The organism is Anabaena sp. FACHB-83, assembly GCF_014697485.1.
Classification (GTDB): Bacteria; Cyanobacteriota; Cyanobacteriia; order Cyanobacteriales; family Nostocaceae; genus Nostoc_B.
The window spans coordinates 1-115,343 of sequence record NZ_JACJRY010000009.1; the positions used below are offsets into that span (position 1 = coordinate 1).

General features: G+C 40.8%; 87 protein-coding genes, 1 pseudogene and 2 riboswitches. Of the genes and pseudogenes, 44 read left to right on the plus strand and 44 right to left on the minus strand.

From position 1 onward, the window contains the following. Positions 1–97: 97 nt before the first annotated feature. Both H6G79_RS13120 and H6G79_RS13125 read right to left on the minus strand, forming a co-directional pair. Positions 98–466 carry a hypothetical protein gene (locus tag H6G79_RS13120; RefSeq protein WP_190589345.1) on the minus strand — a complete coding sequence of 123 codons (369 nt, stop codon included), beginning with the start codon at positions 464–466 and terminating at the stop codon, positions 98–100. Between the two features lie 315 nt (positions 467–781). After that, a complete protein-coding gene (locus tag H6G79_RS13125; protein WP_190589346.1) occupies positions 782–1,714 on the minus strand; it encodes an alpha-amylase family glycosyl hydrolase in 933 nt (310 codons plus the stop codon). Positions 1,715–1,823: 109 nt separating this feature from the next. Between H6G79_RS13125 and H6G79_RS13130 the strand changes: the two genes are divergently transcribed. Continuing rightward, positions 1,824–2,177 (plus strand): hypothetical protein, encoded by a 354-nt coding sequence (locus H6G79_RS13130; RefSeq protein ID WP_190589347.1) that lies wholly within the window; start codon positions 1,824–1,826, stop codon positions 2,175–2,177. Beyond that, a complete protein-coding gene (locus H6G79_RS13135; RefSeq protein WP_190589348.1) occupies positions 2,174–2,503 on the plus strand; it encodes a hypothetical protein in 330 nt (109 codons plus the stop codon). Before H6G79_RS13130 ends, H6G79_RS13135 begins: the two co-directional genes overlap by 4 nt. 20 nt (positions 2,504–2,523) lie before the next feature. On the opposite strand, the gene H6G79_RS13140 is transcribed toward H6G79_RS13135, so the two are convergent. Both H6G79_RS13140 and H6G79_RS13145 read right to left on the minus strand, forming a co-directional pair. Then, the gene (locus tag H6G79_RS13140) at positions 2,524–2,679 is read right to left on the minus strand and encodes a hypothetical protein (protein ID WP_190589349.1); all 156 of its coding nucleotides are present in this window, start codon (positions 2,677–2,679) and stop codon (positions 2,524–2,526) included. A gap of 41 nt (positions 2,680–2,720) precedes the next feature. Continuing rightward, the gene (locus tag H6G79_RS13145) at positions 2,721–3,860 is read right to left on the minus strand and encodes an acyltransferase family protein (protein WP_190589350.1); all 1,140 of its coding nucleotides are present in this window, start codon (positions 3,858–3,860) and stop codon (positions 2,721–2,723) included. A 156-nt stretch (positions 3,861–4,016) separates the two neighbouring features. On the opposite strand from H6G79_RS13145, the gene H6G79_RS13150 reads away from it, so the two are divergent. From H6G79_RS13150 to H6G79_RS13165, 4 genes are all read left to right on the plus strand, one after another. Continuing rightward, positions 4,017–5,537 (plus strand): glycoside hydrolase family 10 protein, encoded by a 1,521-nt coding sequence (locus H6G79_RS13150; protein WP_190589351.1) that lies wholly within the window; start codon positions 4,017–4,019, stop codon positions 5,535–5,537. 631 nt (positions 5,538–6,168) lie between these two features. Beyond that, the gene (locus tag H6G79_RS13155; RefSeq protein ID WP_190589352.1) at positions 6,169–8,205 is read left to right on the plus strand and encodes a pentapeptide repeat-containing protein; all 2,037 of its coding nucleotides are present in this window, start codon (positions 6,169–6,171) and stop codon (positions 8,203–8,205) included. Between the two features lie 443 nt (positions 8,206–8,648). Next, positions 8,649–9,893: a bifunctional sterol desaturase/short chain dehydrogenase gene (locus H6G79_RS13160; protein WP_190589353.1), complete on the plus strand. Its 1,245-nt coding sequence runs from the start codon at positions 8,649–8,651 to the stop codon at positions 9,891–9,893. Positions 9,894–10,157: 264 nt separating this feature from the next. Beyond that, entirely contained in the window at positions 10,158–10,727 is a 570-nt protein-coding gene (locus H6G79_RS13165) for a Uma2 family endonuclease (RefSeq protein ID WP_190589354.1), read from the plus strand. Positions 10,728–10,907: 180 nt separating this feature from the next. On the opposite strand, the gene H6G79_RS13170 is transcribed toward H6G79_RS13165, so the two are convergent. Then, positions 10,908–13,058: a PAS domain-containing sensor histidine kinase gene (locus tag H6G79_RS13170; RefSeq protein WP_242048328.1), complete on the minus strand. Its 2,151-nt coding sequence runs from the start codon at positions 13,056–13,058 to the stop codon at positions 10,908–10,910. 93 nt (positions 13,059–13,151) lie between these two features. After that, positions 13,152–15,728, minus strand: a complete 2,577-nt coding sequence (locus H6G79_RS13175; RefSeq protein ID WP_190589356.1) for a PAS domain S-box protein — start codon at positions 15,726–15,728, stop codon at positions 13,152–13,154. Between the two features lie 258 nt (positions 15,729–15,986). Between H6G79_RS13175 and H6G79_RS13180 the strand changes: the two genes are divergently transcribed. Then, positions 15,987–16,400, plus strand: coding sequence for a heavy metal-responsive transcriptional regulator (locus tag H6G79_RS13180; RefSeq protein ID WP_190589357.1), 414 nt, complete (start codon positions 15,987–15,989; stop codon positions 16,398–16,400). A gap of 71 nt (positions 16,401–16,471) precedes the next feature. Here H6G79_RS13180 and xseB read toward each other — a convergent pair whose 3' ends face one another. Both xseB and xseA read right to left on the minus strand, forming a co-directional pair. Beyond that, entirely contained in the window at positions 16,472–16,705 is a 234-nt protein-coding gene (xseB, locus tag H6G79_RS13185) for an exodeoxyribonuclease VII small subunit (RefSeq protein WP_190589358.1), read from the minus strand. Continuing rightward, positions 16,705–17,952 (minus strand): exodeoxyribonuclease VII large subunit, encoded by a 1,248-nt coding sequence (gene xseA / locus H6G79_RS13190; RefSeq protein WP_190589359.1) that lies wholly within the window; start codon positions 17,950–17,952, stop codon positions 16,705–16,707. Before xseA ends, xseB begins: the two co-directional genes overlap by 1 nt. A 509-nt stretch (positions 17,953–18,461) precedes the next feature. Between xseA and recA the strand changes: the two genes are divergently transcribed. Continuing rightward, positions 18,462–19,532 (plus strand): recombinase RecA, encoded by a 1,071-nt coding sequence (gene recA / locus H6G79_RS13195; RefSeq protein WP_190589360.1) that lies wholly within the window; start codon positions 18,462–18,464, stop codon positions 19,530–19,532. Positions 19,533–19,727: 195 nt separating this feature from the next. Here the strand turns inward: recA and H6G79_RS13200 are convergent, their stop codons facing one another. The 3 genes from H6G79_RS13200 to hemL all read right to left on the minus strand — a co-directional run bounded on the left by H6G79_RS13200 (position 19,728) and on the right by hemL (position 24,145). Further along, positions 19,728–20,492 carry an FHA domain-containing protein gene (locus H6G79_RS13200; protein ID WP_190589361.1) on the minus strand — a complete coding sequence of 255 codons (765 nt, stop codon included), beginning with the start codon at positions 20,490–20,492 and terminating at the stop codon, positions 19,728–19,730. A gap of 379 nt (positions 20,493–20,871) precedes the next feature. Next, complete coding sequence (locus H6G79_RS13205; protein ID WP_190589362.1) at positions 20,872–22,491, minus strand: serine/threonine-protein kinase; 1,620 nt, start codon at positions 22,489–22,491, stop codon at positions 20,872–20,874. Positions 22,492–22,846: 355 nt separating this feature from the next. Continuing rightward, complete coding sequence (hemL, locus tag H6G79_RS13210; RefSeq protein WP_190589363.1) at positions 22,847–24,145, minus strand: glutamate-1-semialdehyde 2,1-aminomutase; 1,299 nt, start codon at positions 24,143–24,145, stop codon at positions 22,847–22,849. 108 nt (positions 24,146–24,253) lie between these two features. Here hemL and H6G79_RS13215 point away from each other — a divergent pair, with 108 nt between their 5' ends. From H6G79_RS13215 to H6G79_RS13225, 3 genes are all read left to right on the plus strand, one after another. Beyond that, the gene (locus H6G79_RS13215) at positions 24,254–24,448 is read left to right on the plus strand and encodes a ChaB family protein (protein ID WP_062297230.1); all 195 of its coding nucleotides are present in this window, start codon (positions 24,254–24,256) and stop codon (positions 24,446–24,448) included. Positions 24,449–24,545: 97 nt separating this feature from the next. Continuing rightward, complete coding sequence (gene hisIE / locus H6G79_RS13220) at positions 24,546–25,196, plus strand: bifunctional phosphoribosyl-AMP cyclohydrolase/phosphoribosyl-ATP diphosphatase HisIE (RefSeq protein ID WP_190589364.1); 651 nt, start codon at positions 24,546–24,548, stop codon at positions 25,194–25,196. A gap of 672 nt (positions 25,197–25,868) precedes the next feature. Then, positions 25,869–26,066, plus strand: a complete 198-nt coding sequence (locus H6G79_RS13225; protein ID WP_062297234.1) for a DUF2811 domain-containing protein — start codon at positions 25,869–25,871, stop codon at positions 26,064–26,066. Between the two features lie 169 nt (positions 26,067–26,235). Here the strand turns inward: H6G79_RS13225 and H6G79_RS13230 are convergent, their stop codons facing one another. Then, positions 26,236–26,955: a response regulator transcription factor gene (locus H6G79_RS13230; protein WP_190589365.1), complete on the minus strand. Its 720-nt coding sequence runs from the start codon at positions 26,953–26,955 to the stop codon at positions 26,236–26,238. A 594-nt stretch (positions 26,956–27,549) separates the two neighbouring features. Between H6G79_RS13230 and H6G79_RS13235 the strand changes: the two genes are divergently transcribed. Continuing rightward, complete coding sequence (locus H6G79_RS13235) at positions 27,550–28,173, plus strand: CPP1-like family protein (protein WP_190589366.1); 624 nt, start codon at positions 27,550–27,552, stop codon at positions 28,171–28,173. Positions 28,174–28,352: 179 nt separating this feature from the next. Here the strand turns inward: H6G79_RS13235 and H6G79_RS13240 are convergent, their stop codons facing one another. From H6G79_RS13240 to H6G79_RS13250, 3 genes are all read right to left on the minus strand, one after another. Continuing rightward, on the minus strand, positions 28,353–29,051 hold the full coding sequence (locus H6G79_RS13240) for an HAD family hydrolase (RefSeq protein WP_190589367.1): 699 nt from the start codon (positions 29,049–29,051) through the stop codon (positions 28,353–28,355). Between the two features lie 163 nt (positions 29,052–29,214). Next, positions 29,215–30,069 (minus strand): indole-3-glycerol phosphate synthase TrpC, encoded by an 855-nt coding sequence (gene trpC / locus H6G79_RS13245; protein WP_190589368.1) that lies wholly within the window; start codon positions 30,067–30,069, stop codon positions 29,215–29,217. 223 nt (positions 30,070–30,292) lie between these two features. Next, on the minus strand, positions 30,293–30,568 hold the full coding sequence (locus H6G79_RS13250) for a HetP family heterocyst commitment protein (RefSeq protein ID WP_190589369.1): 276 nt from the start codon (positions 30,566–30,568) through the stop codon (positions 30,293–30,295). 571 nt (positions 30,569–31,139) lie between these two features. Here H6G79_RS13250 and H6G79_RS13255 point away from each other — a divergent pair. Next, on the plus strand, positions 31,140–31,289 hold the full coding sequence (locus tag H6G79_RS13255; protein ID WP_190589370.1) for a hypothetical protein: 150 nt from the start codon (positions 31,140–31,142) through the stop codon (positions 31,287–31,289). A gap of 333 nt (positions 31,290–31,622) precedes the next feature. Then, entirely contained in the window at positions 31,623–32,030 is a 408-nt protein-coding gene (locus H6G79_RS13260) for a KTSC domain-containing protein (RefSeq protein ID WP_190589371.1), read from the plus strand. 284 nt (positions 32,031–32,314) lie between these two features. On the opposite strand, the gene H6G79_RS13265 is transcribed toward H6G79_RS13260, so the two are convergent. From H6G79_RS13265 to H6G79_RS13275, 3 genes are all read right to left on the minus strand, one after another. Then, positions 32,315–33,322 carry a DnaJ C-terminal domain-containing protein gene (locus H6G79_RS13265; protein ID WP_190589372.1) on the minus strand — a complete coding sequence of 336 codons (1,008 nt, stop codon included), beginning with the start codon at positions 33,320–33,322 and terminating at the stop codon, positions 32,315–32,317. A gap of 327 nt (positions 33,323–33,649) precedes the next feature. Then, positions 33,650–34,195, minus strand: a complete 546-nt coding sequence (locus tag H6G79_RS13270) for an AAA family ATPase (RefSeq protein ID WP_190589373.1) — start codon at positions 34,193–34,195, stop codon at positions 33,650–33,652. Between the two features lie 734 nt (positions 34,196–34,929). Further along, positions 34,930–36,219, minus strand: coding sequence for a glucose-1-phosphate adenylyltransferase (locus tag H6G79_RS13275; protein WP_190589374.1), 1,290 nt, complete (start codon positions 36,217–36,219; stop codon positions 34,930–34,932). A gap of 493 nt (positions 36,220–36,712) precedes the next feature. Between H6G79_RS13275 and H6G79_RS13280 the strand changes: the two genes are divergently transcribed. Next, on the plus strand, positions 36,713–40,900 hold the full coding sequence (locus H6G79_RS13280) for a chemotaxis protein CheB (RefSeq protein WP_190589375.1): 4,188 nt from the start codon (positions 36,713–36,715) through the stop codon (positions 40,898–40,900). A gap of 179 nt (positions 40,901–41,079) precedes the next feature. Here the strand turns inward: H6G79_RS13280 and H6G79_RS13285 are convergent, their stop codons facing one another. Then, positions 41,080–42,996: a transketolase gene (locus H6G79_RS13285; RefSeq protein WP_190589376.1), complete on the minus strand. Its 1,917-nt coding sequence runs from the start codon at positions 42,994–42,996 to the stop codon at positions 41,080–41,082. Between the two features lie 591 nt (positions 42,997–43,587). Between H6G79_RS13285 and polA the strand changes: the two genes are divergently transcribed. Beyond that, the gene (gene polA / locus H6G79_RS13290) at positions 43,588–46,506 is read left to right on the plus strand and encodes a DNA polymerase I (RefSeq protein ID WP_190589377.1); all 2,919 of its coding nucleotides are present in this window, start codon (positions 43,588–43,590) and stop codon (positions 46,504–46,506) included. A 106-nt stretch (positions 46,507–46,612) separates the two neighbouring features. Then, complete coding sequence (locus H6G79_RS13295; protein ID WP_190589378.1) at positions 46,613–47,569, plus strand: alpha/beta hydrolase; 957 nt, start codon at positions 46,613–46,615, stop codon at positions 47,567–47,569. 189 nt (positions 47,570–47,758) lie between these two features. Here H6G79_RS13295 and H6G79_RS13300 read toward each other — a convergent pair whose 3' ends face one another. The 3 genes from H6G79_RS13300 to cofH form a co-directional block, all read right to left on the minus strand. Beyond that, a complete protein-coding gene (locus H6G79_RS13300) occupies positions 47,759–49,243 on the minus strand; it encodes a family 10 glycosylhydrolase (protein ID WP_396019798.1) in 1,485 nt (494 codons plus the stop codon). A gap of 367 nt (positions 49,244–49,610) precedes the next feature. Further along, on the minus strand, positions 49,611–50,006 hold the full coding sequence (gene psb27 / locus H6G79_RS13305) for a photosystem II protein Psb27 (protein WP_190589380.1): 396 nt from the start codon (positions 50,004–50,006) through the stop codon (positions 49,611–49,613). A gap of 167 nt (positions 50,007–50,173) precedes the next feature. After that, entirely contained in the window at positions 50,174–51,307 is a 1,134-nt protein-coding gene (gene cofH / locus H6G79_RS13310) for a 7,8-didemethyl-8-hydroxy-5-deazariboflavin synthase subunit CofH (protein WP_190589381.1), read from the minus strand. A 488-nt stretch (positions 51,308–51,795) separates the two neighbouring features. Between cofH and H6G79_RS13315 the strand changes: the two genes are divergently transcribed. Together H6G79_RS13315 and H6G79_RS13320 are read left to right on the plus strand one after the other, a co-directional pair. Next, positions 51,796–53,031 (plus strand): glycosyltransferase, encoded by a 1,236-nt coding sequence (locus tag H6G79_RS13315; protein ID WP_190589382.1) that lies wholly within the window; start codon positions 51,796–51,798, stop codon positions 53,029–53,031. 194 nt (positions 53,032–53,225) lie between these two features. Beyond that, positions 53,226–54,899 (plus strand): glycosyltransferase, encoded by a 1,674-nt coding sequence (locus tag H6G79_RS13320; protein ID WP_190589507.1) that lies wholly within the window; start codon positions 53,226–53,228, stop codon positions 54,897–54,899. A 221-nt stretch (positions 54,900–55,120) separates the two neighbouring features. Here H6G79_RS13320 and H6G79_RS13325 read toward each other — a convergent pair whose 3' ends face one another. The 4 genes from H6G79_RS13325 to ntrB all read right to left on the minus strand — a co-directional run bounded on the left by H6G79_RS13325 (position 55,121) and on the right by ntrB (position 59,418). Beyond that, complete coding sequence (locus H6G79_RS13325) at positions 55,121–55,765, minus strand: universal stress protein (RefSeq protein WP_190589508.1); 645 nt, start codon at positions 55,763–55,765, stop codon at positions 55,121–55,123. A gap of 203 nt (positions 55,766–55,968) precedes the next feature. Then, positions 55,969–56,106, minus strand: a riboswitch (cyclic di-AMP (ydaO/yuaA leader). Between the two features lie 17 nt (positions 56,107–56,123). Beyond that, the gene (locus H6G79_RS13330) at positions 56,124–56,960 is read right to left on the minus strand and encodes an ABC transporter ATP-binding protein (RefSeq protein WP_190589509.1); all 837 of its coding nucleotides are present in this window, start codon (positions 56,958–56,960) and stop codon (positions 56,124–56,126) included. 57 nt (positions 56,961–57,017) lie between these two features. Further along, positions 57,018–58,460, minus strand: coding sequence for an ABC transporter substrate-binding protein (locus H6G79_RS13335; RefSeq protein ID WP_190589383.1), 1,443 nt, complete (start codon positions 58,458–58,460; stop codon positions 57,018–57,020). A gap of 106 nt (positions 58,461–58,566) precedes the next feature. Continuing rightward, complete coding sequence (ntrB, locus tag H6G79_RS13340) at positions 58,567–59,418, minus strand: nitrate ABC transporter permease (RefSeq protein ID WP_190589384.1); 852 nt, start codon at positions 59,416–59,418, stop codon at positions 58,567–58,569. A 96-nt stretch (positions 59,419–59,514) separates the two neighbouring features. Next, positions 59,515–59,732, minus strand: a riboswitch (cyclic di-AMP (ydaO/yuaA leader). A gap of 327 nt (positions 59,733–60,059) precedes the next feature. On the opposite strand from ntrB, the gene H6G79_RS13345 reads away from it, so the two are divergent. Both H6G79_RS13345 and H6G79_RS13350 read left to right on the plus strand, forming a co-directional pair. Then, a complete protein-coding gene (locus tag H6G79_RS13345) occupies positions 60,060–61,250 on the plus strand; it encodes a sensor histidine kinase (RefSeq protein WP_190589385.1) in 1,191 nt (396 codons plus the stop codon). 82 nt (positions 61,251–61,332) lie between these two features. Further along, positions 61,333–61,785, plus strand: coding sequence for a hypothetical protein (locus H6G79_RS13350; RefSeq protein ID WP_190589510.1), 453 nt, complete (start codon positions 61,333–61,335; stop codon positions 61,783–61,785). Positions 61,786–61,798: 13 nt separating this feature from the next. On the opposite strand, the gene rnc is transcribed toward H6G79_RS13350, so the two are convergent. After that, a complete protein-coding gene (rnc, locus tag H6G79_RS13355) occupies positions 61,799–62,506 on the minus strand; it encodes a ribonuclease III (protein ID WP_190589386.1) in 708 nt (235 codons plus the stop codon). Positions 62,507–62,511: 5 nt separating this feature from the next. After that, the gene (locus H6G79_RS13360) at positions 62,512–62,949 is read right to left on the minus strand and encodes a secondary thiamine-phosphate synthase enzyme YjbQ (RefSeq protein ID WP_190589387.1); all 438 of its coding nucleotides are present in this window, start codon (positions 62,947–62,949) and stop codon (positions 62,512–62,514) included. Positions 62,950–63,116: 167 nt separating this feature from the next. On the opposite strand from H6G79_RS13360, the gene H6G79_RS13365 reads away from it, so the two are divergent. Beyond that, positions 63,117–63,794, plus strand: a complete 678-nt coding sequence (locus H6G79_RS13365; RefSeq protein WP_190589388.1) for an ATP-dependent Zn protease — start codon at positions 63,117–63,119, stop codon at positions 63,792–63,794. 283 nt (positions 63,795–64,077) lie between these two features. On the opposite strand, the gene H6G79_RS13370 is transcribed toward H6G79_RS13365, so the two are convergent. Both H6G79_RS13370 and H6G79_RS13375 read right to left on the minus strand, forming a co-directional pair. Continuing rightward, positions 64,078–64,782: an actin-binding WH2 domain-containing protein gene (locus tag H6G79_RS13370; RefSeq protein ID WP_190589511.1), complete on the minus strand. Its 705-nt coding sequence runs from the start codon at positions 64,780–64,782 to the stop codon at positions 64,078–64,080. Positions 64,783–64,804: 22 nt separating this feature from the next. Beyond that, positions 64,805–66,358: an NAD(P)/FAD-dependent oxidoreductase gene (locus tag H6G79_RS13375; protein ID WP_190589389.1), complete on the minus strand. Its 1,554-nt coding sequence runs from the start codon at positions 66,356–66,358 to the stop codon at positions 64,805–64,807. 121 nt (positions 66,359–66,479) lie between these two features. Between H6G79_RS13375 and H6G79_RS13380 the strand changes: the two genes are divergently transcribed. The 6 genes from H6G79_RS13380 (at position 66,480) to H6G79_RS13405 (ending at position 74,275) form a co-directional block, all read left to right on the plus strand. Further along, entirely contained in the window at positions 66,480–66,968 is a 489-nt protein-coding gene (locus tag H6G79_RS13380) for a hypothetical protein (protein ID WP_242048331.1), read from the plus strand. A 169-nt stretch (positions 66,969–67,137) separates the two neighbouring features. Further along, positions 67,138–67,467, plus strand: coding sequence for a DUF6464 family protein (locus H6G79_RS13385; RefSeq protein WP_190589391.1), 330 nt, complete (start codon positions 67,138–67,140; stop codon positions 67,465–67,467). 192 nt (positions 67,468–67,659) lie between these two features. Continuing rightward, on the plus strand, positions 67,660–70,857 hold the full coding sequence (locus H6G79_RS13390) for a GAF domain-containing protein (protein WP_190589392.1): 3,198 nt from the start codon (positions 67,660–67,662) through the stop codon (positions 70,855–70,857). A gap of 156 nt (positions 70,858–71,013) precedes the next feature. Beyond that, positions 71,014–72,228: an ATP/GTP-binding protein gene (locus tag H6G79_RS13395; protein ID WP_242048332.1), complete on the plus strand. Its 1,215-nt coding sequence runs from the start codon at positions 71,014–71,016 to the stop codon at positions 72,226–72,228. Between the two features lie 2 nt (positions 72,229–72,230). Continuing rightward, complete coding sequence (locus tag H6G79_RS13400) at positions 72,231–72,878, plus strand: DUF3226 domain-containing protein (protein ID WP_190589393.1); 648 nt, start codon at positions 72,231–72,233, stop codon at positions 72,876–72,878. A 200-nt stretch (positions 72,879–73,078) separates the two neighbouring features. After that, on the plus strand, positions 73,079–74,275 hold the full coding sequence (locus H6G79_RS13405) for a site-2 protease family protein (protein WP_190589394.1): 1,197 nt from the start codon (positions 73,079–73,081) through the stop codon (positions 74,273–74,275). 91 nt (positions 74,276–74,366) lie between these two features. On the opposite strand, the gene H6G79_RS13410 is transcribed toward H6G79_RS13405, so the two are convergent. The 3 genes from H6G79_RS13410 to H6G79_RS13420 form a co-directional block, all read right to left on the minus strand. Beyond that, the gene (locus H6G79_RS13410) at positions 74,367–74,636 is read right to left on the minus strand and encodes a hypothetical protein (RefSeq protein ID WP_190589395.1); all 270 of its coding nucleotides are present in this window, start codon (positions 74,634–74,636) and stop codon (positions 74,367–74,369) included. A 150-nt stretch (positions 74,637–74,786) separates the two neighbouring features. Continuing rightward, positions 74,787–75,050 carry a hypothetical protein gene (locus tag H6G79_RS13415; protein ID WP_190589396.1) on the minus strand — a complete coding sequence of 88 codons (264 nt, stop codon included), beginning with the start codon at positions 75,048–75,050 and terminating at the stop codon, positions 74,787–74,789. Positions 75,051–75,092: 42 nt separating this feature from the next. Continuing rightward, positions 75,093–75,644, minus strand: a complete 552-nt coding sequence (locus tag H6G79_RS13420) for a DUF4870 domain-containing protein (RefSeq protein WP_190589397.1) — start codon at positions 75,642–75,644, stop codon at positions 75,093–75,095. A gap of 304 nt (positions 75,645–75,948) precedes the next feature. Here H6G79_RS13420 and H6G79_RS13425 point away from each other — a divergent pair, with 304 nt between their 5' ends. Both H6G79_RS13425 and H6G79_RS36725 read left to right on the plus strand, forming a co-directional pair. Beyond that, positions 75,949–76,950: an SDR family oxidoreductase gene (locus H6G79_RS13425; protein ID WP_190589398.1), complete on the plus strand. Its 1,002-nt coding sequence runs from the start codon at positions 75,949–75,951 to the stop codon at positions 76,948–76,950. Between the two features lie 24 nt (positions 76,951–76,974). Then, positions 76,975–77,220: pseudogene (locus H6G79_RS36725) on the plus strand (DUF4383 domain-containing protein); the annotation flags it as partial. Here the strand turns inward: H6G79_RS36725 and H6G79_RS36730 are convergent. Further along, the gene (locus H6G79_RS36730; protein WP_242048334.1) at positions 77,153–77,329 is read right to left on the minus strand and encodes a hypothetical protein; all 177 of its coding nucleotides are present in this window, start codon (positions 77,327–77,329) and stop codon (positions 77,153–77,155) included. The pseudogene H6G79_RS36725 and the gene H6G79_RS36730 overlap by 68 nt on opposite strands. A 174-nt stretch (positions 77,330–77,503) precedes the next feature. Here H6G79_RS36730 and H6G79_RS13435 point away from each other — a divergent pair, with 174 nt between their 5' ends. Then, positions 77,504–78,451: a YihY/virulence factor BrkB family protein gene (locus H6G79_RS13435; protein WP_190589399.1), complete on the plus strand. Its 948-nt coding sequence runs from the start codon at positions 77,504–77,506 to the stop codon at positions 78,449–78,451. Positions 78,452–78,501: 50 nt separating this feature from the next. Here the strand turns inward: H6G79_RS13435 and H6G79_RS36735 are convergent, their stop codons facing one another. Then, positions 78,502–78,687, minus strand: a complete 186-nt coding sequence (locus tag H6G79_RS36735; RefSeq protein ID WP_242048335.1) for a hypothetical protein — start codon at positions 78,685–78,687, stop codon at positions 78,502–78,504. Here H6G79_RS36735 and H6G79_RS13440 point away from each other — a divergent pair. The 3 genes from H6G79_RS13440 to H6G79_RS13450 all read left to right on the plus strand — a co-directional run bounded on the left by H6G79_RS13440 (position 78,674) and on the right by H6G79_RS13450 (position 86,490). Then, on the plus strand, positions 78,674–79,093 hold the full coding sequence (locus tag H6G79_RS13440) for a DUF4112 domain-containing protein (RefSeq protein ID WP_242048336.1): 420 nt from the start codon (positions 78,674–78,676) through the stop codon (positions 79,091–79,093). The genes H6G79_RS36735 and H6G79_RS13440 overlap by 14 nt on opposite strands. Positions 79,094–79,102: 9 nt before the next feature. Beyond that, positions 79,103–80,038, plus strand: coding sequence for an alpha/beta fold hydrolase (locus H6G79_RS13445; protein ID WP_190589401.1), 936 nt, complete (start codon positions 79,103–79,105; stop codon positions 80,036–80,038). A gap of 461 nt (positions 80,039–80,499) precedes the next feature. Continuing rightward, positions 80,500–86,490: an AAA family ATPase gene (locus H6G79_RS13450; RefSeq protein WP_190589402.1), complete on the plus strand. Its 5,991-nt coding sequence runs from the start codon at positions 80,500–80,502 to the stop codon at positions 86,488–86,490. 468 nt (positions 86,491–86,958) lie between these two features. Here the strand turns inward: H6G79_RS13450 and H6G79_RS13455 are convergent, their stop codons facing one another. The 5 genes from H6G79_RS13455 to sbcD all read right to left on the minus strand — a co-directional run bounded on the left by H6G79_RS13455 (position 86,959) and on the right by sbcD (position 93,720). Beyond that, complete coding sequence (locus tag H6G79_RS13455) at positions 86,959–87,957, minus strand: formylglycine-generating enzyme family protein (RefSeq protein WP_190589403.1); 999 nt, start codon at positions 87,955–87,957, stop codon at positions 86,959–86,961. 84 nt (positions 87,958–88,041) lie between these two features. Further along, a complete protein-coding gene (locus tag H6G79_RS13460) occupies positions 88,042–89,145 on the minus strand; it encodes an HAD family phosphatase (RefSeq protein ID WP_190589404.1) in 1,104 nt (367 codons plus the stop codon). 144 nt (positions 89,146–89,289) lie between these two features. Further along, on the minus strand, positions 89,290–91,098 hold the full coding sequence (locus H6G79_RS13465; RefSeq protein WP_190589405.1) for an arylsulfatase: 1,809 nt from the start codon (positions 91,096–91,098) through the stop codon (positions 89,290–89,292). 1,011 nt (positions 91,099–92,109) lie between these two features. Beyond that, entirely contained in the window at positions 92,110–92,232 is a 123-nt protein-coding gene (locus H6G79_RS37325) for a hypothetical protein (protein ID WP_277877244.1), read from the minus strand. Positions 92,233–92,493: 261 nt separating this feature from the next. After that, positions 92,494–93,720: an exonuclease subunit SbcD gene (gene sbcD / locus H6G79_RS13470; RefSeq protein ID WP_190589406.1), complete on the minus strand. Its 1,227-nt coding sequence runs from the start codon at positions 93,718–93,720 to the stop codon at positions 92,494–92,496. A 305-nt stretch (positions 93,721–94,025) separates the two neighbouring features. On the opposite strand from sbcD, the gene H6G79_RS13475 reads away from it, so the two are divergent. The 4 genes from H6G79_RS13475 (at position 94,026) to H6G79_RS13490 (ending at position 97,318) form a co-directional block, all read left to right on the plus strand. After that, positions 94,026–95,036, plus strand: coding sequence for a hypothetical protein (locus tag H6G79_RS13475; protein WP_190589407.1), 1,011 nt, complete (start codon positions 94,026–94,028; stop codon positions 95,034–95,036). Positions 95,037–95,079: 43 nt separating this feature from the next. Then, the gene (locus tag H6G79_RS13480; RefSeq protein ID WP_190589408.1) at positions 95,080–95,544 is read left to right on the plus strand and encodes a hypothetical protein; all 465 of its coding nucleotides are present in this window, start codon (positions 95,080–95,082) and stop codon (positions 95,542–95,544) included. Between the two features lie 140 nt (positions 95,545–95,684). Next, positions 95,685–96,782, plus strand: coding sequence for a tetratricopeptide repeat protein (locus tag H6G79_RS13485; protein WP_190589409.1), 1,098 nt, complete (start codon positions 95,685–95,687; stop codon positions 96,780–96,782). A 140-nt stretch (positions 96,783–96,922) separates the two neighbouring features. Then, positions 96,923–97,318 carry a DUF2809 domain-containing protein gene (locus H6G79_RS13490; RefSeq protein WP_313933911.1) on the plus strand — a complete coding sequence of 132 codons (396 nt, stop codon included), beginning with the start codon at positions 96,923–96,925 and terminating at the stop codon, positions 97,316–97,318. Between the two features lie 19 nt (positions 97,319–97,337). Here the strand turns inward: H6G79_RS13490 and H6G79_RS13495 are convergent, their stop codons facing one another. Then, positions 97,338–98,546 carry a lysozyme inhibitor LprI family protein gene (locus H6G79_RS13495; protein WP_242048337.1) on the minus strand — a complete coding sequence of 403 codons (1,209 nt, stop codon included), beginning with the start codon at positions 98,544–98,546 and terminating at the stop codon, positions 97,338–97,340. Between the two features lie 899 nt (positions 98,547–99,445). Here H6G79_RS13495 and H6G79_RS13500 point away from each other — a divergent pair. The 4 genes from H6G79_RS13500 (at position 99,446) to H6G79_RS13515 (ending at position 107,351) form a co-directional block, all read left to right on the plus strand. Then, positions 99,446–100,627: a hypothetical protein gene (locus H6G79_RS13500; protein WP_190589412.1), complete on the plus strand. Its 1,182-nt coding sequence runs from the start codon at positions 99,446–99,448 to the stop codon at positions 100,625–100,627. A gap of 375 nt (positions 100,628–101,002) precedes the next feature. Continuing rightward, entirely contained in the window at positions 101,003–102,730 is a 1,728-nt protein-coding gene (locus H6G79_RS13505) for a pentapeptide repeat-containing protein (RefSeq protein ID WP_190589413.1), read from the plus strand. 347 nt (positions 102,731–103,077) lie between these two features. Beyond that, the gene (locus H6G79_RS13510) at positions 103,078–106,074 is read left to right on the plus strand and encodes a UPF0182 family protein (RefSeq protein WP_190589514.1); all 2,997 of its coding nucleotides are present in this window, start codon (positions 103,078–103,080) and stop codon (positions 106,072–106,074) included. A 296-nt stretch (positions 106,075–106,370) separates the two neighbouring features. Further along, positions 106,371–107,351: a magnesium transporter CorA family protein gene (locus H6G79_RS13515; protein WP_190589414.1), complete on the plus strand. Its 981-nt coding sequence runs from the start codon at positions 106,371–106,373 to the stop codon at positions 107,349–107,351. A gap of 592 nt (positions 107,352–107,943) precedes the next feature. Here the strand turns inward: H6G79_RS13515 and H6G79_RS13520 are convergent. From H6G79_RS13520 to H6G79_RS13530, 3 genes are all read right to left on the minus strand, one after another. After that, positions 107,944–108,225, minus strand: coding sequence for a Precorrin-3B methylase (locus H6G79_RS13520; protein WP_190589415.1), 282 nt, complete (start codon positions 108,223–108,225; stop codon positions 107,944–107,946). Positions 108,226–108,647: 422 nt separating this feature from the next. Continuing rightward, entirely contained in the window at positions 108,648–110,015 is a 1,368-nt protein-coding gene (locus H6G79_RS13525; RefSeq protein WP_190589416.1) for an NAD(P)/FAD-dependent oxidoreductase, read from the minus strand. Between the two features lie 408 nt (positions 110,016–110,423). Further along, complete coding sequence (locus tag H6G79_RS13530) at positions 110,424–111,584, minus strand: glycosyltransferase (protein WP_190589515.1); 1,161 nt, start codon at positions 111,582–111,584, stop codon at positions 110,424–110,426. Positions 111,585–111,713: 129 nt separating this feature from the next. On the opposite strand from H6G79_RS13530, the gene shc reads away from it, so the two are divergent. Together shc and H6G79_RS13540 are read left to right on the plus strand one after the other, a co-directional pair. Further along, positions 111,714–113,621 carry a squalene--hopene cyclase gene (gene shc / locus H6G79_RS13535; protein WP_190589417.1) on the plus strand — a complete coding sequence of 636 codons (1,908 nt, stop codon included), beginning with the start codon at positions 111,714–111,716 and terminating at the stop codon, positions 113,619–113,621. Positions 113,622–114,041: 420 nt separating this feature from the next. Continuing rightward, positions 114,042–115,232 carry a DUF4336 domain-containing protein gene (locus H6G79_RS13540; protein ID WP_190589418.1) on the plus strand — a complete coding sequence of 397 codons (1,191 nt, stop codon included), beginning with the start codon at positions 114,042–114,044 and terminating at the stop codon, positions 115,230–115,232. The last annotated feature ends 111 nt before the right edge of the window (positions 115,233–115,343 follow it).

The following is a 115,343-nucleotide window of genomic DNA, read 5'->3' on the forward strand; positions in this document are numbered from 1 at the left end:
AAGCTCATTAAACGCAGAGCTTATGGCTTAACTAACTTTAATAGTTTTAGAAGAAGGGTTTTACTAAATTGGTATTTCTGTTGTTAACTTAACATATCTACTCTCGGAGAGCCAAAATATTTTGCGATCGCTGGATGGTTGCAAGAAAAAAATTGGGCGCATTTTCTCCAAGAAATTGCGATAGTTCAGATTTTAATTCCAACAAATGCACAAATGGTAAAACTTCTTGTTGCAGAGCATCAATAATCGATTGTACTTGTTTTGAAGCGAAAAGTAATGTTAAATTATTTCCAATTAAATCGGCTGCGGAAATCCCAAAAAATTCACTTGTATTTTCACTAGCTTGTAGAATCTTGAGATGTGGTAATTCCAAAGCTAACAGGACACCAAATGGTTGAATATAACCAGGAATGTTGATTGGTTCCTGATCGCAGTCAATGACAGTCATCGTATCAAAATCGGTCATTTTGAAATTGTAATATTTTATTTTTTCGAGAGAATTTGATGAGCAAAAAAGACATTTTATACCAAGTGTTTTCAGTTTACACTGTATTTAGCCAGAGATGGAATGAGGAAATGTTGGGAACGAGATGAATTTTGTGTTTCCGTGAAAAATTGTATGATCAAGTTAGTTATTTTTGCATATAACATTTATCCCAAAAATATCTTAGTGGCAAAAGTTTGGTAATTGCGATCGCTCCCCCAATGCCAATAATAAAAGAGCGTATATACATATATATATACGCTCTACGAGGAGAGAAAATTGGCAGTAAAGAGAAACTTATTCGTAAATAACAAACCCAGCCGCAGGGACAGTAATTTTCACCGCTTTCCCATTCCTGGCTGCAACTTTCACTGTTTGACCGACTTGTTGTTTATCGGTAGAGTAAATGCAAGTTAGGAAATCACCTTCATTGTGTAATTCGTTATCAATCGTCACCCAAGCTTCACGAGGTTGATCATAGTCGGTATTGATAGCTGCGACTATTTCTTGGTCGCTGAGAATGCGAGACCAAGGGACAACAGAACGAATTTCATTACCGATGATTTGGGGTAAACCAAAGTTTACGCCATCACCAGAAATCGGACGGAGATATTGACGACCACGACTTAAAGCTTTCTTCGTGCTTCTAATTTTGAGAATTTGGGAAATTTCTTGATAAATGTAATTGTCTTCGTTAAAGAAGTGAACGCCTTTAGTAGCAAATGCGCCAAATTCACCGCCAAACATAGACTCGCGCAAATAGCGATCGCTATCTCCATGTCCATCAAAACCTTGTTCTGTACCATAATAAATACAAGGGATACCCAGCGTTAAAGCGTTGAGTGCTAAAGCGTTCAGTACTACTTTTGTCGCATCTTTATCTGCACAAAATCTGGCTTTGTTTTGTCCCTTACGTACTTGGTCATGGTCGTCGAACATCGTCACGACCTTATCTCTAAACCAAATGTGAGATTCTTTCTGTACCAGTAAAGAATTACGGAACAAACTAAAGTAATCTCTAGGGTTACGATATCCTTTCACCAAATATTCCAGTTTGTCAGGAATCTCATCAACACCTAAAGCAGCATCTAAACCTGTCTCCTCTAAAGTTTCAAATGCTCTCCTTCTTCCGCCAGTAATTTCACCAACCAAAAAGAATCTTTCTTTACCAATACTTTGGGCAAACTCATGAATCATCGAAGCAAAAATGCGCGTTGCGCCTTTATCCATGTGTTTGACAGGGGGGTGGGGTTGAAATGTACCTCATCCAACCGAGAACCGCTATATGTCATTACGAGGAACGAAGCAATCGCAAAATCTTACCATTCTGAGCGAGTTCATGAGATTGCTACTCTTCTCCCAAAGGGAGACGCTACGCGAACGGGAAGCCACTTCGTGTCTACGTCATTCCTCTGGAGCGAGACGCTACGCGATCGCTTGTCAGAAATTATTCAGCCGGATCTACAGTTTGGATCTTAGTGGAATTCCAATGCAAAACCTCCCACCTCCATCCAATATGCCTGACGGAAGAATGTATCCGCCACTTGATGACTATATAACTCGACATCCCGACGGTAGTATTACGGCAAAGTCACGAGGTCATCGCATTAAGATAGATGCGGATGGTAGTATGACAATCACAAACAGGAAATCAGGACAAGTAGAATTCAGTAAACCTGGATCTGGACAATGATTTACAAGAAAGAAGATTTTAACGATTCAGGAGACCAAGCATCTGAGTCAACAATACTCGATAAGATTTCTGTCCTTGCTAAACAAATAAAATTGTCTTTTCCAGGAGCAATAACGACCCTAGAAATCTTTTCTTCATGTTCTGCCATGCTTGACATTCGCCTAAATAACAAGCTGTTTGTCTTGGATTATTCTCCTACAAATGGTTTTGGGATTGATGAAGTGAGAGAAGAAGATGCTTTTAACACAGGCTACAGATTTAACACGAAAGATTTCTATATCGCCACAGAGGAACTGAATAAGTTGATCAAATCTACAGAAAAATAAAGTGTCTGCCATGAAAAGCATTAGTCATGATTCTCATAAATACTTTCACGGGTAAAAGCCTCTGGCTGTAATGCTCTATCACCGCCAAAGTTTCTCACTCGTTCATCAATCAACCTGAGTAGAGGTTCACTAATTCCAGTGACTTCAATTTTGTGATTGTCCATATTGTTTTTCATGATATGTTTCCAATGTAGGGGCAATGGTTGGAAAGCCCCTACTAAATTTTGAAAAACCAACGCCGACGATACATTCCATACAGAATTGTCCACCACAATAAAACCATGACTATGGCAAATGCAAGTGAACCATTGAATGTCCCCGCCCAAGAGCGAAATAGGTTGTCATAAATCCAGTTGTAGGTTGTGCTGCTGCCAATGTTAGTTTTGAGTAAAATTCGGGTGAGTATGCCAGAACCAACAAACAAAAAGATGGCATTTAATCCCATCACTTCTAATGGTAGTCCCCAGTTTCTCAAATTGCGGACTTCGATGAGTTCATAACACAAAGCTAAAGTGAGTAATGCCCAACCTGCGGTAAACACAACATAAGAACTTGTCCACAGTTGTTTATTAATGGGAAATAAAAATCCCCACAATAATCCAATTACTAAGGCAATTAAACCAAAAATTACTAAATTTATACTTGTGCGGCTTTTAATTGGCTGAATGCGTAACCAGTCGCCTGTAAAATATCCCAAAAAGACGGTAACAACAGATGGCAAAGTACTAAATAAGCCTTCTGGGTCAAAGGAACCAGCGCGATAAATATGTTTACCTAGAATTATGCGGTCAATGTAACCACTGAAATTTCCTTCTGGGGTGAGATTTCCAGCGCCAAAGCCAGGGACGGGGATAAATTGCATCGCCAGCCAGTAACCGATGAGGATAACAGCTGTTAGTATCCATAACCAACGGCGGGAAAGATTGAGAACTGCTAAGGCTGCAAGTACATAAGCAAGGCTGATGCGCTGCAAGACTCCCATAATTCGCAGTGTGCCGAAATTGGGTGGTATGCCTTTAATTAACCAATCAAGGGTTAAAGACACCAGCGCCAGGAACAAGCCCAGGGCAAATAATATCAGACCACGGCGGAAAATACGCTGATAGACAGTAGCCGTCGGGCGATTTTCTGGGGTGTACTTGGCGAAAGAAAACGGCATTGCGACACCGACAATAAATAAAAAGAATGGAAAAACCAAGTCTGTCGGTGTGCAACCATGCCATTTTGCATGGTCGAGAGGGGGATAGACATAATCCCAATTACCGGGATTATTCACTAAAATCATAGAGGCGATCGCAATTCCCCGAAATACATCCAGGGAAACGAGGCGCGTAGAGGGTGTAGAGGAATTTTTCATAACGTTATAGTTTAATCTGTTCAACGCTCCTCCAAAACTTTTGTGAACATCAAAGACATTTTTCTTAGTGGATTTTTACGTCTAGGAAAGCAGCACAGGAATTTAATTCTTACCGCCTGTCTCCTGTCTCCTGTCTCCTGTCTCATCCCAGTCCAAATGGCTGACTCCTCACCCCAGCCAGCCGCTATCATTCCCCCATCACCCAGCCGAGAATTTCGGGGGGTGTGGGTTGCAAGTGTGGCTAATATTGACTGGCCTTCTAAACCGGGTTTAACCACCAGTCAACAACAAGCCGAGTTAATTACAATACTCGATCGCGCGGCCAAATTAAAACTCAATGCCGTGATTTTACAAGTCCGTCCTGATTGTGATGCCTTATACCAATCTACATTAGAACCTTGGTCAGAATTTTTAACAGGACAAATGGGTAAACCACCCGCACCTTATTATGACCCCTTAGCTTTTGCAGTGGCAGAAGCCCATAAACGCGGACTGGAATTACACGCTTGGTTTAATCCTTATCGCGCCAGTCATCCCCAGGGCAAATCAACAGTTGCACCGAATCATATCAGCAAAACTCATCCACAATTAGTCAAACGTTACGGCAAATATCTCTGGTTAGACCCCGGTGAAAAAGCCGTGCAGGATTACACCGTGCAAGTCATTATGGATGTTGTGAATCGATATGATATCGATGGTGTGCATATTGATGATTACTTTTATCCCTATCCCGAAAAAGATAGAAGAAATAAAAAAATTGATTTTCCTGACCAAATTAGTTGGCAAAAATATCAACAATCAGGAGGGACAGCAACCCGTGATGATTGGCGGCGAGAAAACGTCAACACCTTAATTCAACGACTTTATCAAAGCATTAAAACAGCTAAACCTTGGGTGAAATTTGGTATTAGTCCTTTTGGCATTTGGCAACCAGGATTTCCCAAACAAATAGGCAATGAAAAAGCGTTTAATGCTTATCAAGAACTATATGCAGATTCTCGCAAATGGTTAATGAATGGTTGGTTAGATTATCTCTCACCCCAACTTTATTGGAAAATTGCACAGCCCCAAGAAAGCTATCCTGTATTGTTGAATTGGTGGACATCACAAAACACTCAATCTCGACATATTTGGCCAGGAATTTATACTAGCCGCATCGGACAAAACAGCCGCACAGCTTGGCCTGCTAAAGAAATTGTCTATCAAATTAAAACAACTCAAGGTCATGTTGGTTCTGATGGCAATATTCACTTTAGTATGAAACCTCTGCTACAAAATCGCGGCGGCATTGCAGATTTATTACCACAAGATGTTTATCACCATCCCGCATTAGTCCCGGCATCACCTTGGTTAGATAATACACCACCCGAAAAACCACAAGTCAGTTTAGCAAAAGATGTCACTGGAACTAAAACAGTTCTGAGATGGCAAGCTACAGGTAAACAAGCAGTTTGGTTATGGGTTGTGCAGACCAAAACAGGTAATGAATGGAATACCAATATTTTACCGGCTGGGCAGAATTCAACTTTGTTAAATAATCATCAAGTTGAAGATGTCGCTGTGTCGGCGGTGACTCGTTATGGTGTGCAAGGAACAAGCGCCGTTGTGGAAATTCCTCGATATCAAGTGAGACAGTCTAATGTTCGCAGTTCTGTGCCAAGATTAAATTCTCGTTAATGAAGTTCTGATACTCATTAATGAGTCTTTGATACTCACGCGAGAGTCTTTTATACTCGTGCGCGAGTCTTGAATACTCGTGAATGAGTCTTTGATACTCACGCGAGAGTCTTGAATACTCGTGAGCGAGTCTTTGATACTCACGCGAGAGTTTTGAATACTCGTGAATGAGTCTTTGATACTCATGCGAGAGTCTTGGATACTCATGCGAGAGCCTTTTATACTCGCTCACGAGTCTTTAATACTCATGCGAGAGCCTTTGATACTCGTGAATCAGTTTTACCTCTCCCTAACCTTTCCAAGGGAAAGGCTACTGTGTACACACAAGTCAAAAATTTTTATGTTCAACCACATCCCGCCTAGAACTAAAGTTCCAGGCTAATAGCTAAAGTCCACTCAAGTGGACTGGAAGACATTTTTAGTTGAGTCATCTTTAGATGACTTGCGCTATTAGACTCGGAATTCATTCCGAGGCGGGACAGATGCACTAAACGAATATTTGTGTGTATACCTTACCCTTTTTAATGGAGGTTGTAGGGATCTGTGAAGACTAATAAAGCTAAACCGAGAAATATTGGAATTAACAGGCTGAAGCGTGTAGTAAAATTTGCCTAAGTGCGTAAAACTACAGATGGCTTTAGACTTCTCCGGTCAAAATCTCCGAGGACGCAACTTCAAAGGACAAAACCTTGCAGGTGCAAACTTTAGCTATGCCGATATTCGAGGCGCAAACTTTAGCGGTGCTAACTTGACAGAGGCAAATTTCAGTCACGCCAAAGCTGGACTACAAAAACGTTGGGTAATTGGTTTAGTTCTTGTCTCGTTCTTATTGTCAGCATTGTCAGGATATCTCTGGGCTGTTAATGGTTACTTGGTGTCACTGATATTTGAATCATCTATAGAAAACCAAATTTCGGGATGGGTGACTCTAATCATATTGATTGCTTTCTACTTCATCACAATCCGTCAAGGATTCACAGATGCTTTAGGAGCAGTCGCCGTCGCCGTCGCCGTCGCCTTTACCGGAGCCTTTACCTTCGCCTTTGCTGGAGCCTTCGCCAGAGCCTTTGCTGGATCTGTTGCGAGCGCCTTTGCCGGAGTCTTCGCCGTCGCTTTTACTGGAGCCTTCACTGGAGCGATTGCCGGATCTAGAACCGTCGCCTTTACCGGAGCCTTCACCGGATTCATTGCCGGAGGTATATCTGTTGTTGAAGCTAGAGCCGTGGTTGTTGCATTGACCGGAGCCGTCGCCTTCACCTTCGCAGGAATGTTACTAAGTATTTACATCGCTTCCTCAGCGATGAAAGGAAATGAAAAATATTCTCTAGTTCGTAATATGGCGATCGCCTTTGCAGCTACAGGCGGTACAAGCTTTCGTAACGCCAATTTAACCAATGCCAAATTCGCCGAAGCCACACTCAAAAGCAGCGATTTCCGCAACGCTACTCTTACTCGTACTCATTGGCATCAAGCCAAAATGCTTGACCGTGTGCGCCCTGGTAAAACCTATCTGCAAAACTCACAAGTACGCCAACTGCTAGTTACTGGACAAGGACAAGACAAAAACTTCGATCGCCAAAACCTGCGGGGTATAAACTTACAATCAGCTAACCTAGCAGATGCCAGCTTTATCAGCACTGACCTCAGTGAAGCTAACTTGCAAGATGCTGATTTATCCAGAGCCAAACTTAAACAAACCCAACTCGACGCAACCGATTTAACAGGCGCAATTCTCACAGGTGCATTCATTGAAGATTGGGGCATTACCAGAGAAACTAAACTGTATGGAGTGAGGTGTGAATATATCTTCATGCGCTTACCCACGAAAGAAAATCCCGACCCCCTCCGCAAACCAGATAATCACCAAGAAGTATTTCAAGACGGTGACTTTGCCGAATTTATCCAACCAATTTTTGACACCCTCGACCTTTATCACAATCAAGGCGTTGACCCCCGCGCCATTGCTATTGCGTTCAAAAAATTAGCAGAAAATCACCCCGAAGACGAGTTAGAAATTGTCGCAATAGAGAAACGCGGCGATGATAAATTATTAATCCGCGCCAAAACTGCGGTAGACGTTAATAAATCGCAACTGAGTGCCGAATATTTTGCAGATTATAATCAACTCAAAGCTTTATCTCAAAGTCAACAATCATTACTTATAGAAAAAGACGATCGCATTCGTAGTTTAGAAACTATGCTGACAACTGCTCTCCAGCAGCCCAAATATTATATAGAAGGAGATAATAAAGTGTCTGATATTAGCGGCATTAGTATTCAAGGCAGCAGTAATGTTAGTGGTATTGCGGGTGGTGGTTCTGTTGCCAACTTAGGAATAATTAGCGGCAATGTAAATATTGCCATTAATGAGTTACCCGATTCCCCCAATAGTGAGCAACCAGGAATTAAAGAATTACTCACACAATTACAACAGGCAATTTCCCAATCTTCAGAATTATCTGATGAAGATAAAGCCGAGGCTTTAGAACAAGTGAAAACTTTAGCCGAAGCAGGTCAAAATCCCCAAGAACCTGCCAAGCAAAAAACTGCCAAGACAGCCATCACCATGTTAAAAGGTTTATTTTCTGGCTTACCCGCCGTCGCTACATTGGTAGAAGCAGCAAATAATTTATTACCTGTCATTTCTAAACTATTTGGGTTGGGATAATTCTGGAGGTTTAGATCCCCGACTTCTTCAAGAAGTCGGGGATATTGGGGAACACATATCTTGCACATAGCCCCAACGAATGGAATTCGCGGCTATAAAAACGTAGACGCGCAAGCGGCTTCCCGCAGGGTAGTCCGCCTACGCAGACTAATGCAAAATCAAGGGTTTTGAACCCACACAGGAGGTCACTAATACCAAATTGAAGAATGATTGCGACAAATGAATTGCCCAAAAGCTTACCAGTAAAGCCTGTCTCAATCCAAAATTTAAAATCTAAAATCCAAAATGGTATAAGCTTGTCCTGAGCATAGCCGAAGGGCTTGTCGAAGTGCGGGTTTTGTCTGTGTCCAAGACGCAACTCTTGTCTGCTCTCGCCGTGACACCAGTAAAAATTTTTAGATTGAATATAAAGATTGATTAAGATTAATGGCGTACTGAAAAATATGATTAAGATGTTAGCTGAAAACTGGACTGTGATTGAAGCAAATTTACAGATTAACTGGCTGCTGGTAAATAACTGTTTGCAGTTTGCGGCTTGGGGAGTTTTTTCCCTGTTGCTGGCGGAGGTACTCAGGGATACTTACCATGCTTTATGTCACAAAGTAAGTTGGTTAGCTAAATGGCACAACAAGCATCATGCAGCCTATCGCCGCGACTTATCGGTAGTTTCTCTGAAAATGTACCAAGAGTCTCAGCTTTACCATGACATTGTAGAGTCGGTGCTTTTAGTCTTTGTTTTAACAATAGTTGCCTTATTGGTGAACCAATGGGGGTTGTGGTTCGGGGTATTATATGCTTGCACCTTTTTGTATGGGGCATCGGTGCGATATTTTCAAGGGAAAATAGAGACGGACTATAATCACTTACCCGGCCCTTTAGAAATTATTCCTTCGAGTTTTTGGGTAAATCGTGCTTACCATTGGCGACACCATTTTGATGATGTGAACGCTTATTACAGTGGTGTGTTTCCGTTGGTGGATAAAATTTTAGGTACAGCACTTTCTCTTAAAGGTAAAACCATCGCCATAACCGGTGCATCGGGAACTCTGGGACAAGCGTTAACAGCAGAACTGATTCAACACAATGCCAAGGTTGTAGCGATTACTACAAATCCAGATAAGTTAGTCACTCAAACCGGGGTAATGGTACTTCCTTGGGAGTTGGGGAATGAGGTACAACTGCGAGATAGGTTAGAAAAAGTCGATATTTTGATTATCAATCATGGTGTGAATGTTTATGGCGATCGCACACCCCAAGCCATCAATTCATCTTATGAGGTGAATACTTTTTCAGCATTGCGGTTGATGGATATCTTCATGACAACGGTGACGGGGCCACAAGACAAAGCCACCAAAGAAATTTGGGTTAATACTTCGGAAGCAGAGGTATCACCAGCCCTCAGTCCACTTTATGAACTGAGTAAACGCACCCTGGGAAATATTATTACCCTCAAACGTTTAGAAGGTAATTGCATCATTCGCAAATTAATCCTCGGCCCGTTTAAAAGTCAACTTAATCCCTATGGGGTGATGTCAGCTACCCAAGTGGCAAAATTCATTGTATTTTTAGCAGTCCGAGACTTTCGCAATATTATCGTGACAATTAATCCCCTGACTTATTTGCTATTTCCTTTCAAGGAGACTAGTACATGGCTGTATTATCGCGTGTTTAGTAAAGCTAAGAACTAGTAGTCTGCCAAGGAAACTTTGCGTTGTGGTCAGCAGAGGAGCAGAGGGGCAGAGGGGCAGGGGGGAAAGACTTACTGCAAGTTTCTCCCCTGCTCCCCTGCTCCCTTGCTTACCTCCACGTAGCAATTTTGGGTTGGTACACTACTAGAATTAATGCGATCGCTCATCAGTAAGATGTAGGATGGCGATCGTATGTATAATTCTGACTCGGTTCTAGCAGATAAAATGAAACAAAGACAGGCAACCAGCTAAACGGAAACTATTATGAGTCAAGCTATTGAAGGAGTACGCTGGACAATCCACGATATAGAGGTTCTACCTGAAAATGAGTGGACACGCTACGAAATTATTAATGGAGAACTGTTTGTGACTCGCACGCCTCACTATCGTCATCAACAAATATGTGGTAAAACTTTTCGCCAGCTTGATATTTGGTCAGAGTCTAGTGGTTTGGGCGTGACAATTATATCTCCTGGGTTGATTTTTTCGGAGGCAGATAGTGTTATCCCCGATGTAGTTTGGGTTAGCCAAGAAAGATTAGCCCAAATTGAAGATGAAGCAGGACATTTAACAGCCGCGCCAGAATTGGTAATCGAAGTATTATCTCCCGGTACACAAAACGAACGTCGAGATAAGGAAGCAAAACTGAAACTTTATTCAATTCATGGTGTGCGTGAGTATTGGATTTTGAATCGCTTTACTAAACAAGTGGAAGTTTATCGCCGAGAAAAAGCCCAGTTAATTTTAGTTGCAACTTTGATAGGTGATGATGAAATAACTTCGCCACTTTTACCAGGATTTTGTTGTTCTATTAGTTGCTGTTTTCCTGAATAATCATAGCAGAAGGCAGGAGAGAAGAGGGTTATAGCTTTGTTTACCTTTCTTAACTTAGTTTTGTTTTTTCCCACCGAATTACTTATTCATACTAAGTTGCTTTCAGAAATAGTATTCCTACTCCCCACTCTCTACTCCCTACTCCCAGCCCAAATTACTATCTTTGATTGCAACTTGGTATCAGCTAATTGGTAGGGTGAACCAAAATGTTACGCCTGTTTCTAATCCACTTTGGACACCAATTTCACCACCATGTGCTTGAACAATTTGTTTACACAAATATAAGCCCAAACCTAAACCTAAAGAATAAGGATTATTCTTGCCCCGAAAATATAAATCAAATAATCTTTGGCTTTGTTCTGGGCTAATACCAACACCGTTATCGCTGACGGTACAATAAATTTTTTCACCTTCAACTATGGCATTAATTATAATTTGCAATCCTGGTAAATTATGTTTGATGGCATTGCCAATTAAGTTAGAAAATACTCGCCATAGTTGTGTTGCATCGGCGTTGATTGAGGGTAAATCTGCGGTGACAAGATTGATGAGATGAGTTTGATTTTTTCGCAGCATTGGTTCTAAATCTGCGATCGCATCGGCGATAATCATATCTAACTGCACAGGTTGACGCTGTAAAACTAACCCTTGCATATCATTGACATGGGCTTCCATCAAGGAATTAATTAAGTTTAATTGGCGATCGCTACTCTGCACCATCCGTTCTAAAGTGGTACGGGGTAAAGAAATTACATTACTCTCCTCTCCTGCATTTTCTAGCAAATTCTTCAGCACCATCAAACTACCCAAAACTGGGTTACGTAAGTCATGAGATACTGCATGGAAAAAGACTCGCAGTGCTTCTTCGGTACGCTGGCGATCGCGCAATGCTGCCTGAAGTTCGCTAATATCTAAAATTATCCCCACTAAGCCGCCCAAGGAACCATCGACTTTAGAAAAGCTGGCTTTGTAAAATATGACATCATGTTTGGTTTGATCAGCAAACACCAAAAAACTTTCGTAAGTTTGCACTTGTTGTTGTTCCAACAAGGTCATATCTGCGTGATAATATTGGTCAGCCAATTCTCTGGGTGCTAAGTCATAATCAGATTTACCAAGAATTTGTTCTTTGCGTAAACCCAGAACCGCTTCAAACGCTGTGTTGCAACCAAGGTATAAACCTTGAGTATTCTTATAAAAAACAGGAGTGGGAATTGTATCGATTAAAACTTGTAAGAAATCGATTTGTTCTTGTAAGGCTTCTTCGGCTTGTTTGCGTTGGGTAATATCCTCAATTAACCCTTCATAATAAAGTAATTTTCCGGCTGCATCACGCACAGCATAGGCTTTTTCCGAAATCCAAACTATACTGCCATCTTGGCGATAAATTTGTGATTCAAATTCGGAGATAATGCCATACTTTTCAATTAAGCGCACAAACTCAGCCCGACGCTTGGGGTCAACATACAACTGATTTTCAATATCTGTAAAATTAGCTGTAACTTCTTCTGGTGAAGAATAGCCATAAATTTTAGCTAATGCCGGATTAGCTGTAATATATCGACCATCAGGACTACTTTGAAAAATCCCTTCAATGGCGTTTTCAAAAATACTGCGATATTTGGCTTCGGCGACGACTAATTTGCGATTAGCTGATTCTAATTCTTTGCGGGCGTAAAATTCCGAACGTTGTAGGCGATCGTATAAATAAACTCCCAAATCACAGATAACACAAAACCAGAATATATATAAAACAAATGTCACATTATATATTTCTGGATGTTCTGGTTTAAGTGTTTTTAATCCCAAGGCAGTATTCACAATAAAATAGTAACCTAAAATACTTACCTGAGATATAAAATGGAGCGGCCAGCGCACTGGCATAAATATAGCTTGACTAAGAAATAGCAACGACCAACCAACAATATCTGGTAAGGCAAAACCTTTAATTGTGGCGAACAATTGCGACGCAAAACCAACTGACCAAGATGTACCTAAAAATAATCTACCTGGGTGACGATGACCAAAGCGAGTTTTATGTAAACTAAAACAAATCAATAAACTCAGTAACATGGAAACGTTAATCGCCAGTCCTTGAATCCTGACTATTCTTGGTATCTGTACCAATTCTTGTAGAGAAAAGAATAAGTCATAAATATCGCGGACAGTAAAAGTCAATAAACAAATAAATGCCAACCATAACCACAGACGTAATCTCTGCCAAAAAAAATGATTACGCCAAGAGTGATATTCACCAGTAATTACATCAATTTTTGGTGCTGAAAAAACTTGTTGCCACCAAATTCCAAATTTTTGCAATAATTTAGCCATTAGTGTCTTACCAACTTTGACCATACCATCGCAGGTGTTGTTCCATTTTCTCCCTCGTATTTATTATGATCAGTTATGGCTACATTTTGACGACTAATCGGCTACAGACAATGTGAACCAAAATGTTAATCCTCGTTTGCGGTTACTAATTACACCAATTTCGCCGCCATGTGCTTGAATAATTTGGCGACATAAATACATTTTCAACCCTAGAATTGTGGAACAAGGTGCTTGGGGTTCTCGCACATATAAATCAAACAGGCGATCGCCTTCTGTTTTACTCATGGTGACACCGTTATGTTCAATTTGAATTTTGACCATACTTTCCACAACGGTGGCTGTCAGCGCCAATTTCAACCCTGGGGGATTTTGTTGCAAACTATAAATTAACAAGGTCAGCAACACTGTTTGTAACTGTGTGGGATCTGTCTTGATTAATGGCAAATCTTCGTTAATTAAGTTTTCGAGTGTTGCCTGATTTTGCCACAACAGTGGTTGTAAGTCGGGCAGAATTTTTTCGAGGAGTGTGTTTAAATTTACCTGCTGGAGATTTATAATAACACCTTGCTCCATACAACAATGAATTTCTAACAAAGAGTTAATCATTGTGAGTTGGCGATCGTTCCCTTGAATCATCCGTTCAATTACTGAACTAGGTACAGGAATTGACTGAGAAACAGCAGGGTAAGAAGTTTCTGCTGGTGGTGTATGGGAACAGAGGAGGACAGGTGGTGATTGTTCCCCAACTCCCAAATCCCGACTCCCGACTCCCCCATTTTCTAGCAAATTCTTCAGTACCATCAAATTGCCCATAACTGTGGTGCGTAAATCATGGGCGACTGTATGCAGCACCACATCTTTGACTTGTTGCAGTTTTTCTAATTCCTGCATTTTTTGTTGCAGTTGGGCGGTGCGTTCTTCTACTTGGCGTTCGAGGTTGGTGTTGAGTTCGGCGAGTTCTTGGTAAAGTTGCGCTTGCTGAATAGCGATCGCTAATTGTTCTGATAATTGTTGGAGTAAGTCGATTTCTATCGGTTGCCATTGACGGGGGGCAGAACATTGATTAGCAACTAAAGCACCAATTAATTCTTCCCCTAACATAATTGGTACAGCTAAACTTGCCCTTGTCTGAAATTGTTGATAATTGGCTTGTAATTTTGGCGATACTGTGATTTTGCTGACATCTTCCACTACACGCACGCGATGAGTTGCAAAAATAGTTTTCAATTCTTGCAAATAACTTTTATCTTCTGGTGTCCAACCCAATATAGAAGGATATTTGGGGTCTACTGATTCTGCGATTTTTTTGACTTTTACCTCATAATTATTCAGCCCAATAAAAACCCGATCAGCTTGTAGAAATTGCCTGACTTCTGACACGGTGGTTTGGAGAATTTGCTCTAAATTCAGGGAAGAGCGAATCCTAACCAGCGTTTCCGTCAACAAGCGATCGCGCTGTGCTGTCAACCGCATTTGGGCTTCTGCTTGCTTACGGGCGGTAATATCATGATTAATCGCTAAAATACAGGGTACACCATCTAAATCAATCACATCGGCAGACAGTAAGGTGGTGCGAATTTCGCCGGACTTGCGCCGAAAGGTAAATTCTAAGTTGCTGATGGCTCCCTTGGTTTGTAAATCTGCTACTAATTGAGTGCGATCGCTTTCATTTACCCAGATTTTTAAATCAAAAGCTGTATGACCAATTACTTCATTCTGCTCATAGCCTGATAGCTGCATAAAACTATCATTAACTTCGATGAAGCGTCCTTCTTTCAATGTACTAATACTAATTGGATCGGGACTACAATTAAAAGCTTTAGAAAACTTTTGTGCCAAATTTTGTAGTGAAGTTTCTACTTGTTTCCGCTCTGTAATATCCCGAACAATCGCTAATACTTCATCAGCGCCGCTAACTACTAACCGCGCCTCATAATCACGAATACCCTTTGGTGTTGGTAATTGATATTCGCAAGTTTGCAAACTGCCAGCATCCAAAGTTTTCGCAATGGTTTCTTGTCCAATTAAGGCTAGATCATTTGGTAATAAATCTCGCATATTTTTACCAACTATCTCTTCTTTCGTTAAAGTGAGACTGATACCATCACCTTTCAAATCAAGATATTCACCATCACGACTCATCCGAAACATCAAATCTGGAATTGCTGCCAAAATTGCTTGGTACCTCGCCTCACTGGTGCGTAACTCTTCTTCGGTTTGTTTTCTAGGAGTAATATCTATCACTAAACCATTACAGAGAATATCACCGTTTGCTTCTGCTTCTAGTTGGCAAGCTCCTTGAATATACTTGAGTTTACCACTAGGAGTCATAATTCTGCCTTCCCAATGCCAAGGTTTAAGTGTACTAAAAGCTACAGCCAGAGATTTCTTAAACTTGGTTCTATCTTCGGGATGAATTAGCTGGTATAAAATTTGCCAGTCTGCTTGAATTAGTTCTGGTTCTAATTCTGACAAGTCTCGACAACCAGAACTTACGTATAAAACCACCTGGGAACCATCCGCCTGTTGTCGGAATTGAAAAATCATCCCTGGTAAAATAGCAGCAATTTTGTCCAACAAAGTGATAGTCTCTGGCAGAAATTCAAGTTTACGTAGTAATTTTAAGGATTCATCCACTATTTCACCCTTTGATACCCAAGCAACTGACATGATTTGTCAAGAGATGGTAACTATGGCGACAATTTCGCTGTTGTCAACATCAGTGCTAACAGCAGCAAAACATAGCCTTATTTCAGGTTAATTCTTGATGGGGCGATCGCATTCACCCAATCGGGTGAACCATTGGCTTACACCACTTTGGATTGTAAATTAGTTGATGCCCGGAACAATATTTTCTTGAGACTCTCCAGTAGAATGGAGAGTTTAAGATAAGATCAGTAATCATGTCTGACTAAAAGTTTACGAATTATGTTCACCCCAACAGCAACAAAACAAATTGGTGTAGTTGCCAAAGAAAGCGGCGTACCAATTAAAACCATTCGCTACTACGAAGAACTCGGACTACTTCAATCATCAGGTAGAACCGAAGGCGGATTTAGATTATTTAACTCTGATGTTTTAGCGCGACTGCACTTTATCAAACGCGCTCAAAGTTTAGGCTTAAGTTTGTCAGAAATTAAAGAGTTTTTAAATGTTCATGATAGTGGTAAATTACCTTGTGAACATATCAAAGCGAAATTAGAAGACAAGGTAAAAGCTATTGATGAACAAATTCAACAATTAATGATTTTGCGACAAGAATTATCAGGCTTACTTTCTGGTTGGGAAATCAAACCTGATCATTCTCATTCTACTATTTGCCCCATCATTGAAAATGAATAAATCGTACCAATGAGAGTCGATATTTCGATTTAGCGGTCTATAATCCGTGGTGAGTCTGACTTCGGAATTCTTCAATCATCATTTAAAGTTTCAATCAATAAATCTACTTGCTTTTGTCTTTGTTGCAAAAAGCTTTCACACTGACGTAAATACTCAACAGCAGTGGCAAACTGCTCAAACACGGCTTCCAACTCCAATTCACCCGCTTCAATGCGGGCAATAATTTTTTCAATTTCTGATACCTTCGCCTCGTAATTCACATTTGCGATCGCTTCCGCATCCGAGGAACTTTTACGTTTAACCATTAATCTTTTAGGGTTTTTGTCGTCACTTCCGTAACTTTTACTTTAACTTCTCCCTGCCCCAACTGAACCAACAATTCTTGACCAACAGTTAACTCACTTGCATGACGCGCGATCGCTCCATTTTCTTGGCGTACCACGGCGTAACCTCGCTGTAACACCGCCTTTGGGTCAAGGGTAGCTAACTTCTGGCGCAACAATTCTAAATGCTGTGTGGCTTGTCGCGATCGCTGGCTAGTAACTTGTAAAAGTTGCTGACGTTTCCAGCCTAACTTTTGCATTTCTTGTTTGACTTGTCTATCTAAGCCTACACGTTGCAAGCGATTACGTAAGATTTGCAGTTGATTGACGGCTGATGTCCTCACCTCATACACAGCATCATACAAAGCATCAATTCGCTGCTGATGTTGAGCAGACAATTCTGATAGTGATGGTACAACTAATTCGGCGGCGGCGGTCGGTGTATGTACGCAGACATCAGCCGCTAAATCGACTAAAGATTCATCTCGTTGATGACCAATCCCCGTAATTACCGGGATAGAACATTCTGCCACAGCCCTGACGACTCGCTCATCATTAAAGCAAGCTAATTCCTCAACTGCCCCACCACCCCGTGATAAAATTAGCACCTCAGCCCGACCATCTTTTTCAACTCTGGCGATCGCTTTCACTATTGATTCTGGTGCTTGTTCGCCTTGTACCGTGGCTGGCGAAAATAATACTTGTAAGCCAGGATATCGATGTTTAAGGGTTTTTTGAATATCACCCCAAGCCGCCGCCGTGGGTGAAGTCACAACTGCGATCATTTGGGGATGGGGTGGTAGCGGCCGCTTTTTTTCGGGGTCGAATAACCCTTCCGCTAACAAGCGATTACGTAATTGTTGATAGCGTAATGCTTGTAAACCCACACCCGCAGGTAAAGCTTGCCAAACCGTTAACTGATACTCTCCTCTTTGGGGATACAAGCGTATACTCCCCAAAATAATTATCTGTTCACCAACCGCAGGAATCTGCACAAGTTTTGCTACTTGACTATTCCACGCCACGCACTTAATCGCTGCTGTCCCATCCGGGTCTTGCAGTGTAAAAAATAAACCACTGCGATGATGATTGGCGCTGGAAACCTCCCCTGTGATCCAAACTTGTCGCAGTTGCTCATCTTGCTCTAACAGCAACCGGATATAATCAGTTAACCCAGCTACCGAAAGTGCTGTATTGAAAGTTACAGAGTCAGTAAAATCAGAAGTCATCAATTAAGGGGGCCGAATAAAAAGGACTCAGAAGACAGAATTCAGAATTGGTGAATACTCCTACCATAAAGGGATGGAGTTTAAATTAAGAAGAAATTTTTATTTTGATTTCGCCCAGTTGGGACGAGGTTTTCCACCAATATTCATCACCCAGCGATGCACTGAGCTTGCTGAAGTGTCATACAGAATTCATACTGAATTCTGACTCCTGATTTCTGAATTCTTCTTCATAAACTAGCAAAACTTCTATCCAAATCCTAACAAAACCGTGTATTTTTCAGATTGGTAGTCTTGAACACTCAGATAAAATTTTGCTGAGGTGGGAATAACTTACCACTAGACCTGGCGAAAGCCATAATAGTTGAGGGGGGTAAAGACTCATCAAAGTTGTGACGTTTGTTTCTTAGAGAAATCCGATTTCCGCATTTTCTGGCTAAAATAGTATATCTGTTCTACTTCAACTCCAAACCTAACACTCCATAAATCCATATATATAGATAGAGGCAGTAATGGCTATCAACACTGACAATTCCGGTAAGCAAAAAGCCCTGAATATGGTACTCAACCAGATTGAGCGCAGCTTCGGTAAAGGTGCTATTATGCGCCTGGGCGATGCAACCCGGATGCGGGTGGAGACAATTTCCACAGGCGCACTCACCTTAGATTTAGCCCTGGGTGGTGGTTTACCCAAAGGGCGGGTAATTGAGATTTATGGCCCAGAAAGTTCTGGTAAAACCACAGTCGCCCTACATGCCCTCGCCGAAGTGCAGAAACAAGGTGGAATTGCGGCCTTTGTGGATGCGGAACACGCCTTAGACCCTACTTATGCGGCGGCTTTAGGTGTAGATATCGAGAATTTACTGGTTTCTCAACCTGATACTGGAGAAGCAGCTTTAGAAATTGTTGATCAACTGGTGCGCTCATCTGCCGTTGACATTGTAGTTATTGACTCAGTAGCAGCACTAGTTCCCCGCGCTGAAATCGAAGGCGATATGGGAGACGCACACGTTGGTTTACAAGCACGTTTGATGAGCCAAGCCCTCCGTAAAATCACGGGTAATATTGGTAAATCTGGTTGTACAGTAATTTTCATCAACCAATTACGGCAAAAGATTGGTGTCACCTACGGTAGCCCAGAAACTACAACTGGTGGTAATGCGTTGAAGTTTTATGCTTCTGTGCGTTTAGATATTCGTCGCATTCAAACCTTGAAAAAAGGAACTGATGAATTTGGGAACCGCGTTAAGGTAAAAGTTGCTAAAAACAAAGTTGCACCACCTTTTAGAGTGGCAGAATTTGACATTATTTTTGGTAAGGGAGTGTCAATTTTAGGTTGTTTGGTCGATATAGCCGAAGAAACAGGTGTTTTAACTCGTAAAGGTGCTTGGTATAGTTACAACGGCGACAACATTTCGCAAGGTAGAGATAACGCGATTAAATATTTAGAAGAAAAACCAGAATTCGCCGAACAAATTAAACAACAGGTGCGCCAAAAACTTGATATGGGCGCGGTTGTTTCTGCTAATTCTGTAGCTAAAGCCAGTGAAGATGAGGAAGAAGAATACGAAGAGGAAGAATAGTATTTACTATTGAACAGTGAATCAATTAGTGGCGAACAGAAATACGCCACTAATTTAGCAATCCTAAATGAGTTGTGAAAATCGAGAGGATCAGATCCCCGACTTCTTCAAGAAGTCGGGGATCTTTTGGTTCACGAATGATTTAGGAATGCTATTGCAAAAATCAAATTGGAAAATCTTAAACTCCGTTCATAGCTAAGAAGGCGTAACTCGGCTGAAAAATCTATCTAAGATGTCTGATTTCTGTTCTGTACTAAAACCATCATGGCTATGTTGATAGTCTAAACCAAGGTTTTTGGTAAATGGAACAGCTTTATCAGTAATTTCAGGTAGGTATTTTCCGGGCGCAACATGACTTAAGGTATCATCTAAGTTGCAGTTTTTGCGAGATGAAAGCTGCATCAGTAACTCAACAGCTACCGTCGGTAAAATGCGAGAAGTCTGATTATAGAAAAAATAAAAACTCAGACTACCGATACGGATGCGATCGCCTTCTTTGAGTTTCATTGTTTCATAAACACGTTCGCCATTCACAAAGGAACCATTCGTACTTTTAAAATCGACTAGGTAAAACCCGTCTTCGTCATATTGGATGGCAGCATGACGACGAGATAGGTATTTATCATTAATACAGATACCACAGTGGCGATCGCGTCCAATTGTCCAAATTCGCTGCGGTTGTAGTAAAGTCTGGGTTTGATTTTCAGCCAAATTAGTTACCAAGTAAACCTTCTCATCATCTACCACACCCTGCACATAGCTTGTATTTAACCCTGTCACACCAGGCAATGAACGGCCTTCCATCTGAAGAATGTCATCTAGAAGTCCACTATGGTGTTCGTACAACTTGACAAATACTTGATATAAACTTAGTCTTCTTTCTATCTCTTTACTTTGAAAGTCAGCGATTTTAGCTGAAGCTTTTAGTATGAATAGATTTGATTTGCTGATGTCGGTCATGGACTTTTTTCTCAGCCTAAAATCAGGAACAGTGGCTTTTTGAGTTTTTGCTTTCAGACAATGGAGTTGGATGATTTTGACTAAGAATTCCTACTTGTATTTTGGTACTTAGTATAAGTATCATGCAACTTTAGTTTTTTAAAAAAATTGTTTTATTTCGTTTTATATTGTAAATTACTGTAGTCTTATTTTAACAGATACTAATTATTAAGAATAATTTAAGTATTTCTTAAGTAATATTAGAAAGATTAAAGCTAAAGGATTAATTTCGTAATTCACCCAAAAACAAAAATTAAGTATTGAGTATCAATACTTAATTCTTAATTTGAATTATTCAAATTTATTTATGAAGATTTTCCTATTTCCTGTTTATCTGGACTTACAATAAACCACGTTTACCATTCGGGCGTACTGTCATCCAATTAGTTTTGGCTAGAGCCAGTTGTTCATCTAAAATTTTGGCACCAGTCAGATTAGCACCACATAAATTAGCGCCTCGGAGATTAGCATTACTCAGATGGGCGTAGCTGAGATCAGCACCCCGTAAATCTGCTCCTTCTAAATCAGCATGGTTAAAATAAGCTTTGCTTAAATTTGCATCTCTGAGATTGGCGCGGGTGAGACTAGCCCTACCAAAATCACTGTTGTGAAGATTTGCGCCTTGAAGATTAGTGCTTTGCAGTTGAGCCGAATGAAAATTGGTTTCTGACAATTCACTACCTTGGAGATTGAGAAAGTTTAAATTGTGTAAGGCAAAATCTCGTCTTCCCTTGAGATAGGCTGTTAATAAAGTTTGGCTATCTAATCTGCGTCCAGCTTTAGATTGTTGATTACTTGCACTATTACTATGACTGTTAGGTAACATTCCGGGTTTACCTACAGAGGCTGCACGCATTCCACCTTGATCAGAAGCAGCAGCCTCGGCAATTTTTGCTCTGCGGGCGCGAATTGCGGCGGCTACCTGTGCTACTCCTGTCGCATTACCCCCAACTGCGGAAGGATTGCTGCATAAAATTGCCGAGTTCTCTCCACGCTGCGGTGTTTTTTCTTTAGAATTATTTTCAGATTTTACTAGCAAGCTCTTAGCCAAACTATCCAAGTAAGGCTCCATTTCTAATGCTCGGAGAACTTCTGCTGCTGACTGGTAGCGATTGCGGACAGAAACATCTAACATTTTTCGCAACACACCTGTCAAGTGATCACTCACATGCACCAAATGTTCCCACATCATTTCCCCTGTGGTGGGATTGTAATCTAAATCTTTAGGAGTTTTGCTGGTGAGCAAATAAATACAAGTTACTCCGAGGGCATAGATATCACTTGCGTAAACCGGACGCATCGCCATTTGTTCTGGAGGTGCAAAGCCAGGGGTACCAATTGCGTAGGCGGTTAAGGCAGTATGCCCTGATTGACTCGGCGCAGCTTGAGTGACGTGGTTTTTCACCGCACCAAAGTCAATTAGCACCATTCTGGCATCTTGGGTGCGACGAATTAAGTTGGCTGGTTTGATATCACGGTGAATTACCTTCTGCTCGTGGATGTATTGCAGTACAGGTAACATCTCACTCAAAAACTGTTTCACACCAACTTCAGTCAATACACCATTAGCTTTGACTTCCTGTTGCAAGGTAGCACCGCTAATGTATTCCTGAACTAAATAGAATTGTTCCTGTTCTTCAAAATAGTCCAGTAATCTGGGGACTTGAGGATGGTTACCAATTTTACCTAATGTTCTGGCTTCACGCTCAAAGAGTTCTCGCGCCATTTGCAAAACATGGGGTGCGTTTCCTGATGGTCGTAGTTGCTTGATGACGCAACTAGGTTCTCCTGGTAAAGCTTCATCTTGAGCCAGAAAGGTTGCGCCAAAGCCTCCTTGACCTAACGGTTTGCTCACCCGATAGCGATCGCGCAGCAGTAGGCGCGAGCCGCAAGACTGACACCTTTGGCTATATACCACATTTTCTGGATTGGGACAGGTTGGATTTAAGCAGTAGCTCATGCACTGTCAACTCGCTGCGCGAAAATGGCTGGGAGCATTACACTCTAATTCAATTATTGAGACCAAAACTGACTCTGAGCAGGTAATTTATGCTGGAAATCCTTTGAAGAGTTCCTAAAGTTTGACTGCTTGATCTAAGCGATCATCACAACAAGATAGCTGATTGACCGCGCGATCGTCAGTAGTTATCAAGCTATTTGTGTAATAACTAGTTTTCAAATCAAAATTCTACGTATTTTTACAGTCACTTAAGTAGTGCTGAGTGGAAAGTGCAGAGTGCTGAGTTGAGAAAGCGCCGTAGGCGCTTATGTTTTTTGCTTTGCAAACTATTTACTCAGCACTCAGCACTCAGCACTTACAAACTAGACAATACTTCCCGTGCCACAGCAAGAGTCTGCTCAATATCTTCCTCAGTATGTGCCAAAGAGGTAAAGCCAGCCTCAAACTGAGAAGGTGCTAAATAAACACCACGTTCTAACATTCCGCGATGAAAACGCCCAAATTTGGCAGTATCTGACTTTTTGGCATCTTCATAGTTATGAACAGGCCCAGAAGTAAAGAATAAGCCAAACATGGCGCTAATCTGACCACCACAAGCAGCGTGACCAGTTTCTTGAGCAATTTGCAGTAAACCGGCGGCTAATTTTTGCGTAATTTGGTCAAGATACTCATAAGTACCAGGTTTTTGTAGCAATTCCAGGGTTTTAATCCCAGCTGTCATCGCCAATGGGTTCCCGGAAAGAGTACCAGCCTGATACACAGGGCCAGCAGGAGCGATCATGGACATAATATCCCGCCGTCCTCCATAAGCTCCGACTGGTAAACCACCACCGATAACTTTACCTAGTGTTGTCAAATCGGGAGTAATGCCAAATTTCTCTTGAGCGCCACCATAAGCGATCCGGAAACCCGTCATGACTTCATCAAATACTAATAAAGCTCCATGCTCATGGGTGAGTTCCCGTAGACCTTCTAAAAACCCAGCATCAGGAGGAATAAACCCAGCATTCCCAACCACTGGCTCTAGAATGACACCAGCAATCTGGTCGCGGTTTTCTTCAAACAAGGCTTTGACGGCTTCCAGGTCATTGAAAGGAGCTGTTAGGGTGCTGCTAGTTGCTGATTTTGGTACTCCTGGGGAGTCGGGTAAACCAAGGGTGGCTACACCAGAACCAGCTTTAACCAAGAACATATCAGCATGTCCGTGGTAACAGCCTTCAAATTTGATGATTTTCTCACGATTGGTAAAAGCCCGCATCAGCCGCAAAACTGCCATACAAGCTTCTGTGCCAGAGTTGACAAATCTGACCATTTCGATGCTTGGAACAGCATCAATCACCATTTCTGCGAGTACGTTTTCCAGAACTGATGGCGCACCAAAACTTGTACCTTTTTCTAAAGCTTCATGAAGTGCTGCGATCACTTCTGGATGAGTGTGTCCGCAAATAGCAGGCCCCCAAGTGCCTACATAGTCGATGTATTGGTTGCCATCAACATCCCAGATGTATGCGCCTTTAACATGGTCAAAAACTATGGGTTGACCACCGACAGATTTAAATGCTCTGACAGGAGAACTCACTCCTCCCGGCATGAGGTTTTGGGCGGCGGCGAAAATTTCTTGTGATTTTGTGGTTTTAATTGTGGTGTTTACCAAGGTTCTCTCCTAAAAGTGAGAAAGAAAAAAGCTCTATCTTAGGATAGGGTTAAATACTGTGCGTAATTTCTATCCTATAGAAATAGCTGAACCAGGAAAATAACAACTATGTTGTATAAGTCCAATGAAGACTTGCCTTTAGAAATCCGAACTCGGTTATCTGAGGCATACCAGGAACTTTACCGTGCAGCGTTTAACTCGGCTCTCCATTGGTATGGTGAAGCATCGAAAGCTCACCAAGTGGCGCTAAGTGCTGTGAGGATGCAGTCTGCAATGGACAGAAATGTTGTTGTTTCAGGCTAGATAATTAAATTTTCATTTTGAGAAAACATTCCAGCTGTCATATTGAGAATGGTATCGTGAATCCATGAATCATTGTTGTTAGAGCAAGTAAGCTGGTATGTTTTCTACCGAACCAAATTCATTCCGTCACGCTATTCCCGTTGAAGAGATTCGCTACGACGAACGGGGTTTGGTAGCGGCCATTGTGCAGGACTATTTGGATGGCACAGTCTTGATGATGGCTTGGATGAATCGGGAATCGTTACAAAAGACTTTGGACACTGGAGAAACTTGGTTTTGGAGTCGTTCGCGTCAAGAGTTATGGCATAAGGGCGGGACTTCGGGACATATTCAAAAAGTACAGAGCATTCGCTATGACTGTGATAGTGATGCTTTGTTAATTGGGGTGGAGCAAATCGGAGATATTGCTTGTCATACAGGTGAGCGCAGTTGTTTTCATCAAGTAGATGGCAAAATTCAACTACCACCAGCCGATACATTATCTCAGGTGTTTCAGGTGATTTGCGATCGCCGCGACCACCCCACAGAAAGTTCTTATACCTGCAAGTTATTCGCAGGCGGTGATAACAAGATTTTGAAAAAGATTGGTGAAGAATCGGCTGAGGTGGTGATGGCTTTTAAGGATGATGAGCCCGAAGCCATTGCAGGTGAGGTTGCGGATTTGCTCTATCACACCTTGGTTGCTTTGGCTCATCATCAAGTTGATTTAAAGGCTGTATATCGGAAACTGCAAGAACGGAGACGTTAAGGGAATAGGGACTAGTAGTGTACCAACCCAAAATTGCTACGTGGAGGTAAGCAAGGGAGCAAGGGAGCAGGGGAGCAGGGGAGAAACTTGCAGTAAGTCTTTCCCCCCTGCCCCTCTGCCTCTCTGCCCCTCTGCTGACCACAACGCAAAGTTTCCTTGGCAGACTACTAGGGGCTAGGGAGTGGAAAATAGAGGATGTAAGTAATTTTCCTGACTCCTGACTCCTGCCTTCAAACTTTTTGTAATTCTTATCATTTGCTGAACTTTTCCTCACTGATTCCACAGGGTTTCCACAGGGTTTTTAGTAGTTTTCCACAGACACACTACGAGATGATCAGCACTTGCTGGGTTACTGGGGATTTTGGGGTGATAGCTGTAGCTGGTTTCAGTGACTGAGTTTTTGTGAATTTATGTAACAAAAACTCTGGTTTAACCCTGATTATTCCGTGAGTTTTTCTTTTCTTAAGCACTTTTGTTAACATTTCGCAGCATTGACAAAACCACCCCCTCTTGAAGCACAATGATGCGACTGGCACTTTATTTCTACCCGAATTTATCTGGGAAAATAAAAAATTCCTGAGATGTTTGGAGGCAACAGAAGCGACAATTTTGATTTTTTGCTTCAAGAGTGGCAGTAAATTCGCTTGATCGACCTCAGAGAAGGAAAATCTCATGAACACAAAGGTGAGCATTTTTACGGAAATTCCCGAAACACTCCATGAATCGCTCAAAACTTATTTAGAAACTCACCCTGATTGGGATCAAACCCGTGTGTTAACAGCAGCTTTGTCACTGTTTTTACTCCAAAATGGGGATAGCGATCGCCGTGCGGCTCGTGTTTATTTAGAAACTTTATTCCACAACTGCTAGTTATGTAGTAGGGGACAGGTGACAGGTAACGGGTGATAGGTGACATTCCTGAGATGTTAACTGTCTTGGCGATCGCTAGATCAATCAGGATTGAGGCAAAAAAGAATACATAATAGTCAGGGCGAACAAATGTTCGCCCTGACTTAGTGTTAAGTATGAAATAATTAATTCAAGGGTTAGTTTCCAATTGCGGTGAATGAGTAGGACATTCAAACTTATAACCTACGCCGCGTACAGTTTGAATTAATGCTGGTTGACTGGCATCAGCTTCAATTTTCTTCCGAATTTGACCGATGTGTACATCGACAACCCGTTGGTCGCCAACATATTCATAGTCCCAAACCTCTTGAATGAGTTCGGCGCGTCGCCAAACTCGTCCAGGATGACTGGCTAAAAAATGCAGTAAGTCAAATTCTAATGCTGTTAGAGGTACTGGTAGGCTGTTTAATGTCACTTCCCGCCGAACGGGATCAATCATCAGTTTTTCAAAAACTAGGCGTTTTTGTTCTGCTGTTGTCACAACCCGTTGTCGCCGTAAAATCGCGGCGACTCTGACTTCTAACTCTCCTAGACCAAATGGCTTGGTGAGATAGTCATCAGCACCTTTAGCAAAGCCGCGAATCTTGTCAGCTTCATCCGCACGGCTAGTGAGCATGAGAACAAACACACCATTACGACTTTGCATCTCTTGGCAGAGGTTGAACCCGATTACGTCTGGTAAGTTTACGTCTAAAATTACCAAGTCAGGGTTAAATTGCTCGAATAGCGCCAAGGCTGTTTTACCATCCTCAGCCGCCTCCACCTGATAGTTCTGCTTAATCAAAAAGCGTTGGATTAAGTTGCGAACCGCAGGGTCGTCATCAACTACAAGAATCTTGGCAGGAGCCATGACCATCACTTTGCACAAAAATTCGTAAGATTAACAGGAGAATTGCGTACTTTGGGACTGTTACACAAACTTTGCTGGTGTTCCCGTACTTGAGATGCAGCCATTGTAATGGCAATTTGATGTCAAATCATTAAATAGTCTCAACATGAGCCACAGCAGTTGTGTAACTTTGGAAAATTTCCTACTCCCAATTACGTGGTAATTTAAAGCTTTTCAATTTTAATATCGATATGCTTGTGGATACCACTAGTGATTGTGAAGCTGGTTCATCTAAATTGCCTCAAGGCACGGTAAATTGCCAAATTTGAAACATAAAAGTTAATTTTTTCATAAAAAAATAAGTTTTAAGAAGTCTTAGTTCAAATTCTAGAGTAAAGCCACCACTGGTCAACGACATGAGGGGATACACGGAGTTCTAGCAATATGTTAAAGTTGCTATAGTTAAATTTCCTGGGTCAGTTTAACTTACCCGTGCTACTATCCTGGTAGAGCATATAAGTTGCTTGCAACATTTGTTTAAATCTAGGCAAAACCTAAAGTTGTTTTCCAAACAGCAAAATACCTCTGCTGACTAAGGCTGAAGTGTAAACTCCCATGAGCGATCAAAATCCCTACGACAAACTTGGGGTGTCCGAAGAAGCTAGCTTTGATGAGATTCAGGATGCTCGCAATCGCCTATTGGAGCAACACAGTGGCGATGCTAAGGCTCTGGAACTCATTGAAGCGTCTTATGATGCGATTTTAATGGATCGGTTACGGATGCGTCAGGAAGGCAAAATCAAAGTACCTGAGCGAATCCGTTTCCCAGAACTACGAGTCCAATTTCCTCCTAAAGAAGTTTCAACTCCTCGTGAACAGTCGCCTGCATGGCTACAGAGGCTATTAGATCAGCCAACAACGGCAGATGTACTGTTACCAGGTGCTTGGTATTTAGGTTTGAGTGCTATTGGTATTTTCTATCCCGCCTCTGGTGATCAAGTTTTACAGTTGGCGTTGGTGGTTGGGGTAGGTGTTAGTGTTTACTTTCTTAATCGTAAAGAAGGTAAGTTTGGTAGAGCCGTTTTGTTAACGCTGATTGGTCTGATATTAGGCTTGATTATTGGCGGATTGATTGCAAGCGGTTTACCACAAATCGGTTTGGTGGGGTTAAATCCTGAGCAATTTTCTACGGTGTTCACATTTATATTATTGTGGTTAATTAGTAGCTTTCTGCGGTAATATAAAAAATTTACTATTGATTATGGGTAGCAGAATCAATCATCTGCTACCCATATTTATAGGACTTAACAATCAAGGGTTTTGGGAAGGGTGTGGGGGTTCAGGGGTGTATGTATCTAAAACTCTTACACCCCACACCCAGTCTCCACAGACAATCTTTGTGCGTGAGTCCTAATTGATTATCTGAGGGTTAAAGTACTCTTTTCTAAAATCAGAGCTACTGCTGAACTTAAATTAGGAACAATCAAATCTGGGCGGTATAGTTCTAGTTGAGCGCGATCGCGGATACCAGATTCTACAGCCATAACTTTAATGTTATGGGTTTTAGCGGCAGTGATATCGGCTTCTGTGTCTCCCACCATCCAGGTATCGCTAACGAAAGACAGTTCTTTTAAGGCTTTGGCCATTAACAATGGCTTATCTTCAATATCACGGGTTTTAACATAGTCGTTGCTCAGACAATAACGGCGATTTTCGGGGAAAAATTTACCTAAATCAAATTTTTGAAAGGCAAAGTCTAATTCCCAAACTCGCCGCATAGTCATAACTGCTAAGTCAACTCCGGCTGCTTGAATTTTGGCTAATGCTTCTACAGCACCCGGTACTAAGGTGTCATAGTCAAAATAAGGTTCTGTATGTACTGTTTTCCGCCGCAGTTGGGAAAATTCTTGTGCTTGTGCTTCATCCAGTCCAGAAGTTAAGGCAATTTGTTTTTCAGGAATTCTCGCTCGCTTTTGTTGCCAAAATTCAGCTTTACTTAATTGTCTTACTGCTTGTCCTGGACGTTGGGTTTTTTCTAAACAATATTGATAAACACGATAGTACCGTTCAGAAACATCAACAATGGGGCCGTCGAAGTCGGTAAATAGTCTTAGCATCGGCGGAAATTATATGTTAATTTTTCTTAAGAGTAACTTAATTGTGTATCAATAGTCATTATTTAATTAATTGATGTAAATATTTATTTCAAATCGTTGGGTTAAGCAATACAAAACCCAACGATTTGAAAGTTAATGAGTGGGGAATAGGAAAGAAGACTAACTATTGAAATGTTGAAGCATCGCTGTTAAGTAAACGGCGGACAGCTTGTTCTATATCTGTTTCTTTGATTAAAGATTCACCGATTAAAACGGCGTTGGTACCAGCCGCCGCCATCAGGGATAAGTCAGCGTGGGTGTAAAGTCCTGATTCACTGACGACGATCGCACCCAAGTTTTGAATTTGCGATCGCCTAGCAGCTAGTAATCTCTGAGTTGTGCCGATATCAACGGTAAAGTCTGCTAAACTTTGGTTGTTAATGCCAATTAAGCGGACATCATCTAGCTGCAAGACTCGATCCAGTTCAGCTAAGGTATGCACTTCTATTAAGGCACTCATCCCCAAATAATGAATAATGCGTTGAAAATCTTGCAGTTGTCTATCTGTGAGAATTGCGGCTATGAGTAGAACTGCATCTGCACCTGCGGCGCGTGCTAAATAAATTTGGCAGGGATCAATAATAAACTCTTTACAAAGCAGTGGTACTGATACTTTGTGGCGAATCATCCGCAAACTTTCAAAACTACCTTGAAAAAATGTCCGTTCGGTAAAGACAGAAATACAAGCTGCACCAGCACGTTCGTAAGCTTTGGCGATCGCAATAGCATCAAAGTCTGCGCGAATCATCCCATAACCAGGAGATGCTTTTTGAATTTCTGCAATTAAACTAGGTTTATAAGGGTTTTGTTGTAAGGCTGTGAAAAAATCTCGGATGGTGGGTGCAGCTGTTAACTGACGTTGCAAAGAAGCTAAAGACATGTGTTGTTGAATCTGTGCTACTTCTTGCTTTTTCTGCCACACAATTTCTCTTAACATAGGCTGGAGATGAGGATTCACAGTAGTCATCGGATAAATCATAAGTTGTCAAAAATTGGGAAGTGAAATGAATTAAAAACATGAAGTATTCACATCAGCACAATAAATGAGGCTGATGAGAAATTTTTCCAACGAGTTATTTGGCATTTATAGCAATCAAATCTGCTATAAATTGCAATGCAAAACATAAACATCAGCCAGAAATATCCGACTAATGTAGGAGTTTTTTCGGGAATATAAGGCTATATAGATAATTGCTGCGGTTTTAAGAGCGTACCCAATTTGATTTGATGTCAAAAACGCCTATTTTCTGTTCAGAAGCGTTAGTTTCTTTTGGCTTTGCGCCGTGGAGTAGGTAGTTATTTTTGAGGAGACGAATATAGGTACGGTAGGGAATGTAATCTATGGGGTTATAACCAGAAAACCTCAGCATTAAAACACATGCCCAAGAGTATTTACCTGCAATAATCGCTTTAATAATTTGTTCAACTTGTTCTGTATTAATTGGCTTGGCATTTCGTAGGTTATCTAGTTGATACATAAAACCCTCTTTTTAGCTTTCATCCTAGATTTGCTAGGTTGGATTATATTTAGTACCAAAAACTCTGTTCAGGGTATCCGTCTATTGTTTCACGGATATAAATAGGACGGATAATTATAGGCTAGGCTATCAATATGCACCTACATATTTGCCCCCAAAAATGCGGCGTATATCGATGAAAACTTTTTTAATTACACTAGGGACTGTAATTTTGATCATCTCCAGACCAATAGCTTCTGCCGAAAAAGTTCTGCTCGGAACTTGGCAAAATTAGTCGAATGCCACTTCAACTAATTTGGCATACTCATTTCATGGTTTGGTAGAAGACGTTGACCCTTGTAGTTAATAGATTGGTCTGTACGTGGTAGATGAAGAGTGTAATTTACACTGAAGACAAGCTGACGATGATGTGTCGTGTTCTTGTTCTGCAAATGATTCTGTGCTGTATTGCTGATTGCGTGTCATTGCCAATAGTTGGGGGTGGTGTGATAAACACTCCCTGAACAGTGGGAATAATGGATATCGCCTTGGATATGCGTAGTTGCTGGTAAATAAGCCTCTACGAATCCAGGTGAAACATTTTGATTTCAGTGACAGTGCAGAATACATGAACATCGCCCAAGGTGTGGTAGGTGAAGGAATCACAAATCATCGGCATTTCTGGGAAACTTTTGCTGGGGTGTGGCGCGATCGCTTTGCTACCTCAACAAAACAAGTTTGACACTACAGCACTAAATCAATAAGCACCAACAAAATTTGAAAATAGGGGTGGATGGGCATCAACTAGCATTGTGATTTGCGAGAGTGATTAATCCATAGTCCCGCCCCTATCTAATAAACCGTGTTGCAGAAACTGCTTCTTTGTTAAGACTACTGAATATTACGTCACAGATATATGATGATTGTTTTGCTAGACCTATCTATTATTTCGTTCTTGCTATGGAAACTTGACGACGAAGTTATTTTATAGTACAAAAATACTAATATAAGTTGCCGATCGCACAGGCACAAGTAAATTACACTCCACAACCATACCAGCAGGAGCGCCAAGTTAATGAAGCTATCGAAAATAGACTTAAGCAGTTTAGTAGGGATTGCTCATTCTGACGGATACTTGCAATTATTACTAGATAGAGGTGATGAACTAGAATTTTTAGAAATTCCTGCACCAGTGCAAGCTTATGAAGGGTTGCAACACCTAAATGAGATTGTGGCAGAAACACTCACCTTACCTGTGCTAGAAGAACCGATTGCGATGCTACCAGTCAATTCATCAATGGCGATCGCAGTGGGATATAGTGACAGCGATCGCATCTTACAAGTAGAATTTCAAAACGGTGCAGTTTATCAATATGCGGAAGTAGAGCCAGAAACGTGGGAAGATTTACACGATGCTGACTCTGTTGGTGAGTTTTTCAATCAAGAAATTAAAGGGCGATATTTTTCAGAACGGGTAGACTAGGGGGCAGGTAAAAGATAACAGGTGATGAGGAATTCTCTGTTCCCCAACTTTTTATACTAATAGGACTTACGCATAAAAACGAAAAACCAAGGATTTTGGCGAGGGTGTAGGCGTACAGGGTATAGGGGTGTATGTATCTAAAACCCTCACGCCACACACCCTTACACCCTTGCACCCAATCTTCATAGACAATCTTTGTGCGTAAGTCCTGATTAAGTTGCTGTCAGAAATAGTATCCCGACTCCCCATTTCCCGACTCCCCACTCCCTACTCCCGACTCATAATTACAACTTAACTTGGTTTAAATGACTGCGGGGATTATATGTACGTATAGCCCGAATTTTTTCATAATATTCGCGTTCTTGGGGGCTGAGGTCTTTTGGTGGTGCGATCGCAACTTTCACCAATTGATCACCACGTCCACCTTTGGGTAAAGGCCAGCCTTTGCCCCGTAAACGCAGAGATTGACCAGAACGCACCCCCGCAGGCAATTTCACATTCACATTTCCATCAGGGGTAGGTACATCAATCGAAGCGCCTAAAGTTGCTTCATCTGGTGTAATTGGCACTTCACAGACCAAATTATCACCTTCAATTTGGAAGAATGAATGAGGTTGCAGTTCCACCTTTAAATATAAATCGCCCCGTTGTTGAGTCATGGGGTTAAATTGACCTTTACCCCGCACCCGCAAACGACTACCGGGTTTAGCACCAGCCGGAATGCGAACATCAAGTGTTTCACTACCCAAATTAAACCGCTTCTGCACACCAGCAAAGGCTTCCAAAAAAGTCAGGTTAATTATGGCTTCCGTATCTTGGGCTGTACCTGCACCAGCATCTTGAAAGCCAAAATCGTTAAAGTTGCCAAAACCGGCACCAGGTCTACCTGTGTTAGTACGGTAAGAGTAACTTTGTCTACCACCAGGCGCACGAGAACCCGCCGCACCACCAAAGCGGCCTAATAACTCATTAATAAACTCATCAAAACTGCCGTATTGGCTGAAGTCGAAACCACCCATATCAACGCCAGCACCGCCACCGGGGAAGCCTTGACCGACTTGTTTCCAATATTGACCAAATTGGTCATATTTTTGACGCTTATCTGGGTCAGATAAGACTTCATAGGCTTCATTGACTTCTTTAAAATTGGCTTCTGCTTGCTTATTGCCAGGATTTACATCAGGGTGATACTTTCGGGCTAATTTCCGAAAAGCTTGTTTAACTTCCTCTGGACTGGCAGTCTTACTAACTCCCAAAACTGAATAATAATCTTTGAAGTCGGTTGCAGCCATCTACCAGCCTCCTGTAAAAATTTACTTTAAGTTTTTTTGTAAGATGTCAGATTTATATTTTGCTAGGTATAATGCCGAGCAATTAGATTCTGATTTTAAATTAACAAACAAAACACAATTGCAAGTGGGGTTCTTGCTCACTGCGTCAGCGCAATTCCCGTACTTTGGGAAGTGTGGGAGGTGTGGGAAGTGTGGGAGGTGTGGGAGGTGTGGGAGGTGTGGGAGGTGTGGGAGGGGTGGGAGGATGGTGAAGAAATCTTTCCCCCCTCTCTCCCCACACTCCCCACACTCCCCTCTCTTCCCACACTCCCCACACTCCCCACACCCTTATACCCCACACCCTATTTTAATCAAGTCGTCTAATCCTTCTTCGATGCTGGGTGGAGCGTCTCGGAGTTGGCGGTGCATTCGGAAGATGACTTCTTCGGGAACTTGGCGATCGCGTCTTTTATTGCGAGCCAAACACAGCCATACTGGTGTAGTGAGCCAAATTCCCACCACTTGCGTAAAACCTATGTCACGGCTAAAGGTAATCAAGTCGCGGCGATGGCTTCTTTGAACATTGGTAGCATCAAAAATTGCTGATTGATTAGCCATAACTGTTTTTTGAAGTTGCTGTTCTAATTCTTGCCAAATCAAAAACCACGGCCCTTGAATAATTTCATCGCCAAACAATTGCCCCCGGATGGCATCTGTAGAAATCAGTTGCATCTGGGGGCATTTAGCTATTAATTGTTTTGCTAAAGTTGACTTGCCGCTACCCGGCAGACCGATGAGTAAGAGGAGTGCTGAGTGTGGAGTGCTGAGTGCTGAGTGTGGAGTGCTGAGTGCTGAGTGAGAAAACAGTGAAAAGTAATAGTTTGTCGTACTCATAATTCAAAGTTTCAAACTCAGCACTTTCAACTCAGATAGCAAGAGGCGGGTTTGAATCCCTCTTTGTATTACCACTACGGTGTACACACAAGTCGAATTACCCCCCTTAATCCCCCCTTATAAAGGGGGGAAATAAGCAAATCTAGTTCCCTTATCCCCTTGGAAAGGAGGGAAATAAGCAAATCTAGTCCCCTTATTCCCTTGGAAAGGAGGGAAATAAGCAAATCTAGTCCCCTCCCCTTTCCAAGGTTACGGTGTACACACAAGTCTTGAAATCCTACCTATCGTTTGGTTTCGTCATTCTAGCTTTCGGTTTGGCGATCGCTTTGAAACCCTGTCATTGCGAGGAGGAACGACGAAGCAATCGCCAAAACTACTGGATTATGCGATTACTTCGCTCCGTTATCACTGCGCTCGTAATGACAATTTAAAGAGTCTATAACGTCTAAAACCCTTGCAGCTACCACTTGTGTGTACACGGTAGCTTTCCAAGGGGAGGGTTAGGGCTTTCAAGGGCAGGCTTTTTTTATTAGACAAATTTTTGGGCTTTTAAAACCAAAATTATTGTCTGAACAGTTAAAACTACGTTTCATAATTGAGAATATTCTCAACTATTTATCGAAGGTTTAAAAACCTGCCCTTGAAAGGAGGGTTAGGGTGGGGTAATTCCATAACTTGTGTGTACACGGTAGCTTATTACCCTCCTGCCCCCTGCCTTTCAACTCCTGCGTTCCTTAAATAATCGTCCCATCGGTGATGACTGCACCTTTGAGGACAACTACAATCCCACTACGGATGTAGAAGCCTTGACTTTCTCGGTCAGCTTCTTGGACGTTATCTTTGTTGATGATTTTAACATCGTGACCAATGCGGGCATTTTTATCAATAATTGCCCGGCGAATGATGGTATCTGTACCAATGCCTACGGGGAGATCACCTTTGTCGATGCTGCATTGACGCTCAACAGAAGCTTGATAAAAGTCTGCGCCCATGAGCAAAGATTCTTCGATGATACAGCCCGATTCAATCCGCGATCGCACTCCTAAAACTGAATGTTGAATACGGCAGTTTTTCAAAATACAGCCTTCACCAATAATTGATTCGGTGACATGGCAATCTAATAATTTGGTGGGCGGTAGATAACGCGGACGAGTGTAAATTGGTGCTTCTTCATCGTAGAAGCTAAAAGGTGGTTGAGGCTGCTGGGTTAAGGCTAAATTGGCATTATAAAATGCTTCAATTGTCCCGATATCTTCCCAGTAATCATCAAATAAATAAGCTTGAATGTTATAGTCTTGGGCTGCATCAGGGATAATTTCTTTGCCAAAATCAGTCCGTTCGAGTTTTTCCCGCAGCAACTTGATCAAAACATCTTTCTTAAAGACATAAATCCCCATTGAGGCGATATATGGCTGGTCTTCGGCCTGTTCTTTGGTTAATCCCAAAATGGTGGTATCAACCTGCATTTTTGCTAAAGCCTCACCTTTGGGCTTTTCGCTAAAGTCAACCACTCTCCCAGCATCATTGATTTTCATCAAGCCAAAGTCAGAAGCCCGACGGTTATCAATGGGAATTACCGAGAGGGTAATATCAGCATTGGTTTCTCGATGACGCTGGATGAATTGACGATAATCCATCCGGTAAAGGTGATCACCTGAGAGAATCAAAAATTCATCTACATCCCATTCCTCCAACATCCACAAGTACTGTCGCACTGCATCGGCTGTACCTTGGAACCAGTTGGGGTTTTCTGGAGTTTGTTGTGCAGCCAACACTTCCACAAACCCTTCACTGAATCCGCTAAAGTTGTAAGTACGAGCAATGTGACGGTTCAGAGAAGCTGAGTTGAATTGTGTCAGGACGTAGATTTTAAAAATTTCCGAATTAATACAGTTACTCACAGGGATATCAATTAAGCGATATTTCCCCGCTACGGGAACTGCTGGTTTTGCCCGGAGTTTGGTTAAAGGGTAAAGGCGGGTGCCTGCGCCACCACCGAGAATGATTGCTAAAACTTTTTTCACAAAATTTCTCCCGACTGCCTTTCAACTCTCACTTTCAGTTTATGACTGTATGTAGCCTCTGATAAGGGGGGGATCAAAGATTCTCCGGGATGATTTTTAGAAAATAATAACTGAGGACTTACGCAGTCAGACGAAAAATCAAGGGTTTGAGGAGGGTGAAGGGGTATAGGAGAGATTATCTATGAAGATTGGGTGTAGGGGTGTGAGGGTATAGGGGTGTGGGAGGGGTGTGGGGAGTATGGGGAGAGAGGGGAGTGTGGGGAGAGCGGGGAGTATGGGGAGTGTGGGGAGTATGGGGGAAAGATTTCTTCACCATCCTCCCACACCTCCCACACCTCCCACACCTCCCACACCCTCTTACCTTTACACCCATTTTTAACAGACAACTTTTGTGTGTAAGTCTTGAATATCTATCTCTGGCTGGCTACAGTCTAAGCAACAACATCGTATTTTATGTACAGCTCATGTAATGCCCTGTAATTTTTTGTAGATCATGAACTCTAGGCGGACAAAGAAATCTCAGTCTTCTAATTCCAACGAACAGCAACAAACATACCAAAATGAATTATTTCCCATTGTCGGGATTGGTGCATCTGCCGGAGGTTTGGAAGCATTTACCCAATTACTCAGCCATTTGCCCAAAAATACAGGGATGGGATTTGTGTTTATTCAACACTTGAGTCCCGACAAAAAAAGTATCTTGGCTGAGATTTTGTCCCAAACCACTGAGATGCCAGTCACACAAGTTGAAAATGGTATGGAGGTGGAACCGAATCATGTTTATGTGATTCCCCCCAATGCGATGATGACCATCTCTGAGGGCAAGTTAAATTTGAGTCCGCGCCAGAAAATTCGCGGACAAGTAATGTCAGTTGATACATTCTTTTTTTCGTTGGCTCAGGAACGGGGTAGTAAAGCTATTGGCGTGGTGTTGTCTGGGGGTGATTCTGATGGCGCACGCGGGTTAGAAGCAATTAAAGAAGCGGGAGGTATTACCTTTGCCCAAAGTGAAACATCGGCTCAGGTGAGTAGTATGCCAAATACGGCTGTGGCTTCTGGTCAGGTAGACTTTGTATTAACACCACAAGCGATCGCTCAAGAGTTAGCTCATCTCAGTCTTCATCCCTACATTCGTCCCTCAAATCCCGCACAATCAATTGAAGTTCGAGCAACTGAAGAAAATGCTTTATCGCAAATCTTTAGTCTGTTAAAGGCTACCACAGGCGTTGATTTTAACTTTTACAAGCAAACCACCCTCAAGCGGCGCATTCTGCGGCGCATGATTTTATACAAACTAGAGAGATTAGAAGATTACACCAATTATCTTCAGGAGCATCCCGCAGAAGTTAAAGCATTGTATTACGATGTCTTGATTACTGTTACTAGTTTTTTCCGTGATCCAGAAGCTTTTGAAGCTTTAAAAACCAAAATATTTCCCCAGATTACCAAAGGGCAAAACCTTAATACCCCAATTCGGATTTGGGTAGTGGGATGTTCCACAGGAGAAGAAGCCTATTCAATTGCAATTTGTTTATTGGAATATTTACAGAATCAAGGCATTGATAAACCGATTCAATTGTTTGCTACGGATATTAATGAAATCGCCATTGAAAAAGCCAGGATCGGGATTTACCAACATAACCAATTAATTGATGTTTCTCCTGAGCGTCTGCAACGTTTTTTCACGCCAGTAGAAGGTGGCTACCAAATCAGCAAACCAGTCAGAGAGGTTTGTGTTTTTGCCAGACAAAACTTGATTAGTGATCCGCCCTTTTCCCATCTAGATTTAATTACCTGTCGCAATGTCTTGATTTATTTGAGTGCGACTATCCAAAAGAAACTGCTGCCCCTTTTTCACTATGGTTTGCAACAAACTGGCTTTTTGATGTTAGGTACATCAGAGACAGTGGGCGAATTTAGTAATTTGTTTACTTTGATTGACCGCAAGTACAAAATTTACTCGCGTAAAATGGCTGTGACACGCCTGGGAATTAATTTAATTAGCAGTAACTATCCCAGCGAAACTTTGAATCAGCCACTACCAGTCAGTGAGAGAATCTGGAATGATGTGGAAATCCAGAAAGTGGCTGACCGAATTGTGTTAGAGCGGTATGCTCCGGTTGGTGTAATTATTGATAGTGATTTAGAAATTTTGCAGTTTCGTGGGCAAACAAGTCCTTATTTACAACTACCATTAGGTAGACCAAGTTTTAATTTGCTGAGAATTGCTAAAGAAGAATTAAAACTAGAATTACGCACGGCAATTCATCAAGCTAAAAAGCGTGGTGGGACGGTACAAAAAGAAGGTATTCAAGTTAGAGATAACGACCAAATTAAACTGATAAAAATTGAAGTTGCACCTTTTAATGTCCCAGCTACTACAGAGCGTTACTTTTTAGTGATGTTTTCTGAAACTCTCACAAACACCACTTCTTTGTTAGATTCATCTAGCGATAACCGTAAAAGCAAACAAACTCATAAACAAGAAGAAATTAACCAACTGCAACAAGAACTAGCCACTACAAAAGAATATTTGCAGTCAATTATTGAAGAACAACAAGCTACCAATCAAGATTTAAGGGCGGCTAATGAAGAAATTCTCTCTAGTAATGAAGAGTTGCAAAGCACTAACGAAGAACTAGAAACTGCAAAAGAAGAAATTCAAGCTACGAATGAAGAATTAAACACAATTAATGATGAACTACAACGCCGTAATCTAGAATCTACCCAAGTCAGCAACGATTTACAAAATCTCCTCAGCAGTATTAATATTCCCATCTTGATGTTAGGTGGTGATTTACGCATTCGGCGGTTTACTCCGGTTGCAGAAACTATATTTAACTTAATTCCTCCCGATGTGGGGCGGCCATTCAGTGATATTAATCACAATTTAAATATTCCTGATTTAGAGCAGCAAATTATCGAGGTGATCAACACACTCAATTTTAAAACTCAGGAAGTCCAAGACCAAGAAGGTCATTGGTATGATTTACGTATTCGCCCCTATCGCACTATCGATAACAAAATAGATGGTGCTGTTGTGGTATTGGTTGATATTGATGCTCTCAAACGCAGCGCCAGACAGGTTACAGCTGCTAGAGATTATGCAGAAGCAATTGTCGCCACTGTGCGAGAATCTTTGGTGGTATTAGATACAGATTTGCGGGTAATTACCGCTAATCAGTTTTTCTATGAAAAATTTAATGTATTACCAGCCGAAACCGAACAGCGTTTGATTTATGAAATCGGCGATGGCCAATGGAATATTCCCCAATTGCGATCGCTCCTAGAAAATATTCTGCCACAACAAAGTCAATTTCAAGATTTAGAAGTTGAGCATGACTTTCATCCAATTGGGAAGAAAGTTATGCGGTTAAATGCGCGGAAATTGTCGCACATTCATGATATACCGATGATTTTGTTGGTGATTGAAGATATTACCCAACAAACACAGCTAGAAGCAGAACGAACTCAACTATTAGCACAAGAACAATCAGCCCGTGAAGCCGCCGAGACCGCCAACCGCGCCAAGGATGAATTTTTGTCAATTCTGTCTCACGAACTGCGAAACCCGTTAAATGCAATGCTGGGGTGGGCAACTTTACTCCGCACTCAGCAACTGAACGAAACCACAGTCAACCAAGGTTTAGCAGCCATTGAACATAGCGCCCAAACCCAAGCCCATTTGATTAGTGATTTGTTGGATATCTCCCGCATTAGTTCTGGTAGGCTGCAAATGAATGCCCAAGAAATTGAACTAGTGCCAATTATTGAAGCAGCGATCGCGGTGGTACGTCTAGCCGCAGACACCAAAAATATTCAAATTAATCCGAATTTTGCCTCCACCAGCCGACCAATGATAGGAGATCCAGTCCGCTTACAGCAGGTACTCTGGAATTTACTCTCAAATGCCATCAAATTTACCCCAGCTAACGGCAGAATTGATATCACCTTAGAGTACACAAATTTACAAGCGCAAATACAAGTCAGTGATACAGGTCAAGGCATCAGTGCAGAATTTTTACCTTATATTTTTGAACGCTTCCGCCAAGCAGATGGCAGCAAAACACGTTCTAATCCAGGTTTAGGGTTAGGGCTGTCGATTGTGCGTCACTTGGTAGAACTCCACGGCGGGACAATAGAAGTCCACAGCCCCGGAGAAGGTCAAGGCGCAACATTCATTGTCAAACTGCCTTTACAAGCCAATCAGCCAGAAATTCCTGTACCGATTCCTCCCTTACCATCCGTCACCAGAAACAACCTACCGGAAATCCCACCCGATGACCTTCCCGCCTTAGCAGGTGTGCGGGTACTAATAGTAGACGACGAACCAGACATCCGCCAATTATTTCAAATAATTCTGGAAGAATATGGAATTGAAGTTACAGCCGTCGCCTCTGCTAGTGCTGCTTTATCAACTTTAGTGGCAAATCCTGGCGGTTATGATGTCCTTTTGTCTGACATTGGTTTACCAGAACAAGATGGTTATATGCTGATACGCCAAATCAGAGAACTCAGCCCCGAACTTGGTGGGCAAATTCCCGCCGTCGCCCTCACCGCCTATGCTACTGATGCAGATTATACCGAAGCTTTAGCCGCAGGCTACCAGATGCACCTTGCTAAACCTGTTGAACCTATGCAGTTAGTAGGTGTTGTTGCAGCTTTGAGTGGGAGGGGGTAGGGTAGGGGGCAGGGTGCAGGGGGGCAGGGGGACAAGGGTGACAAGGGGGACAAGGGAAGGGAGTAATCTTTCTACCTTGTCTACCCCCTCTACCTTGTCTACCCCCTCTACCTTGTCTCCCCCCTCTACCTTGTCTACCCCCTCTCCCTTGTCTCCCCCCTCTCCCTTATCTACCCCCTCTACCTTGTCTCCCCCCTCTCAGCACTCAGCACTCCGTTCACTGGATGTTTGACTAGCGATCGCACTGCGGCAATAATGGCATCAGCATCGATTTTGGCGGCGTGGAGTAGTTCTTCTGGGGTTCCTGATGTGGGCATTTCACTCACGGCTAATTTGATCAGTTGTAGTTGTGGCCCTTCGTAAGTTGGCATTTCCCCAACACCCGCAAAAGCATCCAGCACCACCGCACCTAATCCGCCTTCTAGCCAATGATCCTCGACTACGATTAAGTTACCTTCGGTGTCTTGTGCGGCTTGATGTAGGGTTGGCACATCAACGGGTTTGACTGAGTAAGCATCGATGATGCGGACTGTGATCCCGTCGTTTTTCAGTTGTTCATAAGCTTTGAGGGCTTCATGTAAGGTAATCCCCGCACCGATGATGGTGGCTTGGTCTTGGTCAGAACTGCGGATAACTTTGCTACCACCAATGGGAAATTCTGCTTCCGCATCGTAAATGACGGGTGTAGCTTCGCGGGTTGTACGTAAGTAAACAATACCTTGGCGATCGCTCATTTGCGCTACTAATTTGGCGGTTTGATTTGCATCGCTGGGATACAATACAGTGCTACTCCACACAGCCCGAAACGCCGCTAAATCTTCTAATCCCATTTGGGAAGCGCCATCTTGACCGATAGAGACACCAGCGTGGGAACCCATTAATTTAATGTTGGCACGAGACACAGCCGCCATCCTAATAAAATCGTAGGCGCGGGTTAAAAAGGCGGCAAAGGTAGAAGCAAAGGGTTTATATTTTCTGACTTGCAAACCCACCGCCGCCGCAATCATTTGTTGTTCGGCGATGTACATTTCAAAGTAACGTTCGGGAAAAGCTTCGGCAAAGTCTTCGACATACGTGGAATTACTGACCTCAGCATCAAGGGCAACTACATCTGGTTGAGCATTGCCTAACGCTTTTAAAGCATCGCCATAAGCCCGACGTGTGGCTACTTTTGCGCCTTTTGCATAACGAGGAAGTTGCAGGGGTTGGGGTTTACCCGTAGGAACTGGCTGTTGGGTTTCTGGTCGATGAACTTGGATAATCATCTGACGTTCACCGCCTAATTCGGCAATTGCTTGCTGTTCTTGTTCAGGTTTTAAAACTTTGCCATGCCAACCGCCTAAATCTGCCAAACTAGCCACGCCTTGACCTTTCTTGGTGCGGGCGATAATTACGGTCGGGCGATCATTAACGGCGATCGCGGTATTCATGGCATGATCTATTTGGGTAAAATCATGACCATCAATTTCTATGGCTTGCCAACCAAAGGCTTTCGCACGATGAGAGTATGCTTGTGTATTCCAGCCTAATTCCGTTTGCCCCCGTTGACCCAAGCGGTTGACATCAATAATGGCAATTAAATTATCTAAGGTATAGTGTGCAGCATGGTCAAAGGCTTCCCAAACCGAACCTTCGGCGGTTTCACTATCTCCCAGTAACACCCAGACATGATAGGGAAGTTGGTCAAGATATTTCCCAGCTAACGCTAACCCCACAGAAATCGGTAAGCCTTGCCCCAGAGAACCCGTTGCCACATCCACCCAAGGTAAAATAGGTGTGGGATGACCTTCTAAACGACTACCCAATTTTCGCAGCGATCGCAATTCTTCATCGTTAATCACACCTGCGGCTTTGTACATAGAATATAACAATGGTGCAGCGTGACCTTTAGAAAAAATCAGGCGATCGTTATTCGGATTTTCGGGATGTTCAAAATCGTAGTGCAAATATTTATTCAGTAAAACCGCCATCAAATCCGCGGCCGACATAGATGATGTCGGATGACCAGAACCCGCAATTGTGGTGGCGCGAATGCTATCAACACGCAACTGTTGGGCTAATTCATACCATTGATGCAATTCTTCTTGTGTAGTCATAATTGTTTTCCTAACTTAAAATAATTGCAATTATTTGGATGTTGATAGAAAATTTGGGGTCAGTGATGAGACGAAAATAATTAACCGCCGATGTTTTTTATCAGCAGATACAACCACTATCAATCAATTCACGAATAAGATATGATTGCTATTGTCAAAAATCTCTCTATCTGGGTTTACTTTAGAGAGGAGAATCAAAAAACTCTTCTGACTAAGGGAATAAATAATATTTATATCTAGAAGAAGACTGCAAAAATCACTAGAGTAGTTAGGAGTTATAGCAATCATAAATAAGTCGTGAAAAATATAGATAAGGAAACGAACCGCAAAGGACGCAAAGCTAAGAAAGAAGAAAGAGATATAGCAATTTCACAAATGATTTATGACTGCTAGATTATTCAAATCTATATTAAATTATCCTGTTGGATGAATATTGAAATACTAAAAAAATATGGTGTTACAATCACACAGTAAACGTCAAAAAATAATCAGAAATATCTGCGTCCATCCGCGTTCATCTGCGGTTAAATTTATCCCATAATCCTGACTAACAAACTTCTTAAATTACCCATTATTCGCTACAATATAAATATGTCTGAAAATTCTACTGCCATAACTACAACACGCCCCACATTCATCTTAGTTGATGGACATTCTTTAGCATTTCGTTCTTATTTTGCTTTCGCCAAAGGACGAGATGGTGGACTGCGAACTAAAACCGGGATACCGACGAGTGTGTGCTTTGGCTTTCTCAAATCTTTGCTGGAAGTGATGACAACACAACAGCCACAAGCAATGGCTGTCGCATTTGATTTGGGTTTACCGACTTTCCGCCACGAAGCTGACGACACATACAAAGCCGACCGTCCGGGGACACCAGAAGACTTTGTTCCTGATTTAAAAAATCTGCACGAATTACTCGCAGGCTTGAACCTGAAGATTTTTACTGCACCTGGTTACGAAGCTGATGATGTGTTGGGAACCTTAGCGCAAAAAGCCACGGCGGCTGGTTATAAGGTGAAAATTCTAACAGGCGATCGCGATTTATTTCAACTCATTGACCCAGACAAAGAAATTACCGTTTTAAACTTTAGTCCTGATGCACTCAAACGCGCCACAAATAGCATCACAGAATTTAGTGTAGAACAAGTTAAAGAAAAATTAGGCGTATTACCTACACAAATTGTCGATTATAAAGCTTTGTGTGGTGATAAATCAGATAATATTCCTGGGGTGAAAGGCATAGGTGAAAAAACGGCAGTTCAGCTATTAAATACCTATGGTTCTTTGGAGAATATTTATGCAGCCATAGCGGAAATTAAAGGCGCAACCCAAAAAAAACTTACTGAAGGTCAAGAGGATGCTAAAAAGTCGCAATATTTAGCACAAATAGTCACCGAAGTACCTTTAGAAGTTAACTTAGACAACTGCCAATTAACCGGATTTGACACAAGTAATCTCACTCCTATTTTAGAAAAACTAGAGTTCAATACTTTTTTAAAGAAAATCAACGAAATTCAACAGAAATTTGGTGGTGAAGTTACAGAAACTCCCGCCAATGTAGAAGCATCCAGCATAGATGATGATGGTGATGATTTATCATTTTTCACTGCTGCTGAAACAGCCGCATATCAACAGCAACCAGTTTCAGAAATTCAGCCACGGATAATTAATAGTGAAGCTAAACTGACTGAGTTAGTAAATATATTGCAACAATTTACTGACACTACAAACCCAGTAGCTTGGGACACAGAAACCAGCGATTTAGAACCACGAGATGCAGCTTTAGTCGGAATTGGTTGTTGTTGGGGAACGCAACCAGATGAATCAGCATATATTCCCCTGGCGCATAAAAACGGGGAAAATTTACATCCAGAAACAGCACTTGCAGCACTACGTCCAATTTTAGAAAGTGCTAATTATCCGAAGACATTCCAAAATGGTAAATTTGACCGCTTAGTATTTCGCTGTCAAGGAATTAACTTAGCTGGCATTGTCTTTGACACTATGCTGGCTAGTTATGTTTTAAATCCCGATACTAGCCATAATTTAACTGATTTGGCTTTACGATATTTAGGTTTATCTATTCAAAATTATGCCGAATTAGTTCCTAAAGGTAAAACCATTGCTGACTTAGGTATTTCGGCTGTCGCCAATTATTGTTGTTTCCAAGTTTATGCTACATGGCAATTAGTAGAAAAATTGCGCGAAGAACTAGATAAATTTCCAGCCTTATCAAAATTATTACTAGAAGTAGAACAGCCATTAGAAGCCGTTCTCGCAGAGATGGAATACACAGGTGTCAGCATTGATTCTGCTTATCTGCAAGAACTTTCACAACAGTTAGAAATCGATTTAGCTAAGTTAGAAGCACAAGCAACAGAAATAGCTGGCGAAAAATTTAATTTAGGTTCTCCAAAACAGTTGAGCCAAATATTATTTGAAAAGTTAGGATTAAGTACTAAATATTCTCGTAAAATTCAAACTGGCTATTCTACCGATGCTGCAACTTTAGAAAAGCTATTAGAAGTTGATAACACTGGTTTTGTAGAATCGATAATTGAGTATCGCACATTATCTAAATTAAAATCTACTTATGTAGACGCTTTACCTGCGTTGGTACGTCAAGATACTCAACGTGTGCATACGGATTTTAACCAAGCCGCCACATCAACTGGTAGGTTATCTTCTTCCAACCCAAATTTACAAAATATCCCCATTAGAACTGCTTTTAGTCGGCAAATTCGCAAAGCATTTTTACCAGAAAAAAATTACTTGATGGTTGCTGCTGACTACTCACAAATTGAGTTGAGAATCTTAGCACATTTGAGTCAAGAACCATTGTTAGTGAAAGCATATCAACAAAATGAAGATATTCACACAGTTACAGCACGATTGGTATTTGAAAAAGAAGATGTTTCCGCAGATGAAAGACGAATAGCCAAGACAATTAACTTTGGTGTAATTTATGGTATGGGTTCGCTGAAATTCTCACGTTCTACGGGAATAGATAAGAATGTTGCCAATGAATTTATTAAGCGATTTAACGAACGTTATGCTAAAGTATTTGCATATTTAGAGAGCGTGAAAAAACAAGCGATCGCACAAGGTTATGTTGAAACTATCCTCGGTAGGCGGCGTTATTTTGATTTCCAAACCAACAGCTTACGCAAGTTAAAAAATACTAATCCCGCAGATATTGATTTGAGTAAATTAAAAAATATAGGTGCTTTTGATGCTGGCTTGCTGCGTTCTGCTGCCAACGCACCCATTCAAGGCTCTAGTGCTGATATTATCAAAATTGCAATGGTGAGATTGCATGAAATTTTAAAACAATATCAAGCACGTTTATTATTGCAAGTTCACGACGAATTAGTGTTTGAAGTTCCGCCTCACGAATGGGAAGAATTACAACCACAAATTAAATCAGTGATGGAAGATGCTGTAACTTTAACTGTGCCATTACTGGTAGAAGTTCGCGCCGGGGATAATTGGATGGAGACGAAGTAAACTTCCCATAAGACTACACAAATAAAGCCAGCCTAGCCTATCCGATGTTTTGAGACTTTGTATGCAAGAGCAAGTATGATAGATTATTTCATACTTCATACTTCTAATGGATACCATTAATTTTGATGGTGTAAATGGGCATCGCCACTGGTTTTATGAACCTTATGTTTACACTGGTGTGGCTGACATTGATGAACGATTAAGTGGTTTTCCTGTCGCTGTTTTTTTACCACAGCACCAGCCTACACAAGACACACCCTTAGTAATTGGTTTGCAGGGGATGTGTGCGCCTTATGGTTGGAATGCTTTTATTGTGCCGACATTAACACAAATGGGTATAGCTGTGGCTTTATTTGATACACCTTTTGCGGGTGAACGTAGCTTAGTACGTACATTTACAGCTGTAGTGCAGAACGAAATTAAGCCATTAATTGACCGAGGTATTGCCTTTGATACAGCATTACTTTTATCTATATTTCGCAGTACTGCCCAGGATATTACTAGAATACGAGATTTTTGCTGCGATCGCTATAATCTGAGTCAGACAAAATTGGCATTATTTGGAGTTAGCATGGGAGTCTTGCTATCTGCATATACCTTTACAGCACATAGCTTGGGAGATAGACTACTAGGCACTATTGGTCATGCTGATCTGCCATCATTTGCTAAAAGTTGGGGATATGGTTTTTTACCTGATTTAGCAGCTTCACCCCTTGGTAATTTAGCAGAAATATTCTTAAAAAAATTCCAGCCGGATTTACAACCTGTAGTGCAGCTTTTACAATTAGCTAAACATCTCAAATATCAAGATAAATATACTTGGGAATGTAACCCGATGAACTATGTTCAACACGTCGAACTTCCCCGAAGAGTGCGTTTTTTAATTGGCGCGAATGATCCAATTGTTAATATTAAAGATACTCGTGCTTGCGCTCAAAAATTTCCCGATGGTGCTTATTATGTGGTTCCAGGAATGGGACATGGAACCAGACAACAAGGGCTAACATTTGTGGATCATGTACGTTATTTTCTCGCTACCCAGTTGAGCGACTGGCAAAGATAGAAAAGAATTGACTGAAGAAGCAGGGGGAAGGTGATACAGATATGCAATCAGCGCCTCGACTTCTCCTGACGGAGACGCTGCGCGAACGCTCGGCGAACAGTAACAGATATGTAGAGGAAGTGATTTGTAACAGTATTTCGTGAATTGGTATAAGACTTTTCCTCCTGCCTCCTGCCTTCTGCTATATGATTAACGCAGGCGGCAGAATTTGCGATCGCTATCATTTTCTGGGTATTGCCAAGAATAGGCAAAATGGCTCACACCTGCGAGTTGCGGTGCATATTTGCGTAATGCTTGCATTTGGGCTTCTAGGGATGGGCGCGTGCTGGTTGATTGTCCCCATGCACCGGCTAAGGCGGGAATAATTTTTGTCCCCGGTTTAGCAGCACTAATCACCCGTTGCACTTGGTCGGCAATACAGCTAACATCACTACAAGTTGCATAAGCCATCGCGTGCCATTGCAAGTTACTGGGAAATCTATCCCAAGGTTGCAAGCGGGAATCATAGCCTTGTCCCACCATTTGGTTGCCATCTGGGAAAAACACTACTCCGGCGGGAATGCCTAGCTGCTGTACTGGGTAACTGGCTAAAGCAACAAAATCTAAGATACCTTGCATAGCATGGGCAACCATTAACTGCCAGAGTTCAACTTGCAAAGTCGGCTGTCTGTTGGTTGCTGGTAACAGGGCTTTGTCTTGTGGTGGCGGAACGCGCCCTTGCCACATCGGTTCCCCTTCTTGGGGATACAGTTTATCCACTTCATCAATATCGCCGGCGGTGACATATCCCTTACTCAAGAACCGCCGCATCAAATCCAATCCTTTAGTATTCAACGCCCGCTTAAATAAAGCTTCTTGCGTAGCTGGGGTAAATAGCCATAAATCAGTGACTTTTGTAGCGATGGAATCAGTACCGGCTTGTCTGGGATAACGCACATAATCAAACAGCAAACCATCCGGGCGACGGCGTAGTACTTGCTGTACCATCTGGAAGTAATCGCGCTTGGCTTGCATATTGTAGGGGTCGATAAATACCTGGGAACCGTTATCTACAACATATAAACTCGTTTGCCCTTTGCCATTCCGAGCGATCGCAGGTTCTCGATCTGGTATTTTGGCGTAGTTATAGCCGAAATTCGCGGTATACATCCACGAATAAACCTTCAAACCCCGTTCTCGCCCTTTTTGAATTGCTAAAGCCAGTAAATCAATCTTTTCCGTCCCTGGAGTCCGTATTACAGAAGGCCAAACTGTGGGATTATCGGCGGCTGGTAATAATACCTGCCCATCATAAAAGGTTTCTACATAAATTTGGTTATAGCCACGGTTGACCATCCGATCCATAATTTGGTCAATTATCCCTGGTTGAATGTCGCAGGGATATAAACGCACCCAAACAGCTTGAATTTTAGGCCAAGTACGACTGCGGCATTTTTGTACATCTTGGGCGTGTTGGCGTACTAGCTTTTGATACTGGCTTTGGGCATCGCGATCGCCTTTGAGTGCCGACAAACGCAATTTTTCCTTTGTTTGGGCGGCTGTGTTTGATAACTTGCAATCTTGGTTAACTTGTGCTTGTGCTGGTTGGCTGATCAAGTTAGGTAGCAAAAGACTACTACTAAAAACCACAACCCACAAACGTTGCCATAATAATTTTGCAGAACGGTGAGATATACCGACAAGGTAGATGTACAAATTCACGGGCATTGACGATTAAGGTGTATCAATTGTTATAGCAAGAGGTATAGGGTGAAAGTATTAGTATTTCTAGCGTTGACGCTCGGAAAATCCTCTTTCATTTAAATACAGCTATTGCATCTAGGAATTACGCAATTACACGAAAAATTAAAAGTTTGGAGGTATAGGGATTCAAGGGTGTAAGTGTTCAAAACCCTTACACCCCATACCCTACACCCATTCTTCACAAACAATCTTTGTGCGTCAGCCCTAACAGATATACCTGTGTCAAAATAAATAAATCAAGAGTCCAAAGTCATAACTCTGGACTCTTGAATCTGAAAAAATATCACTAGAGGAATAGTTAAGCACCACGCTTGAGTGCAGATTCTACTTGCTGAAACTCCTGTTCTAGACGATTTTTCAGTTTTTGCGGAACTGGACGGTTTGGGTAAGAACTGTAGTGTCCCGCAAGAGAGTTAAGGGCGGTACGCATGGTTGTAAAAGAACTTAAACCAGAAATTGAACCAGCGCGTTGATAGCGGGCTGAGAAATCGTTAATTTTTTGCCGCGCATCTGCTTGAAGTGCGGCTTTATCTGGTGAATCGTCAGTTACTTCTAGGGCTTTTCTCAGGGTACTGACTACAGCCAATGTGTCTTGGCGATAATCCCCAGTTAAGGTATCAGGGCTAGAACAACCGATTAAGCCAATAGCTAAAACTAACACCAAAGCAAGCAGACGCGACCAATAGCGTTTCATAAGCATTATTTGAAACTACACATAAATCATCGTCCATCCTATCTTGGAATGGTATCTAGGGGATCAGGAGAAGCATGAAGGATAAAATCAGCAACAAATTTTATCAAAACAGTATTCAGGAATCAGTATTCCGCATTCCTCCTGACTCCTGACTTCTGAGTTCTTTTTCACACTTTTTGATACAAAGTATCTCTTTGTTGATAAGGTCTTCCTAAAGATGCGATCGCAGTTTGTAAGGTGTCCACTTCCATACAAGTACCGCCCACAGCACCAGCCATTGTGGTGATATGTTCTTCCATCAATGTGCCACCAATATCGTTACAACCCCAAACTAAGGCTGCTTTTGCCCCAGCTAACCCCAACTTTACCCAACTGGGCTGATGGTTAGGAATCCAATTACCCAAGTAAATTCGGGCGACTGCGCCTAATAATAAAGCATCCGCTAAAACTGGTTGATCACGTCCTACCCGACGGCGTAAAGATTTTGGTGCTTCTTGACCAACAAAGGGTAATAAGATAAATTCTGTGATGCGGGCTGGATAGCCGTGATTGATGGCTGTTTGTTGGAGCGATCGCAATTTTTCTAAATGCCCAATTTGTTGTTCTGGGGTTTCGATATGCCCCGATAACATGGTACTCGTGGTAGATAAACCCAATTTATGGGCTGTGGAGATAATTTCTAACCAAGTCTCTGTGTTAATTTTTTCAGGACACAACACTTTTCGCACTTCATCATCCAACACCTCAGCCGCCGTTCCTGGTATCGAACCAACGCCAGCATCCCGCAAAGCTGCAATCACCGTTGCATAATCCAGCCCATCAATTCTGGCAATAAACTGTACCTCTTGGGGCGAAAAGGCGTGTAAATGAATTTGGGGAAATTCCTGTTTAATCGTTGCAACTAACTTCAGGTAATAAGGCAAAGATTTACCGTTAATCTGCGCTTCGGGGTTTAATCCACCCTGCATACAAATTTCCGTTGCCCCCCGCTTAACCGCATCTTGGGACTTTTCTAAAATTTGCCCCCAATCTAACCAATAAGCACCAACATCATCGGCATCGCGGCGGAAAGCACAAAAACTACAATGCTGTTCACAAATGTTAGTAAAATTAATATTACGGTTAATTACATAAGTAATAGTATCGCCTACCTGATTGTAGCGGAGTTGATCGGCTGTGTGGCGAATTGCCGCGATCGCTTCCGAATCAGTTTGCTTTAACAACAATACTCCCTCTTCAGGAGATAAATCGTACCCCATTAAGGCACGCTCAAGAATGTTTGCAACAGAAGTGTTGATCACAATTAATAACTAAAACTGTATTGTTTTTATTGACATTATCTAGCGAAAATCTAGGGCTTTGTATGGAGATTTTTATTTATACATCAGAAATCTAAGATTTATTACTTAAGAAAATTTGCTATTCGTAAAAATACTTATCAAAAAATATTTGATGTTTTTTAATATAAAATTCCGTATTTTTACGGAAACATTTTTTTAATGCTTCAGATAAACTCTATTAGCTCCTGAGTTATTACTTACTTATTTTTACATAGTAGTACTAATTCTGTAATTACCTAATTATTGCACCTACTCGTTAGGTGCATTTGTTTTATAAGTAATCTGACTTATGTAATGTTCGGAAGGAGAGAGCAGGATCAACTATGTGCTAATCTAGCGACTTGAGCCAATTTCTGATTATCAGTACATTTGAGGAAAAATAAACTATGTAAAGAAATATAAAATAGGTTAGCAATCTGATTTTCTCTTTCCCTCCGTAATTTAGCTCTATGAGAAACAGCCCAAGCAATACATTATTAACAGTGCCATCTGGTGGTTTGCATATTCCAGAATTTCCACCTCCCCATCTCACAACAGATAAAACAAACCTTTATTTTTCGCTGATCATTCCTACTTATAAAGAACGTGACAACATCGTTAGGCTCATCAAGATTCTGAGTGAACTGCTAGAGGAAGTTATTCCAGAAGATTATGAGTTAATTGTGGTAGATGATGATAGTCCTGATCGCACTTGGGAAGTTGCACAATCGATGATGGCAGAATATCCCAATTTGCGGGTGATGCGTCGCCAACAAGAACGGGGATTATCTTCAGCAGTTATTCGGGGTTGGCAAGTTGCGAAGGGAAGTGTGTTAGGAGTGATTGATGGGGATTTGCAACATCCGCCAGAAGTTTTGGCACAGTTGTTACATAGTATTGAACAAGGTGCAGACTTGGCGGTTGCTAGTCGTCATGTAGACGGTGGTGGGGTAAGCCGTTGGAGTGCGGTGAGACGTTTTTTATCTCGTGGCGCTCAAGTTTTGGGTTTGATTTTCTTACCAGGGGTATTAGGAAGAGTTTCTGACCCCATGAGTGGTTATTTTATGGTGCGTCGCCGTTGTATTGCAGGGGTACAACTGAATCCTGTCGGCTACAAAATTCTCTTAGAGGTCATTGCGAGGGGAAACGTAGCAGAAATAGCTGAGGTGGGTTATGTATTCTGTGAGCGCAAACAAGGTGAGAGCAAAGTAACTTGGAAACAGTATGTAGAATACTTACACCATCTATTGCGCTTAAGGTTGACTACAAAACAGGTAGGACAAAAATCTGCTTTTCCCATTGGTCGATTTCTCCGCTTTGGCTTGGTGGGGCTAAGTGGTGTATTTGTGGATATGGCAATTCTTTATTTATTGAGTGACCCATCAACTTTAGCTTTACCGTTGACACGGAGTAAAATCATTGCTAGTGAGATTGCGATTTTCAACAATTTTTTGTGGAATGACGCTTGGACATTTGCCGATGTATCGATGCAGCAGCAAGAATGGCATCATCGTGCAAAGAGATTTTTAAAATTTAATTTGGTATGCTTGGCGGGATTGCTCATCAACGTTGTGGTGTTAAATTTGGTGTTTAATTTTGTGATACCCAATCGTTATATTGCAAACTTGATTGCGATCGCAGTTGCGACTGTTTGGAATTTTTGGGTGAACTTGAAACTGAGTTGGCGCGTAACTGATGTGAAATGAGGGAGTTTGTTGGGAAGGAAGACAAGGGAGAAATCTAAAATGAACTTAAATTTACAAATCAAGTCAGAATAGCAAAGAGTTGACTTGTAAATGGCGCGGCTATGAAAGTTTTGTTTTGGAGTGCATCGAAGTTTTACAAAAATGCGATCCTGTTGTTATCTACCTTTGCTAACCGCCGCGTTACCCCACAAACCATGTCGGGACATTGGCATTTTGTAACTAATACTCGCTGGTTTCATCCGTTGCTGTTACTGCTGTGGTTTTTGATTGGTCTGGGTTTGCGGTTAACTAATTTAACAGCTAAACCACCTTGGACTGATGAATTTTCGACTTTAGTGTTTAGCTTGGGGAATAGTTTTTTACCAGTACCCTTAGACCAAGCGATCGCACCTGATATTTTATTACAACCATTACAACCCCAAGCAAGTGACACTGTACAAGATGTTTGGGCGCACTTGAGCCACGAAACTAATCATCCGCCACTATATTTTTTCTTGGCTCATTGGTGGATGCAGTTATTTCCGACACAACAAGGTCTAGTTTCATTATGGGGGGCGCGATCGCTGGCGGCAATCTTTGGTGCTGCCTCAATTCCCGCTATATATGGTTTAGGATGGCTAACTTTTCGCTCTCGCTTGATTGCACATATCGCTGCTGCCATTATGGCGGTATCACCCTACGCAATTTTTTTAGCCCAAGAAGCACGTCATTACACTTTAGCAATTTTGTGGGTAATTGCATCTTTGGCTTGTTTAATTGTTGCGACACGCCACATTCAAAATCGTACACCGTTACCCATCACCACAGCACTAGCTTGGGTAGTAATTAATGCTTTCGGAATTGCGACACATTACTTTTTTGTTCTTACCCTTGGTAGTGAAGCTTTAGTCTTACTTTTTCTCGGTTGGCGACAACGTAATTTTATCTCTCCACCTTGGCGGCGAATTTATGCGGTTGCTGCTGGTACTGCTGTTTCCGGGATAGTTTGGGTACCTATATTTTTGCAGAATAACTATGGCGATAAATTAACCGATTGGATACAACAACCGCGCCAAGGTTTGGAGTGGTTAAACCCATTTTTTCAAGCCTTTGCTGCTTGGGTGACAATGCTTTTTTTATTGCCAATTGAATCACCGCAACTAGCAATTATTTTAATTTCTGGTTTAGTAATGTTGATTTTCTTTATTTGGTTTTTACCAATATTGATTCGGGGAATCAAAGTGCAATTACAACAACCAGAAACTCAAGTTATTTGGGGGATTATTTTAGCTGCGATCGCTTTATTTTTTGTTTTCACTTATTTCCTAGGAATTGATTTAACTAGAGGCGCACGTTATAACTTTGTTTATTTTCCGGCTGTCATCCTTTTACTCGGAGCAAGTTTAGCAGTGCGTTGGCAAACTCAGCAAAACAATTATAAAATAACAGGTCAACAAGCCATAGCGATAATTTGGCTCATGGGGTTTTGTAGCGCGGTAACGGTAATTTGTAATTTGGGATATCAAAAATACTATCGTCCTGATTTATTTTTACAACTCATCAGCCAAACATCCCAAGTTCCGGTGGTAATTGCCACTACTCAAATTACTCATGTCCAAATAGGTGAAATGATGGGTGTTGCCAGAGAATGGAAACTTCAAAATCAACCCTCACCATCACTACAATTTATTCTTGCTCATCAAGACCAAGACCCAAATAAATCTACAAACACCCTCAATAATATTTTAAAATCTCTACCTAAACCTTTTGATTTATGGTTAGTAAATTTTCATGCACCCATAGCAGCAGAAACCGAAAAATGTCTTGCTGAAACTAAATCTTTACCAGCAGTTAACGGCTATGAATACAAAATCTATCATTGTGAATAGTCAAAAGCTGAAGATGCCATTTACCTGTTCATCAGACGAATCAATGAGTTCTAAATCATAGCTTCACTTAACTCGATGTACAAGTCATAATCCTGACTCAAACGCCGAAATTGTTTCCCAAATCGCTCATCAGCTTTAAAGTATAAGTGGCTTGCATTAAATAAGAATTCAGAAGTCAGAATTCTGGCTCCTGAATTCTAGTTTGTTATTTCATACAGTACTTATTCATCAATGCCATTAGGTACGCCTAAAATCGCACAAGGAAAATTAAAACCTAGCGCCTGAATCATCTTATGATTAATAGATTTACACCCCAGCAATAAAACATCAGCCGCTTCTATTTTCACAACTTTTGTCAATTCTGTAGCAACGTTACCAAAGCGTAAATGCGATTTAAAAGAACCCTGCCATTCTTCGGCTAAACTACGTGCTTGCCAAAGAATTTTATCAGCTTGTTCTAGATGAGTAATAGTTTGTGCTTGTAAAGGCTGGGCGATACCTTTAATTTTTGGTTGAGTTAAGACCGAGGTTGCAGATTGGGACATATTACTAACTCCACATTCGCAGGGAGTTAGATAATCTGCCCAATTCACTTTATCTAAAGACTTTTCACTCTGATTTTGTTCTACTACATAAACAGCTTGGACTATAACTTGCTGATTTGTGGCTAAACGTGTTTGATGAGCAATCCAAAAAGCAATGTCTAGTGCTGTGTGACTATGAGGTGAAGCGTCATAACCAACAATTAAATTGATGGCTTTAGCTATGGGAGAATTTGTCAAATTACTGCTTTTTGGCTCTGGTATTAACACCATTTGCTCAACTAAATCATCTCTACCTATGGCGCTTTGCAAGCGCACTAACATTGGCTTAATGTTCACAGTTTAACTTCTCCTAAAGCAAATGAATTAACAATGAGAAGCAGGGTGAATGAAGTATGAAGTATGAAGTGTGAAGCATGAAATTTTCAGTAGTAATTTCATCCTTGAGACTTGATTCTTCAGGATTCATTTTTATCCTTTATTTCAAGAAACCCCAATAATAACTGTTATTACAGCCAAATTTTTGGGAGTTCCCTCCATTGCCGACGGAGTTAGCTGACGGGCTAAGACTGGAAGGTGTCTTTCTGAAAGATTAGCCCCATATATATGGTTCCTCCGTTTCAAATCACGATTGTGGATGGATTTGAATTAGGCGACCCGCTAAAAGAAATAATAAACTAATTTACTCATTTTGGGTGAAGTATCTATCAAGAAAGTTCAAGGCATAATTACGCAATTCAAAATATTCTTGGGAATTCCGCATAGCAGCGCGATCGCGGGGATGATCGAAAGGTACTTCTAAAATTTCCCCAATATTAGCGGCTGGGCCATTAGTCATTAAGACGATGCGATCACTCATATAAATAGCCTCATCAACATCGTGAGTAATCATCATCACGGCTTGGCGGTTGTTTTCCCAAATATCTAATACCTGCCGTTGTAATTTTCCTCTAGTTAATGCGTCTAATGCCCCAAAAGGTTCATCCATCAGCAACATTTTCGGACGAATTGCTAAAGCCCTGGCAATACCTACCCTTTGTTTCATACCTCCAGAGATTTCATCAGGATACTTATCTGCTGCCGGGGTTAAGTTTACCATTGCCAAGTGTTCGTTAACAATGCTAATTTTTTCAGCGCGAGTTGCATTTTTTAACACTTCATCTACGGCTAAACGGATGTTTTCTCTAACAGTTAACCAAGGTAATAAGGAGTAGTTTTGAAAGACCATCATCCTTTCTGCACCTGGCTTGCGGATTTCTTTGCCATCTAGTCGCACTGACCCTGAAGTTGCTGTTTCTAACCCGGCAACAATTTTTAACAAAGTCGATTTACCACAACCAGAATGACCAATTACCGAAATAAATTCATCTTCACCAATGCTGAGATTGACACTATCCAAAACCACAAAATTACCTTTATCTGGTGTCGGATATGACTTGACTAAATTTTCAATTTCTAAGAAGTTATTACGAGACATAACTTGCTGTTCAGTATCGATGGAAGTGGGTGTATATTTCATCATCACAGGCTCCGCTAAAATTTGAACTATTTGTTAGTCAATGTTGAGAATTAATACCTAAGACATAAAAAAACGTACTGGAGATTTAGCCCGAATTTCAAAACTTTTGAGATAGCCTACAGGGTCACTAGGGTCGAAGGGTTTTTTGTCAATAAATACTTCTGCTGCTTCAACTTTGTAATCGTCTTTAGGGCATTCAATACCCATTTCTGCGGCTATTTCTCGATATAAATCTGTTCTCCAACCTTTTTCGGCTAATTCTTCAGCATTTTTAGGAAATTCATGAATTTGTCCCCATCTGGCGGCTTGGGTCATTAACCAAATACTTCTTGAACACCACATAAATGTTGAGTGTTCATTTGGCTGTTTGGGCAAGTTGTCGGGAATATCGTAAAAGATGGTAGTGTCAGCAGCTTTGATGGTGCGGTCTTTGCCATCAAAGCCACCATAGTTGTAACTTCCTAAAATACCTGGGGCTGTAAATTTGGTAAGTGGTGCGCCCTGTTTTTTCGGTCTCGCACCTGTAAAGGAACGTTCGGTAAGTAATTCGGCGACTTCTTGGCGATTTTCTGGTTTACTGCAATATTGGCAAGCTTCAATCATCGCCTTCACCAGAGAACGATAAGTTTTGGGATATTTGTCGATGAAGGGTTCCATCACACCTAATAATCTATCTGGGTGTCCTAACCAAACTTCTTTGCCTTGAGCGAAGGTAAAGCCAACACCTTCATTACCTGCAATTGCTCTAGTATTCCAAGGTTCAGCTACCATGTAAGCTTGCATTGCCCCAATTCGCACGTTCGTCACCATCTGGGGAGGCGGGACGATGATGACGCGAAATTCTTTGAGAGGATCAACACCAGCCGCCGCAGATATATAACGCACGAAGTATTCGTAAATCGCGGAACTCAGAACTACTGCCCAAACTCGATTTTCTGGTGGTTGTTTATCAAAGTAGGCGCGGAAATCTTTACCAAAGGCTTCTAATGCGCCGTCGCCATATTGTTGTTGATATTCGTACCACGGACGTAAGCCAAAATCCCACATAGCTTTGTTCATCGTCATGGCGTTACCGTGGCGATGAATGGTCATAGCTGCACACAAGGGTGCGTGACGTGCTCCTTCTGCCCCAATTCTGGCATTGGTGACAGCCCCCGATACAACAGGGGAAGCATCTAAACGACCAAAAATTAAACCATCACGGGAAGTTGCCCAACTGGCTTCGCGGTTGAGTTTGACGTTTAAACCATACTTGCGAAAGAAACCTTTTTTCCAGGCGATCGCAAATGGCGCACAATCATTAACAGGAACGTAACCAACGGTAATATCCGGTTTTTCTAAGTCTTGAGGTCTGACTACGGGTTTGATGGCTAAGGCTTCTTCTGTCAGTCCTTTTGCTGACCTATCTCCCGAAATTCCACAGGATGACAAGGCAATTCCGGCTGTTGTTGTGCCAATTCCTAATAAAAAATATCTTCTAGTCCAGTTATTATCGCCCATTTTTATAGCTCCATATCGTGTTTTTGATGGGCTGCGAGATCCCCGACTTCTTTAAGAAGTCGGGGATCTGACCACCTGTGAGGAATGCGAATGCTGGTAAATTCTGTTATTTCGCAGTTGTTGGGCGATGAGTCACAAATTCTTGGAGTTTACCCACGGCGAAATCGAGAATTAGTCCAGTCAAACCAATCACAAATACAGCCAGAAAAACAGAACTGAGATTCAACCGACTCCATTCATCCCAAACAAAAAAGCCAATACCAATACCGCCTGTCAGCATTTCTACGGCGACAATAACTAACCACGCAATGCCTAAACTAATTCGCAAGCCTGTGAAGATATAAGGTAAACTGGCAGGCCAAATAATTTTAGTAATTCTGCGCCAACGGGGCATTTCTAACACCTGTGCCACATCTATATAATCTTTAGGAACACTGGCAACTCCCAGGGCTGTGTTAATAATGGTCGGCCACAAGGAAGTGATGAAAATTACAAAAATGGCTGAGGGATCTGCCAAGTTAAAGATAGCTAAAGCAATGGGCAACCAAGCCAAGGGTGATACTGGTTTAAATATCTGAATAATGGGGTTGAGGGCTAACATTGCTGGTCTGGACATCCCAATGAGAAATCCCAAAGGAATGGCGACGACTGCACCTAACGAAAAACCAATCAAGACGCGGCGCAGACTGGCTAGTAACAGCCAACCAATGCCCAAGTTACCCGGCCCACGTTGATAAAAGGGATTTAATATGTAGTCTAAGTTAGCAATTAACGCCTCTGGTGGTGTGGGCATTAATTCATGGTTGACTAAAGCAACCGCCCACCACAGCAAAATAATGCCTAAAAAACCCAGAATAGGTAAAAAGACGACATCTTTAGTAATAATGGGCTTGCTTTTCTGCCATACAGCTTTACCGGCGATCGCTGCGATCGCTGCTAAATTTAATTGCAATATCATCTATAACCTCAACAGGTTTCAGTACGGGTACAAAAATCTGAGCAGTACCAGCCTTGGACACTGATGAGATCAAAACATTATAAAAATGCTATCTCTTCAGTCTCCTCTCAATGCCTACGAAGTTAGCTGACGGGCTAGGGCTGAGAGATGCCCCTCTTTTTAAAAGTGCTGAGTAATGAGTGCTGAGTTAGATGATCACTAACTTTTTACTTTTTACTTTTTACTTTTTACTTCTACTAAGATACGCCCCAAAATTTGGTTCCTCCGTTTCAGCGTTACGCACTTTGACGCGCTGAATTAGGCTGACTTACTCGAATTGAAAACAATATAGCGAAATATAACATTGCTGTCCAGTAAAAACAACTTCTTGGGATAGATTCTATTGATTGATATTGCTTAATTTATTTATCTTTTGGGCTATCAATGATGTGTAACAAATATCTACTATTACCTCGTTAGTATTACCCAACAAAAAGCCAAAAAGTTCAATCTCAATAGCTAAAATCTATCTCTATAGGTACGTAGTTTCCTACTTGTTATAGTTGAATAATTCCGTTAATTCAGCACCAAAAAATCACCATTCTCGATACACTAGTTCTAGTCCAAAATTTCCTAACTAAATCTTTACAAAAATTAACGTAATGGATTTTAGTCTCATACTGGCTGAAAATACTAACAGTATCATCGAGAAATGGGTGATGGCAGTTCGGCAAGACAGGCAGATTGAAAGTGCTGATGACTTGTCTTATACAGCGATTAGAAATCACATTCCTGATGTGTTTCGCGCCATGATTAGTGTACTTGCCCCATCTCAAGAGAGTGATATTAAGTCGATACTCAAAGCCAGTTGGCAGCATGGGTTACTGCGGGCGGAACAAGGTTTTGAACCTACTGAAATTGCCAGAGAATATCGCTTATTAAGAATAGTAATATTTGATACTTTAGAAGCAGATTTATTGCAAGGAACGCCAGTGGAAATTGTGCGTTATATGCGTTTAATTGATGCTGTCATAGATGAAGCGATCGCACGCTGTTTTAAAAGTTATGTTGAAGAGCGTTTGCGAGAATTAAAGCATCTACATTTATCATTAACTCTACATAACGAAGAACTCACACGGTTAATTAATGCTAATCAAGATACATTTTCGCAACTAGCCCACGAATTGAAACATCCTCTGACATCAATTATTGGCTATTCTGATTTATTTTTACGACAACAAAAACGAAATTCTGATATTAAAGACTCTTATACAAATTTAGAACATATTGAGCGAGTATTACGCAATGGCAGACACTTGCTGCGTTTAATTAATGATGTATTAGAACTATCCAGATATGATGCGGGTAAAGTACAACTGCAAATCGCATCTACCAATGTCAAAGAATTGGTAATTAATGTGTGTAAAATGTTGGAACCGTTAGCAGAAGAGAAAGATTTACAAATTATTGTAGACTGCGATCGCTGTCCACAAGAAATTTTCACAGATGAATTTCAATTACAACAAGTGATTACTAATCTTGTCAGTAACGCCATTCGCTATACAGAGTTGGGTAGTGTCAAGATTATATGTCAAATTTTAGACGACAAAAATTGGTCATTTACGGTTGCTGACACAGGAATTGGAATTGCGCCAGAAAACCAAGCGCGGATATTTGAACCCTATTATCGTGTGAGTAAAGGCGATCGCACTTACCTACCTGATAGTACAGGATTAGGGCTGGCGATCGTTTCTCGGTTAGTCAAATTACTTCAAGGCGAAATCAATGTAGAATCTCAGCTAGGCGTTGGTTCCACATTTACTGTCACTTTCCCCTTAAAAATCAATATCTGATAGAAATAATTACATCCTTCACAAGTTCCTCAGATTTTTTGCCTAAATTAAAAACTGGGCGATTATAAATCGAGAAGGTTTCATCATGCTGAATTATAGAGAAAGAATCATTACTCTATGGACAGCATTTCTCCTAGGAACATTGTTTCATACACAACTAGGTTTAATGCCGCTATTTCATGGTTTATCTGTAGCCGAATCACAACACGCTTCACAACTCAGCGATATTTCTGTAATTCTGTGGCTAATGTTGGGATTTTTCACACTACCTATATTAGCGATAATTGCTACTTCTTTTACGGAATCTAAAAGCTACCGCGTCTTACATTTTGCATTGACTGTGTTTTATAGCGTGATGAACTTGCTTCATCTTGTAGCAGACTTATTTGTGCAGCCAATTCTGTGGTATCAGATAACCTTGATGGTGATTTTATTACTCATCGGTTTGTTATTAAACCTTGTGTCTTTTCAATGGATGAAACTACAACCTAAAAGCAATAAACCACAACCAAGGCTAACTTCTCCACACACTTAGAACAGGTTGAAGTTTATCTCCAACCTTGTTCTTCCAACCACTTCAATACTTTTTCAGCAGCATCTTTTTCAGCTTCTTTTTTATTGCGTCCTTTACCTCTTATCTCATCAAGTAGTTCCTCGTATCCTTCAACAAATACTTTAGCTGTAAATTCTGGTGCATGATCTGGAAGACCAGGTACAGGAGATGTTTCATACTTGGGAGGAGTGGGAATATGTTGACTGTGTACCCATTCCTGCAAGCGATTTTTAGAGTCTACATTCGAGCGAATTACAAAAATTTGTTCAGGTACAGATTTAAATATTTGTTTAATAACCTTACGAACCTCATCAATATTACATTTTTTATCTATATAATAAGCACCAACTACAGCTTCAAAGGCACTACTAAGTAAGTTAGGATTGTCACGACCACCATCTCGAATTGCACCTTGTCCTAAACGAATTTCCTTTTTTATCCCTATATCAATAGCAAATTTCTCTAATTGCTTTTCATCTACTAATGCAGAACGCCGCCGTGTTAATTCATCCTCTCCTTTGTCCTCGTATTCATGATAAAGATACTCACCACTTAAAAAGTTGAGTATAGCATCACCAAGAAATTCCAGACGTTCATTATGTTCTTCTCCTGGGTGTTCATTCACATAAGAACGGTGAGTAAGTGCTTGAATTAAATATTTTTCATCATCGAATGTGAAGTATTTAATTTGAATGATAGTCATAGGTTTCACTCACCGGAAATCTGCACAGATATAGTTCGTTGACGCGGCCCATCTAATTCAAAAAATAATACAGATTGCCAAGTTCCTAAAGCTAATTTTCCATCCACAATGGGAATTACTTCACTGGTACTTAACATCATTGCTAGTAAATGAGAATGAGCATTCATCGGTTCATCTTCTGGCACATCTCGTAAATGCAAATCATTGTGTAAGTAACGGTCTGATGCTGGTGCTAATTTAGCAAAGAATACTTTGATATCTTCTAATAATCTGACTTCATATTCATTGATGGCTAAAGCTGTTGTTGTGTGGCGGGAGAAGACTAAAACTTGTCCGTTTTTGATTGAGGTTTGAGCGATTAAATCTTTGATTTGAGGAGTGATGTTGTGAATATTAATTCCTGGTTCGGTGGCGATTTCGATTAATTGATGAATTATGGGCATTTTTCTTTCCTACTCCCTACTCCCCATTCCCTACTCCCTGGGTAAACAAATAGATTCAGGAATCAAACCGTATTCCTATATCTATGCAGACTATCAGAAATCCTACTCAAAAATGGAGCGATCGCCCCATAATTAAGAAAGATTAAGCCTGAGTTAAAAAACTGACAATGAGCCAAACAGCCCTCAATTTAGTAGCCATATCAGTCTTTCTGATGACTTTTTCGGTATTGCTGGGGCCATTAATTAACTTATCGCCGACAGTACCAGCACTCGCCACGTTCACCATTTTGGGAATCGCTACTTTAGACAGTTTTAGCTTGCAAGGTAAGGGTGGAACTATCTTGCTAGATTGGATTGCGGGATTTTCGAGTGAACACCGCGATCGCATTATCCACCATGAAGCGGGACATTTTTTGGTAGCTTCGGTGCTGGGTATTCCCGTCACTGGCTACACCCTCAGCGCCTGGGAAGCTTGGCGAAAAGGACAACCAGGACAAGGCGGTGTGGCTTTTAGTGATGCTGAGTTAGCTGCACAATTAGAAAAAGGTACCATTAGCGCCCAAATGCTAGACCGTTACTGCACAATGTGGATGGCTGGTATTGCGGCGGAAGCTTTGGTATTTGAACGTGCTGAAGGTGGCGGTGATGATAAAGCAAAGTTGGCGGAAGTCTTAAAAGTTGTGGGTTTTTCTGAGTCAGCCTTTCAGCAAAAACAACGGTTTCATGTTTTACAAGCAAAAACTCTGTTAGAAGAAAATTGGTCAAGTTATCAAGCTTTAGTCCAAGCTATGCAACAACGTGCTTCTGTGGAAGAATGCCAAAGTGCGATCGCTAGTGCAGAATAAAAATATAACGAAAAATTAAGTGTTGGAGATAGGGTGAAGGGGTGTATGTATCTAAAACCCCTTCACCCCCACACCCTTACACCTCACAAGTGTAGGTTTTTAACAGAGTGATGAGTAGCGACTCTAAAAATCATGATTTAATCAGAGTTTCATCACCCTCACACCCTTACACCCCTACACCCTAAATCAAGATTTTTGGGGCAGAACGTAAAAAACCTACACCTGTCAGCACCCTTACACCCAGTCTCCACAGAAAATCTTTGTGCGTAAATCCTGTAAACTATTAATTTAATCCCAAAAGATAACCAATAGCTTTCATTACACCCAAATAAAAATTACCTTCTCTTTCGCGGAACAGCTGAAAGGGGTGCATTGGGGAACCAAAGAAAGGTCTGAGAGTCCAACCTAATTGGCTACCAACAAAGGCATAAAGAAACAACCAAGATTGTAAAATTCGCTTGCGAGTTTTACTACCATCATCCTCTTGTTCAATAACTGTATTCGCTGCTTGATATAAAGCGGAAATCCCAATAAATCCGGTGATGGCAAAGATTAATACATTTAATACCAGGATAAATTGATAGTTATTGGTGGTGAGCAAGAAAAAGAGAGTTATAGGTGCAAAACTAAATAGCAGCACACTAGTAACGGAAACTGCCGTAAGGACTAAAATAAAATGCTGCCCAAAAGTCCGCTTGGAACCAAAGATAATATTAGAGAAAAACAGTGTGGGCAGACAAATTAGTAAAGTAATTAAATACAGTGCTGGTAGTTTTACCGCCGAAGAAATAGCCTGCATCCAACTATGAGAAGAGCCAATAATTCCCCCGTAGATGGCAATAAAAATAGAACTACAAACCAGCAAAGAAATTATCTTACTAGGGATTCTAATTCCTTGCCGGACTTCTTCTAAAAAACCTTGGCGATCGCGCAGTAAACCAATTAACACCGCAAAGTATTTAATACTGCCAGCTTTCCGTTCCATTATGTCATCCTCACAAACATACTATTTAACTTTCATCGCAGTAATCAGCACCAGAACCATACTTCCAAGCATCTATTAAGCGATGCCAGTAATATTGTTGTGGATGTGGTAGGCTCTTAATCCATGTTTCTAACATTGGACTCAGATTAAATAAGGCAGTGTAAACACCTAAATTTCCATAATGCACCAACCAATCAAGTAAGTTAACTAAACCAACTTGGGGAATTATCTTGGCAATTAATTGTGGATGAGATAACCCAGTTTTAATTAATGTTTGTGTCAATGCCGAAAACTGCACCACATCTTGCAAAAATGGCTTGAGGACTGGATTACCGAGCTTTTGCATTTCTTCAAATACCGCCGCCAGCAATTGATTAATTTGCTCTGGGGGAATATTTTGATTTACACCCACACTCATAGCTTTTTGAAATAACCAAGTCACGCTCAAATTTGGTTGATATGGTTGCAGTAGTGACAATGCTGGTGCAGATAATTGGTTTGTTTGTAATGCTGCTTCAATCCCAAAAGTTAAACGTTTGAGGTGACGCACCATTGCACCAAAACCACCAAAACTTAACGGCGATTGACTACCACTGCTATCTCCGGCTGGTAAAATCCGATTCCAAGGAGTTTTGAGTGGGCTATCGCGGTAAGTCGGGAAAAAACCAAATAACGCCCGTTGAAATTTTAAATCTGACAATTCTACGCCTTGATATGTGGGCAGTAGGCGCAGATATTCTTCAAATAAAGTTTCTAAACTCAAGCGTTGTGGATGGGCATCCATGTAGGTAAATAAGTAGGTGGTTCTGCCGTCTTTAGCGGGAAAAGCTTCCCAGAAGTATTGGCACTGATTCTGCAAGGATGTAAAGGATAACAACAAATCGCCTGATGGATTTTCCGGAAAACCTTGAGCGCAACTTCCCACAACTAAACATAAAGCATCAGGTTTTTTGCCTTGGCGTGCTTGTTTGGTAATGGGTGAAAGGTGTCCCATTGCATCGATGAGTAATTTAGCAGCAAATTGCTGATTAACAATCACACCATTGGGATGAACGATAACTTCAGTAAAGGGTGTATTTTCTAATAATTTTCCACCAGCCGCCAGAAATTTATTTTTTAATGTAGCGAGTAAATAAACAGGATCTACGCCAATATTGAGGACGTTTTCTACCCAAACTTCTACACCACCATAAAAGCTAACTCTAGCTGGATTATATTGAGTGGCGATCGCACTTTCTAATTCTGCTTTTGTTAACAAGTTTAATTGTAAAAATACCTCTAATTCTTGGCGCGAAATATTCCATTCTTGTTCTCTGCCTTTTAATATTCCACGCTCCATTAACGCTACACGCAATCCTCTAACTGCTAAAGCACAACCAATTAAAATGCCTAAAGTTCCACCACAAATAATTACATCCCACTCCAGATGAGCTAAATCTTCTTGATTTTCCTTAACTACCGTTGGTATGGGTGCGGTATTTTCTCGAATGGCTGTCAGGATGTCATCAGTACGACGTAACCCACGCAAGACATCACCCGGAAGTTGAGACAGAATTTTTTCAGTTAGTGGACTAGACATACAGCGTTTCTCGGTGGAGTACACTCATGATCGTATCTTTGTGGGATTTCCTTAATTAGTACATTTGTATTAAAATGCTGCTACAATGCCTAACAAGCTCAGTAGCATTAGCAGAGGAACTATGAAAAAAATTGCACATAGTTACAAAAGTTCCATCTTACCTCCCGCATCACAGCCTGCGATCGCACCCTTACAACCGCAAGAAGAAAAAATCATCAGTGGTTGGGAGCGTTTAGTAGCCCAAGCCCAAACTATCAATCAAATGGCCGCAGAGTTAGAAACTGAGATTCTAGAATTAAAAGCGATCGCTGCTACAATCAACAGTCAAAGAAATTATTGGTCAGGAAATGGTAAATCTCGTAAAAACGTTTTTAAATACTTTACAGTCAGTATTCCTTGGGTAAAACAAAAGTCAGATGATTCTTTAATTCTGACAACAAGAAAAGTTGATTTATTCCGTGCGGAAAGAGAAGCCGCCTCACTCGCACAAAAACTGAGACAGCACAATAAAAACCGCAGATTAGCCGCACAAAGACACCACAAAAACCAACAAAAAGCGGATATTGAACCAAAAACTTTTTCCTTGGGGGCGCTAATCAACAAATCTTAAAGTTATAAAAAATTAACCGTGGTTCACCCAATCGGTTGTAGCGGTTATGCTGATTGAAGTGGCACTGGTAGTTTTTGCCAGATGCCACGCCCTAGTTGCATTCTGGCAACCACTAGAATGTCATATCTGGGACGATCAATCAATCAGCGCATAAAAGGGGTAAAAGAAGGTGTTAAATATAAAGACACTTTTGGTAATTATCGTTGGTTTTTTACCGTCCCTGTTTTCTTTGTGGTTAATTAGGAAAACCCATTTAAGAACAAGGGCGCAGCTGAGACAAGCAGCCATGAATTTTGCCGGGACAAGGGGTAGACACAACATCCAACGAATGGAGGGCGATCGCTACTACTTAGAAGGAGTAGGCTATTTAATTGGTGACATTAGTTGCAAATTTAACGCCCGTTCTGGTTATATTCGTTGTGCTGTTAACCCCTGTGGCCCCTGTCAAGGTTGTCGTTACTATGAGCAGAAAGAATTAACTAGTAGCGAATCCACTTAAAAATTGAAACTTGCATAAAAATCAAGAATGTACACTGCAACAAGGTTTTTTACTACTCCCTACTCCCAACTCCCTTACTATACAAGTCAATTCCGAAATTAACCCAGATTCCTACAGCTTGTTGTTGCTATCTGTGAGTCAAAAACTAAAACCGGGAACACTGTAAATAAGTGTTTAAGTTTTCAACAGTTTATGACAACAAACTATTATGATGCGACAACATCTTTACAAGAATGTCAAAAGCAATTACAGCTTGATGTGCAGTATCAAAAAATCCTAGCGAGGATTTTAGCGAAAATTCGGGGATCAGTACCGTTAGAATCTTTGTGTTCAACTTCCTGTCAAGACATTTGTCGGCAGTTAAAAATTGAGCGTGTAGCAATTTACCAGTTCAATTCTGACTGGAGTGGTAGTTTTATTAATCGTTTGGGCTTTGCTGAACCGCCTTGGAATACCCTGATTGCTTTTGGTCAAGACTTGGTGTGGCAAGATTCTCATTTACAAGAAACCCAGGGCGGAAGATATCGCACAAATGAGCCGTTTGCTGTGGCTGACATTTACGATGCAGGTCACTCCCGTTGCCATATTGAAGTCTTAGAACAGTTTCAGATTCGGGCGTATGCGATCGCACCTATTTTTGTGGGCGCTAAATTATGGGGTTTAATGGCAGCTTATCAACATTCGACTGCTCGGCAATGGGAAAACCACGAAGTTAAATTTTTAGCGCAAGCCGCCAGTCATTTAGGGATAGCAATGCAGCAAGCCGAAATGATTGAGCAAACCAAACAACGCACCGCCGAACTGCAAGATGCGATCGCCAGACAACGGGCTTTAACAGAAGTAGTTGGTAATATTCGCTCATCAGTCAATACCGAAATTATCCTCAACACTGCTTGTCAAGAACTCTGCAAACTCCTCAAGCTAGAGAGGGCAGCAATTTATCGCTTTAATGACGACTGGAGTGGTGAATTTGTCAGCCAATTCGGGATGGTAGAAGCGCAGTGGGATCGAATCAGCCCATTTGGCAAAAATTTGGTGTGGGAAGATACCCACATGCAAGAAACCAAAGGGGGACGCTACCGCAACAACGAAAGTTTTGTGGTCAACGATATTTACCAAGCTGGTCACTCACGTTGTCACATTGACATTTTAGAGCAATTTAAAATTCGCGCTTATGCCTTAGCACCAATCTTTACTGGGCCGAAACTTTGGGGACTAATTGCAGCCTATCAGCATTCTGGGCCACGCCAATGGGTAAATTACGAAGTTGAGTTTTTGGGACAAGTAGGAGCGCAATTAGGTGTTGCAATCCAACAAACCGAGAATTTGAACCAATCGAAACAACAAGCAACCGCCTTACAAGAAGCGATCGCTCGTCAACGCGCACTCACAGAAGTCGTCGGTAAAATTCGCTCCTCTCTAGATATTGATTTGATTTTGAAAACAACTTGCCAAGAAGTATGTAAGCTGTTGCGAGTCGAGAGAGTTGGCGTTTATCGCTTTAATCAAGATTGGAGTGGCGAATTTGTGAGTCATTTTGGTATGGTTGAGGCACAGTGGGATAGCATCAACCCCTTTGGCAAAAATCTCGTTTGGCAAGATACTTACTTACAAGAAACCAAAGGTGGACGTTATCGCAACAACGAACATTTTGCTGTCAACGATATCTACCAAGCTGGACACACTCGCTGTCACCTGGATATTTTAGAGCAATTTAAAATTCGTGCCTACGCATTGACTCCGATTTTTGTCGGCAGAAATTTGTGGGGCTTATTGGCAGCTTATCAACATTCTGCACCACGCTCTTGGGATACTGTAGAAGTAGAATTTTTGGGACAGGTAGCCAGCCAACTAGGAGTAGCACTGCAAAGTTCTCAAGTGATGGCTCAAGTGCAGACTCGCGCTGATGAACTGCACAAATCCGCCGAACAGCGCCGAATTTTATTTGATTTGGTGGTTAAAATCCGAGAATCATTGGATTTAGAGACCATCCTCAAGACTACAGTACAGGAAATCAGGCGATCGCTCATAGCAGATCGAGTCGGGATATTTCGCTTTGATCCGAATGTGGGTTTTTGTAGTGGCGAATTTATCGCTGAAGACGTACTACCAAAATTCGATTCTGCCTTGTCTGTAAAAGTGCAAGACTATTGCTTTGGCGACCATTTCGCACCGCAATATCGTCAAGGCCAAGTGCAAGTAATCTCTGATGTCAACAGCATTGGTTCCAAAGTCCCCCATCTAGATGTCATTGAACGCTTCCAAGTCAAAGCCCAAATTGTTGTCCCTCTCATGGAAGGCGATGAACTCTGGGGTTTGTTGTGCATTCACCAATGCACCCATGCACGTCATTGGGAAGAAGAAGAACTCGAATTTGTTACTCAAGTAGCTGCTCAAATCAGCGTTGCTTTGCGTCAAGCCAACTTATTCCAACAATCTAGTTTACTCGGTCAAACCCGTGAAGAAGCAAATCAACTCGCCCAAGCATTGAACGAGTTACGTACTGCCCAAATGCAAATTATTCACGCCGAAAAAATGGCGAGTTTGGGGCAATTAGTAGCGGGGGTTGCCCATGAAATTAACAACCCAATTAATTTTATTTACGGCAACTTGCAACACGCGCACCAATATACTCAAGATTTACTCCGTTGCGTCAAACTTTATCGCCAACATCATCCCGATGCTGCCCCTGAAATTCGAGAGTTTTTTAGTAACACAGAAATCGAATTTCTCTTTGATGATTTACCAAAATTATTTCAGTCGATGCAAGTAGGAAGTGAACGAATTTGTGAAATTGTCGCCTCATTACGCAATTTTTCTCGCTTAGATGAAGCTGATTTTAAAGTAGCAAATATTCACGAAGGTATTGACAGTACATTGATGATTTTGCAACACCGCTTAAAGCCTTCCGGTGATAGTCCTACTATTCATGTCATCAAAGACTATGATTCCTTGCCTTTAATCGAATGCTATCCTGGTCAATTAAACCAAGTATTTATGAATTTGCTCTCTAATGCTATTGATGCTTTAGAAGAGCGAAATGTCCAATCTACTCCTGAATTACTAGCAGTGCAACCTAGCGAAATTCGGATTTCTACTTCTCTGATGAATAAAGACTGGATTTCGATTCGGATTGCTGACAACGGATTTGGTGTAGAAGAAAATATTCTGGCGCGATTGTTCGACCCATTTTTTACAACTAAAGTTGTTGGTAAAGGTACAGGACTAGGACTTTCTATCAGTTATCAAATCGTTACAGATAAACATAAAGGTAAGATATATTGCCACTCGGAACTCGGCAAAGGTTCAGAGTTTGTAGTTGAACTACCAATTCGTCAGGTAACAAGTAGTAAATCGTTAGCTAAAATCAATCCCTCAGAGCAGAAATAATGTTAAGGTGCGTTATGGAAAATATTCCTAACGCACCACAAATCTTTGGCGATGCGTTACAGGTTAAAATAGGAAGTATATGCTTTGCAAGGTACACAGCAGCTATCACATACGCTGAAGGATACGGAAGGATAAGCGACCATATCATAAAATTTAATGATTGTTTCTTTTCCTAGATTGAGGAATGTTAAGACTGCTTATACTAAGACAAGTGATGAACTCTTGCTTGTCTTCGGCAACAAAATTATGTTGAAAACGATAAAACTAGAAAATTTCCGTAGTTTCCAATCTTTTGAGCTTCAGCAGCTTGGTAGAGTTAATCTGCTTGTTGGTAAAAATAATAGTGGTAAAACATCAATATTAGAAGCTATTCAACTTTTATGTTCTCGAAATAATCTTGAACCGTTACGTCAGACAATGATGAAACGGAGTGAATATTGTGTTGATGATGAGCTTAAACCAGCTCAAGAGTTTGATATTCGTCACCTTTTTTATGGTCATGAGATTGAACAAGGGAGTAAGTTCTCAATCACAGGTACTAATAGCAATATTCAACAGGGGCTTTTTGTATCAATAGAACTAAGCAAAATTTCTTCAAAAGAGATACTTAGCTCATCCCATGAACCTCTGTTTCTTTATGAAGAAGAAGTTCCAGATGTCTTAAGGAAACTTTATTTCAGTATTCAGTGGAATTATGGACGAGAAGAAGAGGCTTTGGAATTACCTTTGTCAGCTAATACTGGACTTCATTCAGAATATATTCGACGAGTGCGTAGAGACAGTAAAAATCCAGTACCAAAAATACAATTCGTTACATCATCTTCGCTAGGAACTGAGAAAATGGTTGAACTATTTGATCAGATAGTACTAACACCAGAAGAAAAACTTGTAGAGCAGGCACTTCGTAGCATAGATTCTAAAATTAAACGGATTGCTCCAGTGAGTTCTCAAAAATTAAGGTATTCCTTAGATTCACGGGGTGGTTTTTTCGTACTTCTTGATAGCGGTCAACGTGTACCAATTGGGAGTATGGGTGATGGTATTTGGCGAATATTAGGGCTTGCACTAGCTACAGTATGTGCTAAAGATGGATACTTATTTGTTGATGAGATTGATACTGGACTCCATTTTACAGCCATGTCTGATATGTGGAAAATGATTTGGGATACTGCCAAAAGATTAAACGTACAAGTTTTTGCCACTACTCATAACAGCGATTGTTGGACTAGTTTAGCTAGTATTGCAGAACAGGGAGATACAACTGAAGATGGTATTAGAATCCACAGAATTGAGCGAGGTAAAAACACAAGTGTAGTTTTCACAGAACCTCAAATTGTCATTGCGGCTGAAAGAGACATTGAGGTTCGTTAGTCATGGTTAAAAAATATAATCCTAAGAAATTATTAGTTGAAGGAAAAGATGACGAACGAGTTATTCCAGAATTGATAGAAAAAAATGGAATTTATTGGGGTAAAAAAGGAGAAGAAATTGTATTCATAAAAGATTGTGACGGTTATCCCAATATAGACTCAAACCTTATATCTACAGAATTACAAGCATCAGGACTCACTCATTTAGGCGTGATGATAGATGCAGATGAAAATTTATCTGCTCGTTGGCAAAGTATAAGAAGTGCGTGTTTGCCGAGTATACCTGATATTCCTGAAGAACTGCCAGAGACAGGACTTATACACATGACAAAAAATAGAATTAAGTTTGGTATCTGGATTATGCCAGATAATCAAATAAGTGGTATGTTAGAAACTTTTTTAGCTTACCTAATTAGAGATGAAAGTGAATTTATTTGGCAATATGCTCAGAAAGTAGCACAAGAAGCAAAAAATAAAGGAGCGCCATTTAAAGATTCTTATATTGATAAAGCCAAAATTTACACTTGGTTGGCATGGCAAGAAGAACCAGGTAGACAACTACATCAAGCTATAAAATATAAAGTTCTCAATCCTCAACATCCAAACGCGCAAATATTTTTTACATGGTTTAAAAATCTATACGATTTATAATCTTACCTTTTGCTATTTATAAGAAGCGATCGCCGATATGTTTGTAAAATATTAATGGTGGGCGATCGCTGTTTTAATGTAACTTCTAATACATAGATTATTTAGTGTAAATAAAACCATGTTCCCACCTAGAGAAGTTGAGAAATTTCTTATGGGTGACTAAAGTGAACTGCTGATGATTGTAGATTTAGGACAATGTAATGCAAACAAATTGGAAAATTGGGACTTTATTTGGCATCCCGTTATTTTTAGACCCTTTGTGGTTTGTCATTTTAGGACTAGCAACCCTGAATTTTGGTGTGGCTTACCAAGAATGGGGGTCTGTCATCGCCTGGAGTGCGGGGATAGTCATGGCATTGCTGCTATTTGCTTCGGTATTGTTACACGAATTAGGTCACAGTTTGGCAGCGCGATCGCAAGGTATTAAAGTTAATTCCATCACCCTATTTTTGTTTGGTGGAATTGCCGCAATTGAAGAAGAATCGAAAACTCCTGGGAAGGCCTTTCAAGTAGCGATAGCTGGGCCTTTGGTCAGTGTGGGGTTGTTTTTCTTATTGCGGCTGGTAGCAATTTTCATCCCTGAGACTAGTCCTCTGAGTATGATGGTGGGGGATTTGGCGAGAATTAACTTGGTTGTCGCCTTATTTAACTTGATTCCAGGCTTACCGTTGGATGGTGGTCAGGTGTTAAAAGCAGCACTGTGGAAAGTTACAGGCGATCGCTTTCAAGCAGTACACTGGGCCGCAAGATCAGGGCAAATTTTGGGTTATGCAGCGATCGCATTAGGATTTGCGGTAGATTTCTTTACAAGAGAATTAGCACTCGGTTTGTGGATTGCGCTGATTGGTTGGTTTGGGATTCGTAACGCCAACACCTACGACCGTGTGACTACCTTACAAGAAACTTTGTTGAAGATGGTAGCTAGTAGTGCGATGACGCGGGACTTTCGCGTAGTTGATGCTGAACAGAGTTTACGCGCCTTTGCTGACGCATATTTATTAGAAAGTGCTGCACCACAAGTTTATTTTGCTGCGTCGGATGGTCGTTATCGCGGTCTGGTGGCGATTGAGGACTTGCGCTTAGTCGAAAGAAGTGAATGGGAAACTCGCACTCTGCAAACTATCGTTCATCCTCTCACAGAAATACCAACAGTCACCGAATCAACTGCGATCGCAGAAGTAATTAACAAACTAGAAAATGAACAGTTACCACGCATTACTGTACTTTCTCCGGCTGGTGCGGTAGCTGGCGTAATTGACCGGGGTGATATTGTGAGTGCAGTTGCACAAAAGTTAAGTATTCCATTCACCGATGTGGAAATTAAGCGGATTAAAGAAGAAGGTAGTTATCCGCCAGGGTTGCAGTTGGGAGTAATTGCTAAGTCTACTGTTAATTAAATTTTTAACCGCCGATAAACGCGGATGAATGCTGATAGTTAAAGAAGATTATTTGTGTTGATTCGTGAGTATTGGCGGTTATTGTTTGATATCAGAATTTACTAGATTGATATGACCTGACTTTTTGCTTTGCTGCTTTCTGTCTGATACGTTTAGTTTCGGCTTTATTTGGTACGTGAGGTCTTTCACTTAATACCTGTTTTAACTCTGCATAGGTAATTTTAATTCCAGAACCTGGAGGAAAGTCCCCGTTGTTATAGATCACATAATCATCTGGATAGCGGAAAACCTCATAGCAATTATTTCTGACACCGAGAAGTTCTTTTGTATGCAATGTTCTTAACCAATCTATTCCGTTCATAAAAATCTCAAAAAAAATAATTAATAGCAATCAAGTTTTCAACTCACTCTCCCATTCTTCTTCGCAGCTTTGTTTACTGAGAGTATCTTCGCATTAGTACCTCCGCAGGAGAAGTGAGTCAAAATGTGTCTGCTAAATAATTGTGTTCACCTACTTACTAGATTGATATGATCTGACTTTTTGCTTTGCTGCTTTCTGTCTGATACGCTTAGTTTCAGCTTTATTTGGTATGTGAGGTCTTTCACTTAATACCTGTTTTAATTCTGCATAGGTAATCCTAATTCCAGAGTCTGGAGGAAAATCACCATTGTTATAGATAACATAACCACAATAAAGAAAATACTGAGAATAATCATTCTTAATTGTAAGAATTTGCTTTGTATGCAATGTTCTTAACCAATCTATCCCATTCATAAGAATCTCAAAAAAATCAAATTACTATTTAATATACTATTTTCATTTTATTATGTCATTATAACGAATGAAACCTCCCTTCAGTGCCTTAAACGAGCAGAAAACAGATTTTAATAACTGTAATATTACTAAGATGGGAAATACGTAAATATCTAATATCATTATTACCAGTAAACCTCCTGCTGTTAATGAATTTAACATCATCAATATTAATATACCAATAACATGCAAAATAATCATAATATACGCTAACTCTAGTTGAAAATTTAGAGCTTCTTTACCATGCTGATATATGAAAAAATCAGTATTTTTCTTAATTTTCCATAAAAATAATGTGATTGCCACGCTAATAAAAGGAAGACAACAAACACAAGTTAATTGAATTAACATAACGACGAAAAGCATAAACCTAACTTCAGCATTACAAATTGCGTGTGGTCTCACAAGACAGATAGAGACTCCTGGCGGAAGTGGAGCAAGCTGAAGTAAAGCATTATGCAATGTGTATTGGAAAAACAACAAAGGTATCCAAATAAATGCGTTAAGATGGCAAATTGCAGCCCATATACGAACAGTTAATGGTAAATGTGACATTGTTGAAAGGTCATACTACTAATTCTGAGTATTCCCTCAAGTGCCTTTAAGTTTAAACTCAAATTTTGCCTATTGAGTTTTTCTTCGCGCCTCCAGTTACTGAGCGCAGCGCCGCCTTGAGCCTATCGAAAGGTCGAAGTATGCACATCTGGGTGAGATAAATATTTTTTTGTGTATGGGACACTACCTTTAGTTATTAAAAATAATATAACCCACGAAAGAGTTAGCGGTTGGATGTATTTTTTAACATCGGGAAAGATACATTAATCTTTCAATTGCGCTCATAGAAGTGTAGAACTTATCCATGCAGTTAAAGCCCATAAATCAGCAAGTCGTTGCAGTCGTTGGTGCTTCCAGTGGTATTGGACGTAAAGCCGCCCTGGAATTTGCTCAACGTGGAGCCAAAGTAGTTGTTTCGGCGCGTGGTGAATTAAAGTTAAAGTCGCTGGTGGAAGAAATTCGTGGCTTTGGTGGCGAGGCAAGTTATATTGTTGCTGATGTGCAAGAATTTGACCAAGTAAAAGCGATCGCAGATAAAACTGTCGAGTTATACGGGAGACTTGATACTTGGGTTCATGCTGCGGCGATTGGAATGTTTGCCACTTTTGACCAAACCACTCCAGAAGAGTTTAAGCATGTCATTGATGTAAGTTTGATGGGTCAAGTGTATGGTGCAATGGCGGCGTTACCCCATCTCAAGCATGAAGGACGAGGCGCACTAATTCATGTATCATCAATGGAAGGTAGGCGATCGCTTCCTTATCAAAGTGCTTACTCTTGTGCTAAACACGGCATTGAAGGCTTTCTCGAAGCGATGCGAATTGAATTGATTCATGACAAATGGCCTATCAATGTTACAAGTATTAAGCCAGCCGTCATTAACACTCCATTTTGGAGTAATGGTTTAACTAAATTAGGCGTGAAACCATCAGGAATACCACCTTACTACGACCCCAAAATTGTAGCTGATGCCATAGTTTATGCAGCAGAACATCCAATTCGGGATTTATTAGTTGGAGATATAGCTAAATTACTCGATTTAGCTCAGAAAATATCGCCTTCATTAGTAGATTCGTTGTTATTACTGTTAGGTTTTAATCTTCAACTTAGTAGTGGCGAATTAAAATCGGAAGACGCACCCAACAATTTTTATCAACCTGTTCCAGATGATAGAGTTGATGGCGATTATCAAAACTTAGTCATTCCCAGCATTACTGATGCTTTGGGCAAATTACCACTTTTTCAAATAGGTACAGGCGCTTTATTGGCTTTACTTGCAGCACAAGTATTCAATCAAGTTGAGTAATGGCATTTCTCAATTATTCTTGAACCAGGAACCCATGAATCTTTCATTTCTTTAGCTGAATCTCCTAACGCTTATGCTGCGGAATTTGGTTATATATTTGGTTTATTTCCTACCAATTTTTTACATGATTTAGTGCGGTGTGCTGTTGGGTTGTTAGGCATTGTTTCTTATAACAGTGCTAAAAGTACGCGGTTATTTAATGCTACTTTTGCAGTGGCTTATGACATAAAATCAGCATCACCAAATATTCCCCAAAGGTGGGGACGAACATCTGTTCGTCCCCACTTAAATTGTTTTGTTTCCAAGCATCAAATTTTGTTTCTGACTTCTGACTTCTGACTCCTGACTTCTGACCTCTGACTTCTGCAAGCCAAAGCATTTAGATTTACCGATGACACTAGTACAGGTCGGCGTAAATAAACAGACCATTTGGAATTACTACAAAGCTTGTGGTATCACTATTCTTTCTTTTTCCTTTTGACTTTTTACTTTTGCCTTGTTGTACTAGATAAGTTATTGTGGCATTGTGCTTGTGAAGACTTAATAGCTAGTTATGCCAAAGCCGCGTTTTGTCCGTTTTTTTCGCCATCTGAATTGGCGCATTCTCAAAAAAACCTTTGCTCGGACAATCGAACGACGACTACTAGGACTTGCTGCTGAAATTGCCTTCAATGCTATGTTATCGTTGTTTCCGGCTATTTTGGCTGTGCTGACAGCGATTGGTTTGTTGGCAGAATCATTACAAGATACCTTTAAACAGATGGCGGCTTTATTGAGTCAAATTGCGCCAGAAGAAGCGATGATTTTGATTCGGGACTTTGCCAGCAGGGAAATTGCCCACTCTAAAAATAGTAGTTTGTTTTCTCTCAGCTTTGCGATCGCCCTTTGGACTGCTTCTGGTGCTATCAGTACAGCTATGACAGCATTTGATCAAATCCATCAAACTCCGCCACAACAAAGCCGTCCTTTTTGGCAAGCTAAACTGATTTCGTTGGGCTTAACAGTTGGTACAATAGTACTGTTAATGTTGGCTTCGTTTTTAATCTTTGTTAGTGACCTATTATTAAAAATAGCCGTCTATGAGCATAGTTCTTTACTATTTTTGCAGCACCTTTGGCAGTTATTACGCTGGCCTGTGAGTTTAAGTATTGTTGCTACGGCTTTTAGTTTTGTGTATCGCTATGGCCCTAGTGTGTGGAATCCTGGCACACCAATTATGCCAGGGGCAAGTTTAGCAGCGATTTTTTGGGCAATACTCTCATCATTATTCCGGCTTTATGTCACTAATTTTGGTAACTACAATAAAGTTTATGGCGCAGTCGGGACTGTCATCGTTTTAATGCTGTGGTTGTGGATGAGTGCGGCTGTTTTACTCATTGGAAACCAACTCAACGTAATTGTCGGCGAAGATATGCGCTATCAAAAGATAGGGAGTCAGGAAGCAAAGGCACAGGAAAGCAGAGGAGTAGAGGAGCAGGGGAGCAGGGGAGCAGAAAAATAATATATTACCTCTCAACTCAGCACTCAGCACTTTCAACTCAGTACTCAAAATTAAGTATTAGGACAAACCCTTGTCAAATTACCAAGCAGCAGTAAAATATTGAACGGTTCCAACTTCAAAGAAGCGATCGCTTGAATGCCTGATTCTTCCCCACGGTTTTCTAATATTGATCCTGACGCTAAAGCACCTTCCTTGAGGCGACTGCGCCAGTTGAGTCGCGTAATGGATAAAGCCATCACTATTCCTGGTACAGATGTGAGTGTCGGTTTAGATCCATTATTAGGACTGTTACCTGTCGGTGGTGATGTTGTGGGATTGATATTTTCCAGCTACATCATTTTAGAAGCTGCCAGATTAGGTGCGCCTAAAGCAACTTTAGGCAGAATGATTTTGAATATCATCATTGATAGTTTGGTGGGCAGTTTACCTGTAGCCGGAGACTTATTTGATTTTGCATGGAAGTCGAATGAATATAATCTCAAGCTGTTAGAAGAACATTTAAAAATTCCTGGCGGTACAAAAAAGGCCGATACTGGGTTTGTGTTAGTTGTTTTAGTCGGTTTATTATTGCTAGGTATTGTTTTAATCACAATTCCAATATTATTAATTAGCACTTTGTGGCGAGTATTAACTGGTGGTTAGTATAAAAGCATGAAAGATTGGTGGCAAGAAACTTTTCCGCAAGGTCGGCAAAACCTCATTATTACTGATGCTCAAGGATATCCTGTGCAGATTGCCTATGGAGAAAAAGGTACAGGTAAACCCTTAATTTTAATGCACGGTATGGGCAGTTGGAGCTATAACTGGCGTTATAGTGTGGAACCATTATCAAAATATTTTCGGGTGATTTGTTTTGATGCCAAAGGCTTTGGATTTTCTGAAAAACCTTTTCTGCGTCGAGAACATGACGGTCATCAAGTAATTGAATTAGAGCGGATTATTCAAGAATTATGTGATGAACCTGCGGTTGTAGTTGCCGAGTCTTTGGGTGGTTTAGTTGCTTTAGCATTAGCACAAGAAAAACCAGAATTAATTTCACAGTTAATAGTAGTTAATGTGCCAATTTTTGCTGACCGCTTACCCCATTGGGCAATGTCAATTTTAGCTCACACACCCATCGAAGTGTTGCAAGCAATAGACTCTTTGCGGTTAGCTTATTTTGCTGCACCACTCGTCAGAGAAATTATGGCAGTTGAACGCCGGAGAGTGCTATTTGACCCATCAATTTTGTCACAGGAAGATGTGTATTGGATTACTTATCCTTTTATCGAAATTCCTGGAACTTTAGTAAAAGTTGCTGAAGATTTGCAACTGGCGGCGCGAGAAATTGCTAACTTGCAAAGTAATCAACCTAATATGCTCACAAGGATTCAAAGCAAGCTATCTCATATTGAGTGTCCTACACTAATTTTATGGGGTGATAAAGACAGTTGGTTTCCGGCTAGTCATGGCGAAAAGCTTCATCAATGTATTGCTAATTCTAAATTTCACATCTTGACTGATTGTTATCATGATGCTTCTACAGGTTCAGCTAAAGTGATTAATACAGAAATTTTGAAATTTTTACAGGAAACAAATGTTATTTAGTTAGTAGGTAAATACTTTTATAAATATTGCAAAATATTGCGGGTTTAGAGTAGAATCACTAGTACAAAAATCCTGAAGTCTGAAGTGAAGAAACCCTGATAGTAAGCTCTTCAGCAATTTATAATGGGTGCTTGATTTCTGCCAACCTGTACTAGTATTTCTAGACTATTCAATTCTCTGTTTAGGGAAAATTTGATTAATCATGCTGCATCCTGAGCATGAATTAATACTTAGTTGCGATCGCGGCTGAAATATGAAATACTAAGTATCAAAATTCTAAATAATCAGAATATCTGACAAAAAACCTTGATTTGTTAATGATTCTGGATTCTGACTTCTGATTCTTAAATTCTTATCTGTCAGTTAACTTAATTCCGCTAACACTAAAACTCATACGTCTAGCTGGAGAAACAGACACTGCGTATGGGAATACTTATATTTGGTATTTAAGAGTTGGCAATATGCTGAGTGTGACTGGATATCGTTTGATTGCAGAAATCTACAATGGCGCTAGAACTCTAGTGTATCGAGGATATCGAGAAGTTGACTCATTGCCTGTAGTCATTAAGCTGCTCAAGAATCCTCATCCTAATTTCAGTGAAATTTTATCATTGCGGAACCATTATACAATCACCAAAAATCTCAACTCCCCTTTTATTATTCAAACCTATAGCCTGGAACCTTACCAAAATGGTTATGCGCTGGTAATGGAAGACTTTGGCGGAATTTCTCTCCAGGAGTGGGGGGTGGGGAAAAACTTAAAATCAATACAAGAATTTTTAGAAGTAGCGATCGCACTCTGCGATGCCTTAAATGTACTGTATCACGAACGCATCATCCATAAAGATATTCAACCCAGGAATATATTAATTAATCCTGCAACTAAACAAGTTAAATTAATTGATTTTAGTATTGCATCTTTACTGCCGCGCGAAACCCAAACCATTGTTAACCCTAACGTCTTAGAAGGAACTCTCGCTTACATATCGCCAGAAAACACAGGGAGAATGAATCGCGGTATAGATTATCGTACAGACTTTTATTCTTTGGGAATAACATTTTATCAATTACTTACAGGAAAGTTACCTTTTTCAGCAAATGATCCAATGGAGTTGCTTCATGCTCATATTGCTGAAATTCCGCCAAAATTGCCCGATATTAACCCAAGAATACCCCAAGTCATTGCTGATATCGTCATGAAAATGATGGCTAAAAATGCTGAAGACAGATATCAAAATGCTTTGGGACTGAAATCTGATTTAGAAAAATGCTACCGACAACTCCAAGCAACTGGCCAAATTCCTGACTTTCCAATTGCACAAAGAGATTTTGGCGATCACTTCATTATTCCTGATAAATTATATGGCAGAGAAAATGAAATTAAAACGCTCCTGGCAGTTTTTGAGCGCGTCAGTTTAGGCGCAACGGAAATTATGCTGGTGGCTGGGTTTTCTGGTATTGGTAAAACTGCGGTTGTGAATGAAATACATAAACCAATTTTGCGCCGACGTGGTTATTTTATTAAAGGCAAATTTGACCAATTTAACCGGAATATTCCCTTGAGTGCGTTTGTGCAGGCTTTCCGTGATTTAATTGGGCAGTTATTAACAGAAAATCATTCACAAATTCAAGCATGGCGGCAAAAAATATTACAAGCTCTGGGCAAAAATGCACAGGTAATTATTGAAGTTATTCCCCAATTAGAAAAAATTATTGGCAAACAACCACCAGCCGCAGAATTATCAGGAACAGCCGCCGAAAATCGGTTTAATTTATTATTCCAAAAATTTACCCAAGTTTTTACCAGTGCAGACCATCCCCTAGTCATATTTTTAGATGATTTACAGTGGGTTGATGGGGCATCCTTAAAATTAATTCAGCTATTAATCACTGAGGCAAATTACCTTTTATTAATTGGGGCGTACCGCAATAACGAAGTCCAAGCAGGACATCCATTGATGTTGACTTTGAGTGAACTACAAAAAAATCAAGTCACTATTAATAAAATTAGTTTAGCACCACTCCATCAATTACATATCAATCAATTAGTTGCTGATACACTCAAATGTCAAGCAAGTTTGGCATTACCGCTTTCGGGCTTGGTATTTCAAAAAACGCAAGGCAATCCATTTTTCATCAACCAATTTCTCAAAGCACTGCACCAAAATGGGTTAATTACATTTGATGTGGAATTGGGTTGTTGGCAATGTGAAATTACCCAAATCACGACTCAATCACTCACAGAAGATGTTGTGACCTTTATGAGTTGGCAACTGCAAAGATTACCACCAGCCACTCAAAAGTTATTGCAGTTAGCAGCTTGTATTGGTAATTCTTTTGATTTAGATACTCTAGCAATTGTTTCCCAACAATCTCCAATAGAAGCGGCTGCTAATTTATGGAAAGCTTTACAGGAAGGCTTAGTATTACCAATTAATGGAGTTTATAAATTTTATCTTGGCACAGAAAATCTGCTCAATAAATTACATAAAACACAAAATGTTGCCTACATATTTTTACACGATCGCGTCCAACAAGCAGCATATATTCTCATTCCTGAATATCAAAAACCAGTGATTCATCTCAAAATTGGTCAACTTTTATTAGAGAATTTGACTCCAGAAGCACAGGAAGAACGCTTGTTTGTAATTGTCAATCATTGGAATGACGGCATCACTTTACTTACCCAATCTTCAGAACGAGAAAATTTAGCTCAATTAAATTTAGCGGCGGGGAGAAAAGCCAAATTAACTCATACCTACAAAACAGCGATCGCTTATTTTGAACAAGGTATCCAACTTTTGCCGCCAGATGCTTGGACAAGACTCTACCCTCTGACTCTAGCCTTACACCAAGAAATCACAGAAGTTTGCTATCTCAATTCCGATTTTGCCGGGGTGACAAAATGGGCTGAGATTGTCTGTCAAAATGCCCAGAATTTACTAGACACCATCAAAGTTCGGCAAAACTGTATTATTGCAGCTAACGTCCAAGGCAAAATTGCCGATTCCCTGCAAATTGGATTAGATTTTTTAAGCTCCTTGGGAGTAGAATTTCCCGCACAGCCGACTCAAGCAGATATTCAACAAGCATTTGCCAGAACGCGATCGCTATGGGTAGATAAATCTATCGAGAGTTTGTTAGATTTGCCCCCCCTCAAAGATCCTCATCTGTTAGCCCAGATGGAAGTTTTAACCGTCTTGTCCTCAGCAGCTTATATTATCGCACCTGATTTAATGCCATTGCTGATTTTCAAACAAGTGGAAATCTCCATTCAATTTGGCAATTCGCCTACTTCGGTGTTTGCTTACGGTGACTATGGTGTAGTTCTCTGCGGTGTGATTAATGATATTGAAAACGGCTACGAATTTGGAGAATTGTCCATAAAATTGCGCGATCGCCTGCAAATTGAGGCATTTAAAAGCCGCAATGGGTTTGTAAATTACTACTTTATTAAACATTGGAAAGATAACTTATCTAAGCTTTTACATCCCCTAGAACAAGCTTATCAAAGCGGCATCGCCACTGGAGATTTAGAATCAGCTAATCTCAATGCTGGCGCTTATTGCACCTATGCTTATTATCAAGGTCAGGCTTTACCAGAATTAGTCCTCAAGATGGATTTTTATCGGCATGTGATCATTAAGCATCAGCATACTCATTGTTTAGTTTTGCAAGCAGTTTGTCATCAAGCAGTAATTAACTTACTAAGTACTAACCCACATCCTGAACACTTGACTGGTGAGATTTTTGATGCAGACGCAGCCTTACCCCAACTACGAGAGGATAAATATCTTTCTGGTTTGTTGCAATGGTATATCAATCAAACAGTGTTGTATTACCTATTTCACCAGTATGAAGCGGCGGCTCGGCTGTCGGCGCAAACAGTGGAGTATCTTAGTAGCGGAACTGCAACATTGACAATTGTCATCCATACCTGGTTTGATGCCTTAATTCAACTGAATCTTTATGCGAGTGCGACACCACAAGCGCGTCAAACAATTTTACAGCAAGTCCAACAGCAACAAGATAAGCTACATCATTGGGCAACTTTTGCGCCCAGCAATCATCAACACCGTTGGGAATTAGTCACAGCCGAAAAAAATCGGGTTGTGGGTAATCAAATTGCAGCAATGGAATATTACGATCGCGCGATCGCCAATGCTAAAACCAACGGATTTATTCAAGATGTAGCCCTCGCCAACGAACTCGCCGCCAAATTTTATCTAGCTTGGGGTAAAGAGAAATTTGCCGCTATTTATATGCAGGAAGCTTATCGCTGTTATGAACTTTGGGGAGCTAAAGCCAAAACTCAGGATTTAGTACAAACCTATCCCCACCTACTCACATCCATCACCAACCCCACACCAGGGACTAAATCAAAACTGACTCCAGAATTTTCCGCCACCCTGGATTTAAACACAGTTATCAAAGCCAATCAAACCCTCTCCCGCGAAATTCACACTGATCGACTACTACAGAACTTGATTCAACTGGTGATTACCAATGCTGGTGCAGACAAAGCCGCACTTTTTTGGAATTATGACGGTGCTTTGGAACTGGGAATTAAGTATTTTAACGATACTGTTCAATCTCTAGAACGCAAACCTATCGAGAAATGCCAACACATCCTCCGCCCATTGATTCATTATGTCGAGCGGACTTGGGAAACAGTGATTACCGACTATAAAACCCATATCAGCACTATTAATGATCCTTATTGTCTCCAGTATCAACCCAAAAGTATTTTATGTACGCCAATTCTCAATCAAGGGCAATTAGTAGCTGTTTTGTACTTAGAAAATGCCGTCACCTTTGGAGCTTTTACCGATGAGCGAGTGGAATTGCTGAAATTACTATGTTCTCAAGCGGCAATTTCCCTGGTAAATGCCAGATTATATGAGCAATCCCAATCTTATGCCCAACAATTAGAGCGATCGCTTCAAGAACGCCAACAAGCCGAAGCCGCTCTAGCAGAAAGTGAAGCCAAATTTAGAGGTTTGGTGGAAGGAGTCAGCGATGTGATTTGGTCAGCAGAAATAGATGGTACACTGACTTATCTCTCTCCCCAGTTTCAAACAATCTTTGGATTTAACCCAGATGATTTTATTGGTAAATCCTTCTCAATTTTTATCCATCCCGATGATCAAGAACAGATTCAAAAACCGGTTAGATGTTTGATTGAGCAAGGTGAAACAATTCTCCAGCAAGAGTTTCGCCATCTTTGCCAAGATGGGAGTTACTTGTGGGTGACAGTCAATGTTACACCCATTCGGGATACTGGCGGTAAGGTAATTCGACACCAAGGCATAATTCGAGATATCAACAACTCTAAGCGAATTGAAGCAGAACAAAAGCGACAGCTGGCAATTCTCGAAAGTACCTCAGATTTTGTTGGTACAGCCGATCCCCAAGGTAAAATCCTCTACCTCAACCAAGCTTGGCGCAATTTATTGGATTTAGATGGAGCCGAACCAGCCAACCGAGTGAATATTACCGAACAGCATCCAGCTTGGGCGTTAGAGATAATTATCAACCAAGCATTGCCGACAGCGAGAATTTCAAGAATGTGGGTGGGAGAAACGGCGCTGCTAGATCACAAAGGAAGAGAAGTTCCAGTTTCGCAACTAGTGATTGCCCACAAATCTAGCAATGGTGAAGTGGAGTATTTTTCTACCATCGCACGAGATATTAGCGATCGCCAACAACAAGAACAACAACTCAAACAAGCCAATGCAGAACTGATGCGTGCAACTCAACTCAAAGACGAGTTTCTGGCTACCATGAGTCACGAATTGCGTACCCCCCTGAACGTAATTTTAGGTATGACGGAGGGATTGCAAGCAGAAATCTTTGGGCCAGTGACCGAAAAACAACTCAAAACCCTCAAAACCATCGAGCGGAGTGGGTTTCATTTACTGGAATTGATTAACGATATTCTGGATATCTCCAAAATCTCCTCTGGCCAGATTGAACTCCAATATACCAAAACCGCAGTTATTCCCTTGTGCGAACAAAGTCTCGAATTAATCAAACCCCAAGCCGCCAAAAAATCAATTCAAATAGAAAATAAATTACCTGCTGATGTACCTAATTTATATATAGATGAACGACGCATTCGCCAAGTATTAATTAATCTGCTCAATAATGCGGTAAAATTCACCCCAGATGGTGGTTCAATTACTATAGAAATTATTTTTCCCAAAGTAATTGATCAGCAAAATTATCTGCAAATTGCCATCACAGATACAGGTATTGGTATCGCCTCAGAAAATCTCCACAGAGTTTTTGAACCTTTCATTCAAGTTGATAGTAGCCTCAGCCGCAAGTATCAAGGTACAGGGTTAGGACTAGCTATTGTCAAACGCATCGTTGAATTACATGGGGGAGATGTTACCTTAACTAGTGAGCTAGGCATTGGTAGTTGTTTTGCGATCGCTTTACCGTACTGAGTGCTGAGTGAGAAAAAGAGGAAGGAAGAACTTTCACACTCGGTAAATGCCACGCCCAATTGTTGTACAGTGACTTTTTATTTGTTGTGATGCCAAATTACTGTCATTGAGCCTGTAAAGCTTGTACTCAAAGACCGTTAGCTTAAAAGTAGCAGGGAAAAATACAAGCTATATCAATAGTAATAGTTGCAAGCTTAAAGTGAGTAAGGCTTAACTTAATGACACTAATAGGACTTACGCCACAGGTTACAGCAGAACATGGATATACGCCCTGGTGAAAAGATACAACGAATTAGGAGAGGGAGGATTAGGCGATGCCTTCGGCGGGCTTCGCCTACGCAGATGCTCAAATCAAGGGAAACAGCACCTAGTAGATGATCTCAAGCAACCGGACATGATATAACTTTTCACTGTACACCAGCCGCAGCCATTGATAATTTTTTCACGAAAGTTGAGGTTATGCGATCGCTATAAGTTCTTGACTAAACGAAACCCGATATGAGTCGTTCCGGTATCAGGTGCTTGAGATTCCCTGGCGCCTGGCCGATAACGACTACAATAATTTTTAGCGCACAGGTAAGAACCTCCTTTAATAACGTGCAATGCACCCTCATCAGGTTTTTTGGGGTCAAAACTGGCCTCCTTATTCGGACCGACTGGATTAAGACTATGATCCTTTCCTGAGTGTCCCACACGATACCAATCAGAGGTTAATTCCCAGACATTGCCTGTCATATCATACAACCCATAGCCATTAGGCGGATAAGATTCTACGGGGGCGGTTCCTATATTTCCATCTTCTTCCTTGTTGAAGAAGGGAAAAATCCCCTGCCAAGTATTGGCCTTTTTGGCAGAATATTGATTGCCCCAAGTAAAATCTTGATCTTTAAGTCCCCCTCGCCCGGCATATTCCCATTGTGCCTCAGTCGGGAGAGATTTCCCGATCCAATTGGCATAAGCAAGAGCATCATCATAAGCGATATGAACAACAGGATGGTTATCTTTCCCTTCGATGTTGCTATCAGGTCCGTAAGGATGTTGCCAGTTAGCACCGACAACCCAATGCCACCAGCTTAAATAAGCTATCTTTTGAATGCCGCCGGAAGGAGGTTGAAAGACAAGAGAACCGGGTTGACGTTGTTCATTGGTTAAATCCGGAAATTGTTCTTTAGGTAGAGGTCGTTCTGCAATGGTTTGATAGCTTGTAGCTTCCACAAACTGGCGAAACTCTGCGTTAGTGACTTCGTGGCGATCAATGCAGAAACTATCAACAGTAATATCTTTAGCAGAACGTTCTGATTCATAGTGAGTATCTGAACCGATATTAAAGGTTCCGCTAGGAATCAATACCATGCTCTCTGGACATTTATTGTTTATGGGAGATGCTTTTACTGGAATGGAAGAACTGAAAATTAAAGAGAGAGTTAGTAAACAGAGAATGAGTGACTTTAGGACAAAATTCTTCATCAAAGTAAGTGGGCAAATTTTAACAATATAAAGTCTTAATTTAACGGGCGGTAGGGTAGAATAGCCCACCCTACGGATTAAAATTTAGTTAGAACAAACAGGATGTGTTCTTGATGGGTTTGACTTAAAAATGGACTTAAAATCATTCTTCATACTAACTACAATCCAATTATCATGATTTTGGGCATAGTCGAGAGATTCATTATCAGGTACTTCCACACCATCTTTCAAATGAGTGCTTCCAGGCACATCATTGTATTTATATTCTCGCTCACAATCATCATGGTTAATTAACACAATTAAGGATTTATCAAACCCAGAATCTGTGTATTTAAACATCTCAAAATCACCACTAGAGTTACCCACAGCAATCAAAGGTCTTTTCCCAATAAAGAGTTCAATACCTACGGGTTTACCCTGTTGATCGCCATAGTGAGCTAACGATAATTTACGCACCAAACTTCCCCCCTGTCCATCAATTTTATTCGACTCATCATAGGTTGTCTTAATGGCAGAACCGATCACTTCTTCAGAGGGAATGCCATAAGCTTCATCAGAAAAGGAACGGACAAAATAAATGCCACCGCCAGAACAAATATAGACTTTGAACCCATTCTCTTTGAGGTAATTAACTAACTCAATAACGGGTTGATAAGTTAGGTTGATGTAGGGCGTATCGAACCTTATAAAACCTTTATCATCACTAGAAGCCAATTTATTATGATTGGTATTAACCAGAAAATCGTGAGCTTGAGTCTTATATTGACCGTTGGTTATTCCAATTGTACTGGGGATTTCGCTGAGAATGATTTTACCCTCGGCTGAAATAGGCTCTCCTATAGTTTTCTCGATTTCTTTTTGCGTCATTTTCACTAAGTTACTGACTCTGACGTTTGATGATTTCTTCAATCTGTCTTTAATAAAATCTTTTTGAAAATAATGAGGTCTTTCAGCCCATAAAGTTCCATCATTATCAAAGACAGCAATACGATCTTTTTCTGAAATACCATCCGCAATCACTTTGTTAACAAAATCAACAATTGCTTGTTTATTAGTAGAAGTGTCAGACCAAGACTCTAAGGCTGCATAAGCCGGCAGACAGCTAAAAGCTCCTCCCAAGCAAAAGATTGATAAGAAAACTGCGAGAAAAAACGAGATAGTCTTTCGGTTAATATTGGGAAAATTCATGACAAATTTAAATATATTCAAAAGAGTTTGCAGGGTTGTTCAGAGAAAAAGGAGGATCGATCTTTAACAATAAATAGTATTTGAAAGATTCTCCTAATTCTTCTGTGTAGTATACTGTAGTGTAATCAGGGAGTTAAGATAGCTTTAGTTTTCAACTCCATCAACAAGCTTTTCAAGGAGTTCTCTTAACGGTGTAATAACGGGAATTTTCTCTTTTAATCTGTCGATTTTAACCTTTTTTACTACCCCATCTACTATCTGATCGATAGTAAAAGAAGCAGGTTTTTGGCGAGGGGGATAATCAACAAAGGTTTGGAGAAGCCCTGCAACATAGGACGTTATGGGGCCGGCTAAGAAAATTCGGCGGAACTTCCAGTCAGCATAATACTCTGACTCGTGGGGAGCTTTTTCAAAGGGATCACGCCGTAAGTTAATTATGATGGGTACTCTCAAGTCAACAAATGGTTCTGCCCAAACATCAAAGCCTTCCGCCCGTTGTTCCTTAAAGATTAATTTCCAGTCGTTATAGCGAACTGCTGATGGATAACCGTCATCGGTGAAATAGATATACCCGTTACGGGGGGAACAATAGGAAGGAGTTGATCGCTCCGAGTTAATAGGACAATTTTTCTTGAATTCTGGGTGATTTGTTAACCTGTCAGCAGTATATAAGTAGGGCAAGAAATTATAACCGTCTAAATGAACAGCATATTGCTCATATTCGGGATATTGTGCCTTTAGTTTCAGGTCATCGCCATCTGCTAAAAGTTGTCTCTGGATATTATCCACACCCGCAGCAGCCATCAGGGTTGGAACCCAATCAATGTGAGACATGATTTCATTAGAAACCACACCTTCGGGAAAATGGTTTTTCCAGCGAACAATAGCAGGAACCCGGAAACCTCCTTCCCAATTGGTATTCTTTTCACCATGAAAAGGCGTTGTCCCCCCATCTGGCCAACTAAACACTTCTGCACCGTTGTCTGTAGTGTAGATAATGATGGTGTTTTCATCTAAACCTTTGTCTTTGAGGAAGTTGATCAGTGACCCGACTTGTTGATCATGTTCGACCATGCCATCAGCTTCAATTCCTTGCCCAGTGACTCCCTGAGATTCTTCTTTGAGGTGGGTAAAGACGTGCATCCGAGTGGTATTAAACCAAACAAAAAATGGCTCACCTGCTTTTTGAGCATCTGCAATGAATTCTTGAGTATGACCTAAAACTTCTTCATCGATGGTTTCCATACGCTTTTTAGTTAGTGCGCCTGTATTGCAGACCACTTGATCCCCAGTCTCTCCAACCTCCTCAGCAGGGGTTTCGTTTTGGGTGGGGTCACAGGTATAAGAATTTTTACCCGCAAAGCTATGGAGTACGCCTCTGGGTCGGAATTGATCGAATATGGGAGATTTCCCTTCGGGTAAATAGTCTTCGTTTTCGGGTTCTTCTTCAGCGTTTAAGTGGTAGAGGTTGCCAAAAAATTCGTCAAATCCGTGAGCGGTTGGTAGATATTCATCCAAATCACCGAGATGGTTTTTCCCGAATTGACCAGTACGATAACCAAGGGGTTTGAGTAACTCTGCTAGGGTGGGGTCTTCTTTCTTTAAACCCACCGGTACACTGGGTAGCCCCACCTTAGTCATCCCAGTACGGATGGAAGCTTGACCCGTAATGAAGGCTGCACGACCAGCTGTACAACTATTTTCCCCATAATAATCGGTGAACATGATTCCTTCTTTAGCAAGGTTGTCAATATTCGGGGTACGATAGCCCATGATGCCTCTGTTGTAGGCGCTGATGTTAAACCAGCCAATATCATCCCCCATGATCACTAGGATATTAGGTTTGTTGGTATCGGCAAAAGCAAGGCCAGTAGGTAGACATGGGAGTATCCCTGACACCACAAACATTAGAGAAAAGAAAAGACACAGCACTATTTTTGAGATTTTGTTCATGAAAATAACTCCTATTTTGTGAGTGAATTAATCCCAAAGCTTAAAGATATGGGTTATTTTGAGAAAAAGATAAATATAGCGTTTTCCAGTCCAATGAATTACACACCAATTTATTCACTGTTCACGGTTCTATGTTCCCCCGTTTCACACGCTTCTCTTTACCTAAAAGATTTACTGCTATCTGCCGCATTACTGCAAAATTAGGAAAAATTTTCTCAAATACTTCGCAGTATTTAATAAACTTGTCTTTGTTGATAAGTCTGATTCAAAGCGTTACAGATGCAGATTTTTTGGCTAATAAAACCATCGTGTTGCAACGATAGCAGCCCAAGATATATCTTTAGTAGAGCCAGAGTAGCTAAGTTAATCCTATCCAAACAAACGGACAGATATTTATGGATTTGGTCTGATGCTTTTTAGTGGAAAAACGTAACCCTATAAATTTGCAAAGATAGCGGTCATTTGGAGCGTGGTTGTTACGCTGTTATAAAGTGTTAACTATCAAGCTTTATAGGTTACAAGAACCATATACCTTTAGATAGATGCGTGTCAACTACTTTTTGCTCAATTAAGCAAATTCTTATGATTTCTTGCCTAATTTTGCGCTCTAAATAGAAAAACAGTTGAAGCAACTATGCTATTTTAGGTGTTGAATTAGGCTAGTTTACTGCCCAATTCAGGCAAATAAGTCTCCTTAAGATTCACGGCACTTAATACTTGTACTGTGTTTTTAAAATTCAAAGTTGAGTTAAATTCAGGAGTTGGTAAAGGCTCAAATCACAGCAAACTCAGGAAAATTCAGGTTACAGACCTGAACTCTACCCCAAATCACCGTCATATCAGAGCAACAATAGTCGCCCCCTTTGCAAGCCAGTTTTTCGGAGATAGTCAAGTGAAGGTAATTCTTAGTCAGCAACCGATGTTAAGGCGCGATCTCTTCTTCCTCCTTCATTCACTGTCCGAAGAACGCAACAGCACTCCAGGCGTAAGTAACTGCAACAGATTTAAGTGTCATTCTGGGTCAGGAAACCGCCGCATCATCTCCGCTAACTCAACAGCCTCCCCATCTACCGTATAAACAACCCCAGCAGACATCACCGATCCTGTGCCGTCTCGCCCTCTCAAAAGGCGCACTCACATCTGCGGTAACAGTGTTCTTGTCTATGTCCTAATAAACTTTGCGTTGATTCTATCAACCAGTGCAATTGTACAGTGACTTTTTATTTGTCGTGATGCCAAATTACTGTCATTGAGCCTGTAAAGCTTGTACTCAAAGACCGTTAGCTTAAAAGTAGCAGGGAAAAATACAAGCTATATCAATAGTAATAGTTGCAAGCCTAAAGTGAGTAAGGCTTAACTTAATGACACTAATTTGTCTTAACGCCATTTAATTTTTCACTGTACATCATCAGATAGTAATTTTTCTGCTGCTTCTAGCATAGTTGCAGCGATTTCCTTGAGGTCTTCACGATTATTTAAGTAAGTTTTCAAAGCTTCCATTGGGTCGATGCTGTTACTCGCACTCAATTCGGGAACGCGGGGACGAGCTAATTGACTGAGTAATTCTGGTTGAATGGTGTAGGTGTGGGCTGATTGTAAGGCTGTGTGTAAGGCAGCATTTTCGATCACATCTAACTGTTCAGAACGGAGTTTGTAAATTAATCGCACTACTGCATCTTGAATATCATATTTGGCGATCGCTTTTAAAATTGCCCCCTGGGGATCTTCGGCTTTGGAAATATCCACTTCAATAGTGCGGAAACTGCGAACGAGTAAGGGACAAAATTCCCAAGTCGTATTTCCCCGTTCCAATTCAATCATCACATAACCTTTGTCTTCTTTTTCTTCGCTAAAATCTACTCGTTCAATACTCCCCGGATAAATAACTGGCGGGTTGTTCTGTTTATTTAAATTTTGGTGTTTGTGGACATGTCCCAAAGCTACATAATCAAAACAAGGTCGCGTCAACAACGACAACGGTAAAGTAAAACCTTTACCCACCGCTAACAAACGTTCTGCGCCTAAAGTTGCATTATCCGCCATCAAGTGCGCTAATAATACAGTCGGCGCGTCTGGGTCAAGGCGACGAATTTCCCCTTCGATGACAACTTGTAACCTTTGGGTTAATAACTCGTTGACTTCTGATAACGATAAACCTTCAGTTTCTTGGCGCGTCATTAATGTTGAACGAGTCAACCAAGGAAGAGTAATGATTTGCACTTTACCGTTACGAGTTTGGATGTGATGAGTTGTTAATGTGTCACCCACCACAAACCCCGGTACACCCAAAGTTCGATAAATATTTAAGCTTGCGCCTCCTAAGCCTTGGGAATGTTGGTCATGATTTCCCACCAACAATACTGTCGGGATATTCGCATCAACCAGCCGACGAAATTGACTTGCAAAAGCTTCTTGGATATATGGCGGCGGTGTCGCATCAGGAAAGGCATCACCACCAAAGATTACCAAATCTACAGCATCTGTCAATGCGCGATCGATGCACAGGGATAAAGTCTGCACAAAATCCTCTAACCGCGTGTTTAACCCAGTCGCCGGGTTAATTCGACCGTGGGAAAAACCGCTTCCCATGTGGATATCTGAAAGATGGAGGATTTTAATCATAAAAATTTCAATAATTCCGTGTTTCCATATTAATTAGGACTTACGCAAAAAAACGAAAAAATAAGGTTTTAGAACAGGGTGTAGGGGTATGAGGGTGTAAGTATTCAAAACCCTTTCACCCCCACACCCAATCCCCACAGAAAATTGTGGTGTGTAAATCCTGTTAATGATAAATAGTACTTGATAGTTGTACGAATGTCTGAAGCTGGCGTTGGTGAGTGGGTAACGATTCCCTTGGAGGGAAATCGAGATTAAACAGTACCTGCAATTAAAATTAACTTAAAAACTGGCGATTTTCTCCCAAGATGAACTGCAAAACTTTAATTTACGATCCGAGTAAGCAAGAGGTAATTACTTTCACTGTTGATCAAAAGCGTTATAAATTGGTACGTTGGGATGTTTCCGATACAGCCCAGATGTTGTTAGAGTCTTCTTTGGAACGATATACAGAATTAAGTTTACTTACCAAAATACCCCAAGCAGATGCGATCGCCATTATTCAGTGTAATAATATTTACCAACTTCCATCCAAGTCAGTCAATGCCATCTTAGAAATTCGTCGCTGGGAAGATTTTAGCTGTATCCAGGAAATAGAGTTACCTGAATGTAACGATATACCAAGTTGTGTCACGATTACTCCCTGTCAACAGTACATCGTTGTTGTCGAATTATATACTTCGCTGTATCTAATAGAATTGTCATCGGGTATAATTCAACGTTTTGCTTTCGAGACAGAATATAGTTACAGCTTGGTATTTGACCCAAAGATGCAGTTTTTTATCAACTCATCAATTGACCAATTCAGCTATTTTCAACTTCATTGGATTGATGATTTAGCGACTGGTAAATTTTCTCTTCGGGGAGGTTTTTGGGGGGATATGCGCTGTCATAAAGATACCACTATTTTTAGTCCCAACGAGGACGCTTTTATCCATACTTGCTATCATTTTGAACGGAAATTATTGGTGACATACCGTCGATTTAATCGTTCCCAACTATTTAGCGATCGCAGTCATTGGGGAATAAATAATCATCCTACACCAACTTCTGTTCTCGATAAAGTTTGGGAAATCTCCCTACCCTACATCCAACATCAACATGATGAGGAAAATCTTTGGCAAAGTGATATTGCTTTTCTCAATGACCAAACCTTAGTATTAGGAGCAGGAAAAACCCTGGCTTTGCTAAATATTCAAGATGGAGTTGTGAAAGCAGAGTACCCAATAGATGCAATTATACAGGCGATCGCAATAGATACTGCACATCAACGAGTAATTACCGCTACCCGTAATGGAGTATTCTGTATTCATCTGTAGCACTTTATCTACCAAGTTAGAACAGCATTATTCTTTGTGGTCAATGAAAAAACTTATTCTAATTTCAATTATTACAATTCTATCACTAGGGTTGACATATCATTTATTACGTATTGCTTTTCCCATAACCTATATAGTTGACTGTACTCAAGCTCATAAAATCACGAAAATATCCGACAATTTTATCAGTACAATTGGTGATCCATCGGCAAAAGAAGCAGAAATTATTGCACAAAGATATATAACAAAAGCCTTTTGTTTAAATGACTTAAATGGTGATTCTAGCTTCAGCCCTAAACCATATTTCTTTAATGTCTCAAACTTAAGTTCTAAGTATCAAATTGTTGGTTACAGTGGTGCTGGTTTTCGTAGTCCAGGCAATTTACAAGTGAAATTTGACAACGGGACTCTCCTAAATTTTTGCTTTAGCAAGATGGTAATTAACTGCAACCAAGCTCAAGAATGCGATTGTCCTCATGATTTTAACTGGGAACCCAAACCAAAGTAATATGAATAATGCTAATTGTCAGATATTTTACTTAGATGCTGATTGGTATTGGTTTCGTGTATCCGATGATTTTTAGGGATGACAATTGAGTTAGTTTTGAGTTATGGATAAGTGACATTACTACAGATGAAGTCACAAATATGAAATCTCATATTCACCATACCTTGATTTTGCTAGTAGCGATAACAGGGATAACATTGTTGTCAACTCCATCTATATCTAGTGATACTCATCAATCAATATCTTCTATCACAGTTAAGTCTACAAAAGAGAATTCATTACCCCAGTTATGGAAGGTGAAAATTAACGGAAAATCTGGATATGTTGATGCCAGAACAACTTATAAAGTAGAACTTCAATCAGAAAAATATCCCTTAAAAACTCAAATTTCACCAGCAGAAATTACCGAATTTAATCGGATTTTTGAATTTGGTAAATTTAACCACCAAAAAGCGATCGCTCTCCGCAAACGGCTACAACCTTTAGCCGATCAAAATGATGCAGTTGCTTGTTACTGGCTGGCAAAAACCTACAATTTGGAAGAATTTGGCATTAGGAAAGAGAGCGATCGCCAATCAGCTTTGAAATGGTATCACAAATCAGCAGAGCTTGATTACGCACCTGCCGCATATTTTCTCTACAGAGCCTATTTTTCCGGATGGATGGGTTTACAAAAGGATGAAAATGAATCTAGCAAATGGCTGCATGAAGCCAAGAAAAAATCTTCTGGAAAATTATTGTCCGAAATCCTCATGGAATTTGTTTTTTTTAGCGACCCAAGTGTAAAATCAATCAACTTGAGAACAATTCCAAAAAATGCTGGGAATTATCTCGAATATCTACGCCAAATATATATATTAACTCCTAGTAATAGCTGGGTAATACACAAATATGGTAATGCACTCTACGAAGCTAAACGTTACACAGAAGCCTTAGCGGTTCTCATTAATAGTGATAATGCCTTTATTTGGCAAAAAATTGGTCAGATGTATGAGCAAGGTTTGGGTACTCCAATAGATATAGAAAAGGCTTTGTTTTGGTACAAAAAAGTAGCAATTGAAGGTAAAACTCAAGAAAATGGAGCCAATCCAATTAGTACATATGGTAGATTGGAAATTTATCGCTTAATCTGCTTGAAAAAAATTACAACACAGCAAGCAGCACCGTTATATAGTCCTGAAAAATATCAGAGTGAATTTGCTCAGTTTAGCGATAGTAAATGTAATTATGGCTCTTAATATGATGTATGTACTCCAGCCTTGGCTCTTACGTAGCCTATCACCATTGCCAAATTAATTAACTAATTGGATTCATGATTTTAGGCGAATTTGAAAGAACAATGTTACGATCCTGGCGAATCACACCCAGGAAATCAATTGTGCCTAAACAATTCTTTAATCTCAAGTGGTTGAGATTTAATCGTACCTCTTTCACTCTGTTTGCAATTTTATTTGCAATAGTTGTAATAATTGCCCTCTGCTTCCGAGATGATTGGATTAGACCGTTACTGGGCGACGTTTTAATTGTCATGGTGATTGCTTACTTTGTTCATGCTTTTATTGCAGTTCCATTACGGAAGGTTGCTATTGGAACTCTCATCTTTGCCTACTTGATTGAGTTTCTTCAGTTTCTTAATCTCATTGATATTTTAGGCTGGCGAAACTCCCAACTAGCTCATTTAACAATTGGATCTACTTTCGATTGGCGAGATTTGGTTGCTTATACGGTTGGGATTGCGATCGTTTTCCTCACTGCCAATCGTTTGAAGTCATAAACTACTATTATTTTCCTCTTTATCGAGTATTCATCATTGCTTTGAGATGACGCAAACGCCCCAGATTTAACCGATTTGGGCATTGTTTACTTCTGGTTTGACTACCAAAAAACCGTGACTCAAACTTGCAATACTGAGTTTGATAACGCTCCCAAAGAGGCTGAGTCTTATCTTGTCCAGATGTAACTTGTGATTGCTGCGGCTCGTCTTCTGAATCATATACAGCTATCCCCTTTAGATCCGCAATGCGATCGTTATTTAGCCGAGCTAAACAGCGATGATAGAGCATCGGTGCCATAGAATTTTCTTTAAAAGGTTCAACCAACTCAGTACAATGTGCTTCACGATACTCTTGCCAGTATTTCTGTGCGATCGCAAATGTTGGCTGATACTGCTTCGATAGTCTTTCTGCCCAATCGCCATAAATGCTTGATTGCAAAAACTGAGTTGTTTTTGACCAATAGACCGCGCATTGATTTAACCCAAACTGCGTCTTATCCACACAATTTAGCTCTGGAATTCCAGGTAGCACAAAACTATTGAAGAGAGCTAAACCACGAGTAGGTGCTGCCAGAAGGTCTTCTAGTTGGTGAAGTCGAGCCTCTCTGAGAAGCTGATGACATTCCGCCAATCTCAGGGAGTTAAAAGCGAATAGAGCTTTTTCGATCTGGCAATACTGAGTTTGATATTGCTCCCAGTGACGTTGCACCGATGAATTTCTCAATTTGAGTCGATCAAGTAAGGATTCAAATCGAGAATCGTGAGATTGGAGGGTAATAATCTGACCACCTCTCTGTAATTCTAGAATGCGATTGTTATTTAATCGCGCTAAACAGACAGATGTTGCAATTGGAAAATCTGGCGTATTGCGTAAGCGTTGAGTTAACTGTTGACAGTGTTGTGTTTGAAACTGATGCCAGGATTGATCTGCGATCGCCAGTTGATGTTGCAGGGGTGCAATAAGCTGGGACTCAACATCTTGATAAACCAATGATTTGAGCAAATGGGTTACTTCTGCCCAACGCTTTGCACAGCGATATTCACCCGCTTCAACCTGTCGAACACAGTCCGGTTGCAAAACTCCACCAAATCCTAATATTACAGTTGGACGAGGTAAAGGAGTCAGTGGCTTGGCATCTGGCACAGGGAGAGCTTGGCTCGGTTCCACACCAATTTGAGTTGCAAATAAAATGACACTCGCAAATATCGCAATCTTAAATTTTATCATTTTTCTCATCACCAATCCTGAGTAGCCTTCAAGCACTATCCCTAGCATTTAGATTGTATGTTTCAGTAAAGTTGTAGCTTAAGATACTAATTATTCTCATACTGATACTATTATTCAAAAACTCCTGGTTTGTAAGCACATACAACAGTGTTTACTAAGATAATTTACGGTAATTTAAGTTTTGCATTGCTTTCGTAGATATTTATACGGAGATTGTTATTGTTAAACAAAGCATAATCATTTCATTAAGGAAATAAAAAAATGAACAGTTCTAAACCCAATCAGCTAGGTGTATCCGTAGTTATGGGCGCTTTGATTATGTTAACTAGTGTGAGTATTATCACGATTATGAATATGTTCTAGGTTGAATGCTGAGAATTTTTGCAAATAAACTTTACAAAACCCTGTGTAGTACTGCACAGGGTTTTTATATTTTGTTATCTCATCACTGTGTTGTTATTTATAAATTAGCCTGCAAAGTCTTGCTATATATAAATTTGAGCATTCTGGTTCTCAGGCTGTGATTTTGGCTAAAGATACTTGCAGTTTCAGGTTTATTTTTTTTAACTATATTGGCTGGATACTATTCCGGATTTGTACTGAGTCTACTGAGAATAGGAAATAAATCTGTTTAATCACTTCTAAGCAAAATGAGAGCAAATTTCTCTACTTTTAGCAAATGAGAAATTTGAGATTTTATTGTCTATAAGCATAGTTGCATTCCAATGCTGATCGTTGGAACAAATTTTCATGCTGTCAGGATAATAAATATTCATTTCATTGGCGTGATAGAAGAAGATTGACCAAACATCAACCTAAGCTTTACTACTTTGAAACACTAGTTTTGGGCTTGGGTGATTTTTGGGTAACTCATCAGTTTTAGCAAGGTTAATAATGTTATGACAACAAGATTTTTTCGGGGAATTAATTACACTGTTGAATCATTAATAGGAAGTGACCAAACTTTTCAGAGCAATCAAAAAAATACTTGGCTAGAAGTTTTAGGTACGAATAACGTCATCAAGACTGGCAGAGGGAATGATGTCATTATAGAAAATGTTAAGTTCCTGTTTATTAGTAATTATCCTCCTTATGTTGGCCCCGCAATTTTTTATGGTGGTTATGGTGTAATACCTGAAGCATCAATAAGAGGTACTACAATTATTGATACTGGATTTGGTGATGATTTTGTTGTTTTAGGAGAGGGCAATTATATTGTTGATCTCGGTCAAGGTAACAATATTGTTGATGGTACTGGCATTTTTGGTAATATCAAAATATCGGCTGGCAACGGCAATAACATTATTGATTTGACAGGAATTGCTAATTCTCAAGTTAATCTTGGTAATGGTAATAACTCAATTTATCTAGGAGCAGGTAATTCTTCTGTATCCACAGGTGCAGGAAATGATTTGATTACCACAACTATTAATGGGGCATTTACAATCTTAATTGATATTGAATTTTTTGGAGCAGAACCTTACAAACAAACTATTAATGCAGGAAATGGCGACAACCTGATTAAAGTAGTCGTAGCTGGAGAAACAAGTATTACAACAGGTTCAGGGAAAGATTTCGTTTTAGCTACCTCTGCAAATATTGAACTTTTTGATGGAGCGCCTAATTCTGATGTTGTGGATATTCTGACAGGAAGTGGTAGCGATACTGTCATTACAATTGGCACTAAAAGTTTCATTAATTCTGGTTCTGGAGATGATTTAATCATATCTGGTTTGGGCGACGACACAATTTTTACAGGAAGTGGTCGTGATGTGGTAAATCTTCGCGGAGACACTTTTTTTGCTCCGGCCCCTATCCAAGACCTTGAAGAAATATACTTTTCTGAAGCCACTGTTCAAGGAGGTGGCAATGATACTGTTTATTTGGGAAGCGGTAATAAAACGGTGATTTTGGGAAGCAGTGGCTTTGCTACAATCTATGGTTTTGATAAGAAGGATCGTTTAGATGTTAGCGGTTTAAATGCCACTTTTACGCAAATGGGAAATGACACACTCATCAGTTCAGGTGATCATTCTTTAGGAATTATCAAAGACTACACAGGTTCAGTCGCTTTGGTGTAACAGTTAATTAAGAATTAGATTGAAAAGGCCTAACGCCACTGCGCTAGACGGGTTCCTCACCTCTCTCAGTGGCTTCCTAGGTAACTAATCTTTGTGGGAGTAGATTATAGGACTAATATTTGATTCCTGAAATCTACGTAGCATCTGTTAGCGACCGTAACATATTTACCGCAAAGCTTTCGGTGCGTTACGGCTTACGCCTAACACACCCTACACAGACTGCATAAGGTTTTTATATTTCGTAATTTAATTATGATCTCAATGCTCTGGGTAAGTATAAACTATTTGCTAAGGAACAAAGATAGCTTTAGGTTGATCCGTAATACTAGGTTTTGAGCTTGTAAAAGTTAAAAGAAGCTTGAGGATGAGTGACGGATGCTAAGACAATACACTGGCAATACTAAAGCAAAAAATCTAAAACAGTTTTTCATAACTCTGACCGTTTTAACTCCACTGTTAATTACAATTCCGGTTTACGCCAGCAAGCCGGAACATATCAAACAGCTAATAGATACAAACAATTGTGCGAAATGCGATTTAAGCGGGGCAAATTTTAGCTGGAAAAATTTGCTGCGTGCTGATTTATCGGACTCAAATTTGGGTGGTATTGACTTAAGTAATGCAGATTTGAGTGGCGCTAATTTGCGTAATAGTAATTTAAGTAAAGCGAAACTATCTCGCGCTAATATTTTTCGGGCTAATTTGGATAAGGCAAACTTAAGTGATGCTGATTTGAGTAGCACTAACTTGAGTGGTGCTGATTTACGTAATGCGAATTTAACTCGTGCTGATTTGACGAATGCTGACTTGAGTGGTGCGAATTTAAATGGAGCAAATTTGCAAGATGCTAACTTGCGGGGTGTGCGGTTTGATAATGTCAACCTCCAAGGTGTGAATTTGAATGGTGTTGATTTAAGTAATGCAGATTTGCGGAATTTTAACTTCCGTGGCGTGTCGCTGAATGGGGTTAACTTGAGTCGGGTGAATTTGAGTGGTTATAACTTGAGGGGTATAGAACTGAAAAATGCCAATCTCAGTTATGCAAATTTACAAAATGCTGATTTGAGTAATGCCAGATTAAATAATACTGATTTGCAAAATGCTAATCTCTACAATGCGAATTTGCAGGGTGCAGATTTGATTGGCAGTAAACTTAACAGTGCCAACTTGGATAATGCAGATTTAAGGGGTGCAAATCTGGATGCTGATAGTTTACCTCAGAATATTCGTGCTGATGCTTTGGATTACAGCCGTTGGGGAAATACACTCAGTGGTCAGAGAAAATATCAAGGTGCGATCGCCTATTACAACAAAGCGATAGAATTAAATCCTAGAGATGCTCAAATTTATACTAGTCGCGGTTATGCTCACAGTAAGTTGAAAAATTACCAAGCTGCGATCGCGGACTACAACAAAGCTATTGAAATTGACCCTAGTTATGCAAAAGCATACAGCAATCGTGGCTTAACTCGCATCGAACAAAATGATTATACCAGCGCGTTAGCTGATTTTGACCAAGCAATTCGCTTCGACCCCAACAATGCGGAGGCTTATAACGGACGCGCCACAATTCGCCGCATTCAAAAAGATTATACAGCAGTCATTACCGAAGCTTCTCAAGCCATTAGAATTAATTCTAAATTTGCCGAGGCATACAATAACCGAGGGTTAGCGCGGTTTGCTATGCAAGATTATCAAAGCGCGATTCAAGATTATGATAAAGCCATTGATAACTCTAGTGGTTGGGCTTGGGCATATCTGAACCGAGGACTTGCTCGCGCCGCCATCAGCCAGCATAAAGATGCAACTAAAGATTTTGACCGCGCTATTGAAATTGATGAGAATTATACCGAAGCTTATTATCAACGCAGCGTCGCCCGATTTAATCGTAAACGATATGAGGATGCAATTAAAGATTGCGATCGCGTCATTCAAAGAGATCCCAATTATGCCGCAGCTTATGAAAACAAGGGCAATTCTTTATTAGCACTGAAAAAGAAAGCGGAAGCTAAACTGGCCTTTGAACAAGCGATGAAAATCTACGCTCAAAAACAAGATAACCCTAGTTTGGAAAGATTACAGCAAATTGTCGCTGGATTGTAGAGCGATCCTCAATGATTGGTGAGTTACGCAAAATATGAAAAAACGAACCGCAAAGGACGCATAGACGCGATAGCGGCTTCCCGCAGGGTAGGACGCAAAGTTATAAGAGTTTAAGAGGGTTTTAGCTTAGTCCGCGAAGGTGGTCACTGAGCCTGCCGAAGTGCGGACTTTGTTTTTATAGCCGCGAATTTCATTCGTTAGGGCTAGTTGCTACTATACTCTCCGCGCCTCTGCGTCTCTGCGTGAGACAAAAAACCGAGTTCCCGCATTTCTCATGTGAGAGAGATGCTGAGATTTCTATATATTGAGATTATAGAAATATTGAGAACACAAATTTGGCTGCCACAATGCTTTGGAAATGGTGCTTGAGACTGTTTGTAATATTGCTGGGACTGTGGCTGTTGTTAGATTTAGCTTCCCGTCTAGGCGCAGAGATTTTTTGGTTTCAAAAAGTCGGTTATTTGCAAGTATTCTTATTAAGGTTAGTTACTAAGGTTAGTTTAGTATTATTTGTCACGGTTGTCAGTGCGGTCTATCTATGGGGGAATTTATGGTTAGCACAAAAGCTAAAATATCCCGCATCTTTGAAAATTGCTCAAATTAAGCGTGAAGAAGCTGGATTGAGTGCAGAGTTAAAAAATCTGCTCAGTCCGCAATATGCAAAATATGATAACAGTCAAATTACTTACACTGGTGTATTACCGATTAAATTGCGCTGGCTGCTACCTGTAGTTGTTATCTTCAGCTTGTTGGTGGGGTTAATGCTGGCGCATTACAGTCAAATTTCCTTCGCTTATTGGCAAGCTTCGGCTAACAAAGCTAGTTTACCTGTGATTTCGTTGTTTCGCTTAGAAACAATTTGGGCGTTGGGTAGGCAAATTACGACTCAGGTTTTATATGGTGTTTTAGTTGGCGGTGTAGCGATCGCTATTTTAATGTATCCACGCTGGTTATTAACAGCGATCGCCGGGACATTTAGTATTTTATTTGGTTGGATAATGCACCAGAACTGGGGAAAGGTTCTGCAATATTTTTATCCCACAAGTTTTAATTACTCTGAGCCATTATTTAACCAAGATATTAGTTTCTACATCTTTTCTCTACCAGTTTGGGAATTGATGGAACTGTGGTTAATGGGTTTATGTTTATTTGGGTTCCTCGCCGTTAGTCTTACCTATCTGCTTTCGGCGGAGAGTTTAAGTCAGGGAATTTTCCCTGGGTTTTCATCCCAGCAGCAGCGTCATTTGTATGGGGTGGGTGGCTTGTTAATGCTAGTCGTCGCCTGGAGTTATTGGCTGAGTCGTTATGAACTTGTTTATTCCCAACAAGGTGTGAGTTATGGCGCTAGTTATACCGATGTGACAACTCAGTTACCAGCTTACACCTTGTTGTGTGTGTTAGCAGTGGCGATCGCATTTTACCTGTTGGGGCGGACAATTTTTTGGCGACCAAAATCAACTTATCGCAAATTTGTAGGTTACGGGTTAAGCGTTTATTTATTGATAGCTGTTGCATCTGGCGTGATTTTACCCCAGGTCGTGCAGTATTTAATCGTACAGCCCAACGAATTGCAGCGAGAAGAACCTTACATCAAAAGGTCTATTGCTTTGACTCGCCAAGCTTTTGATTTAGAAGCCATTGACGCAAGAACCTTTAACCCCCAAGGTACTTTAACCGAAGCTGATATTAAAGCCAATGACTCGACAATTCGCAATATTCGCCTGTGGGATCAGCGTCCACTTTTAGATACTAACCGCCAACTGCAACAAATTCGTCCTTACTATCGCTTTCCGGGTGCAGATATTGATCGTTATACTTTAGCAAGTGACGCAATTGAACAACCTGCAACAACTAATACAACACCCACAGAATTAATAGAACGGCGACAAGTTTTAATTGCAGCGCGAGAATTAGATTATGGTGCTGTACCCCAACAAGCGCAGACATGGGTAAACCGTCATTTAATTTATACACATGGTTATGGATTTACATTGAGTCCTGTAAATACAGTTGCGCCTGGGGGACTACCAGAATATTTTGTCAAAGATATTGCTGGGACTGCGAATGGCGCTCTCACAACTTCTAGTGCTGCAATTCGAGATAGCATCCCCATTGGTTTACCCCGGATTTATTACGGAGAAATTACGAACACTTATGTAATGACTGGTACAAGAGTTAGAGAATTAGATTATCCTAGCGGCAGTGATAACGCTTACAACATCTACGATGGTTCAGGTGGCATTTCTATCGGTTCTCTGTGGCGGCGTTGGCTATTTGCAATGTATTTAAAAGATTGGCAAATGTTGTTTACGCGGGACTTTTTACCAGAAACCAAGGTATTATTTCGCCGCAATATCAATCAACGTATTCGCGCCATTGCACCTTTTTTAAAATTTGATAGTGATCCTTACTTAGTCGCGGCTGATCCTCGCATTGGTACTGGGTTTCCTGGTGTCAACAATAACCTATTTTGGATTGTTGATGCTTATACAACAAGCGATCGCTATCCTTATTCTGACCCAAATAACGATGGAATTAACTATATTCGTAACTCTGTTAAAGTCGTGATTGATGCTTACAACGGTACAGTCAATTTTTACATTGCCGACGCTAAAGATCCCATTATTCAAACATGGGCTAACATCTTTCCCAAGATGTTTAAACCTCTGAGTGCTATGCCAGCCACCATCCGCAATCATATCCGCTATCCAGTGGACTTTTTTCAAATTCAAGCGGAACGGTTGATGACTTATCACATGACAGACCCCCAGGTATTTTACAACCGCGAAGACCAATGGCAAATTCCCAACGAAATTTATGGTGATAAATCCCGTCCAGTGGAGGCATATTATTTAATTACTAGTCTGCCGACTGTTCCCTTTGAAGAATTTATCTTACTGTTACCCTACACTCCCAGACAACGGACAAATTTAATTGCTTGGTTAGCGGCGCGATCGGATGGCGATAATTACGGTAAGTTATTGTTATATATCTTTCCCAAAGAGCGCCTAGTCTACGGTACAGAACAAATTGAAGCACGCATTAACCAAGATCCTGTAATTTCTCAGCAAATTTCTTTATGGAATCGTCAAGGTTCTAAAGCAACTCAAGGAAATTTGTTAGTTATTCCCATCCAGCAATCATTATTGTACGTCGAACCAATATATTTAGAAGCAACTCAAAATAGTTTGCCCACATTAGTAAGGGTAGTTGTCGCCTACGAAAATCGCATTGTCATGGCGCAAACTCTAGAACAAGCACTAAAAGCCATCTTTCAACCAGAAGTTACACCAGAACCTGCTATTGTGCGCCCCTTTGAAGAAGGAAATTCACCTAGCCAGTAATATTGTGACATGCAACGTCTCGAAAATTTTGGCAGCAATTTAGGATCAATTTCATTCAATTGTTAAATATCTGCCATGCACCATCAACAAATTCATGATATTTATGGAAAGCATGAGTTGTTGTCATTCTGACTAAAAAGCAAAGTTATATTCTTGCTTGGTTATTCATGCTTACCCTTGATACTAAGTTGCGTTTCAACATAATTTCTGACTCCCTACTCTTACCCCAGGTAAAGACGTTATACACAACGCCTCTACCACTTTGACTGCAACTTAGTATGAATTAGGAATGCTATATGCTAACGCTGCTGACATTTTCTCAGAACCACGTAGAAATATTTTCCGGTAAAGATGTTAATGCCATCCTGAAAAGAATTGATGGTTCGCATAATATTTGGTTACGCTGTCTTCATTTCCGCGATCGCACCGGAACCGCTAAAATTATTAACCACTTTCACCTCGACCCATCCCGCATCGACATGATTTTTAACCATTCCTTCACCGGAATTGACGAAGACATGGAAGATTGTTTATTTGATGGCTATGAAATTTTAACTCACCAAATCAAAAATCGGGAATTTCAAGTGGCGCGGGGGAGTATTATTTTAGGGCGTAACTTTATTATTACTTTTGAAACCACAGAAATTAAAGTTTTAACTTTATTACTAAATAATATTCAAAAACGCCACATAGAAATTCAAAGCTGGGGAGTAGATTACCTTTTATATTTAATTTCCAAAGATATCTTAAATAATTACCATACTGTATTTGATTATATTTCGCGGCAACTTGATGATTTAGAAGATGAAGTCTTAGCCAATTCTGGCAATGAAACAACTTATCAAAAAATTGCTGCTATGAGACAGTCTACACGTTCTGGGCGGCGCAATTTTCAAAATCTCAAGTCATTGCTGGCAATGATGAATTATGATGATATTCAATGGATTAGCCAACCAGTCAAAGAATTATTTCATCAAGAATTAGGATATCAAATCGATAACCTCTGGCAAGAATATCAAGCATTGCGGGCTTGGATGTCAGAATTAATGGAAATTCAACGCGATAACATCGCCAGTAAAACCAGTGAACGCATTAATCGCTTAACTATTCTTTCCACAACATTCTTACCCATCACCTTTATTACTGGCTTTTATGGCATGAACTTTAAATACATGCCAGAGTTAGAACAACCTTGGGCTTATCCACTAGTAATTAGTATCATACTATTGATTGTGATTTTTAGTATTACCTTTGCTAAACGGCAACGTTTGTTGTAAATATAGCAATTCTATTAAATTTGTGAAAATCAAAAGGCTCAGATACCCGACTTCTTTAAGAAGTCGGGTATCTTTTGGTTTACAAACGTTTTAAAAATACTATATACAGCCTTGCCTAGTCTGCTGATGTACAAATTTATCTGCGTCCATCTGCGTCCATCTGCGTCCATCTGCGGTTAATTATTCTTGCTTGTACTTCACTAAAATAAAAAACACTATAGCAATCCTAAATCATTTCTGAAATTTCCTTTCTTTTCCTTCCTCTCCTTCTTTGTGTCCTACCCTGCGGGAAGCCGCTATCGCGTCTATGCGTCCTTTGCGGTTCGTTAAAAAGAATATTTTTCACAACTCAGATAGGATTGCTATATATATAAATCCTTTAAATAATTAATTACTTGCAATCACAATGCAAGGCAACACATTCGCAATGCAAGGCGACACATTCATAATGTGAGACAACACATTCACAATGTAAAGTGACACATTCACAATGTAAGGCGACACATTCTTAATGCAGAGTGACAAATCAATACAGTTTGCTTACACTTAAAACCCAAGTGTACTGAGAATGACTCCGGGTAGATTTCAAAAATCAAACCGACTTTTTATATTTTGCTTTGCGCTGCGATTTAGGTGGCGTTCTATGCGCCCCAAAATATTTCTCACTCCGATAACGTAGCCATACACGTAACACTTGCGGAATCTGCTCTTTTTCTTCCTTAGTGAGTTTGTTGTAAAGAGCTAAGGCTCGTTCACGTTCACCTCGACAAGCAGCATTATTATGAGCATCCCAATAGCTACGTGCTACGCGAATTCGCCGACAGACTTCTTTAATTAACGCTTCACCCACAAGAGGAGCTTCTTGGTTTGTCATTTGCAAGATACTGGAATTTTTTCAATGATTATTAATGATATCGTAGCGAGTTTAACTGATATCAACAAATGACAACTCAATTTTTCATAACCGCCGCACTCAACATGATCTTCTATAGCAATCCTAAATCATTTATGAAATATCCTTTCTTTTCCTTCCTCTGCTTCTTTGTGTCCTACCCTGCGGGAAGCCGCTATCGCGTCTATGCGTCCTTTGTGGTTCGTTAAAAAGAATACTTTTTCACAACTCATACCAATTCGCAATTCGCAATTAATAAATCTAGCTCCAGTAATACTTTCCTGATTTCTATCTGTCGCATTCTTTTCTTAAATTGGTATCAGATAGGATTGCTATATCAAGCATCGCAGTAAATTTAGGATTTACACAGAGAGATTCATTCAAACAAACTATCTAATCATGAATTAAGCATTTAGCGGCTGTCTATTGTTAGCTGGGGTGTAATGATTTCTATGACTGCTATCTTCAAATTGAGCGAATGCTAAAGCTTCTTTTTCGGTAATTAATCTGGCGCTACGTCTGCGGGTGAGGTAGTTCCATCCCCACTGAATCATGACTAAGACTTTACTATCAAATTCAATCAAGAAGTAGATATGAATTAATAGCCAGAATACCCATGCAGAGAAGCCTTTTAATTTAATCAACCCTATGTCTACAACGGCTGAATTTTTGCCAATCATGGCTAGGTTGCCATAATCAGTATATTTAAATGGTTGCAGAGTTTTACCGCACAGACGTTTTTGAATCAATGCGGCGACATATTCACCTTCTTGTTTAGCGACGGGTGCGACTCCAGGGAGGGGTTGACCATTTTGGTGGGAGAAGTTGGCTAAGTCACCCACAACGAAAATATTCTTGTATCCTTTAATGCTTAAGTCTGGTTCAACAATCACTCGTCCACTGCGATCGCATTCTACACCAGTTTTTTCGGCTAATACTCTGCCCATTGGTGAACCTTGCACGCCTGCTGCCCATAATACAGTTTTGGCGGCAACTTCTTTGAACTCATCACCTTGTTTCAGGGTAATGATATCGTTTTCAATGTTTGTGACTCTGGTTTTTTTCTGAACAACTACACCCAGTTTTGTTAAGGATGCTTCCGCTTCTTGGGATAACTCTGGCGCAAGGGCGGGAAGGATGCGATCGCCACCTTGTAGTAGTAAAATTCTAGTCTCTGAGGTATTGATGTTGCGGAAGTCTTCTTGTAAGGTTTTATATGCTAATTCTGCGATCGCACCTGCTAATTCTACCCCGGTAGGGCCTGCACCCACAATCACGAAAGTCAACAAAGCACGGCGTTTTTCAGGATCAGTTTCATGTTCTGCGGCTTCAAAGGCTTTAAATATCCGGCGACGCATTTCTATCGCATCTTCTACGGTTTTCAAACTAGGTGCAACTTCTCTCCAGTCATCTTTACCAAAGTAAGAATGCTTTGCACCTGTAGCAACAATTAATGTGTCATATTTAATTGTTCTTTCACTGAGAATCACTTCTTGGGTTGCGGGATTAATATCATTTACCTCTCCCATCACCACTTTCGTATTTTTACTTTTGCTGAGTATAGAACGCAATGGTGCAGAAATGTCAGCCGGTGACAGCGCACCTGTCGCAACTTGATATAAAAGTGGCTGAAATAAATGGAAATTTCGTTTATCGATGAGAGTAACATTTACATTAGCTTTGGCAAGTGCCTTTGCTGCATAAAGTCCACCAAAGCCACCACCAACTATGACAACCTGATGTGGTTGATGATTCTCAAGTGAAGCTTGCATAATTAATATTCCCTTGGGTTAAGAGTTTTGTAATCATTCTTAACTAAGGTGTAACAAATTCCTGAGATTTATGACAGTGTGTGTTGAACAGTTAGAAAAATAATTGAATTGACCAAAGTTACGAATCATCAGAATGCAGATGAGCAAGTTTAAGCAATCATCGTGCAAGCCTGATTTTGTAGGCATTATCTAAAATCAAGCAGTAGGTATAATTAATCAATTGGTGATGGTTGTCAGAGCAATCAATTTGTGTTTATTGAGAATGAGTGACTAAATAAATCAGTCGATCAATAGTGAGTGAATACTCTTGCAAATATGAAGAATTAAATATTGATTCAAATTATACATAGAGCTAGATTTATTAATTGCGTTAGCGAGAAACGAGCGTCATTGCGAATTGGTATTATTTCATCCCGGATAAACTCGTCCTTTCCAAGCACCGCCGCGTCCTTGCCAATGGCGGATAGCTGAATCTATAGTCATTAAAGTGTAGAGAAAGGCGATCGCAGGTAAACTTAAAGCTAATAATGGTGAGCATTGATAAAAGCGGATAATTGGCAAGTAAGCTAATGCCATTAATAACCATGTTGCTAAACCTGTAATTGCAATCATCCAATTGCCTAAAATTACACCAATCACCACGCCAAAAGGTGGTAAAAGATAAATCAAGGTCATAGCAATTACAGTTCCGAATAACAATATAGGTGAGTAATTTAATTGTGTATAAGCAGTCCGCGCCACCATATTCCAAATTGTTTCGAGGGAATCATAAGGGCGTAAACTGCGAGTTAAACTACTTAATCCTAACCAGATACGTCCTTGGCTGGATTTCACCGCATTCGCTAAAGCACAATCATCAATTAAAGCTTGACGAATAGCGGCAATACCACCGATTCTTTCTAAAGCGGTGCGCCGAATTAAAATGCTACCACCCGCCGCCGCCGCCGTGGGATTTTTCGGATTATTGACCCAGCGAAAGGGGTAGAGTTTTTGAAAGAAGAAGACAAACGCCGGAATTAAAAATTTTTCCCACCGACTATCACAACGTAGTCGCACCATCACCGAAACCAAATCTAAATTTTCTTGTTCGGCTTTGGTGACAAGTCGTCGCAGATTATTGACATCGTGTTCAATATCTGCATCGGTCAGTAAAAAATATTCTGGGACGAGTGCTTTAGCTTGTTGGATACCTTGCTGCACTGCCCAAAGTTTACCAGACCAACCAGAGGGTAAAGGTTCACCAGAGATAATTTGCAATTGCTGGGTTTTATCAACAGCGTGGGCGACTCCTTCAGCACAGGCGGCTGTGCCATCAGTACTGCGATCATCTACCAAGAAAATCTTAAAATTGCCATCATAATCTTGCAGTAAAAGCGATCGCAAACTCATCGGCAAAACATCCGCTTCATTCCGGGCTGGAATCACCGCACACACTGACGGTAAAGATTCTCGCTGCGGCTGGATGACTTCTAATTGCTGGTCTAAACGCCAAAACTGTCCCCGCAAACTCAGTAATCCTAACCAAATTATTAAGGATAAGACCATCAACCCTAGTACAATTGCCACAATAACCTCTTGCAAATTATCAGTGTCTCAGACAGAATACTATGTCTGCTGATTGTGGGAAAACATTTTTTTCTCCGTATTGCCGTGTTGAAAACTGGATGTTGAGTGAGTGTTGAGTTTGAGAGAGATTTAATGCAAACACAAGACAGGGTAAAAGTCAATCAAGTTGCAGATGCGATCGCAGCCAGCCAAAAATATCTGCTGTCAATGCAATATCCCGCAGGTTACTGGTGGGCGGAGTTAGAATCGAACGTCACCATTACGGCGGAAGTGGTTCTACTGCATAAAATTTGGGGAACCGATAAAACTCGGCCATTACATAAAATTGAAACCTACTTGCGTTCTCAGCAACGGCAGCATGGCGGCTGGGAACTGTTTTATGATGATGGTGGTGAACTCAGCACTTCCGTAGAAGCATACATGGCGTTGCGGCTGTTGGGTGTTCCCGCCACAGACCCAGCCTTAGTACGGGCGCGAGAATTTATTCTGCAACGGGGTGGAATCAGCAAAACGCGCATCTTTACCAAATTACACCTCGCCTTGATTGGCTGTTACGACTGGCGCGGTATCCCCTCCCTCCCGCCTTGGATTATGCTGTTACCGCCAGCTTTCCCCGTGAATATTTACGAAATGTCTAGCTGGGCGCGTTCTAGCACTGTACCACTGTTGATTGTGTGTGATAGCAAACCTGTTTATCAATTTGACCAAGCCATTAACTTAGATGAGTTATACGCCGAAGGTGTGAATCAAGTCCAGTATGAATTACCCCGCCAAGGTGATTGGACAGATTTATTCTTAACTTTGGATCAAGGATTTAAATTAGCCGAAAGCCTGAATTTAGTTCCCTTCCGCACAGAAGGAATTAAAGCCGCCGAAAAATGGATTTTAGAACGCCAAGAAGTTACAGGCGACTGGGGCGGGATTATCCCGGCGATGTTAAATTCGATGCTGGCCTTGAAATGCTTGGGCTATAGCCCAAATGACCCCATTGTAGAACGGGGACTCCAAGCCATTGATAATTTTGGCATTGAGACAGAAGATAACTATTGCGTCCAACCTTGTGTATCACCCGTGTGGGATACAGCTTGGGTAATGCGGGCGTTGATTGATTCTGGTTATGCACCTGATCATCCGGCGATTGTGAAAGCGGGAGAATGGTTACTGCAAAAGCAAATCCTGGATTATGGTGATTGGATGGTGAAAAATCGCCAAGGTAAACCAGGTGCTTGGGCGTTTGAATTTGACAATCGCTTTTATCCTGATGTGGATGATACAGCCGTAGTGGTTATGGCTTTACACGCAGCCAAACTACCTAATGAAAGTTTAAAACAAGCTGCGATCGCCCGCGCCTTAAATTGGGTTGCATCTATGCAGTGTCGTCCTGGTGGTTGGGCAGCTTTTGATTTAGATAATGATCAAGAATGGCTCAATGCTATCCCCTACGGTGACTTAAAAGCCATGATTGACCCCAATACCGCCGATGTCACCGCCAGAGTCATCGAAATGTTGGGTGCTTGTAACTTATCCATTGATTCCCATAACCTAGAACGCGCCCTATCTTACCTCCTCGCCGAACAAGAAACCGAAGGTTGTTGGTTTGGGCGTTGGGGCGTAAATTACATCTATGGTACTAGCGGCGTTCTCTCGGCTTTAGCATTAATTAACCCGCAAAAGTATCAACGCCAAATCGAAAAAGGCGCAACTTGGTTAATCGGATGTCAAAATTCCGATGGCGGTTGGGGTGAAACTTGCCGTACTTACAACGATCCTAGCCTCAAAGGCCAAGGACGCAGCACCGCATCTCAAACAGCTTGGGCGTTAATTGGGTTAATCGCCGCCGGTGAAGCCACTGGCAAATTTGCAATGGAAATTATTGAACGTGGAATTGATTACCTAGTAAAAACCCAAAAATCAGACGGTACTTGGTTTGAAGCCGACTTTACAGGTACTGGCTTCCCCTGTCATTTTTATCTCAAATATCATCTGTATCAGCAATATTTCCCGTTAATTGCTTTAGGCAGATATCAAAACATCAAATAACGCACAATTTTTCAACAAAATAAACCACAGATGGATATATGGCTGTTCATCTGTGGTTTCTAAAATTACAACAAAATCAACAAAGTCAGGACTTACGCAAAAATCGCCCAAAAGCTTAATTTACCGTAGACGCGAAGCGGCTTCCCGCAGGGTACCGCCAAGTCGCCTTAGACGCGCAAGCGGCTTCCCGCAGGGTAGAACGCCAAGAAATCGTAGAGTCTGCGTAAGTCCTAAAAGTAATCACTCAAAAAAAACGAAAGAATGATTTTGGAGGGGGTTTGGGGGACGCAACCGTCACCCAATCGGGGGTTTGGGGGAGAATCCCCCATATCTTACTCAATCGCTATATTTCAGCTACGCCTGCTCTGATTATTTTAGGATAAAGACATGGCAAGAGATTAGGATTGGGTCAATTCATCTATGTATCTCAGCAACAACCCAAAAGATTGGTCATGGCCGTTTTGGCCTGTTGTTCCCTTTTATCCATACAAACAACGGCGGACACTTTGCCAAGAAATTGTGAAAGATACAATTTGGACATTCGACCAAGTGCATGGCATTCTCTATACTATTGTGCCGATTCGGATGACTGTGGTGAAGCTGACAGGTGGTGGTTTGTTGGTTTATGCACCTGTAGCAGCAACTAAAGAATGTGTGCGAATGGTACAGGAATTGGTAGCAAAACATGGTGAGGTGAAGTACATTATTTTACCAACCAGTTCTGGTCTTGAACACAAGGTTTTCGTCGGCCCCTTTGCCAGAAACTTTCCGCAAGCGCAGGTGTTTGTTGCACCTCATCAATGGAGTTTTCCGTTTAATTTACCACTGAGTTGGTTAGGGTTTCCCCAACAACGAACTCAGGAACTACCAGAAGATGCGAGTCTTGCGCCGTTTGCAGATGATTTTGAGTATGAGGTGTTGGATATTAACTTGGGACGAGGTTCATTTGGGGAAGTAGCTTTGTTTCACAAGCGATCGCACACCCTACTCCTAACCGATACAATCCTATCTGTAGCCGAAAACCCACCAGCTATCTTGCAATTAGACCCATACCCCTTGCTATTTCACGCCAGGGAAAATGCACTCCAGTCTATTGAAGATAACCCAGTAAACCGCCGTCAAGGATGGCAGCGTATTGCCTTATTTGCGATTTATTTCCGTCCCAGTGCATTAGATATCACAGGACTCGGTGAAAGTTTCCGCGAAGCTTGGCAAGCACCAAACCATTCAAGAAAAGCATATTTCGGCTTATATCCATTTCGTTGGCAAGCAAATTGGCAAAAGTCATTTTACGCCCTAAGTCGTAATGGTCGTCCATTTGTCGCCCCAATTTTGCAAACGCTTATTCTGCCCCAAGCACCACAACAAGTCATCGACTGGGCAAACAAAGTTGCAAAATGGGATTTTCACCAAATTATTTCTTGTCATTTTGATGCGCCTATTACTACCAGTCCCCAGCAATTCCGCCAAGCATTTAGTTTCTTAGAAAAGCAGCCATCGGTAAGTGCAGAAAGTCAACCTTGGTTAGAAAAAGACTGTCAATTCATCAAGGAACTAGAAGCAAATTTACTCAAGCAGGGTATCGCTACTCCTCCCAAAGAGAAGGTGTAATACACATCTTGCACCTAGGTGTGGTTGCGTCGGTTGTGGCTTTGGCTTCGCTCTTGCTTTCGGGGGTAAACAAAATCCATTCACTTATAATTAATATAAGCTGTTAATTTC

Coding starts and splice junctions, on each gene's coding strand:
- H6G79_RS13120 (WP_190589345.1), bottom strand. CDS start 466: ATGACCGATTTTGATACGATGACTGTCATTGACTGCGATCAGGAACCA.
- H6G79_RS13125 (WP_190589346.1), bottom strand. CDS start 1,714: ATGGATAAAGGCGCAACGCGCATTTTTGCTTCGATGATTCATGAGTTT.
- H6G79_RS13130 (WP_190589347.1), top strand. CDS start 1,824: ATGAGATTGCTACTCTTCTCCCAAAGGGAGACGCTACGCGAACGGGAA.
- H6G79_RS13135 (WP_190589348.1), top strand. CDS start 2,174: ATGATTTACAAGAAAGAAGATTTTAACGATTCAGGAGACCAAGCATCT.
- H6G79_RS13140 (WP_190589349.1), bottom strand. CDS start 2,679: ATGAAAAACAATATGGACAATCACAAAATTGAAGTCACTGGAATTAGT.
- H6G79_RS13145 (WP_190589350.1), bottom strand. CDS start 3,860: ATGAAAAATTCCTCTACACCCTCTACGCGCCTCGTTTCCCTGGATGTA.
- H6G79_RS13150 (WP_190589351.1), top strand. CDS start 4,017: ATGGCTGACTCCTCACCCCAGCCAGCCGCTATCATTCCCCCATCACCC.
- H6G79_RS13155 (WP_190589352.1), top strand. CDS start 6,169: ATGGCTTTAGACTTCTCCGGTCAAAATCTCCGAGGACGCAACTTCAAA.
- H6G79_RS13160 (WP_190589353.1), top strand. CDS start 8,649: ATGATTAAGATGTTAGCTGAAAACTGGACTGTGATTGAAGCAAATTTA.
- H6G79_RS13165 (WP_190589354.1), top strand. CDS start 10,158: ATGAGTCAAGCTATTGAAGGAGTACGCTGGACAATCCACGATATAGAG.
- H6G79_RS13170 (WP_242048328.1), bottom strand. CDS start 13,058: ATGGCTAAATTATTGCAAAAATTTGGAATTTGGTGGCAACAAGTTTTT.
- H6G79_RS13175 (WP_190589356.1), bottom strand. CDS start 15,728: ATGTCAGTTGCTTGGGTATCAAAGGGTGAAATAGTGGATGAATCCTTA.
- H6G79_RS13180 (WP_190589357.1), top strand. CDS start 15,987: ATGTTCACCCCAACAGCAACAAAACAAATTGGTGTAGTTGCCAAAGAA.
- xseB (WP_190589358.1), bottom strand. CDS start 16,705: ATGGTTAAACGTAAAAGTTCCTCGGATGCGGAAGCGATCGCAAATGTG.
- xseA (WP_190589359.1), bottom strand. CDS start 17,952: ATGACTTCTGATTTTACTGACTCTGTAACTTTCAATACAGCACTTTCG.
- recA (WP_190589360.1), top strand. CDS start 18,462: ATGGCTATCAACACTGACAATTCCGGTAAGCAAAAAGCCCTGAATATG.
- H6G79_RS13200 (WP_190589361.1), bottom strand. CDS start 20,492: ATGACCGACATCAGCAAATCAAATCTATTCATACTAAAAGCTTCAGCT.
- H6G79_RS13205 (WP_190589362.1), bottom strand. CDS start 22,491: ATGAGCTACTGCTTAAATCCAACCTGTCCCAATCCAGAAAATGTGGTA.
- H6G79_RS13215 (WP_062297230.1), top strand. CDS start 24,254: ATGTTGTATAAGTCCAATGAAGACTTGCCTTTAGAAATCCGAACTCGG.
- hisIE (WP_190589364.1), top strand. CDS start 24,546: ATGTTTTCTACCGAACCAAATTCATTCCGTCACGCTATTCCCGTTGAA.
- H6G79_RS13225 (WP_062297234.1), top strand. CDS start 25,869: ATGAACACAAAGGTGAGCATTTTTACGGAAATTCCCGAAACACTCCAT.
- H6G79_RS13230 (WP_190589365.1), bottom strand. CDS start 26,955: ATGGCTCCTGCCAAGATTCTTGTAGTTGATGACGACCCTGCGGTTCGC.
- H6G79_RS13235 (WP_190589366.1), top strand. CDS start 27,550: ATGAGCGATCAAAATCCCTACGACAAACTTGGGGTGTCCGAAGAAGCT.
- H6G79_RS13240 (WP_190589367.1), bottom strand. CDS start 29,051: ATGCTAAGACTATTTACCGACTTCGACGGCCCCATTGTTGATGTTTCT.
- trpC (WP_190589368.1), bottom strand. CDS start 30,069: ATGATTTATCCGATGACTACTGTGAATCCTCATCTCCAGCCTATGTTA.
- H6G79_RS13250 (WP_190589369.1), bottom strand. CDS start 30,568: ATGTATCAACTAGATAACCTACGAAATGCCAAGCCAATTAATACAGAA.
- H6G79_RS13260 (WP_190589371.1), top strand. CDS start 31,623: ATGAAGCTATCGAAAATAGACTTAAGCAGTTTAGTAGGGATTGCTCAT.
- H6G79_RS13265 (WP_190589372.1), bottom strand. CDS start 33,322: ATGGCTGCAACCGACTTCAAAGATTATTATTCAGTTTTGGGAGTTAGT.
- H6G79_RS13270 (WP_190589373.1), bottom strand. CDS start 34,195: ATGAGTACGACAAACTATTACTTTTCACTGTTTTCTCACTCAGCACTC.
- H6G79_RS13280 (WP_190589375.1), top strand. CDS start 36,713: ATGAACTCTAGGCGGACAAAGAAATCTCAGTCTTCTAATTCCAACGAA.
- H6G79_RS13285 (WP_190589376.1), bottom strand. CDS start 42,996: ATGACTACACAAGAAGAATTGCATCAATGGTATGAATTAGCCCAACAG.
- polA (WP_190589377.1), top strand. CDS start 43,588: ATGTCTGAAAATTCTACTGCCATAACTACAACACGCCCCACATTCATC.
- H6G79_RS13295 (WP_190589378.1), top strand. CDS start 46,613: ATGGATACCATTAATTTTGATGGTGTAAATGGGCATCGCCACTGGTTT.
- psb27 (WP_190589380.1), bottom strand. CDS start 50,006: ATGAAACGCTATTGGTCGCGTCTGCTTGCTTTGGTGTTAGTTTTAGCT.
- H6G79_RS13315 (WP_190589382.1), top strand. CDS start 51,796: ATGAGAAACAGCCCAAGCAATACATTATTAACAGTGCCATCTGGTGGT.
- H6G79_RS13320 (WP_190589507.1), top strand. CDS start 53,226: ATGTCGGGACATTGGCATTTTGTAACTAATACTCGCTGGTTTCATCCG.
- H6G79_RS13325 (WP_190589508.1), bottom strand. CDS start 55,765: ATGTTAGTGCGCTTGCAAAGCGCCATAGGTAGAGATGATTTAGTTGAG.
- H6G79_RS13330 (WP_190589509.1), bottom strand. CDS start 56,960: ATGAAATATACACCCACTTCCATCGATACTGAACAGCAAGTTATGTCT.
- H6G79_RS13335 (WP_190589383.1), bottom strand. CDS start 58,460: ATGGGCGATAATAACTGGACTAGAAGATATTTTTTATTAGGAATTGGC.
- ntrB (WP_190589384.1), bottom strand. CDS start 59,418: ATGATATTGCAATTAAATTTAGCAGCGATCGCAGCGATCGCCGGTAAA.
- H6G79_RS13345 (WP_190589385.1), top strand. CDS start 60,060: ATGGATTTTAGTCTCATACTGGCTGAAAATACTAACAGTATCATCGAG.
- rnc (WP_190589386.1), bottom strand. CDS start 62,506: ATGACTATCATTCAAATTAAATACTTCACATTCGATGATGAAAAATAT.
- H6G79_RS13360 (WP_190589387.1), bottom strand. CDS start 62,949: ATGCCCATAATTCATCAATTAATCGAAATCGCCACCGAACCAGGAATT.
- H6G79_RS13365 (WP_190589388.1), top strand. CDS start 63,117: ATGAGCCAAACAGCCCTCAATTTAGTAGCCATATCAGTCTTTCTGATG.
- H6G79_RS13375 (WP_190589389.1), bottom strand. CDS start 66,358: ATGTCTAGTCCACTAACTGAAAAAATTCTGTCTCAACTTCCGGGTGAT.
- H6G79_RS13380 (WP_242048331.1), top strand. CDS start 66,480: ATGAAAAAAATTGCACATAGTTACAAAAGTTCCATCTTACCTCCCGCA.
- H6G79_RS13390 (WP_190589392.1), top strand. CDS start 67,660: ATGACAACAAACTATTATGATGCGACAACATCTTTACAAGAATGTCAA.
- H6G79_RS13395 (WP_242048332.1), top strand. CDS start 71,014: ATGATTGTTTCTTTTCCTAGATTGAGGAATGTTAAGACTGCTTATACT.
- H6G79_RS13400 (WP_190589393.1), top strand. CDS start 72,231: ATGGTTAAAAAATATAATCCTAAGAAATTATTAGTTGAAGGAAAAGAT.
- H6G79_RS13405 (WP_190589394.1), top strand. CDS start 73,079: ATGCAAACAAATTGGAAAATTGGGACTTTATTTGGCATCCCGTTATTT.
- H6G79_RS13410 (WP_190589395.1), bottom strand. CDS start 74,636: ATGAACGGAATAGATTGGTTAAGAACATTGCATACAAAAGAACTTCTC.
- H6G79_RS13415 (WP_190589396.1), bottom strand. CDS start 75,050: ATGAATGGGATAGATTGGTTAAGAACATTGCATACAAAGCAAATTCTT.
- H6G79_RS13420 (WP_190589397.1), bottom strand. CDS start 75,644: ATGTCACATTTACCATTAACTGTTCGTATATGGGCTGCAATTTGCCAT.
- H6G79_RS13425 (WP_190589398.1), top strand. CDS start 75,949: ATGCAGTTAAAGCCCATAAATCAGCAAGTCGTTGCAGTCGTTGGTGCT.
- H6G79_RS36730 (WP_242048334.1), bottom strand. CDS start 77,329: ATGCTTTGGCTTGCAGAAGTCAGAGGTCAGAAGTCAGGAGTCAGAAGT.
- H6G79_RS13435 (WP_190589399.1), top strand. CDS start 77,504: ATGCCAAAGCCGCGTTTTGTCCGTTTTTTTCGCCATCTGAATTGGCGC.
- H6G79_RS13440 (WP_242048336.1), top strand. CDS start 78,674: ATGGATAAAGCCATCACTATTCCTGGTACAGATGTGAGTGTCGGTTTA.
- H6G79_RS36735 (WP_242048335.1), bottom strand. CDS start 78,687: ATGGCTTTATCCATTACGCGACTCAACTGGCGCAGTCGCCTCAAGGAA.
- H6G79_RS13445 (WP_190589401.1), top strand. CDS start 79,103: ATGAAAGATTGGTGGCAAGAAACTTTTCCGCAAGGTCGGCAAAACCTC.
- H6G79_RS13450 (WP_190589402.1), top strand. CDS start 80,500: ATGCTGAGTGTGACTGGATATCGTTTGATTGCAGAAATCTACAATGGC.
- H6G79_RS13455 (WP_190589403.1), bottom strand. CDS start 87,957: ATGAAGAATTTTGTCCTAAAGTCACTCATTCTCTGTTTACTAACTCTC.
- H6G79_RS13460 (WP_190589404.1), bottom strand. CDS start 89,145: ATGAATTTTCCCAATATTAACCGAAAGACTATCTCGTTTTTTCTCGCA.
- H6G79_RS13465 (WP_190589405.1), bottom strand. CDS start 91,098: ATGAACAAAATCTCAAAAATAGTGCTGTGTCTTTTCTTTTCTCTAATG.
- sbcD (WP_190589406.1), bottom strand. CDS start 93,720: ATGATTAAAATCCTCCATCTTTCAGATATCCACATGGGAAGCGGTTTT.
- H6G79_RS13475 (WP_190589407.1), top strand. CDS start 94,026: ATGAACTGCAAAACTTTAATTTACGATCCGAGTAAGCAAGAGGTAATT.
- H6G79_RS13480 (WP_190589408.1), top strand. CDS start 95,080: ATGAAAAAACTTATTCTAATTTCAATTATTACAATTCTATCACTAGGG.
- H6G79_RS13485 (WP_190589409.1), top strand. CDS start 95,685: ATGAAATCTCATATTCACCATACCTTGATTTTGCTAGTAGCGATAACA.
- H6G79_RS13495 (WP_242048337.1), bottom strand. CDS start 98,546: ATGATAAAATTTAAGATTGCGATATTTGCGAGTGTCATTTTATTTGCA.
- H6G79_RS13500 (WP_190589412.1), top strand. CDS start 99,446: ATGACAACAAGATTTTTTCGGGGAATTAATTACACTGTTGAATCATTA.
- H6G79_RS13505 (WP_190589413.1), top strand. CDS start 101,003: ATGCTAAGACAATACACTGGCAATACTAAAGCAAAAAATCTAAAACAG.
- H6G79_RS13510 (WP_190589514.1), top strand. CDS start 103,078: ATGCTTTGGAAATGGTGCTTGAGACTGTTTGTAATATTGCTGGGACTG.
- H6G79_RS13515 (WP_190589414.1), top strand. CDS start 106,371: ATGCTAACGCTGCTGACATTTTCTCAGAACCACGTAGAAATATTTTCC.
- H6G79_RS13520 (WP_190589415.1), bottom strand. CDS start 108,225: ATGACAAACCAAGAAGCTCCTCTTGTGGGTGAAGCGTTAATTAAAGAA.
- H6G79_RS13525 (WP_190589416.1), bottom strand. CDS start 110,015: ATGCAAGCTTCACTTGAGAATCATCAACCACATCAGGTTGTCATAGTT.
- shc (WP_190589417.1), top strand. CDS start 111,714: ATGCAAACACAAGACAGGGTAAAAGTCAATCAAGTTGCAGATGCGATC.
- H6G79_RS13540 (WP_190589418.1), top strand. CDS start 114,042: ATGTATCTCAGCAACAACCCAAAAGATTGGTCATGGCCGTTTTGGCCT.